Below are 115,343 nucleotides of genomic sequence, written 5' to 3'. Positions count from 1 at the left end.
AAATGAAATTCGCTTACCTAGGCGACGCTCGCAACAACATGGGTAACTCTCTAATGGTTGGTGCGGCGAAGATGGGTATGGACATCCGCCTAGTGGCTCCTAAAGCGTTCTGGCCAGAAGAAGAGCTAGTAGCGACTTGTCGCGAAATCGCTGAAGAAACTGGTGCGAAAATCACTCTGACTGAAGACGTACAAGAAGGCGTTCAAGGCTGTGATTACCTATACACAGACGTATGGGTATCTATGGGTGAAGCGAAAGAAGCATGGGCTGAGCGTATCAACCTAATGATGCCTTACCAAGTGAACATGGAAATGCTAAAAGCGACAGGTAACCCACATGTGAAATTCATGCACTGTCTACCTGCATTCCATGGCGAAGATACTACCGTTGGTAAACAGCTAGCGGCTGAGTACCCACAACTTAAAGATGGCGTAGAAGTAACAGATGAAGTTGTTGAATCAAAACACTCTATCGTCTTCGATGAAGCAGAGAACCGTATGCACACTATCAAAGCAGTGATGGTAGCAACACTAGGCGACTAATATCACTCAAAGATATTAATCGCGAACACTCCATATCACGGAATTAATCCATAGGTATCACGAGTGGTTTGCAGGGAAATGCGGGTGGCATTCAGAGGCTCTGAATAAAGCCCGCATTTTTTTTCATCGCGCTGACAATAAAAAACCTCCCAATCACCCTCCAAGCAAATTCCGACAACGGCTGCGAAAAGCACATCAAAAACAGTCAATTTCGCATAAAAATCCAATTTCTGGATACTTTGCGCAAACGCTTGCGTCGCGTAATTTTGTCCGTATAATCCTCCGAAATTTGTCTAGGAGAGTATTATGAACCAGCAAAATACAACATCTCGTTGTTACAAAACGCGCCCTGAATCAGGGACGTCAGCTGTTTTATTTTTAGTCTCCATCGATCCTTTATCAGCCTCCTATTGTTAGGGGGCTTTTTTTTGTCTGTCATCTATGAGGCGAGGAAATACAGCTATGGCGCATTCGTTATTTAACAAGCACATCATCTCCATCCCTGAGCTCAGCCGCAGCGAGCTTGAACTTATCGTCGATACTGCAGCACGCTTAAAAGCAGAGCCAAACCCTGAGCTACTAAAAAACAAAGTCGTGGCGAGTTGCTTCTTCGAACCATCGACTCGTACCCGTCTGTCGTTTGAAACCGCCGTTGAACGTTTAGGCGGCAGCGTGATTGGTTTCGATAACGGGGGTAACACCTCTCTGGCTAAAAAAGGGGAAACCTTGGCTGACTCGGTCCAAGTCATCGCTTCATATGTTGATGCCTTTGTGATGCGCCACCCTCAAGAAGGAGCTGCGCGTTTAGCATCTGAGTTCTCTAACGGTGTTCCAATCATTAACGGTGGCGACGGCGCAAACCAACACCCAACCCAAACTCTGCTCGACCTATTCTCTATCCACGAAACGCAAGGCACGCTTGATAACCTCAACGTTGCTTTCGTTGGGGACCTAAAATATGGCCGCACTGTGCACTCACTGACTCAAGCACTGGCAAAATTCAACAACGTACGCTTCTTCTTTATCGCTCCAGATGCACTGGCTATGCCTGACTATATCTGCGAAGAGTTAGAGGAAGCGGGTATCAAGTTCAGTATGCACAACAACATTGAAGAAGTGGTTCCTGAGCTGGATGTGCTTTACATGACGCGAGTGCAAAAAGAACGTTTTGATGAGTCAGAGTACGCGCACATGAAATCAGCCTTCATTCTTACAGCAGCAACTCTAGAAGGCGCACGCGACAACTTAAAAGTACTTCACCCACTACCACGTGTTGACGAGATCACCACAGATGTCGATAAGACCAAACACGCTTACTACTTCGAGCAAGCTGAAAATGGCGTTTATGCGCGCGAAGCTCTGCTAGCCCTAGTCTTGAACGAAACTCTTTAATCCGCAGGAGAACTATCATGGTAAAAGAAACTCAACTACAAGTAGAAGCGATTCGCAACGGCTCTGTCATTGACCATATTCCTGCAAACATTGGCATCAAAGTGCTGAAACTGTTCAAGATGCACAAATCAAATGAGCGTATTACGATAGGTTTAAACCTGCCTTCTTCAGCGCTAGGTGCTAAAGACCTGATCAAGATTGAAAACATCTACCTGACTAAAGAGCAAGCGAACCAACTGGCGCTTTACGCTCCAAAAGCAACAGTGAATCAGATTGAAGAATACAAGGTCGTCAACAAGCTTAATCTTGTGCTTCCAGAAAGCATTGAAAGTGTGTTTGAGTGCCCGAATAGCAACTGTATTTCACACGGAGAACCGGTAGAAAGTCGCTTTAATGTGCAGCAAAAGAAAGAGAATGCGCAGCTAAAATGCCATTACTGTGAAAAAGTATTCTCACGCGAAATCATGACAGAAGCGCGCTAAGCAATCAGCGCTTAATCTCGCTACGCTCCCTCTAAAATTAAGCTGGATATTTATTCCCAATTAGGAATAAATATCCACTTTACATCAGAATATTTCTCCAAAAAACATCCATCAAAGCAGTTATTTATTTGGCGATCGCTCTCACAAAGCCACATATACTTTGGTGGTATTATGATCGCATTAAATATAAGTCACCAAAAAAGAAGTGACCGCTCAATCAAATAGTACGGCACCTAGATGGAGTTAAGTGCTGATAGTTACATGGACGAATCATCCCTACGTCATGTTTTTTAAGGAGTTCCCATGAGTGAAACTCTAAACGCAACCACTATTGACTACAGTGAAGACAAAACGCTAACCGCGGCATGCAAACGTCTGCTGCAACAGCAAAGTTTTAGCACTCAAAATGAGCTCCGTGAAGCCTTGGTAGATATTGGTTTCGAAGGTATCAGTCAATCAACCGTCTCTAGATTGCTGTCTCAGTTAGGTGTAGTGAAAGTCCAGAATGCGTGTGGTAAGAAGGTTTACTGCATTACCGTTGAAACGGCTCCGGTACGTGTCGAGTCTTCTATCTCTTCCCAGATAGAATTCATTACTCATAACCAAGCCATGGTGGTGGTCAAAACCCACCCAGGTAGCGCGCAACTTGTCGCTCGATTAGTCGATATTGATCCTCATACCGAGATCTTAGGTACTGTTGGTGGTAACGATACGGTACTTGTCATCCCTAAAGATACTGACAACATTGATGCGTGTGAGCGTGTGGTTCGCGCGCGGTTAGGTGTCGCTTAGAACTTTATTGCCTCCTCTAAGAGCCCCATTTCTTTGGGGAGGCATCACACAAAAAATGTTCTAAATGATAGCAAGTTGAAACTTATTCCCCCTTTCCTCTGTCTGATTGAGTTAAAATGATGAAAATTTAACTTAAGTGACTCTTCTATGCGCTTCGCTTTATCTCTAATTCTGCTGTGTTTTTCTATTGTTTCTGCACCTGCTTTAGCCGTTTTTGAGCAATCAAACTCCGCACCAAGCTTTGGCGTTAGCAACAATACTTTTGTTCCGGTAGACCAAGCTTTCCCATTCAGTTCTTTCCAACAAGGGAATCGCGTTTTCCTCGATTGGCAAGTCAAAGAAGATTACTATCTCTATCAACATCGTATTTCTGTCAGTGGCGAAAATGTCACTCTGGGTGATATTGAAATGCGAGATGGAGAACCTTACAAAGATGAGTTCTTTGGTGAGGTAAATATTTACACGACACCGCTATTTGTCGAAGTTCCGCTCGCAAATTACCAAGATGGGGCGCGCCTGATCGTTCAATACCAAGGCTGTGCCAAAGCCGGTTTTTGCTACCCACCAGAAACCCGAGTTATCGATGTCACTAGCTTCGACTTCCAAGAAGCGAATGCAGTCATTCCAACTCAAAAAGAACCGGCAAATTCAACAACAGCAACAAAGCAAACACCTGTCTCAAGCGAGTCAAACCTTGCTTCTAAGCTCAGTGACAACTGGTGGACGCCTCTACTATTTTTGGCTTTAGGTGTTGGTCTCGCCTTTACACCATGCGTACTGCCAATGTACCCAATTTTAACCAGTATTGTTCTGGGTAGCGGTAAGCTTAGCCATGGACGTGCCCTAGGGTTGGCCTTTATCTACGTGCAAGGCATGGCACTGACCTATACCTTACTCGGCCTAGTTGTTGCGTCAGCGGGTATGCAATTTCAAGCGGCCATGCAGCACCCTTATGTCTTAGTTGGCCTAAGCGTTTTATTTGTCGCCCTGGCACTCTCCATGTTTGGTCTCTACAGCTTGCAGCTGCCTAGCAGCGTTCAGACATGGTTGAACAATTTAAGCAATAAACAGCAAGGTGGAAGTTCACTGGGTGTGTTCGCCATGGGAGCGATTTCTGGCTTAGTTTGTTCACCTTGTACCACTGCGCCGCTCTCTGGTGCTCTATTGTATGTAGCACAAAGTGGCGATCTACTCACTGGTGGTATCGCTCTGTATGCTCTGGCACTTGGCATGGGGATTCCATTGATGCTAGTCGCTGTTTTTGGCAACAAGCTGCTACCAAAAGCAGGCAATTGGATGGATCGGGTCAAGACTCTGTTTGGCTTCATTCTACTGGCTGCGCCAATATTCTTACTTGAGCGAATCTTGCCTGAAGTGTGGGCGACAGGATTATGGTCAGTGCTCGGCATTGCTGCGTTTGGTTGGCTCTACCATGTCAAAAATTCACTGCCATTTGGTGGCTGGAAACAGAGCGTGGTGGGAATCATCGCTGTACTTGGTCTATTTGCTTCAGCTCAACCTGCATTGAACCACTACTTTGGTAAGAGCGCGATCAGCACCGAGCAAAAACAAAATCAGATAGAATTTATCCGGATCGCCAATGTTGAGCAGCTCAACACACAACTTGCTAAAGCAAAAGCGGATGGTAAAGCGGTCATGCTCGATTTCTACGCCGACTGGTGTGTGGCCTGTAAAGAATTCGAGAAATACACCTTCCACCAGCCAGATGTTGAGTCGCGCCTAAAAGATTTTGTGTTGCTGCAAGCAGACGTGACACGAAATCAACCACAAGACATTGCCTTATTGAAAGAGATGAGCGTGCTAGGGCTTCCTACTATCGAGTTCTGGGATAGACAAGGAACTCATCTTCCAAGCGCTCGTATTACTGGCTTCATGAAAGCTCAGCCATTTTTGACACATATTGATAGTTTTCTAACAGAGAAGAAGTAGTTAAGCTAGAGTGGCACAACTAATTGCTTTTTAACGACAAAATGAAGGATGCACATGTCAAGTAAAGTATACGTACTCGCACAATTTAAAGCTAAGAAAGGAAAGGAATCGGAACTATTTGAAGTATTGAAAGCTCTCGAACCAGACTCATTACGTGAAGAAGGGTGTATACAATATATTCTGACTCGCCAAATCAATCATCCTAGCGCTACTCGAACCGACTACAGCATTGTGTTTAATGAAATCTGGGCTAATGCGGAGAGCTGGGCTGCACATGGTCGTCGACTTCAGATTCAAACTTTCTTTGAAACTCACGTACAAGCAGAAACAGGACTTGTTGAAGACGCTATTGTAACCGCTTATAGCGATGAAGCTGACAACTTCGACGCTCCAATTTTCCTGTAAGCACATGATAAATATTTGCTATACATCATAGTTGTTTGAGCCAAGCATTGCAGATACATCCTTATGCTCGGCTCTTTCACATTTTGTGAAGAAACACTCGATAATCCACGCATACTAGTTGTGTCTCTATCAGCAAATGGTAATACTGAACTTAATAACCTATAAAAAGTGTTGATTCCATGGACGCGACCTACACCATTATCATTGCGGATGATCATCCGCTGTTTCGCAATGCTCTGTTCCAATCGGTGCATATGGCGGTGAGTGGCGCAAATCTGCTAGAAGCCGACTCGTTAGATGCCCTTCTTACCCTGCTCGCTAAAGAAGACGAACCGGACTTACTTCTGCTCGACTTAAAGATGCCTGGAGCAAACGGCATGTCAGGCTTGATTCAACTGCGTGCTGAATATCCTGATTTACCCATTGTGGTCGTCTCAGCTAGTGAAGAACCGTCAGTAGTGACTCAGGTTAAGAGCCATGGCGCATTCGGTTTTATTCCTAAATCCAGTGATATGCGTGAACTCGTCAGTGCTCTCAATCAGGTGCTCAATGGCGAACCTTTCTTCCCTGAAGGTTCCATTACCAACAACGCAGCATGTAATGATTTAGCAGAAAAAATTGCCACTTTGACTCCACAGCAATACAAAGTCTTAGGAATGCTATCTGATGGCTTACTGAATAAGCAGATTGCTTATGAATTAAATGTATCAGAAGCGACAATAAAAGCTCATATGACAGCAATATTCCGCAAGTTAGGTGTAAAAAATCGAACTCAAGCTGTTATTTTGCTTCAACAACTCGAATCAGAAGCTTAACTCACCAGTTTCTGACACAAATACTCCTAGAAATTTGCTACACTTGAGGCATCAGGCAAAAATCTGATTTACCCCTCTGTTCAACAAACTCTGGGAGTACTTCTCTTGCTAAGCGTTCTAATTACTCAATTTGTCGTCCTCTGGGCCGTTATCGATCCCATTGGCTCAGTCCCGGTTTACTTATCTCAAACTCAGCATCTCACCGCTAAACAGCGCCGTTTGGTCGCGTTAAAAGCCGTGGCTATTTCAACGGGCGTACTACTGTTTTTCCTCGTCGCAGGTCAGTTGCTCCTTGAAGCGATGCAGATACCCTTGCCAGCATTTCAGGCGGCAGGTGGCTTAGTACTACTACTGTTTGCCCTAACCATGATCTTTGGCGAGTCTAAGCCTGAACAAGAAACTAAGCTTTCTGAAGAAGTGAGTCATTCCGATCTCGCTGACTTGGCGGTTTACCCTTTAGCTATTCCCTCTATCGCTTCGCCGGGAGCGATGATGGCGATTGTCATGCTGACGGACAATCATAGATATGCACTTGTCGATCAGGGGATTACTGCCGCTGTCATGGTGACGGTTTTACTTATCACCCTATTGTTACTTCTGGGTGCGACACATATTCAAAAGTGGATTGGCAATGTCGGTGCCGCCATTATCAGTCGTGTGATGGGGCTTATTCTTGCGGCTGTAGCAGTAAGCAACCTGCTGATGGGGATCAAAGATTTCTACGCCGGATAGCGAAAATCGATAAGACTAACAATAAAACGTTAGACTTTAGGCTAATTTAACACACCATTAACATCACAAAAATCTATCATTAATCCTTAAGCGCCTTATTTTTAGGCGCTTTTTGTTTTTCTCACCGCGACTAAAGTTGAAAAGAGTTCTTGTCCCACCCTTGCTAATGTAGATATTGAAACATTTTATTAACAACGAACACGTAAGGAGACGGCAATGGCGTTTGAAAGTCAGGATAAAGCCAAAGCCTACTGGGATAAGAACGTAAAACTAATGGTTAGCCTTATGGTTATCTGGTTTGTCGTTTCTTTCGGCTGCGGCATTTTATTTGTAGATGAACTCAATCAATTTCAACTAGGCGGGTACAAGCTTGGTTTCTGGTTTGCTCAACAAGGCTCAATCTATGCCTTCCTGGGTATTATTTTCTACTACGCGTGGAAAATGCGCCAAATCGACCGTGAATTCGGCGTAGATGAGTAAGGAGTAACTCAGATGGATTTGAAAACTATCACTTACCTCGTTGTTGGTGCGACCTTTATCCTTTACATCGGTATTGCGATTTGGGCACGTGCTGGGTCAACTAAAGAGTTTTATGTTGCAGGCGGTGGTGTAAACCCAATCGCCAACGGTATGGCAACCGCAGCAGACTGGATGTCAGCCGCATCATTTATCTCTATGGCAGGTCTGATTGCCTTTATGGGTTACGGCGGTTCCGTATTCCTAATGGGTTGGACTGGCGGTTACGTACTTCTCGCACTACTACTTGCACCTTACCTACGTAAGTTCGGCAAGTTTACTGTACCAGAGTTCGTAGGTGAGCGTTTCTACTCAAACGCAGCACGTATCGTAGCAGTTGTCTGTCTTATCATCGCGTCGGTCACTTATGTAATCGGTCAGATGAAAGGCGTTGGTGTTGCGTTCGGTCGTTTCCTAGAAGTGGATTACTCTACTGGTCTTCTGATCGGTATGTGTATCGTATTCATGTACGCTGTAATGGGTGGCATGAAAGGGATTACTTACACGCAGATTGCTCAATATTGCGTACTCATTTTAGCTTACACTATTCCTGCAATCTTTATCTCTCTGCAACTAACTGGTCACCCTCTTCCTCAGATTGGTCTCGGTAGTACCATCCAAGGCACCGACGTCTATCTACTCGATAGGCTCGACCAAGTGGTCACCGAACTCGGCTTTAGTGAATACACCACTCAAGTCCGTGGCGATACACTCAACATGTTTGTTTACACTATGTCGCTAATGATCGGTACTGCGGGTCTACCACACGTAATCATCCGTTTCTTCACGGTACCTAAAGTGCGTGACGCACGTACTTCAGCAGGTTGGGCACTCGTCTTCATCGCTATCCTATACACAACTGCACCAGCAGTATCGGCAATGGCTCGCCTAAACCTAATGGATACCGTAAACCCAGCTCCAGGTCAGCACCTTGCTTATGATGAGCGCCCTGACTGGTTCAAAAACTGGGAGAAAACAGGTCTACTAGGCTTTGATGATAAGAACGGCGATGGTCTGATTGAATACACGTCAAACCCAGCGACTAACGAGCTGAAAGTTGACCGTGACATCATGGTACTGGCTAACCCTGAGATTGCTAAGCTTCCAAACTGGGTGATTGCCTTAGTGGCAGCAGGTGGTCTGGCAGCGGCACTATCAACGGCGGCAGGTCTATTGCTCGCGATATCCTCTGCGATATCCCATGATTTAATCAAAGGCGTCATCAATCCGAATATATCCGAGAAGAAAGAGCTGCTCGCCAGTCGGATTTCCATGGCGGTGGCGATTGCGGTGGCAGGCTATCTCGGCCTCAACCCGCCAGGCTTTGCAGCAGGTACGGTAGCACTGGCATTTGGTCTTGCGGCGTCCTCAATCTTCCCGGCACTGATGATGGGTATCTTCAGTAAAGGTATCAACAAGGAAGGCGCAATCGCAGGTATGATTGCAGGTATCAGTATCACTCTATTCTATGTATTCCAGCACAAAGGCATCCTGTTTGTTGCTGACTGGACTTACCTAGAAAGCTGGGGCAGCAACTGGTTCCTAGGCATTGAGCCAAACGCATTCGGTGCAATTGGTGCAGTCTTTAACTTCGCAGTCGCGTTCGCTGTATCGAAAGTAACAGCGGAAACACCACAAGAAGTGAAAGACTTGGTTGAACACGTACGTGTACCAGCAGGCGCTGGCGGTGCAGTAGACCACTAAAATAGTACCTAAGCCACAAAAGCCCCCTCGGGGGCTTTTTTATTCGCTAAATTGAGTTAACTTAGCCTTTTAACGTTGAAGCCAGGACGCAAGATGTTCAAAAATAAGCACTTTCTAATCGCATTATTGATTGCCCCAATTCTTTCTCTGATTGCCTACTTTGGTACAGATATGGCGCTGAGTGAAAAGCCTCATGCCGCGAAAGAAGGCGAAACCTATAAGCTAGCCGCCAAATCTAACTGCCGCTACACCAGCGGACTATGTGATATGACCAACGGCGACTTTAAAGTGCAGTTTCGTTCCGAGAAGTTAACCGCGAACGGTTTGGATTTATCTTTAAAAGCCGCTTTCCCTTTAGAAGGTGTAAAGCTATCCATTGTCGATAGCCAAGAGCAAAGCGCTCAACCTTTGGATATGCAGCCAACAGATAGTACTGGCCAACACTGGGCAATCTCTGTAGCGAAACCAACATCCGCTGAAAGCTGGCTACGCGTCGCAATTCAGTCTGAAGGAACGCTGTATTACGGCGAAACTCAAACTGCGTTTGTTAAATACGAGACTTTGTTTACGGAGTAGCGAGAAGCGAGAAGCGAGAAGCGAGAAGCGAGAAGCGAGAAGCGAGAAGCGAGAAGCGAGAAGCGAGAAGCGAGAAGCGAGAAGCGAGAAGCGAGAAGCGAGAAGCGAGAAATTTTGGAGGGTTGGCACTAAGTGTCAACCCTTTTTCATTGGATGCGGGATGCGCCTCATTCTACTTTCCCATAAGCAGGCACTATCAAAAGTTGCCAACTCACTAACAAATTTCCCTCTCGAAGGACGAAGTCCGTTCTCTAGCATAGCGTTCTATAGGGCGCAGCCCGTTCCCGATTCCGGGCCCTCTAAACCCGATTCAACACCGCCCTGAGTTTTAGCGGTTTAACAGGCTTGGGAATAAAACTAAACCCATTCGACTTGATACCATCTAGCATATCGTCAGTGCGGTCTGCACTAATAATGACGCCGATAAAGCTATCACCTAAACGCAGGCGACATTGCTGAAGCACTTCTAATCCTGTGCGTCCATTATCGAGTCGATAATCAGACAAAATCACATCCGGCACCCAGGTTTCTTCTATTGCTTGCAAGCTGTTAACCAAGTCCACAGCGGTGCGTACGTCGCACCCCCAGCGGCCGAGCAAGGTTTCCATGCCAACCAAGATATCGGTTTCGTTATCCACACATAGAACTTTCAAATGACTCAAGTCTGAAGTAGAGCTTGCCGGTACAGTTTTTACTGGTTCTAGGGCTTTTTCGCTGCGCGCGAGTGTAATCGAGAACACGCTGCCTTTACCCGGCCATGAACGCATAGTGATTTGGTGACCAAGAACATGAGCTATCCCTTTAGAAATCGCTAGTCCAAGCCCTAAGCCCTGATCGGAACGAACTTGATTCCCACGATTAAACTCTTCAAATATCTCTTGCTGCTTGTCCTCATCAATGCCCATACCATTGTCCCACACATCGATGCGTGCTTGGCTTCCCACTCGTCTTACGCCGAGAACCACTTTACCTTTTGGACTGTAGCGAAACGCGTTGGTTAAGAAGTTTTGTACCACACGACGTAAGAGCTTCGGGTCAGACTGAACCAATAGCTGACTCGGAATCATGGTGAACTCAACACCCTGCTGCTTAGCAAGCGCACTAAATTCCGCATTGAGGTTAGATAAAACATCGTTAATCGCAAAGCCATGCACGTTGATATCTAGCTTGCCTGATTCTAGACGCGAGATATCCAGTAAGTCGCCAATCAAATCTTCAGCGGCCCCTAAGGCACTTTCAATATGCTGGGAAAGCTGTTTAGTTTCAGGCTCTTTTGCCACTTCAGACAAGGATGAGGCAAACAGGCGAGCAGCATTGAGTGGCTGCATTAAGTCATGGCTTACGGCCGCTAAAAAGCGCGATTTAGATTGTGACTCATGTTCAGATCTTTGGGTGGCTGAGACCAATTTTTTGTTCAGCTGCTCTAGCTCTTGAGTACGCTCTTGTACGCGCTCTTCAAGGGTTTCGTTAGCATCTTTTAGTGCTTGTTCGGCATCGCGGAAGACGGTGATGTCGGTAAAGCTCATCACAAACCCTCCACCTGGCATTGGGTTGCCCTGCACTTCTATCACTCGACCATCAGGTCGCACACGCGAAGAGGTATGACGCGTCCCTTGTTCCAGGTGAAAAACTCGTCGGCGCACATGCTCGTCAGGGTCACCCGGACCACACAAGCCTTGTTCAGCATTATGGCGAATCACATCAGCAATCGGCCTACCCACCTGAATCAAGCCGACCGGAAACGTAAATAGCTCTAAGTAACGCTGATTCCATGCCACAAGACGAAGCTGCTTATCGACCACGGCAATACCTTGACCGATATGTTCAATCGCCCCTTGCAGTAATCCTCGGCTAAAGTCATACAGCTCTGAAGCTTCATCGACAATGGTAGCAACTTCTTCCAGTTGCATGTTTCTGCCTTGTAGCGCAGAAGTAAGGACTAACTTAGCCGATGAGGCACCAAAAACCCCAGCCAACACCCTTTCGGTATGGCGAATTAAAGTAGAAGGCGCTTGTTGATTCGGCAGTAAGGTTTCTCTTTGCTGTTGCCAATATTGCCTGAATGCACTTCGCACCCGTTGCCTACCAACAAAACGCGACGCCAGCATCTCTAACTCACCCACAGTGACACGGCTTTGATACAAGCTCATATTTTCACTTTCAGGCAGAGGCGTACCCACAAACGAAGCAGACTGTAAGCGCTCACTTAGACTGGCACGAGTTAGCAGTGAGACGACAACATAGCAAAGTGTGTTGAGCGCAACACTGAGTACAATGCCCCAGTCTGAGTTTTTGACATTGAGATTTTGCAGCCATTCAGGCGGAGTAATCATCCACAGCAGGAAGTTGTCTTGCGCGGTGCCGGCCAACATATCGGTTTGGCTCATTAAGGTAATCAGCCATAAGGTAAAACCCACCGCCAAACCAACGTATACCCCTTTGCGGTTACCCTGACGCCAATACATGCCACCTATCAAAGCTGGGGCAAACTGGGTGATAGCCGCAAAGGAGAGGAAACCAATCGCAGAAAGGGAGTGAATGTTACCTAGAGCTTGATAAAAACCCCAAGCTCCGAGCAGTAGCAGAAGAATTAGCCCACGACGAATAATCAACAGCAAGCCAGAGAAGTGCCTATGATTGCGCTGTGAGAGTCGCATTCTGCGCAACAGTAATGGCATGACTAAATCATTGGAAACCATGATTGCCAAAGCGATGGTTGAAACAATTACCATGCCACTGGCCGCAGACGTACCGCCGAGGAAAGCGAGCAAGGCGATATCCTGCGCGCCAACCGCCATAGGTAAGCTAATTACATAGGTATCTGGGCTAGCGTCTGTCAGCAGAGATTGCCCAACCCAAGCGATCGGCAAGACAAAAATGCCCATCAAAATCAGATATACGGGGAACAACCAACGCGCGGTATGCAGATCTTGCGCGCGTTCGTTTTCTACCACCATAGTATGGAACTGACGTGGCAGACAGACAATCGCTAACATGGTTAGCACGGTATGAATAACTAGAGTCGGTATGTTCGGTGATTGGTAGGTCTGACGCGCAATCTGTGCTAGCTCAACGTCATTGCGATTAAGCGCCAAGAACAGAATAAACAGACCAACGGCTAGAAATGCCACCAGCTTGATAATAGATTCAAACGCAATCGCCATCATCATACCGCGGTGATGCTCAGTATTATCAATATGGCGAGTACCAAACAGCATGGTAAAAATGGCCAATGCACCAACCACGAACCAAGACACATCGAGACTTGAACCTTCGAAACTTCGTGGCAGTTCAGGCGAAATAATCTCTAACCCCATGGTGATACCGCGCAGTTGCAGGGCGATGTAAGGCAAAATGCCAGCCACAGCAATCAAGGTAACGACCACAGCTAAACCTTGTGATTTACCATAGCGCGCAGCGATAAAGTCAGCAATAGAGGTAATGTGTTCTCGTTTGGCGGTAATAATCAACCGAGCCAGAATTCGCCAACCGAGAGTAAAGACGAGTATTGGGGCGATATAGATAGGCAGGAAAGCCCAAGGATTGTTACTAGCCTGCCCGACGGTGCCGTAAAATGTCCACGATGTGCAGTACACTGCGATAGATAGACTGTAAATCCAAGGTCGCCATTTTGCCAACCAGTTATGCTGTTTATCGCCATACCAAGCAATGAGGAACAGTAGTCCGAGATACATCAGTGATACGGTGATCACTAGCCAGCCTTGCATCAGATATCCTTATCATGCGCCAAAACAAAAACCTCTCCATACTGGAGAGGTTTCATTTAACTAAGGATATGCTATCAACTCAATCAGCTAGGCCTAATTCTGTGCATTGGGCTCCGCTTTCGACATATCGCTAACTTGATGTTTTTGAGGATCAACTTTGATAAATAGAGCCAAGACACCCATAGCGGCCATCGCCCAGAATACATTTGCCCCCCAGTTTTCATAGCCCCAACCACTTAAGGTTGTCATCAATGCGATGAAAGCCCCTAAAGGAATCGCATTGTACAGTGCTTGCAGCGCCACCATTTTTCTTTGCTCAGAGTGTTGGATGTATTGAATCGCGGCAATATGTGCGATTGCGAAGGTCACGCCGTGCAGAAGCTGGATCATGACCAATGCTACTAATGCTGTTGTAGAAGCAGTCAAGCCCCAACGTACCACCACACCAAGTGCGGCGACCATAAACAGCGCTCGAAGCGTCCAACCCGAGAACAGACGTTTACTCAAAGCAAAAATCGCCACCTCAGCCACGACACCTAAGCTCCAGAGATAACCGATAATGTCTTCCGAATAGCCCGCCTCTTTCCAATAAATCGAACTGAAGCTGTAATACGCAGCGTGGCTACCCTGAATAAGGGAAACCAAAATCAGAAATTTCACCACAGGAAGTTCACGCAGCAGCTCTGTCAACTTAGGGCGCTCGGCATCTTCATCTTCCGTTGTAACGGGCATTGGATTGATGTTGCGCATTGAGAACAACAAAGCCACAACCACACCAGCCAGTGCGGTGAAGATAATCATGTCACTGCCATACTGCGCAACTAAGAAGCCAACCACCGTTGAACCCGCAATAAAGGCAATCGAACCCCACAAGCGAGTGCGGCCATAATCCAGCATTTGCAAACGTGAATAGTAGTTCGCCATGGCATCAGACAAGGGAACAATAGGGCCACAGCACAGATTGAACAACACAGTCGCCAATGCCATTAACCAGAAACTACCACCAGTAAAGAAGTGGAAACCAACAAAAAGAATAGAGGCAAAGCTGAGCCATCGCAGTGCTGGCATCAAGTGTTCGACTTTATGGATACGTGGTGTTAGCACCATATTAGCGACACATCGGGTCGCAAAACCAATACCAACTAACAACCCAATATCTGTTGCCGATACCCCCTGCTCTTCAAACCACAACGCCCAAAATGGTAGATAAACACCATAAGCGAAAAAGAAACCGACAAAATACTGGGAAATCCAGCCATATGGAGATGGGGTGAGCATCATTACCTCTGAATGCGTGAATAAATTGGAACAAAGCGGCGATATTATCGTTTGCTTTGCTGAGAATAAAAAGGGAATAATCGTCACAACTGCGTTTCCCTATTCTCACTATTTTCATCATTAGCAACGAAGTGGCCGGACTTGTTTCATTAATAGATTCGACCAAAGTCGTCTGGAACAATTATGCCAATCCTGCACACTTAACCTATAGAGTGGCAATGAAGTAGGGTTCGCAATGCCAGATAAATTTAATATGCACTCCCCACCGTTTGATCGATTGGACAGCCAGCAGCAGAACCGGCTGCGTAGCTCATTGGATGTCGCTTATTACCGTGCCAAAGAAACCTTACTTCAGCCCGGTACACAGAGCCAACATCTGCACATCCTGATCAAAGGAGCAGTCGAAGAGCGTTCGGAAGACGACAAAGAAATTTTTGCTCACTACGCTAATGATGATTTGTTTGATGTACGTGCTCTATTTGAAGAGACGGTAAAGCATCGCTACATCGCATTAGAAGATACCCTTTGCTATCTATTGCCCAAGTCAGTTTTCATTGAGCTGTATAACGAGAATGGTCAGTTCGCCGCCTACTTCGACAACAACCTTGCCAAGCGCCAAGAGCTGATCGATGCGGCCCAGCAACAGCAAAACCTGGCCGAGTTTATCCTGACCAAGGTCGACAAAGAGATCTATCACCCGCCGATGATACTCTCTCCCGAACAGCCGCTGAATGAAGTCACGCAGACACTCAAGCAAAATGGTATCGACTCTGCGTTGGTGCGATTAAACGACTCTGATGTTCGCCTCGTTGAAGATGAGCACTCAATGCCGTATGGAATCATTACTCGAACCAATATGCTGCATGCGGTTATGCTTGATGGTCATCCACTCGACACTCCAGTAGGCAAAATTGCCACTTTCCCTGTGGTGCACGTTGAGGACGGTGAATTTCTTTTTAATGCGATGATAAAAATGACGCGCCACCGGATGAAACGCGTGATGGTCGCCGATGGTAAAGAAGCGGTCGGCATGCTCGATATGACCCAGATCCTCAGCGCTTTCTCAACCCACTCGCACGTATTAACGTTAAGTATTGCCCGCTCGACCAGTATTGAAGAGTTGGCCCTCGCCTCAAACAGGCAACGAAACTTAGTCGAAAGTCTACTTAACAACGGCATTCGCACCCGCTTTATCATGGAACTGATCTCAGCGGTCAACGAGCAGATCATAGAGAAAGCCTTTGAACTGATTGTTCCTCCTGCCCTTCACGATCACTGTTGTTTGGTCGTTCTAGGCTCTGAAGGGCGTGGGGAACAAATACTGAAAACTGACCAAGACAACGCATTGATCATCAAAGATGGTCTTCATTGGCACCAATGTGAAACCGTTATGGGTCAGCTAACCCATACGCTACAGCAACTTGGCTACCCACTTTGCCCTGGCAATGTCATGGTCAATAACCCGAAATGGGTCAAAACCCAGTCAGAATGGAAAAGCACGATCAGCCAATGGTCTAAGCCTAGCAGTGCAGAAAACGTCATGGACCTAGCGATTTTCACCGATGCTCATGCCGTCGCTGGCAACAAAACGTTACTCGAACCCATCACGCAACATCTTAAGCAAACCATGCTGAACAACATGCTCGCGCTGCAAGACTTCTCGCGTCCTGCGTTACAGTTTTCTCTACCATTGACACTGTTTGGCAATGTTAAGAAAGACAAACAAGGTGTCGACGTAAAAAGTGGCGGCATCTTCCCTATTGTTCATGGGATCCGTACCTTGTCGCTAGAGTACGGCATTGAAGAGAAAAACACCTTTGAACGCATAGAAGCCTTAAGATTGAAGCGGATACTCGAACCAGAAACCGCCGACAACCTCAGTGAAGCACTTAAGTTGCTATTCAAGCTGCGCCTCAATCAACAACTGACAAATCAGCACAACCACAATCGCATCGACCTGAAACAGATAGAGCGCACCGAACGAGACTTGCTGCGTCATAGTTTGCATGTGGTGAAAAAGTTTAAGCAGTTCTTGGGCTATCATTATCAGATAAGAGATTAGAGGCTGGTGTATGAATTGGTTGCAACGCCGTTATTGGTTTTACAAGCTCAAGGGGGCTCCTTATCAGCCCCTTTTTGCCTCGGTGCAAAAAGGCGAGTACGTCTCGTTAGATTGTGAGACCACCAGCCTCGACCCTAATCGTGCCGAACTCGTTACCATTGCGGCGACCAAAATCATCGACAATCGAATTATTACCAGCAAACCGTTTGAAGTCAGGCTTAGAGCCCCGCAATCACTGGACTCTGGCTCAATCAAAATCCACCGCATCCGCCATCAGGATCTCGTTGATGGTATCGATGAAAAACAAGCCTTGATGCAACTGCTGGAGTTTATAGGTAATCGTCCATTAGTCGGCTATCACATTCGCTATGACAAAAAAATTCTCGATCTCGCCTGTCGCAAACAGTTGGGCTTTCCTCTACCCAACCCTTTAATCGAAGTCAGCCAGATCTATCACGACAAGCTAGAAAAACACCTGCCTAACGCTTACTTTGACCTCAGCTTGGATGCCATTTGTAAGCATCTCGACTTGCCTTTGCAAGACAAACACGATGCCCTCCAAGATGCGATTTCCGCCGCCTTAGTGTTTGTTCGATTAACAAAAGGTGACCTCCCTAGCTTAAATCTGCCTTATACCCGTTAACCCAACTTACGACCAAGTTCTCAATTTGCGTTTTAATTCCTTCATTTCAAAGCAGATCTACCTCTCTCATCCTAAAGTCTAATTGTCGAATTCTCGCCTGTGCTTGAAAGTTATGGGTATAGGGATTCTACAACGTCAGGGTCAGGTGACCTTATCGTTTTAAACGGACACTTGCTCAATTCACAAGGAATTAAGCACAAGGAGATAAGCAATGAGTGAAGCCCATATTTATCCGGTAAAAGAAAACATCAAAAAAAATACCCACGCGGATAACGATACCTACCAAGCTATGTACCAACAATCTGTGACAGATCCTGTTGGTTTCTGGAGTGAGCACGGAAAAATCGTCGATTGGATGAAGCCTTTCACTCAAGTAAAGAACACTTCCTTTGATACCGGCCACGTTGATATCCGCTGGTTCGAAGACGGCACGCTTAACGTGTCAGCAAACTGTATTGACCGTCACCTTGCTGAACGTGGTGATGACGTCGCCATCATCTGGGAAGGTGATGATCCAAACGACGATAAAACACTGACGTTTAACCAACTGCATAAAGAAGTGTGTGAGTTTTCGAACGCACTGAAAGAGCAAGGCGTGCGTAAAGGCGATGTGGTTTGTCTTTACATGCCAATGGTGACTGAAGCAGCGGTTGCCATGCTAGCCTGTACCCGTATTGGTGCGGTACATACTGTTGTATTCGGTGGCTTCTCTCCAGAAGCACTATCTGGCCGTATTATTGATTCAGACGCTAAAGTGGTGATTACCGCTGACGAAGGCGTGCGTGGTGGTCGTGCTGTTCCTCTGAAAAAGAATGTTGATGAAGCACTGACTAACCCAGAAGTAAAAACCATCGAAAAAGTCATCGTCATGAAACGTACTGGCGGTGACATTGATTGGCATGAGCATCGTGATGTTTGGTGGCATGAAGCAACCGCAAATGTTTCTGCTGACTGCCCACCAGAAGAGATGAAAGCAGAAGATCCTCTTTTCATCCTCTACACCTCTGGCTCGACAGGTAAACCAAAAGGTGTTCTGCACACCACAGGCGGTTACCTTGTCTACGCAACGATGACATTCAAGTACGTATTTGATTATCAACCAGGCGAAACCTTCTGGTGTACCGCTGATGTGGGTTGGATTACCGGCCACACTTATCTGATTTACGGCCCACTGGCTAACGGTGCAAAAACGATTCTGTTTGAAGGTGTGCCTAACTACCCAAGCACAAACCGCATGAGCCAAGTGGTGGATAAACACCAAGTGAATATCCTCTACACGGCACCAACAGCGATTCGCGCACTTATGGCGAAAGGCAATGAAGCGGTAGAAGGAACGTCACGTAGCAGCCTACGTATTATGGGTTCTGTAGGTGAACCGATTAACCCTGAAGCGTGGGAGTGGTACTACAAAACCATCGGTAATGAAGATTCACCTATTGTGGATACTTGGTGGCAAACCGAAACAGGCGGCATCTTGATTGCCCCACTACCAGGCGCAACAGACCTCAAACCAGGCTCTGCGACTCGCCCATTCTTCGGTGTTCAGCCTGCTCTGGTAGATAACATGGGTAACATCATCGAAGGTGCGACTGACGGTAACCTAGTCATCCTTGATTCATGGCCAGGTCAGATGCGCACAGTATATGGCGACCATGAGCGCTTCGAGCAAACTTACTTCTCTACATTTAAAGGCATGTACTTCACCAGTGACGGCGCGCGTCGCGATGAAGATGGTTACTACTGGATTACCGGTCGTGTGGATGACGTATTAAACGTCTCTGGTCACCGTATGGGTACCGCAGAAATCGAATCGGCACTCGTCGCTCACGATAAGATTGCTGAAGCAGCGATTGTTGGTATCCCTCACGATATTAAAGGCCAAGCAATCTACGCTTACATCACACTCAATGATGGTGAGTTCCCAAGTGCAGAACTGCATAAAGAAGTGAAGGACTGGGTGCGTAAAGAAATTGGCCCTATCGCAACACCAGATGTGCTGCACTGGACAGATTCATTACCTAAAACTCGTTCAGGTAAGATTATGCGTCGTATTCTACGTAAGATTGCCACAGGCGATACTAGCAATTTAGGCGATACTTCAACCCTAGCGGATCCAAGTGTGGTTGATAAGCTGATTGCAGAAAAAGCGGAATTAGCGTAATTGCCAACACCACTATGTAGAACTTCAAACCGTCACATTATGTGGCGGTTTTTTGTTTTTACCGTCTAAAGTACTCCTCTCTCGCCCTTTCTCATTGAGCAAAAAATGTTACCTCGGTTACAAAAATCCGGCTTCAAGCTGGGAGATTAGACCAGTAAATTGCTGCTAAATGCGCTGAATTAGCTATAATCTGGGTCTATTTCAAAGATTCACTGCTATTTTTAGTAAAAACTGCATGATGAATCCGAGATAATATGGGAATATTCCAGTTCATATCATGAAGTAGGAAGATGGCAGCACAATGACAGCAAAATCACGCATTCTTGTCTTAAATGGTCCAAATTTAAACCTGTTAGGTCTACGCGAACCCGCCCATTACGGTTCGTCAACGCTACCGCAGATTATCGACACATTAACCAAGCAAGCGAATGAAGCCAATGTTGAACTCCAACATCTTCAATCCAATCGTGAGTATGAGCTGATCGAAGCTATCCATGCGGCATACGACAAGGTGGATTTTATTATCATCAACCCTGCCGCCTTTACCCACACCAGTGTTGCACTTAGAGATGCGCTGTTAGGTGTGGCTATCCCATTTATCGAAGTACATTTATCCAATGTGCATGCTCGTGAACCATTCCGTCATCACTCTTATCTCTCAGATAAGGCTGAGGGCGTGATTTGTGGTTTAGGTGCACAAGGATACCAATTCGCTCTGTCTGCCGCACTGAATAAACTGCAGGCAAAGTAACCCAACTGACGTTGAAGTCCTTCGCAGATGCTCAACGTAAATAAACACTCTGCAGCTCGTTTTGAGCTGTCTTATTCACAAGATAAAAGAGAAAGAAAAGATGGATATCCGTAAAATCAAGAAGCTTATCGAGTTAGTAGAAGAGTCTGGCATTGCTGAGCTAGAAATCTCTGAAGGTGAAGAGTCGGTACGCATCAGCCGTAACGGTACTGCTGCACCTGTAGCACCAGTTCAATACGCAGCAGCTCCAGCTCCTGTAGCGGCGCCTGCACCAGCGGCGGCACCTGCTCCTGCAGCAGCGCCAGAAGCGGCAGCGGCTCCTGCAACTCCAACAGGTCACCAAGTTCTTTCTCCAATGGTAGGTACTTTCTACCGTTCTCCAAGCCCAGACGCGAAGTCATTCGTTGAAGTTGGTCAAACAGTAAACGCAGGCGACACGCTATGTATCGTTGAAGCGATGAAGATGATGAACCAAATCGAAGCAGACAAATCTGGCGTTGTAACCGCTATCCTAGTTGAAGACGGCCAACCAGTTGAATTCGACCAACCACTTGTTGTTATCGAATAATAGAGGCTCTCTCTTATGCTAGATAAATTAGTCATCGCGAACCGAGGTGAAATTGCACTTCGTATTCTTCGCGCATGTAAAGAATTGGGCATCAAAACAGTAGCTGTTCACTCAACTGCTGACCGTGACCTAAAACACGTGCTACTTGCAGACGAAGCGATTTGTATCGGTCCTGCCCGTGGTATCGATAGCTACCTAAATATTCCACGCATCATTTCAGCAGCGGAAGTGACTGGCGCGGTGGCAATCCACCCTGGTTACGGTTTCCTATCTGAAAACGCAGATTTTGCTGAGCAAGTTGAGCGCAGCGGCTTTATCTTTGTTGGTCCTAAAGCGGAAACAATCCGCATCATGGGTGATAAGGTTTCTGCTATCACGGCAATGAAGAAAGCTGGCGTACCTTGTGTACCGGGTTCTGATGGCCCACTAGATGACGACGAGCAGGCAAACAAAGCACACGCTAAGCGTATTGGTTACCCAGTAATCATCAAAGCGTCTGGCGGCGGCGGCGGTCGTGGTATGCGTGTTGTTCGTTCTGAAGGCGAGTTAATTGAAGCCATCGCTATGACGCGTGCTGAAGCAAAGGCAGCGTTCAACAACGACATGGTTTACATGGAGAAATTCCTAGAGAACCCTCGTCACGTTGAAGTTCAGGTTATTGCTGATGGTCAAGGCGGTGCTATCCACCTAGGTGAGCGTGACTGTTCTATGCAGCGTCGTCACCAGAAGGTTGTTGAAGAAGCGCCAGCACCAGGTATCACTGAAGAGATGCGTAAGTACATCGGTGAACGTTGTACACGTGCATGTCTAGAAATCGGTTACCGCGGCGCAGGTACGTTTGAGTTCCTATACGAAAACGGCGAATTCTACTTCATCGAAATGAATACTCGTATTCAGGTTGAGCACCCAGTAACTGAAATGGTAACGGGCGTAGACCTAATCAAAGAGCAACTACGTGTAGCAGCAGGTCAGCCTTTGTCATTCACTCAGGATGACATCAAGATCCGCGGCCATGCTATCGAATGTCGTATTAACGCAGAAGACCCAGAGCGCTTCCTACCTTCACCAGGTAAGATTGAACGCTTCCACGCCCCTGGCGGCATGGGTGTTCGCTGGGAATCGCACATCTACACAGGCTACACAGTGCCTCCTCACTACGATTCAATGATCGGTAAACTGATCACTTTCGGTGAGAACCGTGATGTTGCGATTGCACGTATGAAGAACGCACTAGGCGAGATGATCGTTGAAGGCATCAAGACTAACGTTCCTCTACAAGAAAGCATTATGAATGATGAGAACTTCCAACACGGTGGTGCCAACATTCATTACCTAGAGAAGAAACTAGGCCTGCAATAAGCGATTTCCGCTTTAGTTATAATGAAAATGCTCACTTCGGTGAGCATTTTTGTTTTCGCGCACTTGTTAGCCTTTTCTGCTACACTCTGCGCCAAATCACATCAATCAATGTAAAGAGCTCATACTCATGCCTTGGATTCAAATCAAACTCAATGCGACCAATGAAAACGCTGAACAGATCGGCGACATGCTAATGGAAGAGACTGGTGCGCTGTCTGTGACCTTCTTAGACGCGCAGGATACGCCTGTATTCGAACCTCTACCTGGTGAAACTCGTCTTTGGGGTGATACGGATATACTAGCGCTGTATGACGCGGAAGCAGATACTAACTTTATCATTGAGCAATCCAAACTCAGCGGTCTACTGGCAAATGATTTCGCTTATAAAGTCGAACAGTTGGAAGATAAGGACTGGGAACGCGAGTGGATGGATAACTTCCACCCAATGAAGTTTGGCGAGCGCCTATGGATTTGCCCTAGCTGGCGTGAGATCCCTGAGCCTGATGCGGTCAACGTGATGCTGGATCCGGGCCTTGCCTTTGGTACTGGTACCCACCCAACTACCGCATTATGTCTTGAATGGCTAGAAGGCTTAGATTTATCGGGCAAAACAGTGATCGACTTTGGTTGTGGCTCTGGCATTCTTGCGATCGCCGCGATCAAACTGGGCGCGGAAAAAGTTATCGGGATCGATATTGATCCTCAAGCACTGCTTGCCTCTAAAGACAACGCTGAACGTAATGGTGTTGCCGAGCAGCTAGAAGTGTTCCTTCCTCAAGATCAGCCTGAAGGTCTAATTGCTGACGTGGTTGTTGCTAACATCTTAGCAGGTCCGCTACGCGAACTTTCACCAATCATTAAGTCTTTAGTTAAGCCAAACGGCGAGCTTGCAATGTCAGGCGTGCTTGATACTCAAGCTGAAGATGTGGCTAACTATTACCGTGATGAGCTTCACATTGATCCTATCAAAGAGCAAAGTGAATGGTGTCGCATCTCTGGTCGAAAGCAAGGCTAGACAAGACTTTGCGAGCTAATTGACTGATTTTTGGGCATTTTGCGAAAACAATTTGTAAATGCTCAAATATTAGTCTTTTCACAGCGCTAAAAAATGCGTAAAATGCGCGCCCTTGCTGGTACTAAGCTGTGAAGACGTTTTGAAAATCGGAAACTACCAACTTAAGAATAATCTCATCGTTGCCCCTATGGCAGGTGTGACCGATAGACCGTTCCGTGAGTTGTGTCTCCGCTATGGTGCTGGAATGGCCGTCAGTGAAATGATGTCATCCAATCCAAAACTATGGAAAACGTCCAAATCAAAGCAACGCATGGTACATGAAGGCGAATCGGGCATTCGCTCTGTACAAATTGCCGGCGCTGATCCACAGCTTATGGCCGACGCTGCTCAGTTCAGTGTTGAAAACGGTGCGCAAATCATCGACATCAACATGGGCTGTCCAGCCAAAAAAGTGAATAAGAAGCTAGCCGGCTCTGCCCTGCTTCAGTATCCAGATATCATTGAAGATATTCTGAAGGCTGTAGTCAATGCAGTCGATGTCCCAGTGACATTGAAAACCCGTACTGGCTGGGATACAGATAACAAAAACTGTGTCCAAATCGCTAAATTAGCCGAAGACTGCGGCATTCAGGCTCTTGCTCTGCATGGCAGAACTAAAGCGTGTATGTACAAAGGTGAGGCCGAATACAACAGCATTAAAGCGGTCAAGCAAGCTATCTCAATTCCGGTTATCGCTAACGGTGATATCGATAGCCCAGAGAAAGCCAAGCATGTACTGGAATATACCGGTGCTGACGCTTTAATGATTGGACGCCCTGCCCAAGGTCGTCCGTGGATTTTTCAGGAAATCCAACACTTTTTGGAAAACGGCACCACGATGCCTGAGCTTCCTTACTCGGAAGTGAAAGACATCCTGCTTGACCATGTGAATGCACTGCATGATTTCTATGGAGAGTATTTAGGTCCACGAATCGCGCGTAAGCACGTAGGTTGGTACCTAAAAGAGCATGAGCAAGCAAGTGAGTTTCGCCGTACCTTCAACGCCATTGATGCAGCTGAGCTGCAACTTGAAGCGCTTGAAGAGTATTTTGATAAAGCCTAACTAGTTGTGCTTTCGCCCCAACTACGACAGGTAAACGTTGCATCATAATTAAGAGAAGAGCTAGACCGAATATGTTCGAACAAAATCTGACTTCAGAAGCATTAACAGTAACTACAGTAACGTCACAGGACCAGATTACTCAGAAGCCACTACGTGACTCTGTTAAAGCGTCTCTTAAAAACTACTTGGCTCAACTTAATGGCCAAGAAGTAACAGAACTATATGAATTAGTTCTAGCTGAAGTTGAACAGCCACTACTAGATACCATCATGCAGTACACTCGCGGTAACCAAACTCGCGCAGCAACTATGATGGGTATCAACCGCGGTACTCTTCGCAAGAAACTTAAAAAATACGGCATGAACTAATCGTTCATTCGATATTTTGATTTTAAGAAGCCGGGCTTACGTCAGTAATCCCGGTTTTTTTATCATTAGAGCCAGTGTTAGTTGCACGAATATTCAACGATCTGTGATCTATTGCGATTGCTAACCTCAAAGTGGTCGATATAATAATCAATTACGTTTACGTTCGGACTAATCTACATGGTTGATATGCAAAGGGAAGAATGGCTGAGTCTTATGCTCTCCGAGCTACCTGATCGTCTGCTGATCATTGATGAGCACGGACGTATCGTGGATAGCTTTGGTGAAGCAACTCAATCTGATCCTGAGTTAACCAATAAATACCTCAACCGTACGTTTAGCGAGATCCTTCCAGAAAGCCTTGCTGAGAATTTACAGCACCACTTCAAACAGGCGTTAACCTCAGGTCAACGTAAAACTCTGCAATACTCAATGACCCCTTGCCAACAGCTGCTGCTTTCTATCGAAGAGCTTGAAGCTTGGAATGGCGTGGATGAAAGATGGTTTGAAGCCTCTCTCAAGCCCATCACATTGGCAAGCGGTGCCAAATATGTTCTGTGGCAAGAGAAAGAGATCACTAAAGCTCACCTTCACCAAGTGGAATTAAAGAAACTGGCTGAAACCGATGAGTTGACTGGCATATTAAACCGCCGTGCCTTTATGCTAAGACTGGAGCGGGAGTTCGATAGCCCAACCCAGCAGCACCTTTCTTGTTTGATGATTGATATCGACCACTTTAAAGAAATTAATGACCAAGTGGGCCACTTGTCCGGTGATGAAGTCATCGTCCAAGTTGCGCATATTTGCCAAGGGTTAATTCGCTCCAGTGATTATATTGGCCGTTTAGGTGGTGAAGAGTTTGGTGTGGTGCTTTCTCGCACTAACGCAATTCAAGCGTACGATATTGCTGAGCGCATCCGTCACTCGATTGAGACCACACCTTGTCAGGTAGATGATCACATCATCTTGCCGACAGTGAGTATTGGGATTGCCGAGTTGAATGACCATGTATCATCCGTTAGAGAGCTGATGGTACAAGCAGACAAAGCGATGTATTACTCCAAGCAAACCGGTCGTAACCAAGTCACTCTCTACTACGAGAATCTTCCGGACATCAAGTCAAACACTGAGTTGAAAGCCAATATCCGCCGCGCTTCTTAAACCCCCTTTTCTATCTCACAGCAAGAGTCTTGGTGTTCTTCGCTCGCAAGTGCACCTAAAATCGAGCAATGACTGGCATCATCATCAACGTGCCCACAGCAAGCATCATTAATTTTCTTCAGTGCTGTGCGAATTCGAGTTAATTCAATAATCTTTTCATCAATCACAGAAAGCTTAGCTGTAGTGATCGCCTTAACTTCGGCGCAACTATGTTCTGTAGCCTCAAGTTTTATCTCTAAAAGTTCGCGAATCTCATCCAAGCTCAAACCTAAGTCTTTCGCTTTGAGGATAAAGCTGACTTGATGTTGGTTTTCTTCATTATAGAGCCGGTAACCTGAATCACTGCGACCTGCTGGTCTAATTAGCTGATTCTTTTCGTAAAAGCGTAATGTATCTGCTGTGACATTACAGCGCTTAGCCAATTCTCCGATCTGGAACATAACTTTTCCTATTAACTGTTTCGTTACGTTTTAAGCCTAAACTTGAGCTTTTCACAATTATTTTTGAGATGCCAAACGATTGCGCGAGCTTTTTTGTAATAAATTAGTTAGAATGTGCGCCATCAAACTCAGAGACTAGTTTACCACCAACAAATGTTGGAAAGGTCTTTACCAAAACTGGCCAATATCTTAGTGCCTGATTGTAATCAAAGCATAAGAACAAGTTCACTTTTGGCAAATATCTTTATCTTACATATTAACTCTGTGACTTTGAGGAAATGGAAGCATGACTAACGCTCGTCCTATTCGCCGCGCACTAATCAGCGTATCAGACAAAACTGGTATTGTTGAGTTTGCCCAAGCTCTTGCTAACCGAGGTGTTGATATTCTATCAACAGGTGGCACTGCTCGCCTACTGGCAGAAAAAGGCATCTCAGTAACTGAGGTATCAGATTACACTGGTTTCCCAGAAATGATGGACGGTCGTGTTAAGACGCTTCACCCTAAAGTACATGGTGGTGTGCTAGGTCGTCGTGGTCAAGATGACGACGTAATGGAAAAGCACGGTATCAACCCAATCGACATGGTCGTGGTGAACCTTTACCCATTCGCTGAAACAGTGGCGAAAGAAGGTTGTACTCTTGCCGACGCGGTCGAGAACATCGATATCGGTGGCCCAACTATGGTTCGCTCAGCAGCGAAAAACCACAAAGATGTGACTATCGTCGTTAACGCGCACGACTACGACCGCGTTATCGCTGAGATGGATGCGAACGAGACATCTCTGACTCTAGAAACACGCTTTGACCTAGCTATCGCTGCCTTCGAGCACACAGCCTCTTACGACGGCATGATCGCTAACTACTTCGGCACTATGGTTCCATCTTACGGAGAGAACAAAGAAGGTGACGAAGAGAGCAAATTCCCGCGCACATTCAACCAGCAGTTCATCAAGAAACAAGACATGCGTTACGGTGAAAACAGCCACCAAGACGCAGCTTTCTATGTTGAAGCAAATCCAGAAGAAGCCTCTGTTTCTACTGCTCGCCAAATCCAAGGTAAAGCCCTTTCTTACAACAACATCGCCGATACTGACGCAGCACTTGAGTGTGTTAAAGAGTTCGACGAGCCAGCATGTGTGATTGTTAAGCACGCTAACCCATGTGGTGTTGCGCTAGGTGGTAACATCCTTGAAGCGTATGACCGCGCATACAAAACGGACCCAACGTCTGCTTTCGGCGGCATTATCGCCTTCAACCAAGAGCTAGATGCGGCAACAGCAACCGCTATCGTTGAGCGCCAATTCGTTGAAGTCATCATCGCTCCTTCTGTATCTGCTGAAGCAATTGAAGTGGTTGCAGCGAAGAAGAACGTTCGCCTTTTAGAATGTGGCGAGTGGACAACTAAGACGACGGGCTTTGACGTGAAACGCGTTAATGGCGGCCTACTGGTTCAAGACCGTGACCAAGGCATGGTAAGCCTAGATGACCTAAAAGTGGTTTCTAAGCGCCAACCAACAGAAGAAGAGCTAAAAGACGCCCTATTCTGCTGGAAAGTAGCTAAGTACGTTAAATCAAATGCGATTGTTTACTCGAAGGGTGACATGACTATCGGCGTTGGAGCTGGCCAAATGAGCCGCGTTTACTCAGCGAAGATCGCAGGCATCAAAGCGGCTGACGAAGGTCTACAAGTTGAAGGCTGTGTAATGGCATCGGATGCGTTCTTCCCATTCCGCGACGGTATCGATGCGGCAGCAGAAGCAGGTATCAAGTGCGTGATTCAACCGGGTGGTTCTATGCGTGATGACGAAGTTATCGCAGCAGCAGACGAACATGGCATGGCGATGATCTTTACCGGTATGCGCCACTTCCGCCACTAGAAAGAAGCGAGAGCGCTTCGCTTCTGGAAACGGGAACGCAGCGCTCCGAGTAGAGCAAGACTTATAATTTGTTTTTTGGATATTCCGATATTTGAAATACGTTAGAGCAAGCCAGTGCCTTTAGTTCAAGGAAAACACGCGGAGCTTATGACTATAAGTGAGCATGTTTGACACAGAAATAAAGACACTGGCGCAGCTATAAGGATTTAAAAAAATGAACGTACTTATCATTGGTGCTGGCGGTCGTGAACATGCACTAGGCTGGAAAGCGGCGCAAAACCCAAACGTTGAAACAGTATTTATTGCACCAGGTAACGCAGGTACTGCTCTTGAGCCTAAGCTTGAGAACGTCAACATTGGTGTTGAAGCGATTTCTGAATTGGTTGCTTTCGCACAAGAGAAAAAAATCGAGCTAACGATTGTTGGCCCTGAAGCGCCACTTGTTATCGGTGTGGTAGATGCATTCCGTGAAGCGGGTTTGCCAATCTTTGGCCCAACCGAAGCAGCAGCACAGTTAGAAGGCTCAAAAGCGTTTACTAAAGACTTCCTAGCTCGTCACAACATCCCAACCGGTGCTTATGCAAACTTCACTGAAATCGAGCCTGCACTGGCTTACGTTCGTCAGCAAGGCGCACCTATCGTGGTCAAAGCCGATGGTCTTGCGGCAGGTAAAGGCGTTATTGTTGCGATGACTCTAGAAGAAGCCGAAGACGCAATCAAAGATATGCTCGCTGGCAACGCCTTTGGTGAAGCGGGTAGCCGCGTGGTTATCGAAGAGTTTCTAGACGGTGAAGAAGCAAGCTTCATTGTAATGGTGGATGGTAAAAGCGTTCTGCCTATGGCCACCAGCCAAGACCACAAACGTGTCGGTGATAAAGACACTGGCCCTAACACAGGTGGTATGGGTGCTTACTCTCCTGCTCCGGTTGTGACTCCAGAAATCCACGAGCGCATTCTTGAAGAGGTTATCTACCCAACGGTTCGTGGTATGGATGCAGAAGGTCACCCATACACAGGCTTCCTCTACGCGGGTCTAATGATCGATAAAGACGGTACGCCAAAGGTTATCGAATACAACTGCCGCTTCGGCGATCCAGAGACGCAACCTATCATGATGCGTATGGAATCTGATCTTGTCGAGCTGTGTCTAATGGCTATCGACGAGAAACTAGACGAAGCGGAGTCTAAATGGGATCCGCGTGCGTCTATCGGTGTGGTACTGGCTGCAGGTGGTTACCCAGCAGATTACGCTAAAGGCGATGTTATTTCTCTACCAGCAGCAGAAGTTGAAGGTCAGAAAATCTTCCACGCTGGTACTGCTAACAACGCATCAGGTGAGATCGTAACTAACGGCGGCCGCGTTCTTTGTGCAACAGCACTTGGTAATAGCGTTTCTGAGGCTCAGGAGCAAGCGTACGCACTAGCTAAGCAAGTAAGCTGGAATGGTATGTTCCACCGCAACGACATCGGCTACAGAGCGATTGCGCGCGAGCAAGAACAGTAAATCACAACATCAGTTGGCTTATCGTAAAAAGGCGCTCAATGAGCGCCTTTGTTTTATCTATCTTTTGCCGATTATTACTCTTCGATCAGAGCTGGTCGTTCGATGCAGTCATGGCTATCTTCCGCCAGCATGAGCAATTGGTTTACCACAACCTTTTTGTTTCGCGTAGTACCCAAAAACGCCGCATAGCTGTCTACGCTCGCCAAGCGGTTTACCACAAAACTTGGTAATGTCTCGTTAAACTCGGCTTGCTCATAGCTTTGTCCTGAACAAGTATCAAAGCTTGAGCCATCCCAATAGCCCTGAATCAAACGAACACCTGAATTGCTCTGCTCTTTGGTGCGAGTTGGAATAGTCAGCGCTTCTTGCTTAAGCCAAGCAATTTTATCCGCTTTCAGCGGCAAGACCTTCCCGTCGAGCCGGTACTGCTGATAGATAGCCTCGCCATCTTTGCTAAAGCGAACATGAATACGGTAAGGAACTAAACTTTGATTGTCTTTTAGCTGTTGCCCCTCACGAATCAGTTCTCGAATCTCGCCATCTTCCCATCGATAGTCAGATTTATACCAACCATAGTCTCCGGCGCTCACATAGTCCGCAGCGGTGTAAGGAAAAGATAAACGTTCGGTGTACCAATATAGGCTGGTCGCATCCCCCATACTCTGACCACCAGTATACTCAGTAAACTGGTCTAGGTTGGGAGTCGGAATACTCGAAGAGCATCCAACCAGCAAAGAAGCGATTAGTGAAGGTGCTAGAAGTTTTTTCATCGTCATAAACAAATATACGCCAAGATAGCAGCTACCTTGGCGTATTATATACAATTCCGAGTTTGAAACTCTGAAATCAGCAATAAATTATTTTACTGAATCTTTCAGTGCTTTACCTGCTACGAATGCAGGAACGTTAGCCGCAGCGATTTGAATCTCTGCACCAGTCTTAGGGTTACGACCAGTACGTGCTGCGCGGTGGTTAACTTTGAATGTACCAAAACCAATTAGTTGAACTTGGTCACCCTCTTTAAGTGCATCAGTCACACCTTCAAGAGTTGCTTCAAGAGCAGCTTTAGCTTGCGCTTTAGATAGGTCTGCTTTCTCTGCGATAAAGTCGATTAATTGGGTCTTGTTCATTAGGTTTCCCTTCTCATATGTTATCGAATTCAACTCACTCTAAAACATAAATGCCCCATCTGGCAAAGGTTTGTAAGCGATCTTTAGCTCTCATGACGCACTTTTAACCATATTCTGAGCATTAACTCACAATTTGTTACTCTGTCAGCAAGACTTAATACTTGTTTTTAACCTATTTTGGCCTTATTTATAGACATGCGAGAGCCCGTAAAGCCTGATATTTCGGGACCTAAAGCGAATATAAAATGCTCATATCAATAATGCGCAGGTACGAAAAGTCGCACTTTTCCGGCAAGAATTGATAGGGGTGTAAATCTACATAGGACACTTATGTTGTTGCTAACCATATACGTCACTGTTGCGATTGGCGTATCGTTTATCTGCTCCGTATTAGAAGCGGTTCTTCTGAGTATCTCACCAAGTTATATCGCCCAATTGCGTCAGCAAGGGCACCCCGCGGCTGAGCAACTGGCTAAGCTAAAAGCAGACATTGACCGCCCACTGGCGTCGATCCTGACCTTGAACACGATTGCCCACACCATTGGTGCGGCGAGTGCAGGTGCACAAGCTGCGGTTGTCTTTGGTAGCGAGTGGCTAGGCGTTTTCTCGGGTGTGCTCACGCTAGGTATCTTAGTGCTATCAGAAATCGTACCTAAAACCATTGGTGCCACTTACTGGCGTCAACTAGCCCCAGTTTCAGCTGTGGTTCTGCGTTGGATGGTTTGGGCGCTAACTCCATTTGTGTGGTTCTCAGAGCAGATCACTAAGCGCTTAGCCCGTGGGCATGAAGCACCAAAAATGCGTGATGAGCTATCCGCCATGGCAATTTTAGCCAAAGAGAGTGGTGAATTTGCAGAAGGTGAGTCTAAGATTCTGACTAACTTGCTCGGTATCCAAGATGTGCCTGTCACTCAGGTGATGACGCCTCGACCTGTTGTTTTCCGCGTTGATGCCGAAATGACGATCAATGAGTTTCTCGATAAACATAAAGAGACGCCGTTCTCACGTCCTCTGGTTTATAGCCAGTCGACTGATAACATCATTGGTTTTGTGCACCGCCTTGAGTTATTTAAACTGCAACAAGCAGGCTGTGGTGACAAACAACTCGGTGCAATAATGCGTCCTGTGCATGTACTCTTCAATACTATGGCACTGCCAAAAGCGTTTGAGCAGATGATGGCAAAGCGCCTGCAATTGGCGATGATCGTCGATGAATACGGCACCATTCAAGGTATTTTGACTCTGGAAGATGTGTTTGAGCACTTAGTTGGTGAAGAGATTGTCGATGAAGCTGACCGTACCACTGATATGCAAGAGCTTGCTTTTGACCGTTGGGAGAAGTGGAAAGAAAAGCATGGCGTAATCGAAAATCGTGATGACGATGAAGAGCTTGTTGAAGAACCAGTAGATAAGCCGAAAGACAATAAAAAAGACGAGAGTTAGTTAACTGGATAACTGGATAACTGGATAACTGGATAACTGGATAACTGGATAACTGGATAATAAAAAAAGAGGGTTGACGTGAAAGCGTCAACCCTCTTCTATTTGAATAAACTAAAGTAGGGAATACCTAACTATGGAAGATTGATCTATAGCTCGATTCCAATATTACTTACACCTTCATCGCGAAGCTCAGCACGTAAATCTTTGATCAGTTCAATATCACGCTGTTCAGCTTCTCTCAATGGACGGAAGATCGCCCATTGCACATCCCATTCACCGCAAACTGCTTCATTCTGTTTTTGGTTCTCGTTAGTAATCTCTTCACCTGTTTGGGCTTCTTCAAGCTGAGCGACCGTCATCACCGACTGTTGACTTACTTTGTGCATGTTTTCAAACAGATAATCTCTATCTAGCAAGCCATGTAGAAGGTTAGACAGTGCGACACAAGCGTCAATCGCTGGGTAAACACCATAAAAATCAAAATCTTCTGAGCTTGGAATGATCTCTTCTAGCTTTTCTAGCTGACGCTCAAAGTTCACTTTTGCCGTTTTGACAGTGAGCTGCTCCCAAATGCTGTCTAAAATATCACGGTAAACACGCGCTTCGGCAAACTCGGTGCTATCACAAAACATTGCATAGTTTGGGTACATACGTTCACACAGACTCGCCATAAAGGTAATCTGTTGCCATGGTTCTAACTTCTCAAGACGAAGCTGAAGAGGGTTCTGTAGCATAGAGACTCTTTGGGTCAGTTGACCTAGTTGCTGAATTAGACAGCGAAAGTGTACTTGATAACCAACAGGGAAAAAAGCAAGGCGATGAACAATTTCACTCATAAAGTTTATCTTCTTACCGAAGATGATGGCCGTTACCAACAGTTACTCGAACAAGTAGCACTTCCTGAACTCGAATTCACCTCATCGCGCAGTGAGGCAACTATCCTACTTGCTTCGCCCCCGCTCGCCGCTAAGCATCTTGATGATTTCCCCAACATCGAATGGATTCAATCTATTTATGCTGGAGTCGATGCCCTAGTAGGCAAACTAGACGATTTCTCAGGCGAGCTAACCAATGTAAAAGGTATTTTTGGTCAGCAAATTGCCGAATACGTGTTGGGTTATACCATTGAGCACTATCGTCACTTTAATCACTATCGACAGTTGCAAGCGCAACATCAGTGGCAACCCAGACCTTATCTCTCTTTGGCGAAAAAGAAGATGGTTATCCTAGGTACGGGTTCGATAGGCGCTTATCTTGCGAGCGTCGCTAAGGGTTTTGCCATCGAGCCAATTGGTGTTAACAGAAGTGGCATTCCTGGCAAACAGTCCCCTTTTGATGCGACCTATCATATTCAGGAATTGGCTACAGCCCTAAAACAGGCGGACATCGTCGTTAACACCTTGCCAAATACTCCTGAAACAGAAAATATCCTCAATGCCGATAGTTTGGGCCACTGTTCTGGTGCTCTGCTATTTAATGTCGGCCGAGGTAGTGCAGTCGATGAAGATGGATTGCTCACGGCGATTAAGAATGAAAATGTCAGTCATGCTTATCTAGACGTGTTCAAACAGGAGCCACTGAATGAAGAGCACCGATTCTGGCATCATGAGGGGATAACTCTTACTCCCCATATCGCAGCTTTGAGTTTTCCTGAACAAGTTATCGACATTTTTGCCGAGAACTATCAGCGTTGGTGCGATGGCTTTGGGTTGATAAACGTGGTCGACCTAAATAAAGGTTACTGATGTTAGAACCGCTACTAAAAGAGGTTCGAGCTTGCAAGGCTTGCGAGCCTTCTCTGCCACTGGGAGCCAACCCTGTCATTCAAGCCTCTAGCTCCGCAAAATTGTTAATCATAGGCCAAGCACCAGGAACAAGAGTCCATGAAACCTCAATACCTTGGAATGATCCGAGTGGTAATCGGCTGCGTGAGTGGCTAGCGCTCGACAAAGAGACCTTCTACGACCCTAGTAACATTGCCATTATGCCAATGGGCTTATGTTATCCGGGCAAAGGAAAAAGTGGCGACCTACCACCACGGAAAGAGTGCGCGCCGCTCTGGCATCAACGCGTTCTTGAGCAACTGCCTAACATAGGTATGACGCTACTCATCGGCCAATATGCGCAGAATTACTATTTGTCAGATAAACCGAAAAACCTGACCGAGACTGTTCAGCAATGGCAACGCTGGGCACCCAACTACCTCCCCTTGCCTCATCCATCACCACGCAATACTTTGTGGTTAAAGAAAAACCCGTGGTTTGAAGCTGAGGTTGTGCCTTACATTAGAGAGTATGTACATCGCTACTTATCAGAAGCTTAGGAATCTGAACCAAATAGGTCTCGGGTATAGACCTTATCTTGCACATCCATCAACTCTTTTGTCATTCGATTGGAGACGATAAGGCTAGCGCGCCGTTTAAAAGCTTGTAGGTTACGAACCACCTCTGATTGAAAAAAAGACTCCTCTTCCATCACTGGTTCATAGACAATCACTTCAATTCCTCGCGCTTTGATGCGTTTCATAATCCCTTGAATAGAAGAAAACCGAAAGTTATCCGAGCCCGTTTTCATTATCAGTCGGTAGATTCCTACTACTTTAGGCTCACGCTGTATGATGCACTGTGCGACAAAATCTTTGCGAGTTTTATTGGCGGCTACAATAGCGGCAATTAGATTATTTGGTACATCTTGGTAGTTTGCCAATAGCTGCTTGGTATCTTTAGGTAAACAGTAACCACCATAGCCAAATGACGGGTTGTTGTAATGCTCACCGATACGAGGGTCTAAGCCGACGCCATGAATAATTTGCCGCGTATCTAAACGGTGAGATTCAGCATAAGAGTCTAGCTCATTAAAATACGCCACCCGCATCGCTAAATAAGTATTGGAGAACAATTTGACCGCTTCAGCTTCCGTAGAATCAATCAGAAGCACTTCAGCACCTTGTTTTTCACTACCTTCTAGCAATAACTGCGCAAATTGCTTCGCACGCTCACTGCGTTCACCAACAATAATACGAGAGGGATTTAAATTATCGTACAGTGCTAATCCTTCACGTAAAAACTCTGGTGAGAAGATGATGTTTTGGACATTTAGCGTACTCTTGATTCTTTTGGTGTAGCCGACAGGCACTGTCGATTTGATGATCATAGTGGCACGCGGATTTATCGCCACGACATCACGAATAACAGCCTCAACAGACGATGTATCAAAGTAGTTGGTAATTGGGTCGTAATCCGTTGGGGTTGCAATTACAATGAACTCAGCACCACAATACGCTTGATACTTGTCTGTTGTCGCAATTAAATCAAGAGTTCGAGAACTCAAAAACTCTTCAATGCCTTCATCACGAATAGGGGAAAGGCGGTCATTAATAAGCTCAACTTTATGCCTCACCACATCAAGAGCAACAACACTGTTTCTTTGAGACAGGAGCACCGCAATTGATAAACCTACATACCCACATCCTACTACCGCAATTCTCACCTTAAGCTCCTATCTATATTCAGATGGTCTACTTACTTATCTCTAGAGTTACTGGTTAAGGTTTCAATTACTATGCAGAGGCTTGACAATTTAGAGACAAAAAACGGAGACCGAAGTCTCCGTTTTTAAATCGCTATAAGTAGATCGGGGGATTACATCATACCGCCCATGCCACCCATACCACCCATGCCGCCCATATCAGGCATTGCAGGAGCATCTTTTTGTGGTAGGTCTGTCACCATAGCTTCTGTGGTGATCATTAGGCCCGCAACTGATGCAGCAAACTGAAGTGCGCTACGAGTAACCTTAGTTGGATCTAAGATACCCATTGCGATCATGTCACCGTATTCACCTGTTGCAGCATTGTAGCCGTATGAACCTTCACCGCCTTTCACGTTGTTAGCAACCACTGACTCTTCGTCACCAGCGTTCTTCGTGATTTGACGGATAGGCGCTTCCATTGCACGTAGAGCTACGCGAATACCGACATTTTGCTCTTCGTTGTCACCTTGAAGTTCAGTGATCTTAGAAGCTGCGCGGATTAGTGCTACACCACCACCAGCAACAACACCCTCTTCAACCGCAGCTCGAGTTGCATGAAGCGCATCTTCTACACGGTCTTTCTTCTCTTTCATTTCAACTTCAGTCGCTGCGCCAACTTTGATCACTGCCACACCGCCTGCCAGTTTAGCAACGCGCTCTTGTAGCTTCTCTTTGTCATAGTCTGAAGTTGCTTCTTCGATTTGCTGACGGATTTGAGCAACACGACCAGAGATCATTGCTTCTTCACCAATGCCATCGATGATAGTTGTGTTTTCTTTAGTGATAGCAACACGCTTCGCTTGACCTAGATCGTCTAGAACCACTTTCTCTAGTTCTAGGCCAACTTCTTCAGAAATCACTGTACCGCCAGTTAGGATAGCGATGTCTTGTAGCATAGCTTTACGACGGTCACCGAAACCAGGCGCTTTAACCGCCGCTACTTTTACGATGCCACGCATGTTGTTCACAACTAGCGTTGCCAGTGCTTCACCTTCCACATCTTCAGCAATGATAAGAAGAGGGCGAGATGCTTTTGCTACTGCTTCTAGGGTCGGAAGAAGTTCACGGATGTTTGAAACTTTCTTGTCGATTAGAAGAATGAATGGGTTCTCTAGATCAACAGAGCCTGCTTCTTGGTTGTTGATGAAGTAAGGCGATAGGTAACCGCGGTCGAACTGCATACCTTCAACCACGTCTAGCTCATCTTGTAGAGCCTGACCTTCTTCAACAGTGATAACGCCATCACGGCCGACTTTTTCCATCGCTTCAGCAATAATATTACCGACGCTTGAATCGGAGTTCGCAGAAATAGTACCTACCTGAGCAATCGCTTTAGTGTCTTCACATGGAACTGACAGCGCTTTTAGCTCTTCAACAGCAGCAACAACCGCTTTGTCGATACCACGCTTAAGATCCATTGGGTTCATACCCGCAGCAACAGCTTTTAAGCCTTCGTTTACGATAGCTTGAGCAAGTACAGTTGCTGTTGTTGTACCGTCACCCGCAGCGTCGTTTGCTTGAGACGCTACTTCTTTAACCATTTGCGCGCCCATGTTTTGGAACTTGTCTTCAAGTTCGATTTCGCGCGCTACAGATACACCATCTTTAGTAATCGTTGGTGCACCGAAAGATTTGTCTAGAACAACGTTACGACCTTTAGGGCCTAGTGTTACTTTTACCGCGTCAGCCAGAACGTTTACACCCTCAAGCATTTTTACGCGTGCATCGTTACCAAATTTAACGTCTTTAGCAGCCATCTTTAGTTTCCTTTTCTAAATTCTTTGTTTTGATTTTCAGCTGAACCTGAGCAAAAAATTACTCAATGATTGCTATTACTCAACGATTGCCATGATGTCGTTTTCAGACATAACTAGCACTTCTTTACCGTCGATTTTTTCAGTTTTAGTGCCGTAACCTTCAGCGAAGATAACAGTGTCGCCAACTTTAACGTCCAACGGTAGCACTGTACCGTTTTCTAGGATCCGGCCTTTACCCACAGCTAGTACAACACCGCGAGTCGATTTCTCTGCAGCAGAACCAGTCAGAACGATGCCACCTGCTGACTTAGATTCAACTTCTTGGCGTTCTACGATAACTCGGTCGTGTAATGGACGAATGTTCATCGGTCGTCTCTCCTGAAAATTTCCATGTTGTTTGATAATTGCATTGCGCGAAAGCACAAAGTTTCAAAGTCTTGTGCTATCTATATGAGGGGTAAATTCAGGAAACCCAAGGGGGAAGCAGTAGATTTTTGTGATCTGGTTCTTACATAGATTATTTTAAGACTATAAATCTATAGATGCCTATGTTTGTTGAGGTTTTGAGGCTCTAGATTTTTCTCGAAGAAATACAAATCGACACAACACAAAAATCACCCCTAAACTTGCACCAAGTAAAAATCCCAAAACAACAAAAAATTTACGATTCGGACTTATAGGTGCAGTTGGCTTGACAGGCTTGGAAACTAACCGAACAATAGTTGCACTTGAACTCTCTAACATTGCTTTTTTATAAATCTGCAAAGCAAATAGTTCATCCAAGTGCTGTTGAATAGCGTTTGGTATATCTCTATCAATAAGAAGAGACAGTTCTTCCAGGGATGAATCAACTTTCTTCAGTTCTTCATTTTTGACTATATCATTAAGTTTTTCTATAGCTTTACTAACATTGCTATAAGCTACTTGCGGCTCTGTCGATATTTCGTAAATAGTAAAAAAACCTTTGCGGATATCATATCGTATATTAATTCCCACTAACTCTTTACTGTCAGTATCAATTTCTTGGATAAGTTTTTCCTTAAAAACATCGCTCATTATAAATTCACGAGAAACTCTTGGTTCGTATTCCTTCGCAACACTGTAAACAGATTCTTCAATTTGAAATGAAGCACTAACCTGAAAGATGTTGGGTTTGTAAAAGGCGTAAATTAACGCACCAAGTGAAAATATCACAGTAAAAAAAACAACTGTTGACTTGTCATCCCACAGAGCTTTAAAAAGTTCTCTAAGTTCTACATCTTCTCCACTATTGTTATGGTGGGAGGGGGGGCTAAGTGAGTAATGTTGATTTGATAATGGTTGATTTTGCTCGTTCACACATAATCCTTTTACAAGCAACTTGCTTATTCTTACTAAAAATACTTAATTGAATCTGTAAATACTAACATAGCCTTTCGACGCCTGACAGTATTAGAGGTTTAGAAAAGGAGAGTAAATTCACCGGCTGATGGTTAACGCCAATCGTCCAAGGGAATAACCTGAGCACTGTGCTTAGAGTCCATCTCGCTAACATCACCATCGAGCACATCTTGAAATTTTACCATTTGGGAAACAAGCTCGCGCATGAGGAGTACGTTGGCATGATTAGGGTTTTTGCAGCTTCCTACTACACGATCGATATGGCTTTGCTGAGCCCATAGTCTGTCTTGCATTTCTTCTGAAGCTGAAAGAATCATTTCTTTACACATATCCTGCTTTAGCTGAGTAAAGCCTTCCGGATTATTTTCTGCCAGTGCCATTAACTCATCGAAAGAAGGTAAGGTTTGATTGATTAGTGGTGAACTCATACTGCCTCCCTTAGTGATGACTAAATTATCAACACCGCAAATTAAGGATAGGCGATCCAGACGAAGTTAGTGAACCTGAAAATTACTTTTTCAGATTTGAGACGCACTAAGATGTATGCCTTTAATTTGATAGACACATCTTCTCTGCCCAGCAACGATATGTTCTGTGCGTTCGACAGATAACTCGTCACCAAGTAAAATCTGAAAAATGGATAATTCTGAGTGACACAAGCTCGGACAACGTGTCGCAGCCTTACAAATAGGACAGTGGTTTTCAATCAACAAGTAACCACAATCTGCCTTTTCAAACTCCGCCATGTAGCCTTCTTGTTGGCGCAATTCAACTAGCCTTTTCAGCTTAGAAAAGGAGTCGGAGCAAAGACTGAGTTCTTCTTGATAGTAAGCTAACGTTTTCGCTTCTCGCTCATCCGCCACTTTTTGCAAACCCTCTTGACCAAACAGGTTTTCGACCGCTTCTATGACTTGAATGGTCAGCTCACCGTGACGATCGGCAAATTGTGCATGACCTTTTTTTGTCAGCGACCAGTGCCGCGTAGGCCTTCCCACTTTGACTTTTAAGTCTTCGAAGGTGAGTAAATCATCATTCTCAAGAGTTTGTAGGTGTTGACGCGCCCCCATAGTAGTCATATCGAGTGCGTCGGCAAGCTGCTTCGCGGTAACAGCCCCTTCTCTTTTTATGGTTTGTAATATTTTGTCGGCGCTTTTCATGCTTGCTCCCTCAATCACTGAAACATTATGGAGCATCAGCTTTATAAAGCAAACGCTTTACCGAGATGGTTTGATGTACTTCATCGCTACGAGCTGCTTCTTCAAGCTATAACGTTCAAACAGCCCTTTTAGCGAGTTAGGTAACTGACTCGCATCAATCGTCTTGAAGTTATGTTGAGCATAAAATGTTTCTAGGTGTGCGTAGGCAAAGCAGAAGTCATGATCCGATAAAACATGCTGAGCGCAGTAGCCCATTAACTGATGACCTAATCCGCTTCCCCTATGTTCTGGTAAAACTAGCATTCCTGTTAACAAACGATACTGCTCAATATTTCTAAAACGAACCAGTGAGACGATTTGTTGCTCAATAGAACCAACAATTGTCAGCTCATCCTTTTTCGCCTTGCCTGAAGGATAGTGAGCTTTGTACAAACGCGAGATAAGGGGGAGTTTTATTGGGTCTAAGGTTTCAATCTGCATTGGGGTCATTATCACCAAACTTCAATTTAGGGTAGAATGCAGGCAGTTTAGATTACTCGATAAATCCGATGCAAATATTAGCTAACGCAGATCTTAGTCGCTCCCACACTTTTTCCATCTCGCAAACCTGCTCTTACCTAGTTGAGGTTGCCACCGTTGAAGAAATCAAACATGTCTATCAAAAACAAGAGTGGTTAAGCCTTCCTAAACTGATCTTGGGCAAAGGCAGTAATGTTTTCTTTACCCAGCCCTACCAAGGCGTGGTGGTAGTCAATAAATTGCTCGGAAAGTCGGCCAGTGAAACCGACACGCATTGGCATCTGCATATCGCTGGCGGTGAAGATTGGCCAAGCTTGGTGAGGTGGAGTGTTGAACAAGGCTACTTTGGATTAGAGAATCTCGCTCTCATCCCCGGCTGTGCGGGCAGCGCTCCGATTCAAAACATCGGCGCTTATGGTGTTGAGCTTAAAGATGTCTGCGAATATGTCGACGTACTTTGCTTAGAAACCTTCAATACCAAGCGCTTGAGTGCTGAAGAGTGTCAATTTGGCTATCGAGACTCCATTTTTAAACATGAGCTGTTTGAGAAAGTCATGGTTGTCGCGATTGGCTTGAAACTCCCAAAGCAGTGGTCAGCGAATATCGAATATGGACCGCTTCAACCTCTTCAAAGTGAAACCCTCACCGCGCAACAGGTGTTTGAGCGAGTTTGCCAAATCCGAATGGAAAAGCTGCCAGATCCTGCCAAACTAGGCAATGCAGGGAGCTTCTTTAAAAACCCGGTTATCTCGAACCAGCAGTTCGAAAATTTGAGCAAACAATTCCCCGATATTGCCGCGTACCCAACACAAGATGGCGTAAAAGTCGCCGCTGGCTGGCTAATAGATCGATGCCAATTAAAAGGCCATCAAATCGGTGGTGCTCAAGTCCACCCGAAACAGGCTTTGGTGCTGGTGAATACCGACAATGCAACCGCAAACGATGTGATCAAATTAGCAGCAACAGTACGCCAAGCTGTATTGGAAAGATATCAGATAGCGTTAGAGCATGAAGTGAGATTTATCGGTTCTCATGCAGAAACAAATTTAGCGACAATATTAGAGAGCCAGCAATGAAAGAACATTCCGTAAAACTTTCTATCTTGAAGGCTTTATCACAAGGAGGATTTCACTCCGGAGAAGAGCTAGGAGATAAGCTTGGCGTATCCAGAGCCGCGATCAGTAAGCATATTAAAGGCATCCAAGCTTGGGGAGTCGATGTGTTTAGCGTGCAGGGCAAGGGCTACCAGCTCGCCAAGCCTATGCAGTTGCTCGACAAAGAGATACTTCAAAATAATTTAACGAACCGAGTAGAGCTGATACCTATTATTGACTCAACCAACCAATATCTACTTGATAGAGTCGAGAGCTTAGTGTCTGGGTCAGTGTGTCTTGCGGAATATCAAGCCAAAGGTAGAGGTCGCCGTGGGCGCGAGTGGATATCTCCTTTTGGTTCAAACCTATACTTATCGATGTTTTGGCGTTTAGATGCAGGTATGGCAGCCGCAATGGGATTAAGCCTAGTGGTTGGTGTGGCAATCGTTGAAGCTCTCGAAGAAATGGGACTGACAGGGGTAAAACTAAAGTGGCCAAATGACCTCTATTATCAAGACAAGAAGCTCGCAGGCATTCTGGTCGAAATGTCAGGCCAAGCTGGTGCAGCGGCCAACCTTGTCATAGGGATGGGCCTCAACTTGATGATGTCAGAGGCAACAGAAGGCATTACCCAGCCCTGGGCTAGCCTAGATGAAGTGGCAGATAATCAACTGATTGATAGAAACCAACTGGCGATTACCATGATAACCACCCTACAAAAAGCTTTAGATGATTATGAACTGTATGGGATGGCAGGCTTTGTCGAGAGATGGAATCGCTTGGATAACTTTATCAACCGTTCAGTAAAACTGCTTATGGGACCTAGGGAGATTAGCGGAATCGCCAGAGGCATCAACGAACAAGGCGCGGTTCTATTAGAAACCGAAAATGGCCTAGAAACCTTTATCGGTGGTGAAATCAGTCTTCGTCCTAATCAGTAAATCACAGGTTTTACAACTCGCATTGTCGAACTAGGATCTGGTAGCTAGGAACTGCTAGCACATTTTGCTAATATCCTTGTCCACTTTAAGTAAAGGTAACCCATCCAACATGATGACTAATAGGAACTTATTCGAACAACTTCCTACTTTGGCGCAAGATCCAGCTCAGTTTGAGACACTTTATGCAGCTAAAGATTTTCGAACTCGCTTAATAGAAGCGATTCGTCAGGCAAGTAAACGAATCTACCTGGTTGCTCTTTATTTGGAGGATGATGAAGCAGGAAGAGAGATCTTAACTGAACTCTATGAAGCCAAACAGCGCAACCCTGGTCTAGAAATCAATGTATGTGTTGATTGGCATCGTGCTCAGCGCGGCTTAATCGGTGCGGAACCGGGCGAAACCAACGCCTCTATGTATAAGAGCTTTGCGGATAATTACGAGCATAGAATTCCTATCTATGGTGTTCCGGTTCGTGGACGTGAAGTATTCGGAGTTTTGCACTTAAAAGGCTTCATTATTGATGACCAAATTATCTACAGTGGTGCAAGCCTTAACAACATCTATCTCAACTACAAAGAACGTTATCGTTTCGACCGCTATCATGTGCTCAATAACAAAGCACTAGCTGATAGTATGGTCAACTTCGTTCAGAAAGAGATGATCGATCACCCTGCAGTTAATAATCTGGCTTGCTCAAATAAGCCAGAGACCAAAGAGATTAAAGCTCAGATTCGTCAATTGAGGGCTTCGCTCGCCAAGTCCTCTTATCAATTTGAGTCACAAGCAGTCTCTCAAGAGCAGGTTGCAGTAACGCCTATCGTCGGCGTGGGTAAAAAACGTAATAAGCTTAATCAAGGTATCAATCAGTTACTCGCACAAGCCAAAGATGAGATCTTCATCTGTACACCTTATTTCAACTTCCCGCGCAGCGTGGCTAAGGAAGTAAAAAAAGCGCTAAAGCGTGGTGTGAAAGTGACTATAGTGGTAGGTGATAAAACGGCGAATGACTTTTATATCTCACCTGAGGAAGAGTTTAAAACCATCGGTGGTCTACCCTACCTTTATGAACGTAATTTGCGTCAGTTTGCTAAGTCGAATGAGGCCAATATCGCCAGTCGCAAGCTTTCTATCCACTTATGGAAGCATGAAGAAAACAGCTTCCATCTAAAAGGCATTTGGGTAGACAAGCGTTACATGCTGATTACGGGTAATAACCTAAACCCGAGAGCATGGAGCTTGGACTTGGAAAACGCTCTCTTTATCCAAGATAACTTCCACCACCTTACACCTCAATTTGAAAAAGAGGTGGAGAATATTCTTCAGCATACTCAGTTCATTTGTACTTACAGACAGTTAGAGAAAGCAGAAGATTACCCTGATGCCGTACAGAAGCTGATGCGTAAGATTACTAGGGTGAGTGCAGATAGGGTGCTGAAGCAGATTTTGTAAATTTCAGGATAATAAAGAAGAATATGAAAAGAGCTCCAAATTTGGAGCTCTTTCTCTATCTAATGGATAATATCCACTTTCTCGTCTTTGGTGTCATGGAGCCTTTGCCAAACTAGATCACCAATACCATCTGTTGGATTAAAATCAGTCGGCGCTTCAAGCAATAGTTCTCTAATCTTATCATGCTCAAAGTTATGACAAGCCTTATCTAAGTTATCAATAACCTCTATATATTCATCCAAAGGAAGAAAACGTTCATTGGCTGTCATAATCCTTGGGTGAGCAGTTTCACCAACATTATCCCCAATAAGCAACTCTTCAAATAGCTTTTCACCTGGACGTAGGCCAGAGAACTCTATGGCAATATCACCGTATGGGTTATTGTCATCTTTCAGCTCTAATCCAGACAACTGAATCAAATTAACCGCGAGATCGGTGATTTTCACAGGTTCACCCATATCTAGTACGAATACATCACCACCTTTACCCATAGCTCCGGCCTGAATCACAAGTTGTGCTGCTTCAGGGATTGTCATGAAATAACGAATGATATCTGGGTGAGTTACTGTAATAGGGCCTCCACTTGCGATCTGCTTTTTGAACAAAGGGATAACCGAACCAGAAGAGCCTAAAACATTACCGAATCGAACCATACAAAAGCGGGTCCCAATCTCTCTAGCATTTTCCTGTTCTGCTAACGCCTGAAGGCCTAGCTCTGCCATACGTTTAGTCGTACCCATAACATTGGTGGGTCGCACAGCTTTATCCGTCGAAATCAAAACAAACGATTCAACTTGAGCTTCAATTGCCGCTTTCGCAGTGTAATAAGTCCCGAAGACATTATTGCGAACACCCTCAACAACATTATACTCAACTAAAGGCACATGTTTGTATGCAGCAGCATGGTAAACCGTTTGCACACCAAAACTCTTCATAGTTGTAGCGAGTCGATTTATGCGTTGTACAGAACCAAGTAGTGGAACAATGTCCACATTCAAACTCTCAGCTTCAACCAAGTTCGATAATTCTCGATCGATTTGGTACAAGCCGAACTCAGAAAGTTCAAATAGGACCAGAGCCTTCGGTTTCTGTCGAACTATTTGGCGACAAAGCTCTGAGCCAATCGACCCACCAGCCCCAGTGACCATGACCACCTTGCTTTTGATATTTGCTTCCATTAAAGCCTGTTGCGGTTCGACAGAATCACGTCCAAGCAAGTCTTCAATTGCAACGTCTTTCAACTCATCAATTTGAGCTTTTCCATCGACAATATCTTTCATGTCTGGAACAGTGAGAACTTCAGCAGAAAGATGAACTAAAGAGTCTAGTATCTCTTTACGGCGAGCCCTAGAAGCACTGGGAACAGCAAGTAAGATTTGGCTAACTGAGTGTTTCTCTATAAGCCTTTCCGCGCGGCTAATCCCCTTAACTTTAAGACCCATAATAATCGTATTGTATAAAGTTTTATCTTCATCAATAAAACCAACAACTTTATGAGTCTCCGAAGAACGTAAAGCAAGTGCTAACTGCCTTCCAGCAGCCCCTGCTCCGTATATCAGCACCCTTTTCATGCCTTTATCGTTGGCTTGTGAAACTAAAACCCTAACGACTAAACGAGTTCCACCGCATAGCAAACACAGAAATGCTCCGTATATTATAGGAACAGATCGAGGAACAGAAGCATCAAAGTAAAAAGCAAGTATAGCAACAGAAGCTGCTGATATTGCAGTCCCGAGACTAACAACAGCTAAAGCGTGAAAAGTTAAGTAGCGAAGAATTGCTCTATAAAGACCGAGCTTCGTAAATGAAAAAATCGTAATTACAAGGGTGCCTGCTAGTACATACTTGGTTAACATATCGTCCAATGGCTTGATATGACCGATTCTCGTCCAGTAAGCGGCATAAAACGAAGCAAAAATAAAGAAAACATCAATACTGATGCTGATCAGGCGTTTATAAAATCGAGGTAAGTTCCAAATCAAATCTAACTTAAACATGAAATCACCTACTCTTAAATAACCAGCGTCAGCATCATTGGAAAAAATACTTCAAATACTAGGATACGACTACTATCTAACTGCATCACCTCGCCCACTCCCATTAATTGTCATTAGAATGTATTTAAAATACTCTTTAACCGTTAGGGTATCTATCATCTTCCGATCAGTTTCCGCAAGTAGGCGAGGAGAAGACATATCTATGTTCTTTACTTGAGCTAAGCCAGTGACACCTGGCAATACAGAATACACATCCAGAGCTTCTCTCTCAGAAATAACTATTTCTTGATTAACTAAATTAGGCCGAGGTCCAACCAAACTCATATCACCTTTTAACACGTTAATCAGCTGCGGTAGCTCATCGATTTTAGTCCTGCGAAGCAAAGAGCCAAATTTCGTAATTGACGACTTGTCAGCTAAATGACTAGCAACGGATTTAGTTTCTAAGCCCATAGTGCGAAACTTAATGAGCTTAAATGTTTTTTTATCTCGACCAAGTCGTTCCTGTACAAAGATAGGAGAACCAGTATCGAAGAGGCCGAAAATGACAACCACCATCAGTAACGGCCACAAAAACAGGAGTCCGAAGAAAGCGATGAATCTATCTAAAACTTGAATCATGTGAATACAACCTAGTGTTAGTTTCTATTTTCTTGAAAAACCCTTTGCAGCGAGCTCAAACCCTTGTTCGATACTTTGAGGAGGCGCCCAATCTAACGTTTTCTTTGTATGCGATATATCAACACTTAAAGAACCAACTAAACGCTCTACCACTTCACTTTTGCCCAAAAACTTACCAATAATCTGATATAGCCATACAGGCACGGGGAACTGAAAACATTTTATCTTCAAAGCGGTAGACATACGTTCAATCATATCACTAGTCGACAAGTCATGATCGTCAGAAACCAAAAAGACTTGATTAGCTGCCTTGGGGTGTTCAACACACGTAACTATTAAATCAACTAAGTTTACAATAGATACTAAACTGCGCTTATTATTGGATATAGCAGAAAAAGGCAAAGGATAGCCTTTCGAAACTAAGTTCATTAGTGAAGCAAAGTTTGCCTTAACACCAGGCCCATAAATAAGAGGGGGGCGAATAATTACGACCTCTAGTCCAGTTTTACTACTTAGTTGTAACAGCAACTCTTCTGCTTCAGACTTTGACTGACCATAAAAGTCTCTTGGCGAACGTTCGTCTGCTTCAGTAAAGGGACCTTTCCCAGAAGTAGATTCTCCGTTTACCTTAACTGAGCTAATAAAAATAAAACGCTTGACCCTCTTTGCTGCAGCTTGCTTAGCTAGATTTAGTGTTCCAAAAGTATTTACTTCTCGGTATTCTTCCAATGCTTTTTCGGAACTATCTTTCATAACATGTACACGTGCAGCGCAATGTACAATGACATCAACTCCTTCAAGAGCCTTTGAATAGTCGCTTTTGCTATCAATAGACTGGTTGAAAAAATCATAACTAGGGTGTTTATTTTTATTTCGACTAATTAGACGTAAGTTAAGTTCTGGGTGACTGCTTACCAAACAAGAACCCAAAAAGCCATTTGAACCTGTAACCAAAATCATTTTAAAATATACCCTAAAAATTTTTCAGGGTACTTGGACAAAATACCAAACCAAGAGCATGTAATTCCATTACATTGGCAGGATTCAATAATTTCTTTGTTCAAGAGATAATTCGCCTTTAAACCCGATGTACTTAGCCCACCTAGTCTCATTTTGACAATCTCTTTTTCCAAATACTTATACTTACTGTTTGGTATATAAAAGGCACGCAATAAAAAATCAAAGTCTGCTGCGATTTTATAACTAATATTATAGTCACCCACTTTATCCAACATACGCCTAGTAATATAAAATGATGGATGAGCGGGCATAAAGCCTCGCGAAAATTTTTCCTTAATAAATTTTGCAGAAGAATAGTGTCTTTTCTTATTCAACAGGCCTTCATCATAAAAACCCACATCCCCATATATGCCATCGAAGCTTCCTATATTTTCTACAATACTCCCTATTACATCATCGTTAATAAAAACATCATCCGAGTTTAAAATTCCAACAAGGTCACCAGTAGAGGCCGCAATGCCTTTATTCATTGCATCATATAAACCATCATCCTTTTCAATGATGTGTTTTGATACTTTAGATGCATATCGTTTTACAATGGCATTAGTCTCATCTGAAGACCCTCCATCAACCACAATATACTCAATATTGTTATAGTTTTGCTCAGATACAGACCTAATAGTATCTTCTATGGTTCGTGCTGAGTTAAAGCAAACTGTAATTATCGTTACTTTCATGATACTCAATTTATAAGGCTAAGAAGATTTTCAACTTCTAAGTTCATTAAAGTTAAGTCTCCCTTAGTTTCCAAGTTTAGCCTTATCAATGGCTCTGTGTTGGAACTTCGAAGATTGAACCGCCACTCCCCCATATCTAAACTTATACCATCAGTGTAGTCGATTTCTTTGGCATAAGAAGAATAATGCTTCAAGACCTTATCAATAACAGATTGTGAATTTGCTACTTTTCTATTTATTTCACCCGGTGAAGGATACTTCAACATTCTATCTTTCACTGTCTCAGACAATCTTGAGCACTTAACGGATAAAAGCTCTGTTATCAGCAACCATGGAATCATTCCCGAATCACAATAAGAAAAGTCACGGAAATAATGATGTGCACTCATTTCTCCACCATAAACAGCATCTTCTTCGCGCATCTTTTCTTTAATAAAAGCATGCCCAGTTTTTGAAATAATAGGCGACCCATTGTTTGCTCTTACGATATCTATGGTATTCCATGTTAAACGCGGGTCATGTATTATTTTTGCACCTTTATGTTTTTGAAGAAATGCCTCAGCAAGCAATCCAACTATATAATAACCTTCAATGAAAACCCCGTTTTCATCAAAAATAAAGCACCTATCAAAATCACCATCCCAAGCAATTCCCATATCAGCTTTATAGTCAATTATAGCCTGCGCAGTATCATTTCTATTTTCTGGTAACAACGGGTTCGGTATACCATTGGGAAAATTGCCATCCGGTTCATGATGAATCTTGATAAAATCAATAGGGGTGCCAAGGGATTTAAAACGAGATTCTATTTCATCGACTACATGACCTGCTGCACCATTACCAGCATTAACCACAATTTTCATGGGTTTGATGTTGCTTGGTGTTATGTACGTCATAAGGTGATCGACATAATCTACTAGATTCGATCTTTTTCGTAATTGACCTCGAGAGCCTACTGCTGGGAACTGGTTTAACTCGGCCAACTTTTGGATTTCTCGTAAACCAGAATCACCACTTATAGGTTTGGAACCTTCTCGCACTAACTTCATACCATTATAGTCGATAGGGTTATGGCTAGCTGTAACTTCAACTCCACCATCAGCGCCTAAGTGCACCGTGGCGAAATAGACTTCCTCCGTCCCGGATAATCCAATATCAATAACATTGACACCTGAATCCATTAAGCCATTAGCCAGTGACATCTTTAATTCGTCAGAAGTGAGGCGAACATCACCACCAACCGTTACAGTTTTGCTTAAGTCGCCTTCTGGAGAAAGGAAAATCCCGAACGCACGACCTATTCGATAAGCAATATCAACATTTAGCTCTTCACCTAATCTGCCTCGAATGTCATATGCTTTAAAACAGGTGAGTTTATTCATATCAGTTGCCTTATCAATCCTCTATACGCCCGTAGCGATCTTCGAAGCGAACGATATCGTCCTCACCTAAATAGCTACCAGTCTGAACTTCAATCATTTCAAGTGGGATTTTACCTGGATTTTCAAGTGCGTGTATTGTCCCTAAGGGTATATATGTAGATTGATCTTCAGTAACTAAAAAAGTACTTTCGCCATTAGTCACTTTTGCAGTCCCTGAGACAACAATCCAGTGCTCTGAGCGGTGATGGTGCATCTGAATAGATAGTTTCTCACCTGGCTTCACGGTAATTCGCTTTACTTGGTCTCGCTCTCCAAAGTCAATTGAATCATATTTACCCCAAGGTCTATAGACTTCTCGATGAACTAAATACTCATTCCTGTTATTTGTTTTCAACTTACCCACTATAGATTTTACGTGCTGCACTTGTGACTTATCTGCTACTAGAACCGCATCTTTAGTTTCAACAACAATTAGATTTTCTACACCTAATGTTGCTACCAGTTTATTAGTGGAGTGCAAGTAATTATTACTTGAATCGACAGAAATAATATCACCAATACAAACATTATTATCGTCATTTTTATCCGAAACATCCCATAATGCAGACCATGATCCAATATCACTCCACCCCGCATCCATAGGCACTACGGTTGCATGCTGAGTCTTCTCCATTACTGCATAGTCAATTGAATCATCAGGACAACGTTCAAATGCAGATCGATCAACTCGCACAAAATCCATATCAGAAGTAGACATTGCAAGAGCTTCTTCACAAGCCTCTATTATTTCAGGCCGATATTTCTTCAGCTCGGATAAGTAGACAGAAGCTCGAAACATAAACATCCCGCTATTCCAAAAAAAATCTTTAGATTCTAAATAGGATGTTGCCGTCGCTAAATTAGGTTTCTCTACAAAACAATCAACACTAAAGCCTAAACTATCACCTTCTAACTTCTTACCGGCTTTGATATAGCCATATCCTGTTTCGGGAGCTGTCGGTACAATACCAAAAGTGACCAGTTGTTTACTTTTTGCAAATTCCATAGCGCTATTGATAGCACTTTCAAAATTTTCGACATCTTCAATTAGGTGGTCTGCAGCAAGAATTAGCAAAATAGGATCATCAACTTCACTGTTTTTTAGTGCTCTTAGTGCAGCTAAAGCGATTGCAGGGGCTGTATTCCGACCCACGGGTTCTAAAATTATTCCCGAATGAGTCCCTCCCCCAAGTCGAACTTGCTCTGCGGCAATGAAACGGTGTTCTTCATTGCAAACTAGCATTGGAGGTATATGTTCAATATTAGAAAGGCGATGGAGTGTTTGTTGTAACATCGACAATTCATTTTTGATTGTTAAAAATTGCTTCGGATATAATTCACGAGACAAGGGCCATAGTCTACTACCATTTCCACCTGCCATAATTATTGGATAAATCATTTAAATATCACTATTTTTCGATATCATAAATAAAACTAAAAGATATTAGTTATAAAAATATATGCACTAAAAATGTTCAATAAGGTAAGAAATATTAATTGATATCTTAGGAACATATTCCAGTTAAACTGCAATCTTTCAACACTAGCTAAATAATATTATTGGAGCTTATAACCTGATCATATTCTGATTTTTCAAATACCAATCATAAGTTCTCCGCAGCCCTTCTTCTAAACTTATAGAAGAGTTCCAGCCAAGCGCTGATAGCCTAGAGGTGTCCATTAGCTTTCTAGGTGTTCCGTCTGGTTTAGAAGTATCAAACTCAATCTTACCTTCAAATCCAACAGTTCTTGCAACGGTTCTAACTAATTCCTTGATAGTGCAATCAATTCCCGAACCAACATTGATATGACTAACCATTGGCTGGCTATTCTCTCGATATAAACTTTCAGGCAGTTCCATTACATGAATACATGCAGACGCCATATCATCAACATGTAAGAACTCTCGTTTAGGCGAGCCAGTCCCCCATGCAATAACCTTAGGCTGCCCAGCTAACTTAGCTTCATGAAAGCGTCGAATCAATGCAGGAATAACATGGGAGTTTTCAGGGTGAAAGTTATCATTCTCACCATACAAGTTAGTAGGCATAACTGAGCGATAGTTTCGACCATACTGACGATTATACGACTCACACATTTTAATACCCGCTATCTTAGCGATTGCATATGGCTCGTTTGTTGATTCTAATCTCCCTGTTAGCAAAGCTTCCTCAGCCATAGGCTGCTTTGCCAACTTAGGGTAGATACAGGATGAGCCTAAGAAGAGTAAATCGTCTACCCCGGCTAAATGGGCAGAATGAATGATATTGTTCTGAATTGTTATATTTTGGTATAAAAACTCAGCAGGGTAAGTATTATTAGCTACGATACCACCAACTTTCGCGGCGGCTAAATATACCTGGTCAATATCATTTTTGTTGAAAAACTCTTCCACAGCAGAATAATTCAAAAGATCTAACTCACCTCTAGAACGAGTGACAATTTTTACGTCTTGCCTTTTTGATAGCTGTCTGACTATCGCCGAACCAACCATTCCGTTGTGACCAGCAATGAATACCCTCTTTAATGAAGTTGACATAATAGTTAATTCTCTAACGATATTGATACATCAAACCCATTGTCCTTTAAAAGAGCATGCTGTTTAGCTTTTTCGAAATCATGACGAACCATCTCTACGCACATTTCTTCTACAGTTATCTCAGGTTCCCACCCTAGTTTAAGTTTTGCCTTAGCTGGATCTCCTAGCAACGTCTCCACTTCAGCTGGACGGAAATACCTAGGGTCAACACGAACGACAACATCACCAACTTTTAAAGCCTTGGCTTTTTCACCTTCTATGGACTTAACTGTAGCAACCTCATCTATACCTTCTCCCGAAAACTCGAGTTCAATACCCAATTCTTTAGCTGCCATACGCACAAAATCTCGAACAGAGATCTGTTTACCAGTAGCTATAACAAAATCTTCCGCAGTTTCTTGCTGTAACATCATCCATTGCATTCGAACATAATCTCTTGCATGTCCCCAGTCCCTAAGAGCATCTAAGTTACCAAGATACAGACATTTTTCTAGTCCTTGCGATATGTTAGCAATCGCTCGAGTGATTTTTCTAGTTACAAACGTTTCACCTCGTCGAGGAGATTCGTGGTTAAATAAAATTCCGTTGCAAGCATACATGCCGTACGACTCTCGATAGTTTACCACTATCCAGTATGCGTACATCTTGGCAACAGCATAAGGTGACCTAGGGTGAAAAGGAGTAGTTTCACGTTGAGGAATTTCCTGTACTTCACCATATAATTCGGAAGTCGAAGCTTGATAGAATTTCGTTTTCTTTTCCAAACCTAAAAAACGAATCGCTTCTAGCAAACGAAGCGTCCCAATAGCATCTACATCAGCCGTATATTCTGGACACTCGAAAGAGACTGCAACATGCGATTGAGCGCCTAAATTGTACACTTCATCAGGTTGCACTTCTTTCAAAATACGCGTTAAGTTGGAAGTGTCAGTTAGGTCTCCGTAGTGAAGGAAAAAGTTTGGGCTTTCTTCATGTCTGTCTTGGTAAATATGGTCGACACGCTCCGTATTAAAAGAAGAAGAGCGTCGTTTGATTCCATGAACTTCGTATCCTTTTTCAAGCAAAAGTTCAGCTAAATATGAACCATCCTGCCCAGTAACACCTGTAATTAACGCTTTTCTCATACAAATCTCTTTATAAATCACTATACGTAAGACAAATCATCTACCACAGACGTTGTCCTTCAAAACTAAAACCGATTATAATTCAATTGATCCGACTGATCAAAATCGAGAGCCCCTCCTAAATGTAGACTTTAATTGTCTTCATGAGCCTCTTGGTTGCCAGCCCCTTTTCGTATTACTCTATCTCTCTTGAATACTGCAGGATTTCCCTGATAAATACTGAAGATTTCTAAATCTGTAGTTGCCACACTACCAGCAGTTAGAACACTATGACTATGACAAGTGACACCAGGACAAACAATAGCTTTAGTCCCTATCCACACACCACTTTCGATATGCACATCGCTAACGATTAAATCGAAACTCGTCAACTTGTAATTGTGACTGCCAGTCAAGATATATACCCCTTGAGAGAGGCATACATTACTTCCAATAGAAACCTTTGACAGATTGTCAATCCAGACGCCTTCTCCAACCCAAGTAAAGTCTCCGAGGGTCAAAAACCAAGGGTATTTGATAGTAACTCGTGGTTTGAGAACAACTCCCTTTCCTACCTTGGCTCCAAACAACCTCAATACCTGACATTTAGCCTTAGATGAAAATGGTAATGCAGTGTTAAACACCAATGCATTAACAAGATACCAAATAGTTCTTTTAGCTATACTCCCCGGCGAATACTCAGTATTTTTATACTTTCCCAATTCAACTTGATTCATGAGCTTTTGCATCCATAAGTATTCGATAATTGACTAACATTTTAGCTGCTTGATCTTCCCAAGAGAAATCTTTAATAATCTCTCTCGCATTATCCGATTTAATTTGATGCGATTCATGACTATCCGATAGCGCTTCTCTAACTGCGGATGTGATATTCTCTTGAGTCAGTTCTACCCACCAACCAGCTTTCTTTTGGTTGAGGATGCTCCAAGGGGTGCCTTTCGTTGTGATTACAGGCAAACCGTATGTCAAGGCTTCAGCTATTGCCATCCCGAAATTTTCAGTTCTAGTAGGTAAAATAAACAATGATGCAATTGAGAATATCGTGTGTTTTTGAAGACCATCAAGCTGCCCGAACCAATGTGACTTACAATCATACGTTAGACTTGAAATATAATCCTCATCTTCGCCACCCCCAACAATTAGTAGTTCCGCCTCAGGATATTGAGACTGAACTTCATTCATTGCCTGCATAGCATAATGTAAACCCTTGTTGTGCACGATTCGACTTAAAAAAAGAATATAAGTCTTAGATTCCTGATAACCAAAGTTATTTAAAAGTTCCGTATCGAGCCGTTCAAAACAAGGCATATCCACCCCATTTGGGACTAAAGCTGTTTGAGCACAGATACCAATGTCGTTCAAAGCATCTAGTTCACCTTGCTCAGTAATGTGAACAAGAGCGGCACTCTCCAACATTTTTCTTTGGAACATGGTGAGAGCCAGCCTTTTAACTATGCGACTTTGTTTCAACGCCCAAGGATACATTGTTCCTCGGAGAGAAACGACTAGAGGCAATTCATACTTCTGAGATAAGCGGTAGCCAACATAGCTTGGATAAGTCCAAATAGTATGCACATGAATTAGGCATGAAGAATCTAGCTCCTTTTCTATTGCAGACACTAAGCCACGTGCATACTTGATTTTTCTGGGTCCGGTGAGTGCTACCTTAACAACCTTCAAATCTGTATATGACTCGAGAACTGAGTTTGTCTCTTCACCAGAACACTGAACTGTGAAAATAACATTTTCAATACCAGTTTTATTCAAGTAATGAACTAGAGTTGGAACAGACCTAGCGGGACCACCAAAACTTACATCGAGGTTTTCAACTATATGTATGATTTTAATTGTGTCGCTCCTTTTGAAAGAGTTGCATCAACCAGAATGCTAGATACATTACCAACAACGGATAAACATGGACAATCATTCTATTCGCACTATCACCTGGCCCCAGTCTATATGGTATTCTTGTAGCTACAACTAAATAGACGAAAAGCAAAAAAATACCACTGGTAATCAATATAGGTAGGAACTGTTTAATAGGTTTGGTATTAAACATGAGATAAAAAGTTAAAGCGAGTGCATAAACCCATGTAATTCCCCAACCGCCAGAAATTAGCAGATTTTGAATAATATGAAGTAGAGATAATAACATATGCCCTGGCATCACTATGATCATGATTAAACACATAACAACCAATAGAATAAGGATGAGCTGCGAAAAATTACTAAATAGCTTATTAATCAAGTTGAAACGAAGCGAGTAAGCTAGTAGCGAGCTGATTGCGAAAAAAGCTATAACCATGAGTATGTGCTTCGGTTCGAGTAAGTCATGCTCTTCAGGAATATAGAAATATAATCTTGAGTACCAAAACAAGAAGATGAAGCAGTAGGTAAGCAAGTATGCTCTAGAGTCTCTCCATGATAATCTACAGGAAGAACACATAGCACAAAGCAAGAAAAAGCCGACAATTGGAGTTTCAATTCTCAACAACCCTATAGCCATAATAGCTATAAAAGAATACAAAATGTATGTTTTATCTTTATAAAGGTCGTAGTTTATCCAGGAAACAACAAATATCAAAAAAAACAAGGCACTGATCATCGCTGTATGTACAACGAAGAAATGATAGATAAATAAATTGGAAGCAGCCAACAAGGATACTGTGGAGAGTATAAATAGTTTTCTTTTGTTTTCAAAAAAACCAAAAGCCTTATAAAAACTATGCAAGCTATACACAAAAAACGCGACTAAGTTTATAGATATAATTTGATGATAATCTGAAAGTATATAATCATCACTAATTAATGTGACGCTGTGAATAGAGGCTAGAAACACTCCCCACATACTTAATACTACGCTACCAAATTCAAAATCGCCGTTTGCTAAATTTTTGCTGAAATGGACGATCCAAAAAGAATCGGCTGACATAATAATAATGTTTGCCTTAGATAAAACCCAAAGAGAGGACAGTATAAAAACAATCGAAGAGACAAGCATTTTGATGTCTACTTTTGAAACAGTAAAGTAAGCAAAATATAAAGTTAAAACAAAAGAAGACAACAAACTACAATAAACTAAGTTGCCACCACGATAAAATGATAAGATAAGTGAAAAGATAAGAGCATACAACAAACTTCCTACAGCGAGTGATGTAAGGTGTATATATTTCTTGTCCAACTTAGGAGCAAAATATAAGCTAAAAAAATAGCCCTTCAAGTAAAGAAGCAGTATAAAAGTAGAGCTAATCATACCGAACCCCCTCTAAACTAAAACTACTCAATATTATTCGAAAATTTTTATATGACATAAAGTATATCGAGTTTGACTTTTCATAATTAGAAAATTTTTCTTCAAAGTAATAGCCGCCACTTTTGATCAAACTATCTTTTAGAGCATAATATTCAGAATCAGTGAGAATGTTGTTGTATTGTTCATTTATAGAAAATCTTTTTATATTAACATATTTAAAATCATTAGAGTCGATAGGGAAGGAGTTTGAAATATAGATATTTTTATCTGAAAAGTATTCTAGCGAAAATAATGACATGATCTTTCCTTTCGAAAAATAACCACCAACGAACTCATTATCAATTACCGCCAACCCAGCCATAGATGAGGTATCTCGACTATCATAATTGTTGGTTAATATCTTATATGTAGAGACTAAACCAACTTGTATGAGGATAAACAGAAAAAATGTATAGTAGATGAACTTTCGATTACTTAAAAATAAAAAACACAAAACAGCTACTAAAGTAAATGGTAGCATTAAGTAAAACGGATTTTGTATCTGTAAAAGAATGTCGTTAAATTCAGATTTCATTTAAGACCATTTTTCTATATAAAATAAACAATATAAAACTTTCTAAAAACAAGACGGCGCCTGTTGAAAATGCTGCTCCTAGGATACCCCAAACATTAATTAGATATATATTTAGAATTATATTAGTTATAACACCAACAATCACCACACACGAATAAATATCCGGCCTTCCTATTTGATTCATAATACCAATAAAAGGGCGATACCAACTAGACAATGCATGAAAACCAATCAACATTGTATAAACTTTCCAACTATCTTCAATAACATCTTGATCCATTCCAAATATATGTATAAAAGCCGGCTTATAAATAAAAACAGAAGATGCTAACAATAGTAAGACAAAAGGTATGTATTTGCTTCTTACATCAGACACTGTGCTATCAATCTGAGATATTTCCCTTTTGTGAAAAAAACTGCCAACTAGAGGATCGACATTGTTGCGCAGCACGTTATAAACCTGCTGAAACCCCTCGGCAATCATCGATGCGAAGCTATACACACCAACGGCTTTATAGTCTAGAAGAACGCCTATGGCTATGGCATCTACTCTGGTATTAAGTTCAGAAAAAATCCCTCCCCACATACCTTGAAATCCATGACTTAAGTGACGACGCATCCAAGCGACGTCAGGAGCTTTGAATAAGTAGACACGAGAAAAAGAGAAACTAGTTAACAACAAAAACAAGATTAATTCAGTTAGTGTCAATACAACTGTCAAATAATTAACATTAAAAGAAAAAATTAAGAACAAACAAACTAGAGACAAGAGAACAACATATCTCATTGAATTAAAAAAAGAATACTCTTTTATTTTATTTAACCCGTTAAGAGACATCAAAATTATCTTATTAAGAGCAAAAAAAATAACCGCAGGTAAAACTAATATTATCGTTCTATCGAGAAATGCAAAAGTATATTTTTTTTCTAGAATGAAGATTACACATGCTATTACACAAACAAAAACTAAGCTAAACAAAAAGCTCAATACCAAGGCAGACATCAAAGATACAGACGCCACTTTATAGTTACCTATCAGCGTCGAATGATGTTTCAAAACAGAATGCTGAAGACCAAGGGCTGAAATCTGAGAAAAGATAATAAGTATAGACAAAGCGAAATTAAACTTACCCAGAGTGTCTATTCCATACCCAGTGGTGATTAATATATTAACCAAAACACCACTGACACCTAAAGTAAAAAAGCCGATGTAACTCAAAAAAATGTTGTTCTTTGTAATCTTCATCGTTTCTTCTTTAGATTTAGTAATATTCGTTCTTGGTTAACCCTTATTCTAACCAACATCCCCATCGCTAAACCGACCAAAAACAGCGCTAATGAGATAATTAAAGAAAAACCTGAAATATATCCAGCAAATAAATAACCGCTAAATTGACCTGTACTAATATAATGATCAAAAAAAACGACGCCAAAGGATAAAGAAATAAACAGCAATACCAAAGAGAAAATTCCAAAAAAACGCATCGGGTAGTAATCTCTATAGACTGTGAATATTATACTAGATGTTCTAAGCATATAATTGAATATACTACCAGCTACTCTAGATTCTCTGTCTGGATAGTACTTTACGACTATAGGGACTTCAACAATAGTAAACTCTTTGTAGGTAAGATCTAAGAAGGTTTCTTGAGTATAAGTAAACTTTCCATGCAAGTTGAGATTAAGAAGAACTTCTCGTGAATAGGCTCTAAAACCACAAGAAACATCATGAAAATTTTTGCGACAAAGGTGACTAATTAATTTTGACATAGCAATGTTGCCATACTTTTTGACTAGAGGCATATTTAAGGGAGTATAGCTATCGTCAACAAATCTCGAGGCAGTCACCATGTCCGCTTGTTTGTTAACTATTGGCTCTATGATTTTTGGTATATCATTCGCGTCAAATTGGTTATCTGCATCAATATTTACCATTACATCAAAGTCATTATCGATGGCATAGGTATAAGCAGATTGAAGGGCAACACCTACTCCCTTGTTAACTATATGAGATACAACCTTAGCACCATTATCTTTTGCGACGTTCACGGTATTATCTTGAGAGCCATCATCAACCACCAATACTTGAATTTTTTCTATTCCATTAATTTTATCTGGAATGTTATTAATAACAGTGGCAAGGGCTTTCTCTTCATTTAGACAAGGTATAGCTACTAGTAATTTCACAACTATTTCCTTACCTTACATAACAAAATGGTCCAAGGTAAAGGTCTCCTTACTTCGATAACGTCAAAGTAGTTAGAGACCAGCGAGATAAATGAACGAGATGACCAATGCTGAATATGATCTGGAGTATTACCGAACCCACTCCAATACTTTCCCCTAGCCATATTCATGAGTCTCCAGATAGGCTCTCTTGGAACGGAAAGGATAATATACTCTTTAGTAATGGATTGAAGGTTCTCCAACGCCAAAGAAGGTTTTTCCAAGTGTTCGAGTACTTCGCAGCACATTACAATATCTGAAGCGTCTTTTTCTTCTAGTTCGTAAATACTACCCAAAATAAAATCAATATCCATCCCATATTGAAGGGAGTTATTCCTAGCAACTTCAAGACTTTCTTCCCTAATATCTGTCCCCTTAACTTTATAACCTTTTTGGTATATTAAGCCACTAAGCTGCCCCTCACCACAACCTATTTCATGCACTTCGGAAAACCCTGTCGTATACTCCAGCAAATCAACGATTGTTGACATAAACCTATTTACGAGGTGCCGTGCTATTGGGTTTTTTGATTGATACTTATCGGCTGAGTACTTGCCTGTAAATATTGTAGTTTTCATAAATCCTCAATATAACTTTTTAATATTGTCTATGGCTTGAATAGCATCATCAAATGACACATCAATCATTTGTAAATATTCTCTAATTGAATCCCATCGAGGCATGTTCTCTTGATGAGAAAGACGTAAAGCCTTTTCTCTAGTCAAGTGCCCGTCTCGAATCTGGTTACTTCGAAAAGTATCATTCTCAGAAAACCCAGTAACAGTGTGATATATGTAGTTATAAAAAGGTGCAGTTCCATCACCAATTCGCCAAGTTGTTGAAGTATCCTGAGCTATCTCCCAATCGTACTTGCCAAGTAACTCTGAGTTCAAATCATCTTCATTCCATTCAATGTAGTCAAACAGATATAGATAGTCTTGCTTAATAAAATAGAATGATATGTAAGCCCATAGGGTATCGTAAATGGAGCGGTTTATATAGCGAGGATTACATAGATAGTTTCTACCGTAATAGGAGGCTAAACGCATTTTGTTAGTCAGGCCTATGTTATAAATCTTACCGTCAAGTCTCTCTATCGGCGCTGCGCCTGCAAAGCCTGACTTAAAGTTTGTTTTTTCGAAATGATTCTGGGAGAAGACCATTAGCTTAATGCCCGTTTGCTCCATTGTTTTGTTTGCATACCAAAAAAACTGCTTGTCGCCGGCCATAAAAAGCGGGATCATCCCTAAATCAGGCTTATTTAACCATGCCTTTACGTTTTGTTGAATGTTTTTACGTTTAGACTTGATATCGGCAGATACCCATAAGTGCTCAACTCCTAACTGACCACACATTCGAGCTTGATTTCTACGCGCAATATCAGTAACCATACCCCAATCATACGTATATGCAACTGGATTCATTCCGAATTCATTCTTCATTAAGTGAAGGCCATAACTACTGTCTCTTCCTCCACTAAATGCAACTAGACAATCTGCCTCACCGTTATCACTCCTGTGCTGGTCCAAGACAATTTCTAGCTTATCGCGACCAAGCAACTCTTTAGGCTTGTGAGCTCGACAAAAATTACACACTCCTTCACTATCAAACGTGATAAAAGGCATTGTTTCTGGAAGAATGCACCTTGTGCAACGGCGAAGAGATTTCCGCCTCAACTCGTCTTTTTCAAACTTGTCTTCAATTTTTTTTTGCCTAGATAGTAATGGCGCTATATTTATACTTTGGTAATTCCCTTCAATACTAAATGTTTCAGTTTCCAATGTAGAAAGCTTAACTAACATCATATTGCCTGATTTTAGTTGATGTACCTGATTACGCACTTCACCAGAAACATTAACTATTGGGTTGTTTCCTCGAATTGCATTTTCAGCTAGATATTTTTCGGAAAGAAAAGCCATTTTAGTATCTGACTGAATAGTAAAAATAGAGCCAGTGTTTGTTGCTAGAACCATTAAATCCAGATCACTGAATAAAACAGCGATAGACGCTTCACCCTTTATAGAATTAAAACATTTCCTTACTGACTCTACAATATCATAGCCATCTTCACGATATTTATGGATGAGAGAAGGAAACAGTTCAGAGTCAACTTGACTATTTTTATCAATTCCTTGAGTACTTTCCCATATTTCTTTTTCATTTGTAATAATGCCGTTGTGAACAACGACCAAGCCATTCTTCTTAATCGGCTGGTTATTCTTGTCTATTGTTTGAATTCCGTTTGTAACAAGACGAGTATGGCCTATTAGACGTATAGAAGATTCAGCCATAGCACGGTCGACATTTCGACCAATAAAATCTTTATATGCTGGAGTTAGCAACATTCTTGAAGCTGACACAGAATCTTTATATACATCTATCAGGTCACCAGATTCCACCGCTATACCTGCAGCTTCGCGTCCTCGTCTCTCAGACAAATAGAATAGACGACTGATATCACTTAATGTTGACTTCTTATCGGAAGGGTTATTATCTACTAAACCAAAAATTCCACACATAAGTGGCTCCTCTAAACAGGTAAATTCCTAATTGTGGACGTCCCACTTACTAAACTAAAATTGCCATTATTCATTTCTTGTAAATGATACGCAAGTAAAACACTAAAAATAAGATTCATGGGATAGGCTTCCGTAAATATTATAGTGAAGGAAAACAACCCATAAACCAAAGCAAATACAGATAATGACTCATTTTTTCTAATGAACGAGTAAAAAACCATAATAATGTAGAGAACTAAAAATAAAACTGTTCCAATCAACCCCAAGTTAACAGGTAGCGCACCCCAAAATGAATCTGATGGGACAGGTGGTATCATGTAATTGGGGAAAATATCGCTTATAATAAAATATGTATTAGTTGAACTTCCAAAATTACTTGACAAAATATCTATACTTTCAATATTCCTTAATAAAAACTCAATCCTACTACCTAAAGAAACTGTTATACTATCACCTATATATATAGAGAGAAGACCAAAGAAAGATAATAATATGATAATCAGAGAAATAGACAACACTCGCGCATTATGATAAAAAACAATAAAAAAGCTGATAATTAAAAAGACCAAAATAGCTGTTTTAGAAAATGCCAACAAGAGACTTAATGGAGTTACAATCAAAGCAATACTACGAAAGATACCACGACCAAAGTAATAATTAACCATAAAGGCACTTATCACGAAAAAACCAAGAGTAGTGGGCATCGAGAAAAAACCGGTAGTCCTTCTAGCTAAGCCAAAAAATCCGATTCCATAATAGCTTCCCATATGAAACAATTGAAATAGTTGTAATAGAAAGCATAGCATCAATAACATAGATAATATTTTAGCTAAAACACCAATCGTCATCCTGTCAAGCATTCCATATAGAGTTACCACAAGAATGAACGGAAGAAACCACCTTAAACCAGAAATGTACAAGTATAAGCTATCATTCTCAAAAAAGGAAAAACATGTGAAACATAGGAATCCTGCTAGTATTAGTAGTTGCTTCAATTTAGCCTTCTCGATCCTAGAGTCGTAAATAGTAAAAACAATCGCGATGAGGATAGGCATGATCATTAGTAAGTCTTTAAAAGCTTTAATGTATATAGGAGTTTGTAAAAAAACCGTACTAGTCTCGATGTTTCTATAATTTAGTAGTGTAATTAGCTCTCCGTAGTAAAAAACAGGAGTCATTATTAACGAGAGTGATAGTATGTATCGTATTATGCTATACCGGTTCATCAATGTGGCCTCGAATAACAATAAATGATAAAACCAAGACTAAAAATTCACAAGATAAAGTCGCGTAGGCGGCCCCAATTATTCCATATTTTGGGATCAAATAATAATTCAAACACAAATTAATCAACATCCCTAAAACAGTAATTACGAAGTACTGCTTGTTGAGCTTCATACCCAACAAAGTGTAGTTAAACAACCTATTGACTACCAAAAGAATAACAGCGACTGACAAAACAGCCAATATAGGCATTGAATGAGAAAATCCTCCGCCATATATTAAACTAATAATATCCTCCGCAAATAAATAAAAGATAGCGCCGACACAGACTGAGTAAAAAGAGAACAAACCTGTATACCTGTATAGCAAGCGTTTGCCACGATTGTCACTACTATGATACTGATTAACAAAGTTGGGGAAATACACTCGTGTTAAAGCTAAAGGTACTAATGTTGCACCCATTAGAATGTTGAAAGCAGCAGTATAGTAACCAACATGTATTTCATCCAAAAACACACTAATGAAAATGGAATCAACTTTAAGGCTAATAAACTCAGCCGCACTAGCTCCTATAAGTGGGAGAGAAGTGAAAATTATTGCCTTACTAAAACGCTTGTCGAATCTTAGAGTGAAAATAGGATACAATCTCTTCACTAAGTAAATAGACAATGCAAACACTAAAAAAGATATAACACTAAATATAAGGAGCAACCCAAACAGCGAAATACCAAAGTTAAGTGCGAACAGTGCAAAAACAAGACATATTAACTTATTTATTACATTAATCTTAGCAACTAGATCATTCCTATGGATAGATACTAGTGCGGAATTAACATAAGTTATAGATGACAAAATTGTAGTATATACCGCAGATGCTATAATAATCATCTGTGTTTCTAGGTTGTAACTGAAAATAAATACTGTTATTAATATGACGACTATCAAAAGAGGAAAAGATATAAAAAACTTGACACTCAACGCGTTCCCTAGATATAAAGGAAGCTTGCTACCCCTCTTAGCAACTTCTCTATTTACCGTCGCCATTATTCCAAAATTTGTGAAAATGCTGACAATACCAACTATAGATAAAGCAAGAGCATACTGGCCAAGCGCATCAGCTCCAAGAAATCGAGCAAATAGTATCGACAATAAGAAGCTCATTCCAATACTAAGCAACTGATCTAAAACTGAAAGAAATGAGTTTTTTACAATATTCAAGTGAAGTAGGCTCTTAAATTTCATATAAGTACATACTTCTCAAACCAAGATCTAAAGTGTCAACACAGACATACTTACCATCAAAAGACCATTTGGGATGTAGATCACATCTAGCTCCACCTTTGGACAAGAAGGGGATATGGTTCAAACAAATTGTGCTTTTCAATTCTTCTCTATCAGCGTCTACCAAAAATAGCTTCTGCTTGTGTTCATTACTTCCATCGGGATAGGTATCTGTAACCATCAAAGAATCGTTGATAGGAGAAAAACTCGGATGACCATCCCTATCTAGTATATTACCGAATAGACGTTTCACTTTAGTTGTCTTGTCAGTAAAAAGTAAGTAACTATCACCCGAGATAGCCCGGCTAAACTTGCTATTTCCTTCTACAGAGTTCCCTTTGGAGAGTTTTTTGTAAAGGGGCATAAGCGGCTTTATAAAGTATTTTACGATTGATTTGTATTTTCTAAGTGTATTTACTGGATTAGAAACTCCGCCCCAAGCAATAATTTCGTTGTCTGAACGCCAACTGTAATGGCTCATTCGTCCACTATCACTGAGTAAATATAAATTTGAGCCATCTATATCAATAGAGTACAGCCTAGAGTAAACGCCGGATTCCTTAGTTTTCCATCTATGCATAAAGATACACCTAGAGTCACTTGGATTTAACATTAAGTGTTCAACATAATGAACTGCACCCTTCATATTAGAAATAGGCTTGTGATTAACCAGGGTATCCAAATCTATTATTTTGTTAGTTTTACAAGTATCAACTTCAATTTTCCATATACCATCACTCCTAAGTAATGGAGCAGCCTTTTCACTATTTTCGATTCCCTGATAATTATATCCGTCCCTGTGAAAGTAATGTCGTTCGTTATCAATACACATAACAAACTTACCTGAATGGGCCGATGCATAGTAAGCCATAGGCAAAAGCTTTTCGCGCATTGTGACCAAGTTCAGAATAACAGTAACAAATCGGTGATCACGAATGTCATTGTACATTATTTCGTCTTGGTCTCCTTCACCATTTCGCCACTGCAACATACAGCCCTGTTGCCAATTCCATGCCTTGGTCGTGGCTACTTTGATAAAATCTCCGGAATCTCTCCAATTAAAATAACCAATAGTGATAGAATCATTGGCTCGAGGCATTCTATCTATAAAGGAAGAACGACAAGCTAAGAGCCTATCATTAGGCAAATCTAGAGGTGACTTATCGTAATATCCGAAAAAATAGTGCCCGTTATCTGGAGTTGCGAATACTTTTTTCACGAAGCCTCTTTTTTGAATTAAAAATAAATAATTTTAAAAATGAAAAATTAACAAAGAAAAGAGTAGTTTCTACTAATATTTTCGAGGAAACCTCTGATATATTCAATAGTTCAACCAACCCTATCTGTGCCCAACTCGAAATACCGCCCATTATATAAACGTATAAAACAAAGCTGAAAAACGCCATTTTTGTAGGCTTCGTTCTAAAGACGATTTTGTTCAATAACGTAAACTGAACACCTATAGCTGCCGTTCTAGAAAACATATTTGACAAAAATATATCAAAACCAAGTCCGATCGACGCTATGAATACCATAAAGTCTGCAAGCGTCGTTAATATAGATGAAAGTGCATATCTGAGGAGTATGAAGTAAATCTTAAAGGAGTCTACGAGTGGCCTAAAGGAACTTGCACTATTTTCATTGATGTAAATAGTTTGAATAGGTATTTCAACTATATCTTCGCTTCTTACTGATAGTGCTAGCTGCTCTGTTTCGAACTCGAATCGGTTTGATTTGATTTCAAGGCACTGCTTCATAAAAGATTTGTTGAGACCTCTCAACCCCGTTTGAGTATCTTTAAAATTATGACCTAAAACGAACCTATAAACCAAGCGAGAAATATTGTTTCCGATATAACTCTTCCAAGGGATTGAACTGTTGAATGTTCTAGCACCAAGAACAAATCGCCCATCCTTTGTTTTCAAACTATCCAAGACTTTTAAGCAGTCGTTTATACAATGCTGACCATCGCTATCTAAAGTAACAGCGTATTCAATTTCAGTGTGTTCGGTCAGTATCGTGTTAAATACATTTTTAAGCGCGGCACCCTTACCTAAATTAATAGCGTGACTACTTAGAAATACTCGGTCATCTTCAAGCGAAGCAATTTCATCAAATATACTGTCACAAGTCGTTCGGCTCCCATCGTTAAGAACAAAAATCTTTGAGTCGGACTTACTTCTAATCTCTTTTATTAATTCTACGAGTATGTTGTCGGGATTAAATGCTGGTATTACAAAGGTGCTATCGTGATATCTCATTCATGTCGTCTCTCGGTGGTACTTTAAAAATCAACCATTCATAAGGCTCTAACTGTACCATGCGCTTTGACTCTATCAATGGTTCAACCTTTTCCCATCCAGTATTATTGCGTGTTTTGGTCCATGGTCCAAATAAAAAGTAACGTCCTTGCTCACAATCGTGGTCTAAGAAAGTAAGCATCTCATTCACGTACCATCCCCCTGACAGGATTTTATTCGTTACATGCCTAGTATGATAGTTGAATTGTAACAATTGGCGATTGGTAACCAATTTCACACACTCTTCACTATTTAAAAGTAGACTCTTAACTGTCTTAGCTATCTGAGCATGACCGATTTTAGATTGTAATCTAGCTTGTTGATGGTTTGGAACGTTTATCGCATCAAGAAACAATGTAATAGCCCCAACAAGAACACATATACGTAAAGTCTTATTTAGGCTTATTCGAAGTGATAAGCCTTTAATACGATGGCTAATAACTCTTTTGCGCCATTGACTAAACTTTGAAGATAAATTATTTATCAATTCTACTTCATATGATACGAGGCCAATAAAAATTGAACCAGACAAAATAGCAAATGATTTCACCCATAATAAATTTCGATAATCATATGAAAAATTAAATATCCAAACTATAGTCCCAACTAAGAGGAACGCACTAGATAGCCTGGTCAGATACAAGACAGGAGCATCTAACTTTGACTTAAATACAAGCCCCATAATCGAGGCAATATATAGGGAAACTATAAAAATTGCAGAGGAACTTGGAACTAGGAACATTTTCTTTAGTAAATCAAAAATAATTTCAACAAGATGCTTACCTTCAAATACGGATCTAGTCGTTAACTGACTTAGGTAACTCAAGTTATCAACAGGATTCTCTTTGTGTTGGTAGAAAACAAACAAAAACGTAGTGTAAAACAGCAAAGAAATCCCTAAAACCAAATAAGTTCTTTTAGTATTATGTAAGCAACTTCTATTTATAAGCGTAAAAGCTATCGAAAAAACTAAAAATGCCAATCCGGGTTGCTTTATGATAGAAGCAACACCACTTAAAAGAAGTGATAACTGTATATATCTATCATAACCGACTTGACCTTTATACTTGATAGCAGCGTATAAAAGAGATATAGATGATAGACCCATTAACATGACAGGAACATCCATATCTCCATATATACTATGATCCCAATAAATATATGGTAATGTAAAAACCAGTATAAAGATGAATATTCGATCTCTCAACTCAAACCAAAGGTTAACAAGAAGAGAGATGACAAATATCGGCACAACGAACATTGATAACTTAACTGTCCACCAGACTTCAGAGGTTCCTTGAATTTTATATAATAAACTCCAAACTGAGGGAAATAAAACGGGATATGCTGAGCCATCTGGTATCCAATCCCCAGCATACATTTCTTGCGCCCATCGATTCCAAGATACAACAGAATCCCCACCAGTAAATATATCACCTATATATAGAAACAAAGGAGATACTAAAGTTAATATAATTAATAACTTCATTGACTGGTCATTATCTTTCAAGCTTAGTTTGTGAATTTGATCAATCTTAATAAGCCATAGATAAACTGAAAACATAAGCATCGAGACAAAGAATCCAAAAAGAAAACGATTCGATATCAAAAATAACTCGGAGGTCAGAAAAAACAGCCAGCAAATACTGAATGATAATGCTATCCCTAGAGATAATCGCTCACTTTCATTCCAACCTTTTATCAAAGTTCTACACAAAAGTTGGGGAGATAGGAATATCCCTAAAAAACCTAAAATAAACTTAGTCAGAATCATTCAATTACCAAATACATTTAAACAAGTATTCACAATCGACTCACCATTAATTTATCTTCATTATTCAAATCCATATCAAAAATATCTATAAATGAGGTTTATAAATTAAAATATCAAAGTAAGCCGCAAGCAAATTTATTAATGTTATGTACCTAACCAACTCGAGATCAAAAAGAGAAAAGACTCGCAGGTTGATATAAGCACTATGATCGTCGTTGGGCTACGGCCAAGAGGTTTTGCGATAAAATGTATTGCTGTTTTCCAGACTCAACATACAGTAGCGCTCTACGGTGAACAGTCATTAAACTCCACAAAAGTGATCTTATCTTCCCCTTAAGGCCAATAGATGTTGGCTTTTCTTCGAAACAATTTATTTCACTAAATCCAGCCACTCTCAAAACTTGGGTGATTGATGACACTGTGAAAGAAAATATATGTGTAAAATCCCCATATCTAACTCTCATTCCATTGATTCCTTCAGCATTTGGTACATGAAGTATAAGTTTACCTCCAGGATTAATCCTGTTAAAAACAGACGATAGTAAGTCAATAACATCTTCTTGAGGTATATGTTCGAGAATGTCGTTCATAAATATATAGTCAAAACGTTCAGAGGTGCTTGATAGAAAATCATCAATACTCCCGTTCACAACCTCATTCAGGCCTAACTTTTTAGCATTATTTACCTGTTCGATAGAAGTATCAACACCTACAACATTGTCGTAACCTAGCTTTTTCAAGTTATAGATCAGAGATCCATTTCCGCAGCCGAGATCAAGAATTCTTACTGACTTACTATCTGAAACATGCTTTTTTATTAGACTAATATAATAATTAGATATCATTTCATTAGCATTCATAATAAACTTTGAGTGTCCAGAGCTTTGATATGAATCATATATTTTTTTCTGCCAATTATTCATTTTATCCCCTGTATTTTGTTTATAGCCGACACTATTCTTTTATTCACCAAATATACAAAGCAACTAACTAGATAAAACATCGTCGATTGCTTGATTAATTGATTTCGCTCCAGATGAAAAATTCCAGCTATCCACAAGTATCGACGACTTTCTTCCCATCACCTTAGCTTCACATCGATTTTTGTTTAACCAATCAATCGCATTAGAAATTCGCTCAATAGAAGTCGGTTCTACTATATATCCATTGTCTTTAACTAGATCTATCGCTGTACCCGCTAGAGAGGTTACAATAACCGGTAACCCAAAATTCATGGCTTCGTTCAAAGACTTCGGTGAATATTCGTAGTATTTAGAAAGTAATACAAAAACGTCGGCTATAGCATAATACTTTGAAACTTCCGTTATATTCTTGAAACCAACAAACGTAGACTTAATGCCCAAAGAACGACATTTACCTTCGATGTACTCACGATCAGGTCCATCTCCAACAAATAAGAGATGAATATTTCTATGTTCGATGTTGCTTATCGATTCGACCAGTGACTGTAAATTTTTATTCTCATTAATTCTAGAGACAGAAATGACAACAAAATCATCAAGGCTAATACCCAAGCTTTCTCTAATTCCCAAACGGTTATCAATTAACCTGTTGTACTCAGACTCGAAAAATTCGTTATCTACAGCACAAGGAAGAAAATAGAGTTTTTCTTGATTCACTCCATAATGTTCCCAATAGTGTTTATTACCCGAACAGGTATACATAACAGCGTCGCATTTCTTCAGCCAGTATTTAAGAAAATAATATTTTATTTTTTGTTTAAAATTAGTCGATCCGGTCCGAGTATCCAAAGTGGCCTCACCTCTAAAAATCACTTTGGTGCGTGTCACCTTTGCCATTAGCATAACAAGCCAATCGCTGAAATTAACATAACCTTTAAGCATGATAACGGAAGGGTTATCTACAATAAATGTCTTAACAATACTAGGATTAATTCTAGAAAAAAATCCGCCATGTGGGTTTCGACTAAAATTTTTTAGAAATTTGTGAGAATAGCCACCGACCAGATCGATATCCCATTTTAATTCTGTGTTAAACTCAGAGTCAAAAGTAGGTCGAATGCCGATATCATCCTCATATATAACTTTAAACTCTATATCATCCAATTTTGCCAACTCCCTATAAACACCAATATGATAGTGAACGGGATGTAAAGCAAAATAATAAAATTTCTTTCTAGCTTTCATCAGAATTATAATCAACCACTAATTTAGATCTCTAACGACAAGGAGAAGCAATTTTTCTTAACCTCTCTTCGAACTTCATGTATGTAAAGTTATTTAAGTAATGAGACTTTCCATTACGGCCCAGTTTTTTACAACTTTCACGATCTTTGTATAATTTCATAATATATTCTGATATCTCTTCGTTATCATCATATGTGCAAAGATACCCCGTTTCATTGTGTTTAACTACATCGGTTTGCCCACCTTCATTACAAGCTATACATGGCTTTTCATATTTCATTGCTTCAATGTAAACTATGCCAAATCCTTCTCCCTTACTTGGCAAAATAAATGTGTCACAGTGTTCATAATAAGGCTCAATACTATCCACATAGCCTTCAAAGCGTACAAAACGTTCAAGCTGAAGAGACTTAACCAATGAAACTAGCCTTTCCTTGTCGTCCCCTTTCCCAATAACCGTGTACCTAATATCATGATTACTTTCAACAAGCCTAGCGAGTGCATAAATTACACTATCTACGCCTTTGTAATTGTCCACGCTGTCTAATCGAGTAACTGAAAGTAGGTTAAATTTGTCAGTTTCATATACGTTATGAGAATCATGCTCTAAAGTTGCATTAGTGTCGGGAGGCAAATAGAACACATTCTCTTTTTTTACATGATTAAACTCTACTAGCTTACTTGTCGTATAGTTACTGATAGATATAACCTTAATTCTCGATATAAACTTCCGCACTATAAAAGGTAATTTCTTCCAAACCTCTACACCATATACATTCAAAAATACATCAACCTTTGGGTTAATGATTTTCGCTATCATAGCAATTGGCAGTAAGTTGACATGTGCAACATACAATCTTTCTATCTTTTTGATATTCAACAAAACGAACATTGACGCTTTGTATTTGTTACCAAAAAAATTCTTATACTCTACGCCTCGTATATTGCCTTTCTCTTCTCTGTCATGCACGCTTACGGAAGTTATATTTCCATCAATGGCACTTAAAGCCTTAATAAATGTTTTATTATAGTTTTCGATTCCACCAGTCAATGAATACGTAGTTAAATTAAAATAACAGGTTTTATTCATACAACCTCATTTCCTCTTCAAGCAGTAAGTCTAGAACATCATAAACTGACAAGTTATACTCCCAACCGAGATTGTTTCTAGCTTTTGACGAATCACCGTAAATATCTTCTATTTCATTAGGTCTAAAAAACTCTTGATTGATGTTTATTTTTTGCCGGTCTATAGAGAGTTTATCAAAAATATAATTTATTATTTCTCGAATAGATATCGACTCACCAGATGATATAATATAGTCATCTGGGACTTTATGCTGCATCATAAGAAACATAGCTTCTACATATTTAGGAGCCCAACCAAAGTCACGCTTGATATCAATATTCCCAACTTCTAATACTTTCTCTCTACCATTTTTTATATTTAAAGCGGTTTTAATTATTTTCTTTACAATGAAATTATCCCCCCTTAAAACTGACTCGTGATTGAATAAAATTCCTGAAGTTGCAAATAAGCCAAAAGACTCCCTATAGTTTACGGTAATCCAGTGAGCAGCGGCCTTAGAAATTCCGTAAGGGCTCACTGGATGAAAAATTGAAGACTCAATAAGTGGTAAGTCGTTTGCACTACCAAACATTTCACTGCTAGACGCTTGATAATATTTAATTTTGTCATCAACTATCTTTATAGCTTCTAAAATATTCGTTGTTGACAATATATTAAAATGAAGTGTGTCAATCGGATTCTGAAATGAAAGGCCTACTGAGCTTTGAGCAGCTAAGTTATACACTTCGTCAGGGTCATATTTATTAATAAAACCAATAACTTCTTGAAGATTACACAAGTCACATGAATCAAAAACTATGTCTCCTGTAATATTAAGATAATCGAGTTTTCTAACGTTTTTAAGTTCTTTATTTCTTAGCAACCCTATAACTTTATAGTTATTCTTTATAAGGAGCTGACTAAGGTATGCGCCATCTTGACCTGTAACTCCAGTTACAATTGCTGTTTTCATAAATTGATTCATATTCTTCAATTATTGAATAAGACAACTATACTGTACTAACTCAATTATTAAAACGGATGTACAGTGCAGTCTATCTAGATTCAAACCTCTGTAAAATAAAGATTGCCCAAAATTTAGTCCAAGATATTTCATTGTGAATAAACTTTCTTTTGATAGTTTCATTCACTTCATAATATTCTATATTTTTCCTAAACCATTTCTCAAAAGGCAGTACAAAACCCATTTTATCTCGATCAACTATGCCACTAGGCAACACTTTGCGCACTACATCAGCAAGCAATTGTTTGTTAAATTCCCCAAATTTTTCAGCCGGTTTAACTCTCAATGTATAGTCAACCAATTCATTGTCCAAAAATGGCACTCTTATTTCAAGCGATTGGGACATGCCAAATAGATCTGAATCTCTTAATAATTGGTTCTTCATATATAGATTAAGTTCAAAAAAAGAAATCTTATCTTCAACTTCTTCTATATTTTCTGTATTGTAGCTCTTCCATAGTTTAGCAATGACACTAAATATTTTATGCTTATCGACACCTAATAATTCAGATATTTCTGTCGGTGTAAAAAGTGCTCTACGAGGCAAGTAATATGCTAGTTCTTTTTCAGCTTGTATCAACTCTAATTTATTAAATTTCTTTGAATACTCAAAAATTTTAATAATCGAATAGGGTACATTAGAAAGAAATTTAAGGGTTTTTCCATCTTTGAATGATGGGTATCCATAAAAAATCTCATCACCTCCGAGCCCTGAGAGTACAGTGGTTAGACCGCTAGCGCGAGCTGCCTTCGATACAAGAAGCGTATTTAAACCATCAATAGTCGGTTGCTCAATGGCTTTCAAGTATTCATCCAAAGTTGAGAGGAATACCTGTTCATTTACCAGATGCTTTGTATGGTTCGTCTGGTACATATCGACTATCAAGTCTTGATAATGCTCTTCGCTAAAATCTGGTTCCTCAAATACCAATGAGAGTGTTTGTAAATCTGGCTTAAATTTAGCAGCTATCGCTGTAATAGCAGAAGAATCTAACCCCCCTGACAAAAAGGTACCTATTGGCGCATCAGATATTAACTGCCTTCCAATTACACTCTCAAATATTTCCGCTAGATCCTTTACTACTTCTTTGTATGGCTTTTCTATCTTAGGTTGAAATTCATATCCTTTAAATGGATAGGTTCTTAACTCACTATCTGCAATGTATCCATAATGTCCTGCCGGAAATGCTAGAATTTCCTCGTAAATGGTTATAGGTTCGGGGATATAACCTAACAATAGATAAAGTATTTTAGCATCTTCGTTAATTTTCTCCTCATTACTTTTTATTGCCTTAATTTCTGATGCAAAGCTTAGCTCAATATCATTTTTCTTATAGTATAAAGGCTTAATTCCGCTTCGATCCCTCGCAATAAAAATCCTGTTTTTTCTTCTGTCATAAATAGAAAAAGCAAACATTCCATTTAGCATTTCTACTATGCGATGACCAAACTCTATATACCCATACAAAATTACTTCTGTATCTGTCTCAGACTCAAACTCATAGCCTCTTGCTTGCAAATCTTCTTTGATTTTTTCAAAGTTATAAATCTCGCCATTATATACGATGACAAAATTATTACATTTTGAACTCATAGGTTGATGCCCACAAGAAGTCAAGTCAATAATAGAAAGCCTCGTTTGACCAAGCGCTATATTACCCTCAATAAAAGTACCGAAGTCATCTGGCCCCCTATGGCTAAGCGTCTTAAGTTTACTTTTAAATGCCTCTTCATCTACATGTTCAGTAGAAATATTTCCAAGTATTCCACACATTTGACTAAGTTCCAAAATTCATTTTATATTGTTAGGCTTACATTTATTTTGATAAACCTTTTAATTATTAAGATTCGTCTAAGTACCAATCAATAGTATTCTCAATTCCATTATATAAATCAAATTTCGGTTCATAAGATAGTTTGTTTTTAACCTTATCTATATTCGCTAATGAGTGCTTAACATCGCCTGCCCTAAAATCAGCATAGATTAACTCACTCGATATTTCCTTCCCTCTATTTCTTATTGCGTCTTTCAAAATTACATATAACTGTTTTAATGTAGTTCTCTGTCCAACAGCAACATTATAAACTTCATTTTTATAATCTTGTGAAGCTGTCGCAGCTAGCAAATTGGCTTGAACTACGTTATCTACGTGACAGAAATCTCTACTTGTTTCACCATCGCCATTGATAGTTATTGGTTCACCATTTACTAAACACGAAGCCCATTTGGGGATTACGGCGGCATAACTTCCATTTGGATCTTGACGCTTGCCAAATACATTAAAATATCTTAAGCCAATACAATGGAAGTTATATGTACGCGCGTATACTCCCGCATAGAGTTCATTTACATATTTAGTAACCGCATATGGAGACAAAGGGTTTCCTATATTATCCTCCACTTTCGGAAGTACAGGATGATCTCCATATGTAGAACTACTTGCCGCATAAGTAAAACTCTTAACATTTTCATTTTTAGAAGCATTAAGAATATTTAAAAAACCCGTAACATTAGTTTCGTTTGACTTTAAAGGTTCCGCGATCGAGCGAGGAACAGACCCTAAAGCAGCCTCGTGAAGGACATAATCAGCACCTACAACAACTTTCTCACAAAGTTGTGCATCACAAATATCCCCTTCATAGAAAGTGAATTGTTCCCATTGTGCCTTTGTTACTGAGGTTTCAACTTCATCTAGATTTCTTTTATAGCCTGTCGAAAAATTATCTATCCCAACTACGATTTGATTTAATTTAAGCAATTTCTCAAGTAAATTGGAGCCAATAAAGCCGGCAACTCCCGTTACGACCCAAGTTTTCGGAGAATCGACGAGCTCTTTTTGGATCATTTCATATCTAGACATTGTTTTTCCTAAATAGAGGGTATTGTCAATTTACCCTTAAACTAAAATTATAAGCGCATATCTACACTGTCTTGATCGAGCACATATTTAAGGTCATATACCACATGCTCTTCTTTACCGAGTTTATGAATTTCACTTGCTCCCATTGCCTTAAACTCGTCATGCGCCACGGCAATGATTATTGCATCGTAATACCCGTATTTCGTTTCTGAGCATAAACTTATATTATACTCTTTTTCAGATTCTTCGTTTGAACACCAAGGATCAGCAACATCCACATGTATATTGTATTCTTCTAACTCTGAGATTATGTCAACTACTTTAGTGTTCCTTAAGTCAGGACAGTTTTCCTTAAAAGTAAGCCCCAACACGAGGACGTTTGCTCCTTCAACATGAATACGCTTCTTAAGCATACATTTAATAAGTTGGGATACTACATACTCTCCCATTCCATCATTCAATCGCCTTCCAGCAAGTATCATTTCAGGATGATAACCAACCGTTTGAGCTTTATGGGTAAGATAATATGGATCAACGCCTATACAGTGCCCACCTACCAATCCAGGTCGAAACGGAAGGAAGTTCCACTTAGTTCCTGCAGCTTCTAACACTTCCAAAGTATCAATATCAAGCTTATTAAAGATAATAGACAATTCGTTTATTAGCGCTATATTTACATCTCGCTGAGTGTTTTCTATTACTTTCGCAGCTTCAGCAACTTTTATTGAGGATGCCTTATGTGTTCCAGCGGTAATTATCATTTTGTATAACTGATCTACAAACTCTGCCACTTCAGGCGTTGAGCCACTAGTTACCTTTAAAATGTTTGTTACCCTATGCTCTTTATCTCCTGGATTAATTCTCTCAGGTGAATATCCAGCAAAGAAGTCAACATTAAACTTCAATCCAGACTTTTCCTCGACCACAGGGATACACTCTTCCTCAGTTGCACCTGGAAAGACAGTAGATTCATAGACAAGAATATCACCTTGGGAAACAATACTTCCCAGCGCATCTGAGGCTTTAATCAACGGAGAGAGATCTGGTTGTTTATGCTCATCTATAGGAGTTGGTACTGTTACTATATAAACATTACAGTCCCGCAAGTCTTCTAAGTTTGACGTATACGTAATGTATTCAACTGTTGCGAGTTCTTCAGTACTACATTCCAGTGTACTGTCATTACCTGCTTTCAGCTCTGCTACACGATTTTTGTTGATGTCAAAACCAACAGTCTGAACTTTTTTACCAAACTCTACGGCTAAAGGTAAACCAACATAGCCAAGTCCAATAATGCCTATGCGAGCATTAGCCACATCTAACTGCATATAGAAATTCCTACTTGTTTCAAATTCTTTGCGTATGCTTCAAAGTGTTTTCCAAAAATCAAATAAGCCGCATCTACTTGTCGATTAACTAACCGTCTAAACTATAGAAACTAGTTTCAAAAAGCACTGATAATTTGCTGAAGAGCTTTATGCCGCTTAATCGAACATGACATACCATTCTGAGCACATAATAAACGTCGAATAATACAGTAAACATCCTCTACAAGCGATAATATATTTCTTGACACACACTACACTGAACCCTTCAAGCTCAAGAAATCCTTCCGGAAGCGGTTAGCTCATCTCAAGTCATCATGGTATAATCTTCCAACTATAGACGCTATTAAGGTACATCATGATAATCGTAACTGGCGGCGCTGGCATGATTGGCAGCAACATCGTTAAAGCACTTAACGACAAAGGCATCATCGACATTCTCGTAGTTGATAACCTTAAGAATGGTAAAAAGTTTCAGAACTTGGTTGATTTGGATATCGCTGACTACATGGATCGTGAGGACTTCCTCACGCAAATCATGGCCGGTGATGATTTTGGACCAATCGAAGCAGTTTTTCATGAAGGCGCATGTTCTGCTACCACTGAATGGGATGGTAAATATGTGATGCTCAATAACTATGAGTATTCTAAAGAGCTACTTCATTACTGCCTAGAACGTGAGATTCCCTTCCTATACGCCTCGTCTGCGGCTACGTATGGCGAAACGGATACATTTATCGAAGAAAAAGAGTACGAAGGTGCATTAAACGTATACGGTTATTCAAAACAACAGTTTGATAACTATGTGCGTCGAATTTGGCAAGATGCTGAAGAGCATGGAGAAAAACTGTCTCAAGTAACTGGTTTCCGTTATTTCAATGTTTATGGCCCTCGCGAGCAACATAAAGGTTCCATGGCTTCCGTGGCTTTCCACCTCAACAACCAGATGAACGCAGGCGAGAATCCAAAATTATTTGAAGGTAGTGAAACTTTTCAACGTGACTTCGTTTATGTAGGTGACGTTGCAGCTGTAAATTTGTGGTTTATGGAAAGCGGCGCTTCGGGCATTTTCAACCTTGGCACTGGTAATGCGGAGTCATTTGAAGAAGTGGCCAAAGCGGTAATTAAATTTCATGGTAAAGGTGAAATTGAAACTATACCATTCCCTGAACACTTAAAAGGTGCTTACCAGGCGTTCACACAGGCAGATCTAACCAATCTACGTGCTGCTGGTTGCAATCACAAATTCAAATCTGTAGCAGAAGGTGTTGCTGAGTATATGTCGATAGTTAATTAATTCTATTTCACCATTTTTCAAGTGGGTATTTATATACATCTTCTAGGTTAAACTGATTTTCTATGTCAAATACATTTCGTCTAAGCGAAACATTTTCTATATGCTTGCTCTTCGTTTCTGTTTTTATCTCCAAAGCAGGAATATACATTAGCTTGACTTTGATTTTATTCATTCAATTGTATATATTATTCCATCATAAAGATGTAGCAAAATCTATTTTGAGAAATAAAGTATCTTTGGTATGCCTGTTATTGTTCTTTTTGGGTTTACTATCAACGCTTTATTCCCCCTTCCCCTTACATGACTCTGCTTTATATTTTAGGAAAGGGGCTATTTTCTTACTATTACCTATTTTGGTGATACAACTTCGGCGTACCTGTAACTATGCCTCCATATCTCTAATCTTTGGTTTGTTAATCGCAATAATTTATTCCACAAAGAAGCTTCTTGAACTAAATGGGGGCACTTGGAGTGGAGAGCGTATAGATAGTTTTTGGGATATCGGACGCTGGGGAGAGATACTTAGTTATATATTAGCAATACTAATTCCACTTATTTTTTCTAATGAACAGAAAAAACAAGATTCATTTATAAAACTAGCAGTTTTATTCATATGCTTAATATTTATCTTACTGTCTGGCGGAAGAGGGCCCTTGCTTGCAATTGCAATATCTTCGTCACTTTTTATGCTATTTAAAAGGCCAAAAACTCTTTGTCTTGTATTTATTCTCGGCTTCCTAGTACTTATTTTGGGTAAAGATATCCCCCAAGTTAAAGCAGTATCAGAAAGAGTTACTAGCATCACAGAGCTCCATCACAATGACTCAAACAGTGCTCGAATTGAGATGTGGAAAAAAGGCTTAACCTTTATATACCAAAATGCATACCTCGACCCAGGCAAGTTCATCCTAGGAACAGGGCTAAGCTCTTTTGAGAAAAACTATACGCTATACCTCGAAAACAACTATGATATGGCAGCAATCAAAAAAGACACAGGGAATCAGTTTTCCTTTAAGGACCTTCACAATACTTACCTTGATCTCGCTGCAAAACTAGGCATTCTCTATGCTTTGGTTTACATAATTCTTATTGCTACAATTTTTAAGTATTTCTTCCTGCTTTGTAAAAATGAAGCCTCTCCTTGGGCTTTTAGTGGCTTATGCTTAGTTTTAACTTATTTCATAAACTCTTTCTTCTATACAAGCGGCCTTGAATACCAAACAACTGCTTTTTTCTCGCTCTTAGTGCTTTGCCAAGCTCAGCATCGTTCATATATTCTTCGGGAGACATCTTAATGTTTGATGCTAGTATTATTGTATCCTTTTATAACAATATAGACGCGCTAAAAGTTATAATTAGATCTTTGGAGAATCAGAAAGATAACTTCGAGTTAATAATTGCTGATGATGGCTCTACACCTGAAAATGTTGACAAAGTAAATCAACTTATAGATAACTCCCCTATCAAGATTAAACATGTCTGGCAAAAAGATAGTGGCTTTAGAAAAACACGGATCCTAAATAAAGCAGTCAAAGAGACTGCCAGCCCATACCTAATTTTCATTGATGGTGACTGCATTCCTCAAACTCACTTTGTATCTGATCATCTGGATAATAAAGAGAGAAACTTCATCCTTAATGGTAGAAGAGTCGATATGGCCCCTAAGTACAAACAACATTTATATGAGTGTAAGAAGCCAGAGCAATTTTTCTTTAATAATATAGTAAGTATTTTTGCTAACTACATTGTAGGAAAAGGAAAAAACATCGAAAAAGGCATTCGCTTCACCAATACAAATATGCTGAAATTCCTGAATCGAAAGCCTAAAGGCATTGTAGGATGTAATTTTTCACTTCATAAAGAAGATTTTATTTCTGTCAACGGGTTTGATAATCGCTATGATGTACCGTGTATTGGTGAAGACACTGATATTGAATACCGACTTACTAAAACTGGAAAGCGCATAAAAAATGTATTCCATCAAGCTATTGTTCTGCACATCCTTCACCCTGAGTTACCTCGTTTAGAACGTGCTGCACTACTATTTGAAGAAACTCAGACTAACCAGCAATTCATCGCATTAGATGGCTATAATCAAGCTCAAGACGTAGATTAAGTTTTAAACCCGAGACTCTAGTTAATGAATATTTTAATGGCACTATCCCAGTTAGAAGTCACCGGTGCAGAAGTCTATGCCACTACCATTGGCAACGAACTAACTGCTAGAGGGCATAACGTTCATTATGTGTCTGACACTTTAACAAAACCTTTCCAAGGTAAATATTTTAAGCTGCGTTTCAACAAACGCAGTATCCCTCGCCGACTTTGGCATGTCGCTTATCTAGTCTATTTGATTAAGAAGCATAAGATTCAGCTTGTCCATGCCCACTCACGAGCTTCCAGCTGGAGTTGTCATGTAGCATGCAAAATCACTGGCACGCCAATGATCACGACAGTTCATGGTAGGCAGCCTGTACATGCATCGCGAAAAAAATTCCATGCTATGGGAGATAAAGCCCTTCCCGTATGTGAGGCGATTAAAGATCAGCTAATCCACGAACTAGGTGTGTCAGAAAAGCAACTGGAAGTAAGTAGAAACGGCGTAGAGACAGACAAGTTCACCTGGCTAAAAGCTCCTCAGAATGAAAAGCCGATTATCACTATCATTGGTCGTTTAACAGGTCCTAAAGGGGAGCTTTGCTATCGGCTACTCGATGATTGTCTAGATATCGACTCTTACGATGTAAAAGTAATTTCAGGCTCAAAAATTGCTACTCGTTTCGATAAGTTTAGACAGCGAGTAGATTTTTGTGGCTACTCCAATGACATAGCCTCTGTTTTAGCCACATCCGATCTTGTGATCGGTGCTGGTCGCGTAGCAATGGAATCTCTGCTTTGCGGAAGACCTACTCTTGCGATAGGTGAAGCGAAAGCGATAGGTTTAGTCGATGAAAGTAATATCAAAGAAGCCATGGCGAGCAACTTTGGCGATATTGGCCCAAGAGATCTCGATATAGATTTTTCATTAGTTGAACAGCAAGTGGTACTAGGCCTACAAAGCAAACATTGTTTCAATGAAGTCGCTGAAACGATAAAAGAAAACTATAGCCTAACAAACATCGTCGACCAAATAGAAAACATCTACCAAACCGTTTACGTTGAGAAGTTACGTAAAGAAATGCCAATCATTATGTACCATCGCTTCATTAAGGATGACAGTGAAAAAGGGGTACATGGCACATATTTGCATATTGATATGCTAGAAAAGCACTTCAAGCTAATCCAAAAGATGGGATTTGAAACTATCACCTTTGAAGATTTAGCAGAGAAAGGGCTAATTAGTCGGCTAGAATATGGCAAACGCTATATTATTATTACAGTTGATGATGGTTACAGAGATAACTATGAACTGCTTCTCCCTCTACTACAAAAGTATAAGTTTAAGGCCGTTGTCTACGCTGTTACAGGTGAAACTTTTAATCGTTGGGATGTTGAGGTGGTTGACAATCCAGAAAAATCAGTGCCTTTAATGAGCGCAGTCCAACTTAAAGCTCTATCAGACTCTGGGCTTGTAGAAGTCGGGGGACACACTGTAAGCCACCCTCACCTAAATACTCTTTCTCCTACAAAACAAACAGAAGAAATTCAGGTCAACAAAAAAGCCTTGGAGTCTTTGTTAGGTAAACCTCTCACCTCTTTTGCATACCCATACGGTTCATTAGACAATCACTCAAAAGAGATAGTAGAAAAACTTGGGTATCGATTCGCAGTTGCAACCAATAGCGGCCCACTCACAACTAATAAAGAGCCATTTCAGATTCGCAGGATTGCGATTTTTCCTAGAACAGATACATTCGGGCTTTGGCGGAAAGTACGCGGGTCTTATTTATTCAAAAAGCACAAATCGAAGTAATTTTACGGTCTGAATAAACACAATATATGCTTAGCGTGACTTTCTACGGCTATCATAGTGGTTTGCACGAAAAGTTTTGTTGATAAAATTAGTAACGACTAAATTCTGGAAAAGATAGAAACGATGAAAGTTCTGATCATTGGCCCATCTTGGGTTGGCGATATGGTAATGTCACAAAGCCTTTATACAGCGTTAAAGCAAAAACACCCAAACGCAGAGATAGATGTTCTTGCTCCTGCCTGGTGTAAACTTATCTTGGAGCGCATGCCAGAAGTCAATCAAACCATTGAGATGCCAATGGCCCATGGTGAGTTCAACTTAAAGGGTCGATGGCAGTTAGCTCGAACATTGGCTAAAAAAGGGTATACACACACTTATATTTTACCTAACTCCGCCAAATCAGCTTTGATTCCATTCTTTGCTGGCATCAATTCAAGAACAGGTTGGAAAGGAGAAATGCGCTATGGTCTACTCAATGACTTACGGCCAGATAAGCGTGTTTTCCAGTATATGGTCGAAAGGTACGTTGCTTTAGCGCATTCGAAAAGCGATATGCTTAACGAAGTCGAGCTAGCAAATTGCCCTAGACCAAGTCTAACAGTTGACTTAGCAAACCAGAAAAACGTAAGAAATCGCTTAGGTCTAGAAAGCACTCGACCTATTATCGGACTTTGTCCTGGAGCCGAATTTGGTCCAGCAAAGCGTTGGCCAGACACATACTATGCTGAAGTTGCAAAGTTCGCTATAGAGCAAGGCTATCAAATATGGTTGTTTGGCTCAGCCAAAGACAGAGAAGTCTGCGAGCTAATCAGCTCCAAACTGTCAAACGAGCAAGGTCAGCTTTGTTTTAATTTGGCAGGGGAAACATCTTTAATTGAAGCGGTCGATCTTTTAGCAGCCTGCCACACTGTCGTCAGTAATGACTCAGGACTGATGCATGTATCTGCCGCTGTCGGCTGCAACATTGTCGCTATTTATGGCTCAAGTTCACCAAAATATACCCCACCTCTCACCAATAAGTTAAAAATGGTTCACACTAATGTTGAGTGTCGACCATGCTTTAAGAGAGAATGTCCGTTAGGACATCTAGATTGTCTAAACAAGTTAACTCCAAACACTGTTATCAATGCTCTAGAAGAGTTTTTAACCTAGTAGAATAATTAGCAATAACCTGGTTCCAACGTTTAGGGTATTGTCCATACTGGCAAACAATGGCAAGAGAAGTCAGCACTTTCTCGTTTGGGCACTTCACTCAAAATCTAGAACTACTAACTTTGTAAGTCTCTCAAAGAGCACCGAAAAAGTTTCGTTTCAAAAGGCAAAGCATGAACACATTTCCAATAATGGTCGCTAACCGTACCATAAAACTAATCGGTAATATTTTTAAGGTTCTGGCCTATCCCTTTCATTTTGTTCTTCCCAAAACACGCTTCTCGATTCCTGAACATTCTCCAGCAAGGGTTCGCACAGCAAATACAAGTAACGTAACAAAGATAATTTGGCAGACTAATTACTCCAATAGATCAACGTTGCCTGTTTACCTGAATTACCTTTTTAACCGCTTAATGTCTCTAGATTACGAATACCGTTATGTGAGTACTGAAGGTCGCGAAGAGTATCTTAGAGAACACGCCCCAAAAGAAGTCTATGAAGCCTATTTAAAACTGACAGATGGCGCAGCTCAAGCAGACTTGTGGCGCGTAACCACCCTCTACCTGCTGGGGGGAGTCTACATGGATATTGATGCGACTTTAGTCTGGCCACTAAAGCGGATTCTCAAAGGTGTCAGCAAATCGCTTTATATCAAAATTAAAGATGACACTGAGATTACCAATTACTTCCTAGCCACATGCCCAAACAATCCAGAATACAAAGCTGTAATGGAAGCCATTGTCCACAACGTGGAGAATTATGACCCAGCTAAAGGTGTCTATGGAACGACTGGTCCTCAAGTGTTTAACGATGTGCTCAATACACGAGAAGTTAACTCTCGCCGCCGACGCTATGTTTGTATTCAAGGAACATTCACCAACGAATACTTCCAATACCTAGACAAGCCACGTGGTAAATGGACTCACCAAGATCCAAACGACCTCATTAAAAAGTAACCTACATTGGGATAGTTCAAAGTGCTTATTCGTTGGCTGTATACACTGCTACTTACCTTATTCGCGCCATTCTTACTGTTTGGCTTGTACAAAAAGAAAGAAGGTAAACCCAATGTAGGTCCACGTTGGAAAGAGCACTTTGGTTTCACCCCAAAACTAGAGTCTGATAAACGACCTATATGGGTTCATGCAGTATCAGTGGGAGAAACCCTCGCAGTTGCCCCACTAATCAAGCAACTAAAGTTCGATCATCCGGATACTGAGATTGTCCTTACGACTACAACACCTACAGGGGCAGAGCAAGCAGCTAGGCTTGGTAAGCTAGTAAAGCATCGTTACATGCCGTTAGATTTTCCTTTCGCCGTTAAAGGTTTTATCCGAGCGATAAAACCTTATAAGATGGTGATTATGGAAACTGAATTATGGCCCAATACTCTCTACACTGTCGCCAAAAACGACATTCCAATCAGTGTTATCAATGCGCGTCTATCTGAACGCTCGTATCGACGCTACTCAAAAATTCAGCCAATTTTTAATCTGCTGAGCAAAAATATTGAACAGCTATTATGTCAGTATAAAGATGATGCAGAGCGGTTTGTTAAGTTAGGAGTCGACTCCAACAAAGTGACTGTAACAGGTTCAATTAAATTCGATATACGTATTGAACCCAATCACATTGAGCACGGTAACCGTCTTAGAGATCAACTAGGAAAAGATCGCCCAGTTTGGATAGCTGCCAGCACGCATATAGGTGAAGATGAGCAGGTTCTAGCCGCACATCGAGAGATACTCAAGAACACCCCTAACGCGTTGCTAATTCTTGTTCCACGCCACCCTGAAAGGTTCAGTTCAGTATTTGAACTATGTCAAAAAGAAGATTTCGCAGTCCAACGTCGAACCGACTCCAATGAGAAAGAGCTGCAAAATGCAGAAGTCTATTTGGCCGATACCATGGGAGAAATGTTAGCGTTGATACAAGCAGCTGACATCTGTTTTATGGGCGGTAGTTTAATTGGCAACAAGGTAGGCGGACATAATGTTCTCGAACCAGCAGCATTAGCCAAACCTGTTCTTTCTGGCCCTAGCTATTATAATTTCACAGAAATAGTACATAAGCTGTTAGCCCATAAAGCGATTATTATCACTAATTCGCCAATGGAAATTAGTAAGGTAATATTGGAACTTCTGGGTGATAGAAAGAAACTATCGCATCAAGGTGAGCTAAGCGAGCAGTGCGTCAATGACAATAAAGGGGCTTTAGTCAACACACTAAACCTAATCACGAAATGATGAGTTGAAATACTTTAACTTAAGTTAGTTCTTCGACACGTTTACAGGCAAATTATGAAAATTTTAGTTACTGGCGGTGCGGGCTTTATAGGCTCTGCGGTTATCCGTCATATCATTCGCAATACACAAGACTACGTAGTAAACGTAGATAAACTCACTTATGCAGGTAATCTAGATTCCCTGCAACCTGTAGAAAGTAGCGAGAGATATTTCTTTGAGCAAGTGGACATATGTAACAAGGTCGAACTTGAACGCGTATTTCAAGAGCATAAACCTGATGCTGTTATGCATTTAGCGGCAGAATCGCATGTTGACAGATCAATTGATGGTCCTTCAGATTTCATTCAAACCAATATTGTCGGCACTTGTACTTTGCTTGAAACTGCTCGCTCATATTGGTCTCAACTAGAACCAGATAAAAAAAGAACATTTAAGTTCCATCACATTTCTACAGATGAAGTCTATGGTGATCTAGAAGGAACCAGTGATCTGTTTACCGAAGCAACTCCTTATGCACCAAGTAGCCCTTATTCCGCTTCAAAAGCTTCAAGTGATCATCTAGTAAGAGCTTGGCTTCGCACTTATGGAATGCCTACGATTATCACTAATTGCTCAAACAATTACGGGCCGTACCATTTCCCAGAAAAGTTAATACCACTCATGATTCTCAATGCTCTAGAGGGAAAACCACTGCCAGTTTATGGTAACGGAATGCAAGTTCGAGATTGGTTGTATGTCGATGATCATGCTAGAGCGCTTTATACCGTCTTGACTAAAGGAGAGATAGGGGAAACATACAATATTGGCGGTCACAATGAAAAAGCGAATATTGATGTCGTGAAAGAGATTTGTAGACTACTAGAGGAACTGGTTCCAAATAAACCTCATGGAATTGCTCTGTATTCTGACCTAATAACATACGTGACCGATCGCCCTGGCCATGATGTTCGCTATGCTATCGACGCGAGTAAAATTGAGCAAGAGTTAGGCTGGGTTCCTGCAGAAAGCTTTGAGTCCGGCCTAAGAAAGACCGTTGAGTGGTATCTTAACAATCAAGCATGGTGGCAACGAGTCTTAGACGGCTCATACAATAGAGAAAGACTAGGAGCATAAAGCGTAAAATGAAAGGTATAATTCTCGCAGGAGGCTCTGGAACTAGGCTTTACCCATTGACTCGTGGAACGTCTAAACAACTACTGCCAATTTATGATAAACCAATGATCTACTACCCTTTATCAACATTAATGTTAGCGGGGATACGAGATATTTTGGTGATCACTACTCCAGAAGACAACGCTTCATTCAAGCGTCTGCTAGGTGATGGCTCAGGCTTTGGCGTATCAATACAATATGCAATTCAAGAAAGCCCTGACGGACTTGCACAAGCATTTATCATTGGCGAAGAGTTTATTGGTAACGACTCGGTCTGCTTGGTTTTGGGTGATAATATTTTTTATGGGCAGTCTTTCGGAAAAACACTCCACTCTGCTGCCAATAACAAATCTGGCGCAACGGTTTTCGGCTATCAAGTCCGTGATCCAGAGCGTTTTGGCGTTGTTGAATTTGATAACCAAATGAAAGCCGTGTCTATTGAAGAGAAACCAACTCACCCTAAGTCTGAATATGCCGTGACTGGCTTATACTTCTATGATAATCAGGTAGTTAACTTCGCAAAAGCTGTCACCCCTTCAGAAAGAGGTGAATTAGAAATAACCAGCATCAATCAGATGTATTTGGAATCAGGGCAGCTAAAAGTCGAGCTTCTTGGCCGAGGATTCGCATGGCTAGACACTGGTACACACCAAAGCCTGCATGAAGCATCTTCTTTTGTACAAACCATAGAACATGTTCAAGGATTAAAGGTCGCCTGTCTAGAGGAAATAGCTTGGCGAAACGGCTGGTTAACATCCAAACAAATAAAGGATCTCGCTAAGCCTATGTCTAAGAATGAATATGGTCAGTATCTGTTACGCTTAGTTCAAGAGTAAACACATTATGAAAATACTTGTTACTGGCTCCAATGGGCAAGTCGGTCAATCTTTAGTTAAGCAATTAAATAATGAAGCTGGCATTACCTTTCTCGCGTTAGATAAAGAAGACCTAGATATCACCAACCAAGAGGCAGTGGAGAAAGTAGTGCAAGAATTTTCTCCTAATGTCATTGTAAACACAGCAGCCTATACCGCCGTTGACAAAGCAGAGAGTGAGCCTGAGATTGCTGATTTAATAAACCATATCGGACCTTATAACCTAGCCGTTGCTGCCAACATACATGATGCCACCCTTATACATATCTCAACTGACTATGTTTTTTCTGGTGAGTCAATGCACCCTTATGATGAGAAAGATACAACGGCTCCAAGAAGCATTTATGGCAAAAGCAAATTAGCCGGAGAGGTAGCTGTAGCCAATGCATGCCCTCATCATGTTATTTTGCGTACAGCTTGGGTCTTTGGAGAATATGGCAACAACTTTGTCAAAACTATGCTCCGATTGGCCAAAACACGTGATTGCTTAGGAGTTGTAGATGATCAGTTAGGTGGACCAACTTACGCTGGCGATATCGCGAAAGCTTTGATTGTGATTGCTAAAAAAGTAGTCTCTAACGAACCACCATTATATGGCACTTATCACTATTCAGGCTTACCCCATGTAAGTTGGTGTGATTTTGCGACAGATATATTTAAACAAGCCTATCAACAAGAACTTATAGCTCGTATTCCAACTGTAGATGCAATTTCAACCGCTGAGTTTCCTACTCCAGCGAGACGTCCTGCGAACTCTTGCCTCAGTACGAGCTTGGTAGAAAACAAATTCAACTTACAAGCTAGCGACTGGAAACAGGCACTGAAAGACTTAACTGCTTATGTGGAATAATTTAAAGCTATGAATGTAATCGACACGAATATTTCAGATGTAAAAATCATAGAACCTACTGTTTTTGGAGATGATAGAGGGTTCTTTATGGAAACTTGGCAACAGAAAAAATTCGAAGAGCTTGTCACACATAAACCAACTCCATTTGTCCAAGATAACCACTCGAAATCTAAGCAAGGTATTTTGAGAGGGCTACATTACCAGTTGACAAATACGCAGGGTAAATTGGTCAGAGTTATCTCAGGAGAGGTATTTGATGTCGCTGTTGATTTGCGCAAAGGCTCGCCAAAGTTTGGTCAGTGGGTTGGTGTTTATCTTTCGGCTGAAAACAAGAGGCAATTATGGGTACCCGAAGGATTCGCACATGGGTTCTATGTAACCAGTGAAGAAGCTGAATTTGTCTACAAATGTACTGACTATTACAACCCAGATTCAGAAGTTAGCATTCTGTGGAACGACCCACAACTCAATATCAACTGGCCTTGTAAGCAAGCTCCATCACTATCACAGAAAGATGCAAATGGGGTGCCGTTTCAAGAAGCACCACTGTTCAAGTAAAAACCAAGGTATAGCGCTCGATGCGCTATACCTTACTTAACACATTTCTAACCCACGAAGAAAGCATGTATTTCTCTACAATCTGTGGTTCAGGTTCAAAATAAGGGGTTGAGAAAATAGGCTCCGGCACTTGATAACTACTATCCAACACCACCATGTTTTCTGCACAAAAGATATCATAGTGCTTTAAGTTCTGGTTCGTCGTTATCAGTTTCCTTTGATAACCTAGACACTCATACACTCGAAAAGAAAGCCCAGCTTGGTGTCCTTGCAAGAAGTCTAAGATCGCCTTAGAACTCTCAATATTACTTTTAAGTTCATCTCCTAGCATTAATTTGTCAGTTACTTTAATCCGCTTATCAGTAATTGATTTTCTCTTTCTGGGATGGTCGATGTAAAAATGGATATTAGGTGAGATACTCGGATTAGCATCTAAGAATTTCACGACCTGTTGATACCTTTCTTTGGTATAGCTCATGATGGAAAAAACATCATATTTAGCACTCTCCAACGACACTGAAGTGGTCCATGAAGGGTCTAGATAGTTATTGATCTTAATAAGATCATAGGCGTTGCAATCTTCGTGATCATAGCTAAATACAACGTCAAATAGATCCAAGTGTTGTTTATTCTCGGGGGATTTCGTCAAACTATCCCAAAGAGTTGCGACTAATTTGTTGCAATGCTGCTTAAGCAGTTCCAAGTGTTCACGTTTAAACAGACTCGGCTCTGTCATAATGACGACATCAAACTTTGGTCTCGCAATAAAAAATGAATTAATTGTCCGTGTAATTTCAGCATCGGTTATACGATGTTTATAACTGTTTTTCGTTACAAGCTGATAGATTTTAGCAAGTACTCGATGACAAGCATCGAAATAACCAAACTTTGAAAAGTCCGAGTGATCTAGATGTACCACTTCGTGGCCTTGCTTCACCATTTCTCTCACGATGGGGTCAGCCAACCCCGCCCAGTTGGGGCATATAAACAGAACTTTCATCAACTAGCCGCTTCTTCAAGTAACGATTTTATTTTTGGAATGACCAAGGTGTGATCAAAATTATTAACTTCCCCTGAAGCAACAATGACTTCAGCAATATCAGAGTTTGGATGCCAGTTGGAAAAGTTAGCAGCATCATCGCTGTAGATAGCAACTTGGGGTTTGAGAAGCCCAGAAGCAATGTGCACGATCGAAGTATCAACAGAAATTACAAGCTTGGCTTTAACAACTGCGGCAATCGCATCATAAATAGACTGACTATCCGCAAAATGAACAACTCTATCATTCATAAGGTTCATTGACTGAAACTGCTTTAAGGTATCAGGAGCTGTTAATACAACAACTTTAAGAGACTCATCGAGACTTAGCACTGCGGTCGCAATGGCTTCTATCGATTCACGACTAAGTTTACGCTCATTGCCGCTTCCAAACGGGTTCAAGAGTACATAATCATTAATGCCACTTGCCGCTATGAAGCTTTCAATTTTGGCTACCGACTCGGTGAGCACGGGTACTTGATATCTCTCGGCAGGCTCTAAGATACCCAAAAGCTTGGATACGTAATCGAATTTTTCTGCATAATGAAGGCCATGAATATCAGCGGAAATATTGATATCGACCAGTTTCAGTAAACTATCCACACCGACGATAAGCCTCGAATCTAGCTTGTTGAGCAGATAGATATCCTTCATTTTCATATCAAGGTTAAGCGATGCGACAACATCAATGCTCCCTAACTCCTGACAAACTGCCCGTATCTCACCATAGGAAGGACGTTTACTAAGATGAACAACTTGATCCACGGAAAAATGTTGCTTGAATAGAGGTTCCATCGATGGCGTGGTCAACACTGTAATTCTAATATCAGGCCTGTGCTTGCGAATTTTATTGATAACTCCAGAAGAAACAATTGCATCACCGAGCTTGGCATCATTGCGAATAAATAAGATGCTTTTCGCCTGTTTAGGATCAAAAGTAGACTCTCTTTTACGATCAAACAGCAGTACACCAAGGTGTCTTCTAACTACATCCCGAAAACGTTGCAGTCGGCTAATTATAAATCTCATTAAATACCTTTGTAAGCAGACAGAATTACAGAAAAATCACTGTGCACCCATTTGATATGCCTCTTCCCCACCTCTTTCTCAAAAGAGCGCTTTAGTCTTGCTAAATTGCTCTGCTTCCACTCTTCGCCAGATTGTTGGTAACATTTATCGAAGTCGATAATCCAAACTTTTTCGTCTTCATCAAGCAAGATATTGTGGATATTGAGGTCAGTGTGGTTCACATGCGCGTTATGCATCTTACGAATTTCTTGGCCAATTTTCTGATATATCTGTGCAGAAAGTGGCTTTTCTACCAGAATCGATACCAAATCTCTGGCATTAGGTATCTTTTCACTCAACAAATCTGCCGTATAGCTCAAGCTACTTTTGATTGCACGGGCAGCAATTGGTTTAGGGACGTTGACGCCCGCTTGGATTAGCGTCTTCAAAAGCTGAAACTCTTGATAACTGCGCGTTTGCTCCCAACCTGAAAAGCGGTAACTGTCTTTAACCAATTTGCCAAATAGACCACCACGACGATAGTGCCGCAGCGCAGCAGGCATTGACTCTGTTTGCACAAACCAAGTAGTACCACGTCCTTGAGCGCTACCAATAACTTTGTCGTTTTGCTGCCAATAACTTGGTTCGAAAACTTGTTTAGGGTCTTCTTTGAGTAGCTCTTCGTCATACCATATGGTCTGATTATCAAACTGCAAAGTATTCATGCGTGGTGATCTCTCAATTTATTTGCGCCGCCATTTTACATTTATTGAGCCTCTCTGCATAATCTTGGCTAATACACGCTAATTGAAATCACTATGCCACTTTTTTCCTCTGCTCCTAAATCTCTCTGCGTACTACGTTTGTCTGCGATTGGTGACGTCTGTAATACCGTTGCGGCTGTACAAGCGATACAGCGCCAGTGGCCTGAAACTGAAATCGTTTGGATAACAGGCAAACTGGAAGCAAAGTTAATTGAAGATTTAGACAACATCACAGTGGTGGTGTTTGATAAAAAAGAGGGCTGGTCAGGCTATAAATCGCTGTGGCGCGAGCTAAAAGATTATCGGTTCGACGCCCTCCTGCATATGCAATACGCGTTTAGAGCTAGCATTGCAACCTTAGGTATCAAAGCGAAGTACAAACTTGGTTTTGACTCTATACGCAGCCAAGATTTTCAAAGCTTGTTTACCAATGTCAAAGTCCCTTCCCCGCAAACCATGCATGTTCTCGATGGGCTACTTGCCTTTGGTGAAACGCTCGGTGTGCAAGATATGTCACCGAAATGGCGGATTGACTACTCTGCGGATGATTTAACCTGGGCAATCGCTCAACTTGACACGACTAAGCCAAACTTAGTGATTGTTCCCGCAGCAAGTAAAGCCTATAAAAACTGGACAGCAGAAGGCTATGCAGAGCTGATTCAGCATGCACATCAAGCAGGCTGGAGTATAATTTTAGCCGGGAGTCCTGCTCAGGTAGAGCTAGATCTTGCCACGCAAATCGAGAGTTTGATTGATATTACGGTTAGCAATTTAGTTGGCAAAAGTTCTCTCAAAGAGATGTTAGCGCTATTGGATAAAGCCAATCTCGTGGTTGCACCGGATACAGGCCCAGCCCATATGGCTAACGCGGTTAACACTCCTATTATTGGCCTTTATGCTCACCATAACCCAGAGCGAACGGGGCCTTATCAATATCGCCAGTATGTTGTGTCGGCCTATGAAGAAGCGATTCAAGCCGAGACAGGCAAAACATCAAAAGAACTGAGTTGGCGCGCACGAGTTAAAGACAAAAACGCCATGCAACGTATTGAAGCTCAGCAAGTTATCGCTATGTTTGATAAAGTAGTCTCTGACTTAAACCTTCCATCGTCCACTCCAGAGGTATCCTAGTGAGTAAACCTACCATTGCCGTTGCCTTAATCGTTAAAAACGAAGCGCAGCACCTTAAAGCTTGCTTGGAAACCGTCCATGACTGGGTTGATGAGATTGTCGTCCTCGATTCTGGAAGCACCGACAAAACAGAACAAGTAGCACGAACCTTTACCGACAAGTTTTTCGTCAATCAAGAGTGGCCAGGATTTGGGCCTCAGCGCCGTATCGCACAATCTTATGTCGAGTCAGATTATATTCTGTGGCTCGATGCAGATGAGCGTGTCACGCCTGAACTGAAAGAGAGCATCTTAGCGGCGGTTGCTAACAAGGAGCCTTCAACCATCTATAAAACCGCGCGCTTAAGCTGGGTGTTTGGCCGTTATATTCGTCATTGTGGCTGGTACCCAGATCGCGTTCTGCGCTTATATCCAACGAAACTGACTCAGTACAATGATGCCTTGGTGCATGAGAAAGTCGAAGTAACTGGAGAGATGAAGGTTGAAAACCTTACTGGGGACCTGATTCACTTTACCTACAATGATATGAACCATTACTTGGTTAAGTCCGCAGGCTATGCGAAAGCGTGGGCAGAGCAGCGAGAGAAGAAGGGTAAAAAGAGCAGCATCTCACAAGGTATTCTTCATGCGTTGGGCTGTTTTTTGAAAATGTATGTCGTTAAGGCCGGCTTCTTAGATGGTAAACAGGGCTTCCTGCTGTCACTACTCTCTGCGCATTCTACCTTTGTCAAATATGCGGATTTATGGATTCGAACAGAAACCGACAAGATGCCTGAAAAGTTTTAAACGCTTGAATTGTAAGGCGACCGATAAGGTCGCCTTTTCTATGCTAATTTAGCATTAGCCCAAGGCTGTAACTCTTCCAACACCTTTTCGACATCAATACGCGCCATATCTTCCTGGCTTGCTTTATCATCGGCTTGCGGTGGGCAAAAAGCGATGTGATTCCCTTTTGAATTAATCGGTTGCCAACGTAGTGGCGTGGCAGAACGTTTACTTGGGAAGAAGCCAACGGTTGGCACATCGATCGCCGCCGCAATATGTAACGGGCCAGTTGAGCCTGCGATAAACATATCGGCACAAGCAATCGAGCAAGAAAAATCAACCAAACCATCGTTTTTGTCATATAGCGCTGCATTTCTACCGCAACTAACCATCAATTGCTGCAACTCAGCGGCTTTTTGTTCTTCACCTGGTCCTGCGGTCAATACCACTTCAAATTCACCCGCTAAAACGCTGACAAGCTGGGTGTACTGCTCTAAAGAAAGATTATTAGCTGAACCACCACTACCGGCATGGACATAGACCCAAGGCTTGTTTACATCCAATTCGAGTTGTTGTGCCAGCTTGCTTTTTTGCTGTTCTAACTGCTGCGAACTAAACGATAAGTAAGGCGCTGAAGGTTCAACGATAGGCTTACCAATATCACTTAAAAAGGCACGAATAAGATCTAGGTTGTATTCAAACTCTGGCTTAGCCGATTGTGAACGCTTTTGCTTAATGCGCTTGTTATAGAAGATCTGCGCGAGCTTAGTCGCAGGAGCTAAGCGATAAGGAATCTTGCCCTTCCAAACTAACCTGGCGTTATAAGTGGTAGAGAACAAGTTAATCGAAGCATCAAACTGCTCGTGACGAATCTGCTCAATCAGCTCTTTCTGCGCATGTTTTGTAGCTTTCTTTGTCACATCGACGATAACATGGTCAATCCATGGGCATAGCTCTGCAAGCGCAACCGTATATTTAGGCACCAGAGCAGTAACCTGACAATCTGGTAGCGAGGCTTTAAGCATGGCAAAGCTCGGCCATGCCAACATAAAGTCGCCGATTTTGTCGTTTCTCACTACCAGTATTTTTTTCATCACTCAATCCACATCTATCTTTTGTTCCAATGATAACGGCTTCAGTGGGTAATTGTGAGCCTTTTTGTTAACATTGAAGGAGATGGAAAAATTAGAGACGCGCAAAGTGAGCCAAAAACGCCTATCCCGAGTGATTTATCCGGGAACATTTGATCCTATTACTAACGGACACCTAGACTTAATTGAACGTGCCGCAGATATGTTTGATGAAGTGATCATCGCCGTTGCAGCCAGTCCAAGTAAAAACACCATGTTTACCTTGGATGAGCGTGTTCAGTTCGCTCAACAAGTCACAAAGCACCTAGACAACGTAAGCTCTAAGGGTTTTTCAGGCCTTATGGTAGATTTTGCCAAACAAGAGCAAGCTAATGTATTGATTCGCGGCCTGCGCACCACTGTCGACTTCGAGTACGAATTTGGCCTAACAAATATGTATCGCCGCCTTATGCCAGGACTAGAAAGCGTATTTTTAACCCCAGCCGAAGAGCATGCTTTTATCTCTTCAACCATAGTACGCGAAGTGGCTATTCACGGTGGTGACGTGACCAACTTCGTACCAAAAGTGGTCGCGGAAGCGCTAAAAACCAAAGCACATGTTTAATGGAGAGCTGGAGAGCTGGAGAGCTGGAGAGCTGGAGAGCTAGGTTATTAGGTTCTATCTCTCCTTAAAAACAAATCCTATCCTTCTTGTTGAAGCAAAGGTTCTTGCACCTCACAGCCCGCAAGCACCTCTCGGAGGACGAAGTCCGTTCCAGATTCTCGTAGGGCGCAGCCCGTTCCCGAAGGACGTAGTCCGCTCCGCCCTCTATTTCTGACACTGACTACAGAAAAACGTATTGCGCTGACCGATCTTCTGCTCTTCGATAAGTTCACCACAGGTTGGACATGGCTCGCCCGCTCTACCATATACTTGCAGCTCTTGAGCAAAGTAACCTGGCTTTCCATCGGCTTGAGCGAAGTCTTTTAGCGTCGTTCCACCTTGTTTGATTGCAGTATCCAGCACTCGCTTAATCTCTTTGACTAATAATTCCCACTCTTTCGCCGTTAGCTTTCCGGCGGGTCGTGTTGGGTGGATACCGGAACTAAATAGCGATTCATTAGCGTAGATGTTACCTACGCCAACCACGACTTTGTTATCCATAATAAATTGCTTCACCGCAACGCGCTTATTCGCGGCCTTTTCTGCAATATAATCAGCATTGAATTCAGGGGTTAGCGGTTCAGGCCCCATACTACCTAGTGCTGCATGAGTACCATCTTCTGTCCATAGCCAAGCGCCAAAACGCCTTGGATCGTTATAGCGCAGCACCTTCCCGTTAGCTAACTTCAGATCAACATGATCATGTTTAGCCGGTGAGATCTCGGCATCTAGCACTCTTAGTGAGCCTGACATCCCAAGATGGACAATCGCGCTACCAGCATCTGTTTCGATCAATAAATACTTGGCTCGACGGGAAATCCCTCGAATGACCTGCCCTTCCATTTTTTTCAGCTCCGCAGGAATATCCCAACGCAGTTTAGGAGTGCGAAATGTCAGTTTATCCACCGTTTGACCAATTAAGTGAGGCGAGATCCCCATTCGGCTTACTTCAACTTCAGGTAATTCAGGCATCAATTGTTCCTATCGCATGCAACACATAGTGTGGATTTACTCAGGCATAAGATAGCGAGGTTCAACCGAAATGGCTATCCACTTGTCTTGCCAGTTTTTCAGCAACCAAAATTGTGGGGTTTGGTAATAAGTGATCCTTTGTGGCTCTTCCTGATCTAAATACCATGCTTCAATTGAACTTGGGATACTAAGTTGAGGCTTTAAGCTATCGAAGTTGTCTTGAGTCACTTCTGTGCCGACCAAATCAATCCAACGTTGTGCAAGCTCCTGTTCAGGAATAGCGGTATTGACAGTACTGCGCCAACGTCCTTGGTTTTTCTCCAGTGACCAATCAGAGAAATGTAATGCCTGTAACTCTGCCTGAGGGTTCAACAAATATGGATAAGGGCTTTCAACTACCGTCGGCTCAAGTAGATAGGCTTTGATCAAAGTAGGAAGGTTAAGCAAAGCGATAAACGCGATAATGCCTAACATAAGGATATTGTTCCAACGTCTACGACGTGCAGGGGAAACTCGCATAGTGTCTAACTTCTCTGCCTTTAACTGACTCAAAAGTAGCAGAAAAGAGGTAGATAGGCGAGGGATGCGGGATGCGGGATGCGGGATGCGGGATGCGGGATGCGGGATTATTTTATCCAATTAGAAAACAAGTGCCGCTAGCAATCTTCGATAAGCCAACTACACATTTTTCTCGCAGGGCGAAGCCCGATCTCGGAGCACAGCGTTCTGTAGGACGAAGTCCGTTCCCGGAGGGCGTAGCCTGTTCCTTCTATTCAAAATAAAAAACCCAACCATATTGCTATGATTGGGTTTCAATTCACGCTTCCCGAAGGAAGTTCAAAGAAGAATCAATTACTTGATTTTAGCTTCTTTGTACATAACGTGCTGGCGAACTACTGGATCAAACTTTTTGATCTCAAATTTGCCTGGCATGTTACGCTTGTTCTTATCAGTCGTGTAGAAGTGACCAGTACCTGCAGAAGATACTAGACGGATTTTCTCACGTACGCCTTTCTTTGCCATTGTCTATTTCCTCTTAAACGTTTACGCCGTTTGCACGGATATCAACAAGAACAGCATCGATGCCTTTCTTATCGATGATACGCATACCTTTAGCAGATAGACGTAGTTTAACAAAACGTTTTTCGCTCTCTACCCAGAAACGATGAGTTTGTAGGTTCGGCAGAAAACGACGCTTAGTAGCATTGCGTGCGTGTGAACGGTTGTTACCCGTTACTGGACGCTTACCAGTTACTTGGCATACTCGTGACATGAATGTCTTCTCCAAAATCGTTTCAGCTCGATATCAACCTTGGTGGCCGAACCTCTCAGTTTCTAAATTAGAAGTTTGAGGTCTTATACCGCTATGGAAACCCATACAAGGCTATCAAAGGTCGCGCATTATACTAACTTGAGTAGCATTGCTCAAGACCCGAACAGATCCTTTTTACAGGTTTTCGTGATCTTTTTTAGGCAGAGCTGATTTATGTGCTAAAAAATGTCGGGGGATTGTAGCAGAAATCAGCGAACTCACAACTAAAAATGTGATTTAAATCCAACCGCGCTCCGCAAAGGAAACAATCTCTCCATCGCCAACCACAAAGTGGTCTAGCACGCGGATGTCCACCAGCGCTAACGCATCACTGATTCGGCGGGTTATTCGTCGATCGCTTTGGCTAGGCTCTGCAACGCCTGACGGGTGATTATGTGCCAAAATCAGAGCCGCTGAATTGTGCTCTAAAGCGCGCTTAACGACTTCTCTTGGGTAGACTGAAGCGGCATCTATCGTGCCTTGAAACAGAGGCTCTCCACATATTACCCGATGTTGATTGTCTAAAAAGAGCACAAAGAATTCTTCTCTCTGCTTATCTCTGAGCAGTCCAGATAGATAGAGTTTAGTTTGTTCAGGGCTAGTCAAGGCATCACCGCGCTTTAGCGTCTCAGCTAAGTAGCGTTGGGTCATTTCTAGTACTGCTTGCAGTTGAACATATTTAGCGACACCGAGTCCTTTGTGGCGACAAAAATGGTCTAAATCAGCAGAAAAAAGCGCTCTCAGTGAGCCAAACTCCTTAATCAAATGGTCTGATAGAGCCAGAACATTCATTCCTTGGGTACCCGTTCTTAAAAATATCGCTAGCAGCTCGGCATCCGTTAGCGATTGCGGGCCATGTGATAGAAGCTTTTCTCTAGGCATGGATTCTTTTGGTAAAGCGCTCATCTATATCCCATCAGTAATGAACTCAGCAAAAGTTAGAGTAAGTAAAGAAGGCATCATAGATAAAACCGAGCAAGAAACAGTGCGATTAACTAAGCGCAGAGCTTGAAACAATCTAGCTATAGAGGTGTGACAAACTTTGCACCAAATCAACTTTCAAATTTAATAACTCAGATAGCGACCCTAGGCACGTAAATATCAGCCGTGGTATCTTACGGGCAGAAATTTTAAGGAAGATCATCATGCAAACACTCGCAGGCAAAAAGATCCTATTAGGTATTAGTGGTGGTATCGCTGCTTACAAATGTGCTGAACTAACTCGCCGCCTTATTGAACATGGGGCGCAGGTTCAAGTGGTTATGACCAAAGCAGCTAAAGAATTTATTACCCCACTGACCATGCAGGCCGTATCTGGCAGACCTGTCTCTGATAGCCTACTCGATCCTGCTGCAGAAGCCTCTATGGGACATATCGAGCTTGCCAAATGGGCTGATCTTGTTTTGCTTGCACCGGCAACCGCGGATTTAATTGCCCGCATGAGCGCAGGTATGGGTAATGATTTACTCACGACCTTAGTGCTTGCCACCGACTCGCCCATTGCCGTTTCACCAGCGATGAATCAGCAGATGTATCGCAATATCGCCACCCAAGAGAACATCGCAACCCTTGCACGTCGTGGTATGCATGTTTGGGGGCCAGCGGCAGGCGAACAAGCGTGTGGAGACGTGGGCCCTGGGCGCATGTTAGAGCCAATGCAGCTCGTCGAGCGATGTGAACAGTTTTTTGCTGATAAGCCACTAAAAGGCAAATCGGTGGTGATCACGGCGGGCCCAACCCGTGAAGCAATCGATCCTGTGCGTTATATTTCTAACCACAGTTCTGGAAAAATGGGCTTTGCATTAGCGCAAGCAGCAGCGGCACAGGGAGCAAAAGTAACGCTCGTTTCTGGCCCAGTCTCCCTTGCGACACCAGCAGGTGTAGAACGTATTGATGTCGACAGTGCGCAAAGCATGTATAACGCTGCCATAGAGCAAGCAAAAACTCATGACATCTTTATCGGCTGCGCCGCAGTTGCTGATTATCGCCCTGAATCTATCGCCGAACAAAAAATCAAAAAGACAGATGATAGCGATCAAATGACCATCACTATGGTGAAAAATCCCGATATTATCGCTTCTGTCGCTGCTCTCAGTGAATCTCGACCATTTACCGTTGGGTTTGCTGCCGAAACTCAAGACGTAGAACACTACGCTCGTACAAAGCTCAGCAAGAAGAATCTTGATATGATTTGTGCTAACGATGTCTCTGTCGAAGGGCAAGGCTTCAATAGCAACGACAACGCAATCACCGTATACTGGAAAGATGGTAAGCAATCACTTACCCTTGCGTCGAAGCAACAAATTGCCTCGCAAATCATCACGACAATCGCGAAAAAACTAGAAGCGTAAAGCTCATATTTATTCTCAAGAAGAACAAACCTTCGCGATAAATGGAATTGTCATAAGTTGTTGGCTTTGAGCTATTTTGCTCAAAGCTTTATTCAGAATGGTAACAATAAGGAAAAAAGGTTCATGGCCGGAACAAGAAAAACCAACCGCCGAGATGAAATTTTGCAAGCATTGGCTGAAATGCTGGAGTCCAACGAAGGCGCTTCACGTATTACAACCGCAAAACTCGCTAAGCAAGTTGGCGTTTCAGAAGCCGCGCTGTATAGACACTTTCCAAGTAAGGCGCGCATGTTCGAAGGCTTAATCGAGTTTATCGAAGAGTCTCTAATGTCGCGTATCAACCGTATTCTGGATGAAGAGAAAGACACTCTGACTCGAATTCGACTCGTACTGCAATTGATTCTGGCCTTTGCTGAGCGCAATCCAGGTCTGAGCCGTATCTTGTCTGGTCATGCACTAATGTTTGAAAATGAACGCCTGCGCGACCGTATCAATCAACTATTTGAGCGTATTGAAACCTCTATCCGTCAGATCCTGCGTGAGCGTATGCTGCGTGAAGGAAAGGCATTTCCTGTTGATGAGAAGGTATTAGCCGCCCAACTACTTGGTCAGGTGGAAGGCAGCTTAAACCGATTTGTTCGCTCTGATTTTAAATACCAACCGACTGCAAACTTTGAAGAATACTGGGCACTGTTAAGCGCACAAATTAAGTAATCACTATGAGTAAAGATAAGTACAATCAACCGCCTCCATTTACCCTTTCCTTACTACACCCGAGAAATTGGGGAGTTTGGCTAGGCTTTGGACTGCTCGCATTGATTGTTAATGTTCTCCCTTACCCGCTGTTGCTGCGTTTAGGGCAAAGCATAGGTCGTTTAGGGATGCGCTTTGGCAAATCCCGTGTACATGTCGCGAGAAGAAACTTCGAACTCGCTTTTCCAGACATGTCACAAAGTGAGATCGACAAAAGCGTTGCAGGAAACTTCAAAAATACCGGTATGGCCTTAATTGAAACCGGGATTACCTGGTTTTGGCCGACATGGCGCTTTAAACGTATTTTACAGACTAAAGACGTTGAAGAGCTAAGACGCTTAGATAAGGAAGGCAAAGGTGTCTTGCTTTGTTGTGTTCATGCCCTCAACCTTGAGATCACCGCACGAGCCTTTGGAGTATTGGGTTTACAAGGCTATGGCGCTTACCGCCCGCATAGCAACCCAGCCTATGAATTCATTCAATATCGTGGTCGCACACGTAATGGCAACAAACTTATCTACCGTACCGACCTTAAGCAGATGATTCGCGTGTTACGTCAGGGGCATCGCCTATTCTATCTGCCAGATCAAGATTACGGTCATAACAAATCTGTGTTTGTGCCATTCTTTGCCGTTGAAGAAGCCTGTACCACCACGGGAACGAGCATTCTTGCTTACACCAGTAAGTGTGCCATTATCCCGGGCTCTGGCTTTAGAAACAGCCAAGGTAAGTACGAAATCATCGCTGATAAGAATATTGAGCCTGACTACCCGAAAAAAGATGAAACCGCCGCTGCGGCATATATGAATAAATTTGTCGAAGAGATTATTATGCGTGCTCCAGAACAGTGGATGTGGCTACACAAACGCTTCAAGTCACTGCCAGATGAAACGCTAACCAACTCTCGTTATCAATAGAATAGGCCCTGCTGAATGAGCACCAATGAAAAAAACAGCATAGATAAACACCTGCACAACCCAACTTTTGAGTGGTCTTTCCTCCACCCTAAACATTGGGGCACTTGGTTAGGTATCTTGTTTGCTGGGTTATTTGCTTTTATTCCATATCGCTGGCGTGATGCGCTTGCACGCAAGTTATCCGTCTTTGCCGTGCGCAAAAATGGCCGTGTAGTCCGACGAGCTCGCGTTAACCTAAGATACTGTTTCCCTGAAAAGTCTGAGCAAGAGCGCCAAGAGATCCTTGAAGAAACTTTCGTCAAGGCTGCGCAGTACCTATTGGGTTACTCTGAATTTTTAGTGCGCTCAACCAAACACAACCAAAGCCGTGGCGTGATGATTGGAGAGGAAAACATCTTACCGCTGCTGGATGCTGGCGAGAACGTAATCATCCTAGCGCCTCATGCATGGGCGGTTGACTACCCTGCGGTTATGCTTGCCGCTAAAGGTTATAAAGTCACCACCATTATGAAGCCACAGCGCAATCCAATTGGTGACTGGCTAATGCAGGTTCAGCGCATGCAGTATGGTGGCCGTATCTTTGCTCGTGAAGCAGGGGTGAAACCTTTTGTGCGCTCAATTAAGGATGGTTATCTGGGTTATTGGTTACCAGACGAAGACTTTGGCGCTGCCAACTCTGTGTTTGTTCCTTTCTTTGGTACAGAGAAAGCCACGCTCAAAGGTTTTGGTAAGATGGCTCGTCTATCAAAAGCGAAAGTCGTCCCTGTTCTGCCTGCTTACAACGATAAAACCGGTAAGTATGAAGTACATATCTTACCTGCGCTTGAAAACTTCCCAACAGGCGATGAAGAGACCGATGCTCGCGCGATGAACCAAGCGATAGAAGATTTAGTTCGTCCACATCCAGAGCAATACATGTGGAACCTTTCGCTACTGAAAACCCAACGCGATGGTCGTGAGATTTACGATAACTCACACCATGGTGATCGGGATGATATAGAGAGCTAGAGAGCTAGAGAGCTGGAGAGCTGGAGAGCTGGAGAGCTGGAGAGCTGGAGAGCTGGAGAGCTGGAGAGCTGGAGAGCTTCAAAAATGAAGGGTTGACGTGAAAGCGTCAACCCTTTTCATTTCAATAACTTAACCCCGCCATCTTCAAGAACGAGGAACGAGTGAGTTGGGGATATCTTGAAGCGAATCGAACTCTTAATGAGATTCCCTACTCGCTCCTTCGTCACTCTATGGAATGACAGTTAACTTCTCGAAGAGCGAAGCACGTTCCCGATTCTCGGAGCAAAGCGTTCTAAAGGACGAAATCCGGTCTTAGATGCCGTACTCAGCGCGGTACGCTTTTACTGCTTCTAAGTGCTCTACGTCAGTACCTTTCTCTTCAAGGAAAGTCACTAGGTCAGTCAGGCTTACAATTGAGATAATTGCACAGCCGAAATCACGCTCAACTTCTTGGATAGCAGAGAGCTCACCTTTACCTTTCTCTTGGCGGTCAATCGCAACCAACACGCCAGCAAGGTCTGCGCCATTTGCTTGGATGATTTCCATAGACTCACGAATTGCTGTACCTGCGGTAATCACATCATCCACCAGCATGATACGACCTTCTAGCGCGCTACCGACTAGGTTACCGCCTTCACCGTGGTCTTTCGCCTCTTTACGGTTAAAACAGTAAGGTGTGTCGATGTCGTGATGATCTGCTAGAGCTACAGCTGTCGTCGTTGCAATTGGGATGCCCTTGTAAGCTGGGCCAAATAGTACGTCGAACTCAATGCCAGAATCCGCTAGCGCAGCTGCGTAGAAACGACCTAGACGCGCTAAGTCGCGACCAGTATTGAAAAGACCAGCGTTAAAGAAGTACGGGCTCTTACGGCCAGACTTTAAAGTAAACTCGCCAAATTTTAGGACTTCTTTCTCTAGTGCAAACTCAATAAATTCACGCTGGTATGCTTTCATTACTTTCTCTCTAAATAAAAGGTCTAGTTGTCTAGACGGTTTATAAACAGTTCAAAACTTAGCCTTAGCCAAATTTTGATAAAAAAATAGCTTCCTAAAGAGGAAGCTATCTAAATCAATTTTCTAACGCCGCTTTCTGCGCCGCTACAATTTCGGTAATACCTTTGGTCGCCGACTCCAGCAATTTCATTAGCTCAGCGTGAGTGAAGGGTTCGCCCTCTGCTGTGCCCTGAACTTCGATCATGCGACCATCTTCCGTCATCACAACGTTCATATCGGTATCAGCTGCTGAATCTTCTGTGTACTCAAGGTCACACAGGATATCTTCACCTAGAATGCCCACAGAGACAGCCGCTACGTGACCTTTCATAGGGTTCGCTTTTAGCTTGCCTTTCTCTACTAGGTGTTGGAATGCATCTGCCATCGCAACGCTCGCACCTGAGATAGACGCAGTACGCGTACCACCATCCGCTTGGATTACATCACAGTCTACTGTCACCATGATTTCGCCCATTGCTTCTAGGTCAACTACCGCACGTAAGCTACGAGCAATCAGACGCTGAATTTCCATCGTACGACCACCTTGCTTGCCGCTCGCCGCTTCACGACGCATACGCGAGTGAGTCGAACGCGGCAGCATGCCGTACTCAGCCGTCACCCAACCTTTACCCTGACCTTTTAGCCAGCGCGGTACGTTTTCTTCAACGGTCGCATTACACAGCACTTTCGTGTTGCCGAATTCAACTAGCACAGAGCCTTCTGCATACGCAGTGTAGTTACGAGTAATTTTGATTGGGCGAACTTGGTCCGCCTTGCGATCGTTTGGACGCATGGGCATCTACCTTATATGAAGGGGGAGACGTTTTTGGTTGGAGCAGGATTATAGCGAAGTTTGCTCTACAAAGCTATCCATCCGAGATTTGTGCTACTATTGCCCCGCGTTATTTTCAAAGATGATTAAACAGGAAAATTCGATGATCTACAGTATGACAGCCTATGCACGCAAAGAAGTGAAAGGCGATTGGGGCAGTGCCGTTTGGGAAATTCGTAGTGTTAACCAACGCTACCTTGAAACTTACTTCCGCCTGCCAGAGCAGTTCCGTGGCCTAGAACCAGTCCTGCGTGAGCGTTTTCGTAAACGCCTAGCGCGCGGTAAAGTGGAATGTGCATTGCGCTTTGAAGCTAACCCAGCGGCGAAAGGCGAGTTAAGCATCAACGAAAATCTAGCACAGCAAGTGATCAATGCGGCTAACCAAGTGATGCAGATGACTGGCGAAGAAAGTCGCCTAAACCCATTCCAGGTAATGAACTGGCCGGGTGTTATGGAAACCTCAGAGCAAGATATGGATGCGGTAAACAAAGATCTGCTAGGTGCATTTGATGAAGCAGTGAGCGAATTTATTGAAGCGCGTGGCCGTGAAGGTGAAAACATGAAAGCGCTTATCGTCCAGCGCTTAGATGCGATTACTGAGGAAGTGGTTAAAGTACGTGCACGTATGCCTGAAATTTTAGAGTGGCAACGTGAGCGTCTGTTCTCGAAGTTTGAAGAAGCGAAAGTTGAGCTTGATTCATCACGCGTTGAGCAAGAGCTGATCCTTCTAGCACAAAAATCTGACGTGGCAGAAGAGCTAGACCGCTTAGACTCGCATGTAAAAGAAGCGACTAATATTCTTAAGAAAGGTGGGGCTTGTGGCCGTCGCTTAGACTTCATGATGCAAGAGTTCAACCGCGAATCAAACACGCTTGCCTCAAAGTCTATCAGCACAGATATCACAGCGTCGGGTGTTGAGCTGAAAGTGCTTATTGAACAGATGCGTGAGCAGATCCAGAACATCGAGTAATCTGCTCTAACCAAATTTAAAGCCCTGCAATGCAGGGCTTTTTTTATATCGAATAGCCCACTTGCTTCAGTACTCTAAACCCAATAATCTAATCAGGTTATTTGTAACCTAGACTCTTCCCTATGGCCTCGTCTCCTTGCTATATCTTGCAACTGAATGTTCCTATCAAGTTCTATCCTGAACGAAATCACTTGGTGATTGATGAGCAAGAGGTTCATATAGAGCCACTGCAGGCTCGACTACTTAGCTACTTAATCGACTGCAAAGGTCAAGTGGTCAGCACTCAGCAAATCGCTGAATCCGTTTGGCAGCGTAGCCACGTCTCGGACAATCTCGTTAGGCAGGTCATTAGCCAGTTGAGAAGTCACTTACAAGATAACTCTCGGCCATACCAAGTGATTCAAACCATTCCTAAGCAGGGCTATCTGCTTGATATCAAGGTTACTCAAGAGAATGAGCCGACATCAGATACATCGGTGGATGGTCTAGAGGAATCTAATGCCAACATTGAGGTGACTGCTAAAAACAAACGGGGGATCTATCTCGCCCTCGCAAGTATCTGTTTAGCTGTACTGGCAACTCTACTGCTCGTTACCAACAAGCAAATACAACTCAATACCCACTCAGCTGAGGTGCAAACACAGACCATTCCCGTTTATATCCACGAACTGACACTGGATTCGAGCCAAGATTACCCCATGGCTGAGAGCGTGTTTAATTACCTGTTTTATGGATTAAATTCAGCACGCAGTATTACCGGCTATCATTTCTCTCAGTTAGCTCAGCAAGATCAAGAAAACTTGGTGCGACAAGGGGTTGAAATTAAAGGTTGGATAAAACATGTAGAGCAAGACTACCTTCTCACCTTAATCGTTCAAAACCACCAGCACCCTGAACTCAATCATAAAATCAAGCAGACATTTAATGAAGGCTCTTTCTTTGATGCCATTGGTGATGTGGTACTAGAGGTTAAGGCTGTCGTTGCTCCAAATACAGCTGACTATCAAGCGGCAAACCATCGAGTCACCTCAATCGATAACTTTGATGACTGGAAAGCGATCTCTGCTGGGATTTCCTTGTTTTATCAAGGTAAAGGTGGGGAAGCTTTCAAGCCTATCACTCAGCAACTTCAACAGATTCAGCAACAAGGCCGTGACAACTACTTGGTCAATGCTCTGTTGTCATATGCGGCTTCTCTCGATTATCTAGAAGGTCAAAAGCAGAAGAGTCAATCACAGTCGCTCGTCTTGGCTAAACAAGCATTTGAGATGAATCCGCGCTGCGACATCGCTAATCTGACGCTGGGTTTAGCGCTACTGATCAACAACCAGCACGATCAGTCATACCCTTACCTATTTTACGCTGCTGAAAGTACCCCGAGCCCGATCAGTTACTATCTGCTTAGTGTTACCGAGCAAAGTGCAAACAACCCTAAAAGCTCGCAATACAACTACCAACGTTTTGAAAGCTTACAGAAAGAGAGCAAAGGACAACTGTTTGATCTTATTGAATCTTCACAAAAAGCAAACCTCTTCTAAACCTCAGATTTTGTCAAACTCTAAGCCTTACTCCACACTTGAACTGGTAAGGCTTTAAGCCCCTTAAGCCCTAGCTCTCTGTACCCAGAAAAGTAGGGATTTTGTCTGCTTTAAAATCAAGTTGCCTTGCATCAAGCATGAACAAAACCGCTCTTAGCATACTAGCGAGCAATTCAGTTTCATCCGTTTAGGGTACAAGTTCATGTTGAAAAAACTCGCTTATCAAATCATTCCAGTCCAAATATTTCTGTTTGTATTTTGGTTCAAGAACGGCTTCATCGACAAAGTGATGGGGGTCTTACTGGGCGTAATAACGCCAGAAACCGCCTATGCAGGTGATACATGGTCTGGCTGGAAAGGTTATATCGTCGGAACATGGGACAAAAGCCAAGTCGGCCACGTGTTTCTTAGCCCAACGTTCGACTTTATGTTTCCTATTTTGATTGTGTTGCAGTGCTTGCCATTTGTTCTAGTTATTCGCTCTGTGCTCAACGGCGAGTTTATGGCTAACAAACAAAGACCTTGGCTGCGTTATTCTGCAATCGCATCACTGTTTGTCGCTGGTTGTATGGCGTTGACTCAAACTCTTTCAGGAGCGAGTGACGGCCAGTACCTATGGCAGTTTATGGGCTTTAGCATGGTGGCACTTATGTATATCCGCCACGAAGAGCAACACTAAAACACAATGCCCCGCTTCACTCGCGGGGCATTTTGGTCTAAATAGCTACTCATCTTTCTCTAAGGTGTTTCTATCCACGTAAGGCCAGTAATGGTGCCCAACTCGAATCACCATAGTAGCGACGGCCAGAATCAATGCCGCGACAGACAACCACACCACCAAAGTCGCATCCATCTCTTTCATTCCTAGGGTGATGTAACGAGCAATAGCCATCATGGCGATATAGATCGGGTATCTCACTGGAATCTTACCGTTCATCACAAACTGCTTAACCATGGCAAGCACTTCGAGATAGATAAACATCAGCAGAATATCGGTAAGAAGGACACGCTTTTCAGTAAACACATGCAAAAACTCTTCAACCATGGCGTACAAAGTAGCGAGCGTAATCGCCACCAAGAGCACAGCTTCTAGAGCATAAAAGATCTTAAGAAACGGTTTACTAAATGACTGAGGTAAGTGAGAAGGCATGCGTTGTTTCCAAAACAATCCAATTGATTGAAAAACAGTTTATCACGAGGAAGATAAAAAAGAGTTGGCAAACATTCATCCTTTAGTCGATGTTGCCAACTCTTCTAACAATTACAGTAGCAGCAAATAGGCTAAGAAAATGGCTGACAAGGCGTAAATCACCGGGTGAACCTGCTTACCCTTACCGGCAACAACCATAGTGAAGGCATAGCTGATAAAGCCCATCGCCATACCATTGGCTGGCGAGAAGCTCAGTACAGTGAACATAATGGTAAAGAATGAAGCAATGCGAGACTCTTTCTTCTCCCAATCAATCTGGCCTAAGCGACCAATCATGTAGATGCCTACCACGACCATAGCCGGAGCAACCATAGCTGCAGAGAAAATAGAGAACAGAGGGTACAAAAACAGTGAAACAAGGAACAAGCCTGAAACCACTACCGCCGCTAGACCTGTTTTCGCACCTTGCGAAGAGGCGATACCAGACTCAGAGAACGCAGTAATCGAGGTTGTACCAAGAACCGAACCAATCACAGTTCCTCCAGCATCCGCAACTAGGGCTGAACGAGCGTTAGGTACTTTGCCATCTTTGTCGATAATACCTGCATCACGGCCAACACCCACTATCGTGCTCATGCCATCAAAGAAATCGACAATCAGGAAGATAACCACAACAAACAGCAGATCGAACATCTTGTCTGCAGTCAGGCCAGAGAAATCAAACACAGCACCAAACGTACTCGCCATACTTGGCGGTGCCGTCACGATTTGCTCAGGAATTGGGGCATTGCTTGTTCCCATCACCATATCAGCGATAACGGTTAACAGAATCGCACTGACAAATGAGATAAAAGTCGCCAGCTTGATGTCACGAACCATACAGCCCAAGGCAATAAAAATACTGATGTAGGCAATGATGACTTGAGGGTCAGTGATATTACCCATACCGACCAAAACAAACTTGTTCTCAACAATGATGCCCGCGTTCTTTAAACCTAAAAAAGCGATAAACAGACCAAGCGATACCGTAATGGCGTTCTTCAGATCGTTGGGAATCGACTCTATCAGAGCTTTACGAATATTGGTCAGGGAGAGAAGCAGATAGAGCACACCTGATAAAAAGATGCCAAATAAGGCTTCATTCCATACCAAAGCGACCGAGCCGCTGAGTAGCATCCCTTTAAAGAAACCATTCATACTCATGCCTGGCGCAAGCATAACTGGGTAATTACCCCAAACACCCATAATGAAAGTCGCGATAGCCGCAGCCAGTGCTGTTGCGGTAAACACAGCGCCTTTGTCCATACCTGGTATGCCGCCCAAAATGGCTGGATTAACCGCCAAAATGTAGCTCATTGCCAAAAAGGTAATAAAGCCAGCGTATAGCTCGGTACCTAAGGTTGTTTTACGCTCAGCAATTTTAAATACTGAATTCAGCACACCAGACTGACTCTGGGCTTTTAGAGTTGATTCGAGACTCACAATGAAACCTTTACAAGTGGGGTAAACAGTAAACGGGTTCAATGCTGCAAAAAGAGATGGCGCATAAGCTACTGTAGTCACTAAGGTAGGCTCAGTGGTAGAAACGTCCAATCCATTTTATTAGACATATACAGCATTTAATCGTTTGCGCGGATTGTAAAGATCTCGAATAAAAACTCAATAGCTTTGTGAGACTTTGGCAAACGTTTGCTTGGTACTATTTTCTAGAAAGCACCGCAAGAGTAACAATCATTATTGAACATAAAACCGAACAGGTACCGTCCAAGTTAACGTCTCACCATCGACTTCCTTTGGTGGAGAAGGCAAAGGCATCGCTCTAAATACCAAATCCAGTGCTTCTCTATCTAGAGATTCTGTACCACTACTGCGAATCAACTCTACCCCTAAAACTTTGCCAGCCCGGTCCATGGTAAAAGTAATGAGTGGCACTCCTTGTTTACGTAGTCTCTTGGCACGCCTCGGGTATTGCTTATGCCGTTCAAGATGCAATACGAGCTGTTGTTTCCAATCTAAGCGCACTTGCCTTAAGTGCTGACTGAAAGCCCCAGCGACCCCTTGCAGTTTCTCTTGCCGATTTTCCACTTCAACCTTAGGTGCGCTTTGTTCAACTTGAGCAACGGAAGCGGGTTTAGAAACAGTCGGTTTTGCTGGAGGTACTTGCTTAACTTTTGCCGGAACTTGTCTAACGCTAGACGTACTTTCACTCGGTTCAACGTTCTGAGATTTGGCCAATTCAGAGTCAAGCTTGGACTCTTTGACAAAGATAGGTGGTGGCTCGGAGGCAAGCTCCACCTCTTTTTGGTCTGGTTCTGGCTCGATTTCCTTTTCCTCTGCAGGAGCGTCATCGGTAACCGTAGCAACTGAGTCGATCGACTCGACCTGCTTAGCCCCATCATTAATGGCTTGCTCTTCAACCTTAGGTGCTGCAATTGGCGCAACCATAGCAACACTGACAGGTATTGCGGCTGGTAGCGGTACAACTTCTCTTTTCGGTTGGTAAAGATAATAGAGAGCGATGGCAAGGTGGATAACGACACTGACTGCAACACCCGGTACCAGCCACGGCATAAATCCATCACTCGCTACTTTTCGATTTTGCATCATGTGCTTTTATTCTCTGTCGACTCCAAACCAACCAAAGCAATCTGTCCATAACCTGAAGCAACAAGTACGTTCATTACCTTCATCAAACTTTGGTAATCTAGCGTCTTATCCGCTCGGAGATAAATGCGTTGCTCTTTATCAGCTAAAACCTGAGCCAAAGCTTGTGGCAACTGATCTAAGTTCACCTGCGTCTTTTCTCCTAGCGTAAGAGCCAAATCAGCGCTTACCGTAAGATAAAAAGGTTCTTTAGGTTGTGGAGAAGGAGTCGCCGAAGACGTCGGAAGATCCACTGGCACGTTAACCGTCGCTAGCGGAGCAGCAACCATAACGATGATAAGCAGAACCAACATTACGTCCACAAAAGGAGTAATGTTGATTTCATGGTTAACCGCTAGCTCATCTTGCTGCGAAGATACTTTAAACCCCATAGACAAACCTCACCTAAGCTGCGAGCTTTTTGCCATCAATGGCAATCGGTTCCCGGTCTAAATCACGGCTGACCAGTACCATTAAGGCAGCAGAGATATCAGCCATTAGAGCGCGATACTGACTGACTCCTCGAATAAAGTGATTGTATAGAACAACTGCGGGAATAGCGGCGACCAAACCAATCGCCGTAGCCAACAAAGCTTCTGCAATGCCTGGAGCAACTACAGCCAAAGAGGTATTCTGAGATTTAGCGATGCCGATAAAGGCATTCATAATTCCCCAGACGGTGCCAAACAAACCAATGAAAGGGCCGACCGAACCTACCGTGGCCAAAACCCTAGTCCCACTCGTCATTGCACTACTAAGTCCTGCTTGCACACGTTCTAGCCTTAACTGCAGGCGCTCTTTAATCCCGTCTTCATTGTCTGCCCGAGCCGACAATACCAGTTCTTTTTCAGTAGCCTCAAGCAAAGCAAGCCCTGCTCCTTCAGCACTATCGCATCTTAGCTTCCCTTCAACCAAGGTTTCTGAATCAAGCAGTTCAGTAAGAAGATGCTTAGCACGACGACAAGCGAGGTGTAGCTGGATTTGTTTTGCGATACCAATAGCCCAAGTCACACCAGAAGCGACCAATAATAGGATCATTACCGATTTTACGACCCAATCTGCAGCCTGATACATACCATACAGAGAAATATCATGATGAGGGGAGAGCACGACGGCTTCTGAACCTAACTCTTCACCTTTGGGTTCAGAAGGGGTCGCTTCCTCTACTTGTTGGGTTACCTCTTGCGTAACAGGTTGTAACTCTACGCCTGACGTTGCTTCAGCCCAGCTGATTGCAGGGGACAGTAAAATGAAAAGAATCAGTAGTGGTTTGGTTAAGCATTCCATTGTTTTACTCACATTCGGTTTATCTGTGTGTACTGCACCTAGCCAAATGCGTACACCTCCAATAGTTACACCGAACCAAAAACCAATATCCGTAATTTAATTTTAAGCTATTTCACAAATTATCCTTAAGCGACTGATTATTATCAAAATCTTTTTTCAAGCTTTACACTGTATTGGTGCTGTTTATAACTGTATGCCCAATTAACATTGCTCTCTGTTTTATTCGCTTTAAGCTCTAGCAAAGGCTTAATTCCCGCAAACAGCTCGGGTAGCGTCACTACTAGGGTATAGATCTGCTCTGTGTCATCACGCCGCTCACCTAAAACAGCATTGTAGTCACCGTAAAGACGCTCACGCAGAGAAGCAAATAAGGTGACATCAGTGTCAATTGACGAAAACGTCTTGTTGACGCCCAATCTCCCACCCCAAAGATGGTACTCATGCACGGCCTGCTGGTTTTGCTTTAAAGTCCAGTCTAGACCACCGAAAACCAGCCACTTATCAGCTAACTGATGCCAATATGTGCCAAAGACTGACCATTGCCAATCCGATTGGTAACGTAGTGCTTGGTTACGGTAATCAAGGTACTCTCCTTTCACCTCTAACTTCATGGCAGATCTTGGGGTTAAATTCGAAAACCAGTCAGCTTTGAACCCTCCAGAGGTAAATAGGGTACGATTAGATAACGCTCGGTATTCAAATTGAGGAGCAATGCTCAGTTGATTCTTTGCTGTTTGATGGCTGTACCCTAACGCGATATTCAGTGTTTGCTCATTGTGTTCTTTATGGTTTTGATAGCTGGTGCCATAGGCGAATGTACGTAACTGAATACCATGGTGACCTGCTAGTGAAAAACGTCGATTCAAGCTAGCATCAAAGTCTAACCCGTAAGCGGATTTCACCTCAGGAGCACTCCGCTCAAGAAAACAGCGACCATTAGTAAAATGGATCAAACATTCATAGTGTTCTGATGAAAGGTTTAGGTTGTCGTTGAACGTTGGGCCGACCGAAAACGCACCTTGCCACTCGTCTCGATACTCCAGCGCACTCACAAAGCTTTCTACCGTTTTTCTCACGCCATCCGCCCTTGGGTTATCAACGGGTAAACGAGATAAAACATCGTTAAACAAAGACAAAGAGTCGGTGTTTTTTCTGTCCTCAAACCTAACACGCGCCAACTCAAGCTCTGCGGGTAAAAATTGCGGTTGGAGTTCTAACAAATCCAAATAGTGCTGCTCTGCAAGGGTATAGTCTTGCGCATGTCTCGCCAATGCACCCGCCGCATAATGCTCGAGCATAGGATCTCGATCTTGCAGTTGAACATATCGATCGAACAGGCTTTGTGCCAACAACCATTGACGCTGCCTTACAGCAAGATGTAAAGCCGGCCCTAATTGATTCGCCGTATCAGCGACTTGAGAGCTCTCTTCAGTTGCGGATTGCTGAGCTCTACGCTCTTTTTCAAGCTCTTCTGCAATCAAAGCATTTTCATTCTGACGGGAAGATAAAGCGTCACGTTGTTGAATGCGTAGGTCGGTATCTTGATCAGCTCTAGACATAGAGGCGTAGCTAACGCTCACAACGAGCAGCAAAAAAGACAGGTAGTGGTGATAGGTTTTCATTAAAGGATTCAATCAAAAAAGGGAGCGAATACACCGCTCCCAGAAACGACAAAAAGTGATTTAGTTCTTGCTACCACCAAAGGCAGTATCGAGCGTGCTGTCACCCGCGAACTTAGCAAAGCCAGCTAAGAAGGCGGCGTTAGCACCAAAGAAATGGCCTTGCGAGTGACCAATCTTTAGACCATTGGCAACGGCTGTGCCTGAAAACTCAGCCGTTGCCGCATTGATACTGTTGTTGTAAAGGTTGATTGCTAGGTTGCTGTTAGATAAAGAACCATTCAGTTTTTGTGCTGCGAAGTCAGCGGTAAACTGACCCGCTAAAGTCGCACCATTGTTTATACCTGCCACTGTGTACGTCGCCGAACCAGATGTTGGAACCGTCGTACCAGTATCATCACCGACATAATATACAGCACGATCATTTGCCTGACCGTTAGTGCTACCCGATGACCATTCACCAAACCAAATGTCCTGTCCAGCAACCTGAGAAAATACATACTTAGAATTGTTATGGTCACTACCGGAAGTGTATACCTCTCCATTTTTGCTAGCGAATACTGTCAGTCCGTCAAAATCAACTCTTTTGCCTCCAGTACTACCAATCCCTGCTTTACCTTTTGAGTGAATAAAAGGTACCCATACCTGAGACTCACCAACTTGACGATGCTCGCCATTGCTAATCGCTCCATCAAAGCCAGCATGTGCAAGTGAACTGAGACCAAGCATGGCCGCCGAAATCCATGAAAGTTGTACGATTTTCATTCTTCAATCCTTAATAGGCTATAAATTATTGTCCACTGCTAAGACCAAAGCTCCTCAATCTCTATGCAGCTTCATCTGATACACCGAGTGACGATGACAAACCCGTAATCAAAATCAAAAAAACCGCAGCTTTGGCTGCGGCTTAGTGAACGTAATCCTAAAAGCGACTGGTCAGCTTAACGCTGATTGTTCTTCCTGGTGCCGGGATACCTGCTACTGCCCCCGGCTCTAGGTAATAGATATCGGTCAGGTTACTACCACGCAGCTCAAACTGGAGATGCTTGTCATAGGCGTAACCGATGTACGCATCCAACGTCGTCACATCATCGCGTTTAACATAGTCTTCTGAATGGCTTCCGTCTGCATAATAAGTTCGGGATCCGACAATAAGCTTTTTGTTCAAAAAACGTGCTCCCAAGTGCAGGCTTCC

Annotated in this window: 110 protein-coding genes and 1 riboswitch (2 of these 111 cut by a window edge); of the genes, 50 read left to right on the top strand and 60 right to left on the bottom strand. The window is 42.4% G+C overall.

The features are described from left to right. From AC6R16_RS21715 to AC6R16_RS21665, 11 genes are all read left to right on the top strand, one after another. On the top strand, positions 1-542 hold the 3' portion of the coding sequence (locus tag AC6R16_RS21715; protein WP_004742778.1) for an ornithine carbamoyltransferase. 469 nt of this gene lie to the left of the window's left edge; the window shows 542 of its 1,011 coding nt (coding positions 470-1,011); its start codon lies off the left edge, out of view; its stop codon occupies positions 540-542. A 462-nt stretch (positions 543-1,004) separates the two neighbouring features. Next, positions 1,005-1,934: an aspartate carbamoyltransferase gene (gene pyrB, locus AC6R16_RS21710; RefSeq protein WP_004749078.1), complete on the top strand. Its 930-nt coding sequence runs from the start codon at positions 1,005-1,007 to the stop codon at positions 1,932-1,934. A gap of 17 nt (positions 1,935-1,951) precedes the next feature. After that, positions 1,952-2,416 carry an aspartate carbamoyltransferase regulatory subunit gene (gene pyrI / locus AC6R16_RS21705; RefSeq protein WP_500675714.1) on the top strand — a complete coding sequence of 155 codons (465 nt, stop codon included), beginning with the start codon at positions 1,952-1,954 and terminating at the stop codon, positions 2,414-2,416. A 303-nt stretch (positions 2,417-2,719) separates the two neighbouring features. Continuing rightward, positions 2,720-3,208 (top strand): arginine repressor, encoded by a 489-nt coding sequence (locus AC6R16_RS21700; RefSeq protein WP_004742967.1) that lies wholly within the window; start codon positions 2,720-2,722, stop codon positions 3,206-3,208. Positions 3,209-3,355: 147 nt separating this feature from the next. Continuing rightward, positions 3,356-5,158 carry a protein-disulfide reductase DsbD gene (locus AC6R16_RS21695; RefSeq protein ID WP_500675713.1) on the top strand — a complete coding sequence of 601 codons (1,803 nt, stop codon included), beginning with the start codon at positions 3,356-3,358 and terminating at the stop codon, positions 5,156-5,158. Positions 5,159-5,212: 54 nt separating this feature from the next. Further along, positions 5,213-5,563: a putative quinol monooxygenase gene (locus AC6R16_RS21690; protein ID WP_171381730.1), complete on the top strand. Its 351-nt coding sequence runs from the start codon at positions 5,213-5,215 to the stop codon at positions 5,561-5,563. A 179-nt stretch (positions 5,564-5,742) separates the two neighbouring features. Continuing rightward, on the top strand, positions 5,743-6,378 hold the full coding sequence (locus AC6R16_RS21685) for a response regulator transcription factor (protein WP_500675712.1): 636 nt from the start codon (positions 5,743-5,745) through the stop codon (positions 6,376-6,378). Positions 6,379-6,483: 105 nt separating this feature from the next. Continuing rightward, positions 6,484-7,110: a MarC family protein gene (locus tag AC6R16_RS21680; RefSeq protein ID WP_500640633.1), complete on the top strand. Its 627-nt coding sequence runs from the start codon at positions 6,484-6,486 to the stop codon at positions 7,108-7,110. A gap of 216 nt (positions 7,111-7,326) precedes the next feature. Continuing rightward, positions 7,327-7,590, top strand: a complete 264-nt coding sequence (locus AC6R16_RS21675; RefSeq protein WP_272786144.1) for a DUF4212 domain-containing protein — start codon at positions 7,327-7,329, stop codon at positions 7,588-7,590. A gap of 12 nt (positions 7,591-7,602) precedes the next feature. Beyond that, positions 7,603-9,330, top strand: coding sequence for a sodium:solute symporter family protein (locus tag AC6R16_RS21670; protein ID WP_004742962.1), 1,728 nt, complete (start codon positions 7,603-7,605; stop codon positions 9,328-9,330). 93 nt (positions 9,331-9,423) lie between these two features. Then, positions 9,424-9,906 carry a hypothetical protein gene (locus AC6R16_RS21665; protein ID WP_004742961.1) on the top strand — a complete coding sequence of 161 codons (483 nt, stop codon included), beginning with the start codon at positions 9,424-9,426 and terminating at the stop codon, positions 9,904-9,906. 299 nt (positions 9,907-10,205) lie between these two features. Here the strand turns inward: AC6R16_RS21665 and AC6R16_RS21660 are convergent, their stop codons facing one another. Together AC6R16_RS21660 and AC6R16_RS21655 are read right to left on the bottom strand one after the other, a co-directional pair. Beyond that, positions 10,206-13,634: a PAS domain-containing hybrid sensor histidine kinase/response regulator gene (locus AC6R16_RS21660; protein WP_500675711.1), complete on the bottom strand. Its 3,429-nt coding sequence runs from the start codon at positions 13,632-13,634 to the stop codon at positions 10,206-10,208. 93 nt (positions 13,635-13,727) lie between these two features. Continuing rightward, entirely contained in the window at positions 13,728-14,912 is a 1,185-nt protein-coding gene (locus AC6R16_RS21655; protein WP_171323709.1) for a 3-phenylpropionate MFS transporter, read from the bottom strand. A gap of 235 nt (positions 14,913-15,147) precedes the next feature. Between AC6R16_RS21655 and AC6R16_RS21650 the strand changes: the two genes are divergently transcribed. From AC6R16_RS21650 to AC6R16_RS21605, 10 genes are all read left to right on the top strand, one after another. After that, positions 15,148-16,974: a DUF294 nucleotidyltransferase-like domain-containing protein gene (locus tag AC6R16_RS21650; RefSeq protein ID WP_500675710.1), complete on the top strand. Its 1,827-nt coding sequence runs from the start codon at positions 15,148-15,150 to the stop codon at positions 16,972-16,974. A 10-nt stretch (positions 16,975-16,984) separates the two neighbouring features. Further along, the gene (locus AC6R16_RS21645) at positions 16,985-17,617 is read left to right on the top strand and encodes a 3'-5' exonuclease (protein ID WP_500675709.1); all 633 of its coding nucleotides are present in this window, start codon (positions 16,985-16,987) and stop codon (positions 17,615-17,617) included. Positions 17,618-17,828: 211 nt separating this feature from the next. After that, the gene (gene acs, locus AC6R16_RS21640; protein ID WP_004742956.1) at positions 17,829-19,778 is read left to right on the top strand and encodes an acetate--CoA ligase; all 1,950 of its coding nucleotides are present in this window, start codon (positions 17,829-17,831) and stop codon (positions 19,776-19,778) included. Positions 19,779-20,079: 301 nt separating this feature from the next. Beyond that, entirely contained in the window at positions 20,080-20,529 is a 450-nt protein-coding gene (gene aroQ, locus AC6R16_RS21635) for a type II 3-dehydroquinate dehydratase (protein ID WP_500675708.1), read from the top strand. 100 nt (positions 20,530-20,629) lie between these two features. Next, positions 20,630-21,097: an acetyl-CoA carboxylase biotin carboxyl carrier protein gene (accB, locus tag AC6R16_RS21630; RefSeq protein WP_500675707.1), complete on the top strand. Its 468-nt coding sequence runs from the start codon at positions 20,630-20,632 to the stop codon at positions 21,095-21,097. Positions 21,098-21,112: 15 nt separating this feature from the next. Then, on the top strand, positions 21,113-22,456 hold the full coding sequence (gene accC, locus AC6R16_RS21625; RefSeq protein WP_171323715.1) for an acetyl-CoA carboxylase biotin carboxylase subunit: 1,344 nt from the start codon (positions 21,113-21,115) through the stop codon (positions 22,454-22,456). Between the two features lie 127 nt (positions 22,457-22,583). Beyond that, positions 22,584-23,471, top strand: coding sequence for a 50S ribosomal protein L11 methyltransferase (gene prmA, locus AC6R16_RS21620; RefSeq protein WP_500675706.1), 888 nt, complete (start codon positions 22,584-22,586; stop codon positions 23,469-23,471). A gap of 139 nt (positions 23,472-23,610) precedes the next feature. Next, complete coding sequence (gene dusB, locus AC6R16_RS21615; RefSeq protein WP_500675705.1) at positions 23,611-24,573, top strand: tRNA dihydrouridine synthase DusB; 963 nt, start codon at positions 23,611-23,613, stop codon at positions 24,571-24,573. Positions 24,574-24,644: 71 nt separating this feature from the next. After that, positions 24,645-24,941, top strand: coding sequence for a DNA-binding transcriptional regulator Fis (gene fis, locus AC6R16_RS21610; RefSeq protein ID WP_000462885.1), 297 nt, complete (start codon positions 24,645-24,647; stop codon positions 24,939-24,941). A 177-nt stretch (positions 24,942-25,118) separates the two neighbouring features. After that, positions 25,119-26,099 carry a sensor domain-containing diguanylate cyclase gene (locus AC6R16_RS21605; protein ID WP_500675704.1) on the top strand — a complete coding sequence of 327 codons (981 nt, stop codon included), beginning with the start codon at positions 25,119-25,121 and terminating at the stop codon, positions 26,097-26,099. Here AC6R16_RS21605 and zntR read toward each other — a convergent pair. Next, positions 26,096-26,539, bottom strand: a complete 444-nt coding sequence (gene zntR / locus AC6R16_RS21600) for a Zn(2+)-responsive transcriptional regulator (protein ID WP_500675703.1) — start codon at positions 26,537-26,539, stop codon at positions 26,096-26,098. The two genes, AC6R16_RS21605 and zntR, sit on opposite strands and share 4 nt — an antisense overlap. A gap of 286 nt (positions 26,540-26,825) precedes the next feature. Between zntR and purH the strand changes: the two genes are divergently transcribed. Both purH and purD read left to right on the top strand, forming a co-directional pair. Beyond that, complete coding sequence (gene purH / locus AC6R16_RS21595) at positions 26,826-28,418, top strand: bifunctional phosphoribosylaminoimidazolecarboxamide formyltransferase/IMP cyclohydrolase (protein WP_272786134.1); 1,593 nt, start codon at positions 26,826-26,828, stop codon at positions 28,416-28,418. A gap of 214 nt (positions 28,419-28,632) precedes the next feature. After that, the gene (gene purD, locus AC6R16_RS21590; protein WP_500675702.1) at positions 28,633-29,922 is read left to right on the top strand and encodes a phosphoribosylamine--glycine ligase; all 1,290 of its coding nucleotides are present in this window, start codon (positions 28,633-28,635) and stop codon (positions 29,920-29,922) included. A 74-nt stretch (positions 29,923-29,996) separates the two neighbouring features. Here purD and AC6R16_RS21585 read toward each other — a convergent pair whose 3' ends face one another. Both AC6R16_RS21585 and hupA read right to left on the bottom strand, forming a co-directional pair. Continuing rightward, positions 29,997-30,698: a DUF1481 domain-containing protein gene (locus AC6R16_RS21585; protein ID WP_500675701.1), complete on the bottom strand. Its 702-nt coding sequence runs from the start codon at positions 30,696-30,698 to the stop codon at positions 29,997-29,999. Positions 30,699-30,779: 81 nt separating this feature from the next. Further along, a complete protein-coding gene (gene hupA, locus AC6R16_RS21580; protein ID WP_004742945.1) occupies positions 30,780-31,052 on the bottom strand; it encodes a nucleoid-associated protein HU-alpha in 273 nt (90 codons plus the stop codon). A 330-nt stretch (positions 31,053-31,382) separates the two neighbouring features. On the opposite strand from hupA, the gene AC6R16_RS21575 reads away from it, so the two are divergent. Next, on the top strand, positions 31,383-32,495 hold the full coding sequence (locus tag AC6R16_RS21575; RefSeq protein ID WP_500675700.1) for a CNNM domain-containing protein: 1,113 nt from the start codon (positions 31,383-31,385) through the stop codon (positions 32,493-32,495). 146 nt (positions 32,496-32,641) lie between these two features. Here the strand turns inward: AC6R16_RS21575 and AC6R16_RS21570 are convergent, their stop codons facing one another. Then, complete coding sequence (locus AC6R16_RS21570; protein WP_171323953.1) at positions 32,642-33,229, bottom strand: YjaG family protein; 588 nt, start codon at positions 33,227-33,229, stop codon at positions 32,642-32,644. A gap of 84 nt (positions 33,230-33,313) precedes the next feature. Here AC6R16_RS21570 and AC6R16_RS21565 point away from each other — a divergent pair, with 84 nt between their 5' ends. Further along, positions 33,314-34,240 (top strand): D-2-hydroxyacid dehydrogenase, encoded by a 927-nt coding sequence (locus tag AC6R16_RS21565; protein WP_500675699.1) that lies wholly within the window; start codon positions 33,314-33,316, stop codon positions 34,238-34,240. Continuing rightward, positions 34,240-34,818 (top strand): uracil-DNA glycosylase family protein, encoded by a 579-nt coding sequence (locus AC6R16_RS21560; protein ID WP_500675698.1) that lies wholly within the window; start codon positions 34,240-34,242, stop codon positions 34,816-34,818. Before AC6R16_RS21565 ends, AC6R16_RS21560 begins: the two co-directional genes overlap by 1 nt. On the opposite strand, the gene AC6R16_RS21555 is transcribed toward AC6R16_RS21560, so the two are convergent. The 7 genes from AC6R16_RS21555 to AC6R16_RS21525 form a co-directional block, all read right to left on the bottom strand. Further along, entirely contained in the window at positions 34,815-35,984 is a 1,170-nt protein-coding gene (locus AC6R16_RS21555) for a nucleotide sugar dehydrogenase (RefSeq protein ID WP_500675697.1), read from the bottom strand. The genes AC6R16_RS21560 and AC6R16_RS21555 overlap by 4 nt on opposite strands. A 152-nt stretch (positions 35,985-36,136) precedes the next feature. After that, positions 36,137-37,783, bottom strand: coding sequence for a chaperonin GroEL (gene groL / locus AC6R16_RS21550; protein ID WP_500675696.1), 1,647 nt, complete (start codon positions 37,781-37,783; stop codon positions 36,137-36,139). A 75-nt stretch (positions 37,784-37,858) separates the two neighbouring features. After that, positions 37,859-38,149 carry a co-chaperone GroES gene (locus AC6R16_RS21545; RefSeq protein WP_004410737.1) on the bottom strand — a complete coding sequence of 97 codons (291 nt, stop codon included), beginning with the start codon at positions 38,147-38,149 and terminating at the stop codon, positions 37,859-37,861. A 180-nt stretch (positions 38,150-38,329) separates the two neighbouring features. Further along, on the bottom strand, positions 38,330-39,121 hold the full coding sequence (locus AC6R16_RS21540; protein WP_500675695.1) for a Wzz/FepE/Etk N-terminal domain-containing protein: 792 nt from the start codon (positions 39,119-39,121) through the stop codon (positions 38,330-38,332). 134 nt (positions 39,122-39,255) lie between these two features. Then, positions 39,256-39,591 carry a DUF3135 domain-containing protein gene (locus AC6R16_RS21535; protein ID WP_500675694.1) on the bottom strand — a complete coding sequence of 112 codons (336 nt, stop codon included), beginning with the start codon at positions 39,589-39,591 and terminating at the stop codon, positions 39,256-39,258. Between the two features lie 90 nt (positions 39,592-39,681). Continuing rightward, a complete protein-coding gene (locus AC6R16_RS21530) occupies positions 39,682-40,320 on the bottom strand; it encodes a helix-turn-helix transcriptional regulator (RefSeq protein WP_500675693.1) in 639 nt (212 codons plus the stop codon). A 57-nt stretch (positions 40,321-40,377) separates the two neighbouring features. Beyond that, on the bottom strand, positions 40,378-40,800 hold the full coding sequence (locus AC6R16_RS21525; protein ID WP_500675740.1) for a GNAT family N-acetyltransferase: 423 nt from the start codon (positions 40,798-40,800) through the stop codon (positions 40,378-40,380). A 68-nt stretch (positions 40,801-40,868) separates the two neighbouring features. Here AC6R16_RS21525 and murB point away from each other — a divergent pair, with 68 nt between their 5' ends. The 3 genes from murB (at position 40,869) to pssA (ending at position 44,324) form a co-directional block, all read left to right on the top strand. Then, positions 40,869-41,915: a UDP-N-acetylmuramate dehydrogenase gene (gene murB / locus AC6R16_RS21520; RefSeq protein WP_500675692.1), complete on the top strand. Its 1,047-nt coding sequence runs from the start codon at positions 40,869-40,871 to the stop codon at positions 41,913-41,915. Next, a complete protein-coding gene (birA, locus tag AC6R16_RS21515) occupies positions 41,912-42,874 on the top strand; it encodes a bifunctional biotin--[acetyl-CoA-carboxylase] ligase/biotin operon repressor BirA (protein ID WP_500675691.1) in 963 nt (320 codons plus the stop codon). Before murB ends, birA begins: the two co-directional genes overlap by 4 nt. A gap of 109 nt (positions 42,875-42,983) precedes the next feature. Beyond that, complete coding sequence (gene pssA, locus AC6R16_RS21510) at positions 42,984-44,324, top strand: CDP-diacylglycerol--serine O-phosphatidyltransferase (protein WP_500675690.1); 1,341 nt, start codon at positions 42,984-42,986, stop codon at positions 44,322-44,324. A gap of 59 nt (positions 44,325-44,383) precedes the next feature. Here the strand turns inward: pssA and AC6R16_RS21505 are convergent, their stop codons facing one another. The 28 genes from AC6R16_RS21505 to tviB form a co-directional block, all read right to left on the bottom strand. Further along, positions 44,384-46,321 (bottom strand): polysaccharide biosynthesis protein, encoded by a 1,938-nt coding sequence (locus AC6R16_RS21505; protein WP_500675689.1) that lies wholly within the window; start codon positions 46,319-46,321, stop codon positions 44,384-44,386. 72 nt (positions 46,322-46,393) lie between these two features. Beyond that, positions 46,394-46,942 carry a sugar transferase gene (locus tag AC6R16_RS21500; RefSeq protein ID WP_500675688.1) on the bottom strand — a complete coding sequence of 183 codons (549 nt, stop codon included), beginning with the start codon at positions 46,940-46,942 and terminating at the stop codon, positions 46,394-46,396. Between the two features lie 24 nt (positions 46,943-46,966). Continuing rightward, entirely contained in the window at positions 46,967-47,902 is a 936-nt protein-coding gene (locus AC6R16_RS21495; RefSeq protein WP_500675687.1) for a UDP-glucose 4-epimerase family protein, read from the bottom strand. Further along, on the bottom strand, positions 47,899-48,639 hold the full coding sequence (locus AC6R16_RS21490; protein ID WP_500675686.1) for a glycosyltransferase family 2 protein: 741 nt from the start codon (positions 48,637-48,639) through the stop codon (positions 47,899-47,901). The genes AC6R16_RS21495 and AC6R16_RS21490 overlap by 4 nt, the downstream gene beginning before the upstream one ends. Before the next feature lie 5 nt (positions 48,640-48,644). Continuing rightward, positions 48,645-50,021, bottom strand: a complete 1,377-nt coding sequence (locus tag AC6R16_RS21485; RefSeq protein WP_500675685.1) for a phosphohexomutase domain-containing protein — start codon at positions 50,019-50,021, stop codon at positions 48,645-48,647. Between the two features lie 13 nt (positions 50,022-50,034). After that, entirely contained in the window at positions 50,035-51,459 is a 1,425-nt protein-coding gene (locus AC6R16_RS21480; protein WP_500675684.1) for a mannose-1-phosphate guanylyltransferase/mannose-6-phosphate isomerase, read from the bottom strand. 168 nt (positions 51,460-51,627) lie between these two features. Next, positions 51,628-52,599, bottom strand: coding sequence for a GDP-L-fucose synthase (fcl, locus tag AC6R16_RS21475; RefSeq protein ID WP_500675683.1), 972 nt, complete (start codon positions 52,597-52,599; stop codon positions 51,628-51,630). A 5-nt stretch (positions 52,600-52,604) separates the two neighbouring features. Continuing rightward, positions 52,605-53,723 carry a GDP-mannose 4,6-dehydratase gene (gmd, locus tag AC6R16_RS21470; RefSeq protein ID WP_500675682.1) on the bottom strand — a complete coding sequence of 373 codons (1,119 nt, stop codon included), beginning with the start codon at positions 53,721-53,723 and terminating at the stop codon, positions 52,605-52,607. Between the two features lie 131 nt (positions 53,724-53,854). Next, complete coding sequence (locus tag AC6R16_RS21465; protein WP_500675681.1) at positions 53,855-54,439, bottom strand: WcaF family extracellular polysaccharide biosynthesis acetyltransferase; 585 nt, start codon at positions 54,437-54,439, stop codon at positions 53,855-53,857. Then, positions 54,426-55,556, bottom strand: a complete 1,131-nt coding sequence (locus tag AC6R16_RS21460) for a glycosyltransferase (RefSeq protein WP_500675739.1) — start codon at positions 55,554-55,556, stop codon at positions 54,426-54,428. The genes AC6R16_RS21465 and AC6R16_RS21460 overlap by 14 nt, the downstream gene beginning before the upstream one ends. Positions 55,557-55,566: 10 nt before the next feature. Next, positions 55,567-56,976, bottom strand: a complete 1,410-nt coding sequence (locus tag AC6R16_RS21455; RefSeq protein WP_500675680.1) for a hypothetical protein — start codon at positions 56,974-56,976, stop codon at positions 55,567-55,569. After that, a complete protein-coding gene (locus AC6R16_RS21450; protein ID WP_500675679.1) occupies positions 56,969-57,550 on the bottom strand; it encodes a hypothetical protein in 582 nt (193 codons plus the stop codon). Before AC6R16_RS21450 ends, AC6R16_RS21455 begins: the two co-directional genes overlap by 8 nt. Then, on the bottom strand, positions 57,540-58,796 hold the full coding sequence (locus AC6R16_RS21445; RefSeq protein ID WP_500675678.1) for an oligosaccharide flippase family protein: 1,257 nt from the start codon (positions 58,794-58,796) through the stop codon (positions 57,540-57,542). The genes AC6R16_RS21450 and AC6R16_RS21445 overlap by 11 nt, the downstream gene beginning before the upstream one ends. Beyond that, positions 58,793-59,737, bottom strand: a complete 945-nt coding sequence (locus tag AC6R16_RS21440) for a glycosyltransferase family 2 protein (RefSeq protein WP_500675677.1) — start codon at positions 59,735-59,737, stop codon at positions 58,793-58,795. Before AC6R16_RS21440 ends, AC6R16_RS21445 begins: the two co-directional genes overlap by 4 nt. A gap of 2 nt (positions 59,738-59,739) precedes the next feature. Beyond that, complete coding sequence (locus AC6R16_RS21435; RefSeq protein WP_500675676.1) at positions 59,740-60,354, bottom strand: class I SAM-dependent methyltransferase; 615 nt, start codon at positions 60,352-60,354, stop codon at positions 59,740-59,742. Positions 60,355-60,360: 6 nt separating this feature from the next. After that, the gene (locus tag AC6R16_RS21430; protein ID WP_500675675.1) at positions 60,361-62,295 is read right to left on the bottom strand and encodes a hypothetical protein; all 1,935 of its coding nucleotides are present in this window, start codon (positions 62,293-62,295) and stop codon (positions 60,361-60,363) included. Between the two features lie 11 nt (positions 62,296-62,306). Further along, positions 62,307-63,143, bottom strand: coding sequence for a hypothetical protein (locus AC6R16_RS21425; RefSeq protein WP_500675674.1), 837 nt, complete (start codon positions 63,141-63,143; stop codon positions 62,307-62,309). A gap of 364 nt (positions 63,144-63,507) precedes the next feature. Continuing rightward, the gene (locus AC6R16_RS21420) at positions 63,508-64,737 is read right to left on the bottom strand and encodes a flippase (RefSeq protein ID WP_500675673.1); all 1,230 of its coding nucleotides are present in this window, start codon (positions 64,735-64,737) and stop codon (positions 63,508-63,510) included. A gap of 13 nt (positions 64,738-64,750) precedes the next feature. Continuing rightward, positions 64,751-66,019: a hypothetical protein gene (locus AC6R16_RS21415; protein WP_500675672.1), complete on the bottom strand. Its 1,269-nt coding sequence runs from the start codon at positions 66,017-66,019 to the stop codon at positions 64,751-64,753. Next, the gene (locus AC6R16_RS21410; protein ID WP_500675671.1) at positions 65,991-67,061 is read right to left on the bottom strand and encodes a glycosyltransferase; all 1,071 of its coding nucleotides are present in this window, start codon (positions 67,059-67,061) and stop codon (positions 65,991-65,993) included. Before AC6R16_RS21410 ends, AC6R16_RS21415 begins: the two co-directional genes overlap by 29 nt. Further along, positions 67,045-68,874 (bottom strand): hypothetical protein, encoded by a 1,830-nt coding sequence (locus AC6R16_RS21405; protein ID WP_500675670.1) that lies wholly within the window; start codon positions 68,872-68,874, stop codon positions 67,045-67,047. Before AC6R16_RS21405 ends, AC6R16_RS21410 begins: the two co-directional genes overlap by 17 nt. 203 nt (positions 68,875-69,077) lie before the next feature. Beyond that, entirely contained in the window at positions 69,078-69,797 is a 720-nt protein-coding gene (locus tag AC6R16_RS21400; protein WP_500675669.1) for a class I SAM-dependent methyltransferase, read from the bottom strand. Between the two features lie 63 nt (positions 69,798-69,860). Continuing rightward, positions 69,861-71,042, bottom strand: coding sequence for a glycosyltransferase (locus AC6R16_RS21395; RefSeq protein ID WP_500675668.1), 1,182 nt, complete (start codon positions 71,040-71,042; stop codon positions 69,861-69,863). Between the two features lie 31 nt (positions 71,043-71,073). Beyond that, the gene (locus AC6R16_RS21390; protein WP_500675667.1) at positions 71,074-72,132 is read right to left on the bottom strand and encodes a glycosyltransferase family 4 protein; all 1,059 of its coding nucleotides are present in this window, start codon (positions 72,130-72,132) and stop codon (positions 71,074-71,076) included. Beyond that, a complete protein-coding gene (locus AC6R16_RS21385) occupies positions 72,125-73,084 on the bottom strand; it encodes a GDP-mannose 4,6-dehydratase (protein ID WP_500675666.1) in 960 nt (319 codons plus the stop codon). Before AC6R16_RS21385 ends, AC6R16_RS21390 begins: the two co-directional genes overlap by 8 nt. 82 nt (positions 73,085-73,166) lie before the next feature. After that, positions 73,167-74,909, bottom strand: coding sequence for an asparagine synthase (glutamine-hydrolyzing) (gene asnB / locus AC6R16_RS21380; protein ID WP_500675665.1), 1,743 nt, complete (start codon positions 74,907-74,909; stop codon positions 73,167-73,169). Between the two features lie 67 nt (positions 74,910-74,976). Continuing rightward, a complete protein-coding gene (locus tag AC6R16_RS21375; protein WP_500675664.1) occupies positions 74,977-75,996 on the bottom strand; it encodes an NAD-dependent epimerase/dehydratase family protein in 1,020 nt (339 codons plus the stop codon). A 47-nt stretch (positions 75,997-76,043) separates the two neighbouring features. After that, complete coding sequence (tviB, locus tag AC6R16_RS21370; protein ID WP_500675663.1) at positions 76,044-77,324, bottom strand: Vi polysaccharide biosynthesis UDP-N-acetylglucosamine C-6 dehydrogenase TviB; 1,281 nt, start codon at positions 77,322-77,324, stop codon at positions 76,044-76,046. 355 nt (positions 77,325-77,679) lie between these two features. Between tviB and rfaD the strand changes: the two genes are divergently transcribed. The 11 genes from rfaD (at position 77,680) to rfbC (ending at position 89,364) form a co-directional block, all read left to right on the top strand. Continuing rightward, complete coding sequence (gene rfaD, locus AC6R16_RS21365; RefSeq protein ID WP_500675662.1) at positions 77,680-78,618, top strand: ADP-glyceromanno-heptose 6-epimerase; 939 nt, start codon at positions 77,680-77,682, stop codon at positions 78,616-78,618. A 62-nt stretch (positions 78,619-78,680) separates the two neighbouring features. Next, positions 78,681-79,913, top strand: coding sequence for an O-antigen ligase family protein (locus AC6R16_RS21360; RefSeq protein ID WP_500675661.1), 1,233 nt, complete (start codon positions 78,681-78,683; stop codon positions 79,911-79,913). After that, complete coding sequence (locus AC6R16_RS21355; RefSeq protein ID WP_500675660.1) at positions 79,913-80,734, top strand: glycosyltransferase; 822 nt, start codon at positions 79,913-79,915, stop codon at positions 80,732-80,734. The genes AC6R16_RS21360 and AC6R16_RS21355 overlap by 1 nt, the downstream gene beginning before the upstream one ends. Before the next feature lie 24 nt (positions 80,735-80,758). After that, entirely contained in the window at positions 80,759-82,531 is a 1,773-nt protein-coding gene (locus AC6R16_RS21350) for a bifunctional glycosyltransferase family 4 protein/polysaccharide deacetylase (RefSeq protein ID WP_500675659.1), read from the top strand. 123 nt (positions 82,532-82,654) lie between these two features. Continuing rightward, positions 82,655-83,683, top strand: a complete 1,029-nt coding sequence (gene waaF, locus AC6R16_RS21345) for a lipopolysaccharide heptosyltransferase II (RefSeq protein WP_500675658.1) — start codon at positions 82,655-82,657, stop codon at positions 83,681-83,683. A 173-nt stretch (positions 83,684-83,856) separates the two neighbouring features. Continuing rightward, complete coding sequence (locus AC6R16_RS21340) at positions 83,857-84,639, top strand: glycosyltransferase family 32 protein (RefSeq protein WP_500675657.1); 783 nt, start codon at positions 83,857-83,859, stop codon at positions 84,637-84,639. Between the two features lie 21 nt (positions 84,640-84,660). Then, a complete protein-coding gene (gene waaA / locus AC6R16_RS21335; RefSeq protein WP_500675656.1) occupies positions 84,661-85,929 on the top strand; it encodes a lipid IV(A) 3-deoxy-D-manno-octulosonic acid transferase in 1,269 nt (422 codons plus the stop codon). A gap of 54 nt (positions 85,930-85,983) precedes the next feature. Then, a complete protein-coding gene (gene rfbB, locus AC6R16_RS21330) occupies positions 85,984-87,042 on the top strand; it encodes a dTDP-glucose 4,6-dehydratase (RefSeq protein ID WP_500675655.1) in 1,059 nt (352 codons plus the stop codon). An 8-nt stretch (positions 87,043-87,050) separates the two neighbouring features. Then, positions 87,051-87,917: a glucose-1-phosphate thymidylyltransferase RfbA gene (rfbA, locus tag AC6R16_RS21325; protein WP_500675654.1), complete on the top strand. Its 867-nt coding sequence runs from the start codon at positions 87,051-87,053 to the stop codon at positions 87,915-87,917. A gap of 7 nt (positions 87,918-87,924) precedes the next feature. Beyond that, complete coding sequence (gene rfbD, locus AC6R16_RS21320; RefSeq protein ID WP_500675653.1) at positions 87,925-88,806, top strand: dTDP-4-dehydrorhamnose reductase; 882 nt, start codon at positions 87,925-87,927, stop codon at positions 88,804-88,806. 9 nt (positions 88,807-88,815) lie between these two features. After that, a complete protein-coding gene (rfbC, locus tag AC6R16_RS21315; RefSeq protein WP_239852446.1) occupies positions 88,816-89,364 on the top strand; it encodes a dTDP-4-dehydrorhamnose 3,5-epimerase in 549 nt (182 codons plus the stop codon). Between the two features lie 25 nt (positions 89,365-89,389). Here the strand turns inward: rfbC and AC6R16_RS21310 are convergent, their stop codons facing one another. Genes AC6R16_RS21310 through AC6R16_RS21300 form a run of 3 tightly spaced genes read right to left on the bottom strand, consistent with a single transcriptional unit; the run spans position 89,390 to position 92,135 of the window. Then, on the bottom strand, positions 89,390-90,364 hold the full coding sequence (locus tag AC6R16_RS21310) for a WaaS/CpsH family glycosyltransferase (protein WP_500675652.1): 975 nt from the start codon (positions 90,362-90,364) through the stop codon (positions 89,390-89,392). Further along, positions 90,364-91,431: a glycosyltransferase family 9 protein gene (locus AC6R16_RS21305; protein WP_500675651.1), complete on the bottom strand. Its 1,068-nt coding sequence runs from the start codon at positions 91,429-91,431 to the stop codon at positions 90,364-90,366. Before AC6R16_RS21305 ends, AC6R16_RS21310 begins: the two co-directional genes overlap by 1 nt. Continuing rightward, positions 91,431-92,135, bottom strand: a complete 705-nt coding sequence (locus tag AC6R16_RS21300) for a 3-deoxy-D-manno-octulosonic acid kinase (RefSeq protein WP_500675650.1) — start codon at positions 92,133-92,135, stop codon at positions 91,431-91,433. Before AC6R16_RS21300 ends, AC6R16_RS21305 begins: the two co-directional genes overlap by 1 nt. Before the next feature lie 93 nt (positions 92,136-92,228). Between AC6R16_RS21300 and AC6R16_RS21295 the strand changes: the two genes are divergently transcribed. Then, a complete protein-coding gene (locus AC6R16_RS21295) occupies positions 92,229-93,305 on the top strand; it encodes a glycosyltransferase family 9 protein (RefSeq protein ID WP_500675649.1) in 1,077 nt (358 codons plus the stop codon). Then, complete coding sequence (locus AC6R16_RS21290) at positions 93,299-94,090, top strand: glycosyltransferase family 2 protein (RefSeq protein ID WP_500675738.1); 792 nt, start codon at positions 93,299-93,301, stop codon at positions 94,088-94,090. The genes AC6R16_RS21295 and AC6R16_RS21290 overlap by 7 nt, the downstream gene beginning before the upstream one ends. A gap of 38 nt (positions 94,091-94,128) precedes the next feature. Here the strand turns inward: AC6R16_RS21290 and AC6R16_RS21285 are convergent, their stop codons facing one another. Continuing rightward, positions 94,129-95,163, bottom strand: a complete 1,035-nt coding sequence (locus AC6R16_RS21285) for a glycosyltransferase family 9 protein (RefSeq protein ID WP_500675648.1) — start codon at positions 95,161-95,163, stop codon at positions 94,129-94,131. Positions 95,164-95,269: 106 nt separating this feature from the next. On the opposite strand from AC6R16_RS21285, the gene coaD reads away from it, so the two are divergent. Beyond that, a complete protein-coding gene (gene coaD, locus AC6R16_RS21280) occupies positions 95,270-95,764 on the top strand; it encodes a pantetheine-phosphate adenylyltransferase (protein WP_004742888.1) in 495 nt (164 codons plus the stop codon). 204 nt (positions 95,765-95,968) lie between these two features. Here coaD and mutM read toward each other — a convergent pair whose 3' ends face one another. The 5 genes from mutM to radC all read right to left on the bottom strand — a co-directional run bounded on the left by mutM (position 95,969) and on the right by radC (position 98,993). Then, a complete protein-coding gene (mutM, locus tag AC6R16_RS21275) occupies positions 95,969-96,775 on the bottom strand; it encodes a bifunctional DNA-formamidopyrimidine glycosylase/DNA-(apurinic or apyrimidinic site) lyase (RefSeq protein WP_500675647.1) in 807 nt (268 codons plus the stop codon). Between the two features lie 36 nt (positions 96,776-96,811). Further along, a complete protein-coding gene (locus tag AC6R16_RS21270) occupies positions 96,812-97,294 on the bottom strand; it encodes a hypothetical protein (protein ID WP_500675646.1) in 483 nt (160 codons plus the stop codon). Positions 97,295-97,627: 333 nt separating this feature from the next. Next, positions 97,628-97,798 (bottom strand): 50S ribosomal protein L33, encoded by a 171-nt coding sequence (gene rpmG, locus AC6R16_RS21265; RefSeq protein ID WP_004410866.1) that lies wholly within the window; start codon positions 97,796-97,798, stop codon positions 97,628-97,630. Between the two features lie 13 nt (positions 97,799-97,811). After that, positions 97,812-98,048, bottom strand: coding sequence for a 50S ribosomal protein L28 (rpmB, locus tag AC6R16_RS21260; RefSeq protein ID WP_004743834.1), 237 nt, complete (start codon positions 98,046-98,048; stop codon positions 97,812-97,814). 276 nt (positions 98,049-98,324) lie between these two features. After that, entirely contained in the window at positions 98,325-98,993 is a 669-nt protein-coding gene (gene radC, locus AC6R16_RS21255) for a RadC family protein (RefSeq protein WP_500675645.1), read from the bottom strand. A gap of 239 nt (positions 98,994-99,232) precedes the next feature. Here radC and coaBC point away from each other — a divergent pair, with 239 nt between their 5' ends. The 4 genes from coaBC (at position 99,233) to lpxM (ending at position 103,116) form a co-directional block, all read left to right on the top strand. Then, the gene (coaBC, locus tag AC6R16_RS21250) at positions 99,233-100,438 is read left to right on the top strand and encodes a bifunctional phosphopantothenoylcysteine decarboxylase/phosphopantothenate--cysteine ligase CoaBC (protein ID WP_500675644.1); all 1,206 of its coding nucleotides are present in this window, start codon (positions 99,233-99,235) and stop codon (positions 100,436-100,438) included. A gap of 123 nt (positions 100,439-100,561) precedes the next feature. Then, positions 100,562-101,152, top strand: coding sequence for a nucleoid occlusion factor SlmA (slmA, locus tag AC6R16_RS21245; protein ID WP_004743839.1), 591 nt, complete (start codon positions 100,562-100,564; stop codon positions 101,150-101,152). A gap of 5 nt (positions 101,153-101,157) precedes the next feature. After that, positions 101,158-102,108 (top strand): Kdo(2)-lipid IV(A) acyltransferase, encoded by a 951-nt coding sequence (locus tag AC6R16_RS21240; protein ID WP_500675643.1) that lies wholly within the window; start codon positions 101,158-101,160, stop codon positions 102,106-102,108. Positions 102,109-102,123: 15 nt separating this feature from the next. After that, positions 102,124-103,116 (top strand): lauroyl-Kdo(2)-lipid IV(A) myristoyltransferase, encoded by a 993-nt coding sequence (lpxM, locus tag AC6R16_RS21235; protein WP_500675642.1) that lies wholly within the window; start codon positions 102,124-102,126, stop codon positions 103,114-103,116. A gap of 312 nt (positions 103,117-103,428) precedes the next feature. On the opposite strand, the gene pyrE is transcribed toward lpxM, so the two are convergent. Both pyrE and rph read right to left on the bottom strand, forming a co-directional pair. Continuing rightward, positions 103,429-104,070: an orotate phosphoribosyltransferase gene (pyrE, locus tag AC6R16_RS21230; protein ID WP_500675641.1), complete on the bottom strand. Its 642-nt coding sequence runs from the start codon at positions 104,068-104,070 to the stop codon at positions 103,429-103,431. 115 nt (positions 104,071-104,185) lie between these two features. Beyond that, positions 104,186-104,902 (bottom strand): ribonuclease PH, encoded by a 717-nt coding sequence (gene rph, locus AC6R16_RS21225; RefSeq protein ID WP_004410877.1) that lies wholly within the window; start codon positions 104,900-104,902, stop codon positions 104,186-104,188. Positions 104,903-105,044: 142 nt separating this feature from the next. On the opposite strand from rph, the gene AC6R16_RS21220 reads away from it, so the two are divergent. From AC6R16_RS21220 to AC6R16_RS21210, 3 genes are all read left to right on the top strand, one after another. After that, entirely contained in the window at positions 105,045-105,911 is an 867-nt protein-coding gene (locus tag AC6R16_RS21220) for a YicC/YloC family endoribonuclease (protein ID WP_500675640.1), read from the top strand. Between the two features lie 122 nt (positions 105,912-106,033). Continuing rightward, positions 106,034-107,449: a winged helix-turn-helix domain-containing protein gene (locus tag AC6R16_RS21215; protein ID WP_500675639.1), complete on the top strand. Its 1,416-nt coding sequence runs from the start codon at positions 106,034-106,036 to the stop codon at positions 107,447-107,449. Between the two features lie 202 nt (positions 107,450-107,651). Further along, positions 107,652-108,128 carry a hypothetical protein gene (locus AC6R16_RS21210; RefSeq protein WP_239852478.1) on the top strand — a complete coding sequence of 159 codons (477 nt, stop codon included), beginning with the start codon at positions 107,652-107,654 and terminating at the stop codon, positions 108,126-108,128. A 45-nt stretch (positions 108,129-108,173) separates the two neighbouring features. Here AC6R16_RS21210 and AC6R16_RS21205 read toward each other — a convergent pair whose 3' ends face one another. The 8 genes from AC6R16_RS21205 to AC6R16_RS21170 form a co-directional block, all read right to left on the bottom strand. Continuing rightward, positions 108,174-108,599 (bottom strand): phosphate-starvation-inducible protein PsiE, encoded by a 426-nt coding sequence (locus AC6R16_RS21205; protein ID WP_171323874.1) that lies wholly within the window; start codon positions 108,597-108,599, stop codon positions 108,174-108,176. Positions 108,600-108,710: 111 nt separating this feature from the next. Further along, positions 108,711-110,081, bottom strand: coding sequence for an NCS2 family permease (locus AC6R16_RS21200; protein WP_500675638.1), 1,371 nt, complete (start codon positions 110,079-110,081; stop codon positions 108,711-108,713). 54 nt (positions 110,082-110,135) lie between these two features. Next, positions 110,136-110,235, bottom strand: a riboswitch (purine riboswitch). 98 nt (positions 110,236-110,333) lie between these two features. After that, positions 110,334-111,206 (bottom strand): TonB family protein, encoded by an 873-nt coding sequence (locus AC6R16_RS21195; protein ID WP_500675637.1) that lies wholly within the window; start codon positions 111,204-111,206, stop codon positions 110,334-110,336. Then, complete coding sequence (exbD, locus tag AC6R16_RS21190) at positions 111,203-111,634, bottom strand: TonB system transport protein ExbD (RefSeq protein ID WP_500675636.1); 432 nt, start codon at positions 111,632-111,634, stop codon at positions 111,203-111,205. Before exbD ends, AC6R16_RS21195 begins: the two co-directional genes overlap by 4 nt. Positions 111,635-111,647: 13 nt before the next feature. Further along, entirely contained in the window at positions 111,648-112,529 is an 882-nt protein-coding gene (gene exbB, locus AC6R16_RS21185) for a tonB-system energizer ExbB (RefSeq protein WP_500675635.1), read from the bottom strand. Positions 112,530-112,672: 143 nt separating this feature from the next. Continuing rightward, positions 112,673-114,151 carry a surface lipoprotein assembly modifier gene (locus tag AC6R16_RS21180; RefSeq protein ID WP_500675634.1) on the bottom strand — a complete coding sequence of 493 codons (1,479 nt, stop codon included), beginning with the start codon at positions 114,149-114,151 and terminating at the stop codon, positions 112,673-112,675. Between the two features lie 60 nt (positions 114,152-114,211). Continuing rightward, a complete protein-coding gene (locus AC6R16_RS21175) occupies positions 114,212-114,913 on the bottom strand; it encodes a Slam-dependent surface lipoprotein (protein ID WP_500640575.1) in 702 nt (233 codons plus the stop codon). 157 nt (positions 114,914-115,070) lie between these two features. After that, a protein-coding gene (locus AC6R16_RS21170) for a TonB-dependent receptor (RefSeq protein ID WP_500675633.1) crosses the window boundary here: on the bottom strand, positions 115,071-115,343 show its 3' portion. 2,793 nt of this gene lie beyond the right edge of the window; the window shows 273 of its 3,066 coding nt (coding positions 2,794-3,066); its start codon lies beyond the right edge, outside the window; its stop codon occupies positions 115,071-115,073.

The organism is Vibrio sp. R10-SG3-ISO10 (genome assembly GCF_059834185.1).
The sequence above is the reverse complement of the archived record's forward strand: the minus strand, read 5'-3'. Positions and strand labels throughout refer to the sequence as shown.

Bases quoted from the DNA above. Each gene is read 5' to 3' on its own strand.
- pyrB (WP_004749078.1), top strand. From the start codon at position 1,005: ATGGCGCATTCGTTATTTAACAAGCACATCATCTCCATCCCTGAGCTC.
- pyrI (WP_500675714.1), top strand. From the start codon at position 1,952: ATGGTAAAAGAAACTCAACTACAAGTAGAAGCGATTCGCAACGGCTCT.
- AC6R16_RS21700 (WP_004742967.1), top strand. From the start codon at position 2,720: ATGAGTGAAACTCTAAACGCAACCACTATTGACTACAGTGAAGACAAA.
- AC6R16_RS21695 (WP_500675713.1), top strand. From the start codon at position 3,356: ATGCGCTTCGCTTTATCTCTAATTCTGCTGTGTTTTTCTATTGTTTCT.
- AC6R16_RS21690 (WP_171381730.1), top strand. From the start codon at position 5,213: ATGTCAAGTAAAGTATACGTACTCGCACAATTTAAAGCTAAGAAAGGA.
- AC6R16_RS21685 (WP_500675712.1), top strand. From the start codon at position 5,743: ATGGACGCGACCTACACCATTATCATTGCGGATGATCATCCGCTGTTT.
- AC6R16_RS21675 (WP_272786144.1), top strand. From the start codon at position 7,327: ATGGCGTTTGAAAGTCAGGATAAAGCCAAAGCCTACTGGGATAAGAAC.
- AC6R16_RS21670 (WP_004742962.1), top strand. From the start codon at position 7,603: ATGGATTTGAAAACTATCACTTACCTCGTTGTTGGTGCGACCTTTATC.
- AC6R16_RS21665 (WP_004742961.1), top strand. From the start codon at position 9,424: ATGTTCAAAAATAAGCACTTTCTAATCGCATTATTGATTGCCCCAATT.
- AC6R16_RS21660 (WP_500675711.1), bottom strand. From the start codon at position 13,634: ATGCAAGGCTGGCTAGTGATCACCGTATCACTGATGTATCTCGGACTA.
- AC6R16_RS21655 (WP_171323709.1), bottom strand. From the start codon at position 14,912: ATGCTCACCCCATCTCCATATGGCTGGATTTCCCAGTATTTTGTCGGT.
- AC6R16_RS21650 (WP_500675710.1), top strand. From the start codon at position 15,148: ATGCCAGATAAATTTAATATGCACTCCCCACCGTTTGATCGATTGGAC.
- AC6R16_RS21645 (WP_500675709.1), top strand. From the start codon at position 16,985: ATGAATTGGTTGCAACGCCGTTATTGGTTTTACAAGCTCAAGGGGGCT.
- acs (WP_004742956.1), top strand. From the start codon at position 17,829: ATGAGTGAAGCCCATATTTATCCGGTAAAAGAAAACATCAAAAAAAAT.
- aroQ (WP_500675708.1), top strand. From the start codon at position 20,080: ATGACAGCAAAATCACGCATTCTTGTCTTAAATGGTCCAAATTTAAAC.
- accB (WP_500675707.1), top strand. From the start codon at position 20,630: ATGGATATCCGTAAAATCAAGAAGCTTATCGAGTTAGTAGAAGAGTCT.
- accC (WP_171323715.1), top strand. From the start codon at position 21,113: ATGCTAGATAAATTAGTCATCGCGAACCGAGGTGAAATTGCACTTCGT.
- prmA (WP_500675706.1), top strand. From the start codon at position 22,584: ATGCCTTGGATTCAAATCAAACTCAATGCGACCAATGAAAACGCTGAA.
- fis (WP_000462885.1), top strand. From the start codon at position 24,645: ATGTTCGAACAAAATCTGACTTCAGAAGCATTAACAGTAACTACAGTA.
- AC6R16_RS21605 (WP_500675704.1), top strand. From the start codon at position 25,119: ATGGTTGATATGCAAAGGGAAGAATGGCTGAGTCTTATGCTCTCCGAG.
- zntR (WP_500675703.1), bottom strand. From the start codon at position 26,539: ATGTTCCAGATCGGAGAATTGGCTAAGCGCTGTAATGTCACAGCAGAT.
- purH (WP_272786134.1), top strand. From the start codon at position 26,826: ATGACTAACGCTCGTCCTATTCGCCGCGCACTAATCAGCGTATCAGAC.
- purD (WP_500675702.1), top strand. From the start codon at position 28,633: ATGAACGTACTTATCATTGGTGCTGGCGGTCGTGAACATGCACTAGGC.
- AC6R16_RS21585 (WP_500675701.1), bottom strand. From the start codon at position 30,698: ATGACGATGAAAAAACTTCTAGCACCTTCACTAATCGCTTCTTTGCTG.
- hupA (WP_004742945.1), bottom strand. From the start codon at position 31,052: ATGAACAAGACCCAATTAATCGACTTTATCGCAGAGAAAGCAGACCTA.
- AC6R16_RS21575 (WP_500675700.1), top strand. From the start codon at position 31,383: ATGTTGTTGCTAACCATATACGTCACTGTTGCGATTGGCGTATCGTTT.
- AC6R16_RS21570 (WP_171323953.1), bottom strand. From the start codon at position 33,229: ATGCTACAGAACCCTCTTCAGCTTCGTCTTGAGAAGTTAGAACCATGG.
- AC6R16_RS21565 (WP_500675699.1), top strand. From the start codon at position 33,314: ATGAACAATTTCACTCATAAAGTTTATCTTCTTACCGAAGATGATGGC.
- AC6R16_RS21560 (WP_500675698.1), top strand. From the start codon at position 34,240: ATGTTAGAACCGCTACTAAAAGAGGTTCGAGCTTGCAAGGCTTGCGAG.
- groL (WP_500675696.1), bottom strand. From the start codon at position 37,783: ATGGCTGCTAAAGACGTTAAATTTGGTAACGATGCACGCGTAAAAATG.
- AC6R16_RS21545 (WP_004410737.1), bottom strand. From the start codon at position 38,149: ATGAACATTCGTCCATTACACGACCGAGTTATCGTAGAACGCCAAGAA.
- AC6R16_RS21535 (WP_500675694.1), bottom strand. From the start codon at position 39,591: ATGAGTTCACCACTAATCAATCAAACCTTACCTTCTTTCGATGAGTTA.
- AC6R16_RS21530 (WP_500675693.1), bottom strand. From the start codon at position 40,320: ATGAAAAGCGCCGACAAAATATTACAAACCATAAAAAGAGAAGGGGCT.
- AC6R16_RS21525 (WP_500675740.1), bottom strand. From the start codon at position 40,800: ATGCAGATTGAAACCTTAGACCCAATAAAACTCCCCCTTATCTCGCGT.
- murB (WP_500675692.1), top strand. From the start codon at position 40,869: ATGCAAATATTAGCTAACGCAGATCTTAGTCGCTCCCACACTTTTTCC.
- birA (WP_500675691.1), top strand. From the start codon at position 41,912: ATGAAAGAACATTCCGTAAAACTTTCTATCTTGAAGGCTTTATCACAA.
- pssA (WP_500675690.1), top strand. From the start codon at position 42,984: ATGATGACTAATAGGAACTTATTCGAACAACTTCCTACTTTGGCGCAA.
- AC6R16_RS21505 (WP_500675689.1), bottom strand. From the start codon at position 46,321: ATGTTTAAGTTAGATTTGATTTGGAACTTACCTCGATTTTATAAACGC.
- AC6R16_RS21500 (WP_500675688.1), bottom strand. From the start codon at position 46,942: ATGATTCAAGTTTTAGATAGATTCATCGCTTTCTTCGGACTCCTGTTT.
- AC6R16_RS21495 (WP_500675687.1), bottom strand. From the start codon at position 47,902: ATGATTTTGGTTACAGGTTCAAATGGCTTTTTGGGTTCTTGTTTGGTA.
- AC6R16_RS21490 (WP_500675686.1), bottom strand. From the start codon at position 48,639: ATGAAAGTAACGATAATTACAGTTTGCTTTAACTCAGCACGAACCATA.
- AC6R16_RS21485 (WP_500675685.1), bottom strand. From the start codon at position 50,021: ATGAATAAACTCACCTGTTTTAAAGCATATGACATTCGAGGCAGATTA.
- AC6R16_RS21480 (WP_500675684.1), bottom strand. From the start codon at position 51,459: ATGATTTATCCAATAATTATGGCAGGTGGAAATGGTAGTAGACTATGG.
- fcl (WP_500675683.1), bottom strand. From the start codon at position 52,599: ATGTCAACTTCATTAAAGAGGGTATTCATTGCTGGTCACAACGGAATG.
- gmd (WP_500675682.1), bottom strand. From the start codon at position 53,723: ATGAGAAAAGCGTTAATTACAGGTGTTACTGGGCAGGATGGTTCATAT.
- AC6R16_RS21465 (WP_500675681.1), bottom strand. From the start codon at position 54,439: ATGAATCAAGTTGAATTGGGAAAGTATAAAAATACTGAGTATTCGCCG.
- AC6R16_RS21455 (WP_500675680.1), bottom strand. From the start codon at position 56,976: ATGATTAGCTCTACTTTTATACTGCTTCTTTACTTGAAGGGCTATTTT.
- AC6R16_RS21450 (WP_500675679.1), bottom strand. From the start codon at position 57,550: ATGAAATCTGAATTTAACGACATTCTTTTACAGATACAAAATCCGTTT.
- AC6R16_RS21445 (WP_500675678.1), bottom strand. From the start codon at position 58,796: ATGAAGATTACAAAGAACAACATTTTTTTGAGTTACATCGGCTTTTTT.
- AC6R16_RS21435 (WP_500675676.1), bottom strand. From the start codon at position 60,354: ATGAAAACTACAATATTTACAGGCAAGTACTCAGCCGATAAGTATCAA.
- AC6R16_RS21430 (WP_500675675.1), bottom strand. From the start codon at position 62,295: ATGTGTGGAATTTTTGGTTTAGTAGATAATAACCCTTCCGATAAGAAG.
- AC6R16_RS21425 (WP_500675674.1), bottom strand. From the start codon at position 63,143: ATGACGATTGGTGTTTTAGCTAAAATATTATCTATGTTATTGATGCTA.
- AC6R16_RS21410 (WP_500675671.1), bottom strand. From the start codon at position 67,061: ATGAGATATCACGATAGCACCTTTGTAATACCAGCATTTAATCCCGAC.
- AC6R16_RS21405 (WP_500675670.1), bottom strand. From the start codon at position 68,874: ATGATTCTGACTAAGTTTATTTTAGGTTTTTTAGGGATATTCCTATCT.
- AC6R16_RS21400 (WP_500675669.1), bottom strand. From the start codon at position 69,797: ATGAATAATTGGCAGAAAAAAATATATGATTCATATCAAAGCTCTGGA.
- AC6R16_RS21395 (WP_500675668.1), bottom strand. From the start codon at position 71,042: ATGAAAGCTAGAAAGAAATTTTATTATTTTGCTTTACATCCCGTTCAC.
- AC6R16_RS21390 (WP_500675667.1), bottom strand. From the start codon at position 72,132: ATGAATAAAACCTGTTATTTTAATTTAACTACGTATTCATTGACTGGT.
- AC6R16_RS21385 (WP_500675666.1), bottom strand. From the start codon at position 73,084: ATGAAAACAGCAATTGTAACTGGAGTTACAGGTCAAGATGGCGCATAC.
- asnB (WP_500675665.1), bottom strand. From the start codon at position 74,909: ATGTGTGGAATACTTGGAAATATTTCTACTGAACATGTAGATGAAGAG.
- AC6R16_RS21375 (WP_500675664.1), bottom strand. From the start codon at position 75,996: ATGTCTAGATATGAAATGATCCAAAAAGAGCTCGTCGATTCTCCGAAA.
- tviB (WP_500675663.1), bottom strand. From the start codon at position 77,324: ATGCAGTTAGATGTGGCTAATGCTCGCATAGGCATTATTGGACTTGGC.
- rfaD (WP_500675662.1), top strand. From the start codon at position 77,680: ATGATAATCGTAACTGGCGGCGCTGGCATGATTGGCAGCAACATCGTT.
- AC6R16_RS21360 (WP_500675661.1), top strand. From the start codon at position 78,681: ATGTCAAATACATTTCGTCTAAGCGAAACATTTTCTATATGCTTGCTC.
- AC6R16_RS21355 (WP_500675660.1), top strand. From the start codon at position 79,913: ATGTTTGATGCTAGTATTATTGTATCCTTTTATAACAATATAGACGCG.
- AC6R16_RS21350 (WP_500675659.1), top strand. From the start codon at position 80,759: ATGAATATTTTAATGGCACTATCCCAGTTAGAAGTCACCGGTGCAGAA.
- waaF (WP_500675658.1), top strand. From the start codon at position 82,655: ATGAAAGTTCTGATCATTGGCCCATCTTGGGTTGGCGATATGGTAATG.
- AC6R16_RS21340 (WP_500675657.1), top strand. From the start codon at position 83,857: ATGAACACATTTCCAATAATGGTCGCTAACCGTACCATAAAACTAATC.
- rfbB (WP_500675655.1), top strand. From the start codon at position 85,984: ATGAAAATTTTAGTTACTGGCGGTGCGGGCTTTATAGGCTCTGCGGTT.
- rfbA (WP_500675654.1), top strand. From the start codon at position 87,051: ATGAAAGGTATAATTCTCGCAGGAGGCTCTGGAACTAGGCTTTACCCA.
- rfbD (WP_500675653.1), top strand. From the start codon at position 87,925: ATGAAAATACTTGTTACTGGCTCCAATGGGCAAGTCGGTCAATCTTTA.
- rfbC (WP_239852446.1), top strand. From the start codon at position 88,816: ATGAATGTAATCGACACGAATATTTCAGATGTAAAAATCATAGAACCT.
- AC6R16_RS21310 (WP_500675652.1), bottom strand. From the start codon at position 90,364: ATGAAAGTTCTGTTTATATGCCCCAACTGGGCGGGGTTGGCTGACCCC.
- AC6R16_RS21305 (WP_500675651.1), bottom strand. From the start codon at position 91,431: ATGAGATTTATAATTAGCCGACTGCAACGTTTTCGGGATGTAGTTAGA.
- AC6R16_RS21300 (WP_500675650.1), bottom strand. From the start codon at position 92,135: ATGAATACTTTGCAGTTTGATAATCAGACCATATGGTATGACGAAGAG.
- AC6R16_RS21295 (WP_500675649.1), top strand. From the start codon at position 92,229: ATGCCACTTTTTTCCTCTGCTCCTAAATCTCTCTGCGTACTACGTTTG.
- AC6R16_RS21285 (WP_500675648.1), bottom strand. From the start codon at position 95,163: ATGAAAAAAATACTGGTAGTGAGAAACGACAAAATCGGCGACTTTATG.
- mutM (WP_500675647.1), bottom strand. From the start codon at position 96,775: ATGCCTGAATTACCTGAAGTTGAAGTAAGCCGAATGGGGATCTCGCCT.
- AC6R16_RS21270 (WP_500675646.1), bottom strand. From the start codon at position 97,294: ATGCGAGTTTCCCCTGCACGTCGTAGACGTTGGAACAATATCCTTATG.
- rpmG (WP_004410866.1), bottom strand. From the start codon at position 97,798: ATGGCAAAGAAAGGCGTACGTGAGAAAATCCGTCTAGTATCTTCTGCA.
- rpmB (WP_004743834.1), bottom strand. From the start codon at position 98,048: ATGTCACGAGTATGCCAAGTAACTGGTAAGCGTCCAGTAACGGGTAAC.
- radC (WP_500675645.1), bottom strand. From the start codon at position 98,993: ATGAGCGCTTTACCAAAAGAATCCATGCCTAGAGAAAAGCTTCTATCA.
- coaBC (WP_500675644.1), top strand. From the start codon at position 99,233: ATGCAAACACTCGCAGGCAAAAAGATCCTATTAGGTATTAGTGGTGGT.
- slmA (WP_004743839.1), top strand. From the start codon at position 100,562: ATGGCCGGAACAAGAAAAACCAACCGCCGAGATGAAATTTTGCAAGCA.
- AC6R16_RS21240 (WP_500675643.1), top strand. From the start codon at position 101,158: ATGAGTAAAGATAAGTACAATCAACCGCCTCCATTTACCCTTTCCTTA.
- lpxM (WP_500675642.1), top strand. From the start codon at position 102,124: ATGAGCACCAATGAAAAAAACAGCATAGATAAACACCTGCACAACCCA.
- pyrE (WP_500675641.1), bottom strand. From the start codon at position 104,070: ATGAAAGCATACCAGCGTGAATTTATTGAGTTTGCACTAGAGAAAGAA.
- rph (WP_004410877.1), bottom strand. From the start codon at position 104,902: ATGCGTCCAAACGATCGCAAGGCGGACCAAGTTCGCCCAATCAAAATT.
- AC6R16_RS21220 (WP_500675640.1), top strand. From the start codon at position 105,045: ATGATCTACAGTATGACAGCCTATGCACGCAAAGAAGTGAAAGGCGAT.
- AC6R16_RS21215 (WP_500675639.1), top strand. From the start codon at position 106,034: ATGGCCTCGTCTCCTTGCTATATCTTGCAACTGAATGTTCCTATCAAG.
- AC6R16_RS21210 (WP_239852478.1), top strand. From the start codon at position 107,652: ATGTTGAAAAAACTCGCTTATCAAATCATTCCAGTCCAAATATTTCTG.
- AC6R16_RS21205 (WP_171323874.1), bottom strand. From the start codon at position 108,599: ATGCCTTCTCACTTACCTCAGTCATTTAGTAAACCGTTTCTTAAGATC.
- AC6R16_RS21195 (WP_500675637.1), bottom strand. From the start codon at position 111,206: ATGATGCAAAATCGAAAAGTAGCGAGTGATGGATTTATGCCGTGGCTG.
- exbD (WP_500675636.1), bottom strand. From the start codon at position 111,634: ATGGGGTTTAAAGTATCTTCGCAGCAAGATGAGCTAGCGGTTAACCAT.
- exbB (WP_500675635.1), bottom strand. From the start codon at position 112,529: ATGGAATGCTTAACCAAACCACTACTGATTCTTTTCATTTTACTGTCC.
- AC6R16_RS21180 (WP_500675634.1), bottom strand. From the start codon at position 114,151: ATGAAAACCTATCACCACTACCTGTCTTTTTTGCTGCTCGTTGTGAGC.
- AC6R16_RS21175 (WP_500640575.1), bottom strand. From the start codon at position 114,913: ATGAAAATCGTACAACTTTCATGGATTTCGGCGGCCATGCTTGGTCTC.